At 56.8% G+C, this 115,343-nt stretch carries 87 protein-coding genes and 2 tRNA genes (2 of these 89 cut by a window edge); 64 read left to right on the top strand and 25 right to left on the bottom strand.

The window, feature by feature from the left end:
* The 23 genes from IEX77_RS04235 to IEX77_RS04125 all read left to right on the top strand — a co-directional run.
* Nucleotides 1-297, top strand: partial view of a POTRA-like domain-containing protein gene (locus tag IEX77_RS04235; RefSeq protein ID WP_188807867.1) — the final stretch only. The gene continues 819 nt to the left of window position 1, outside the view; 297 of the gene's 1,116 nt are visible here — the last part of the coding sequence; its start codon lies beyond the left edge, outside the window; its stop codon occupies nucleotides 295-297.
* The gene (locus IEX77_RS04230) at nucleotides 294-1,775 is read left to right on the top strand and encodes a cell division protein FtsA (RefSeq protein ID WP_188807866.1); all 1,482 of its coding nucleotides are present in this window, start codon (nucleotides 294-296) and stop codon (nucleotides 1,773-1,775) included. The genes IEX77_RS04235 and IEX77_RS04230 overlap by 4 nt, the downstream gene beginning before the upstream one ends.
* A gap of 18 nt (nucleotides 1,776-1,793) precedes the next feature.
* Entirely contained in the window at nucleotides 1,794-3,281 is a 1,488-nt protein-coding gene (ftsZ, locus tag IEX77_RS04225; protein WP_229770792.1) for a cell division protein FtsZ, read from the top strand.
* Nucleotides 3,282-3,310: 29 nt separating this feature from the next.
* Nucleotides 3,311-3,742 (top strand): BT0820 family HAD-type phosphatase, encoded by a 432-nt coding sequence (locus tag IEX77_RS04220; RefSeq protein ID WP_009432582.1) that lies wholly within the window; start codon nucleotides 3,311-3,313, stop codon nucleotides 3,740-3,742.
* Between the two features lie 39 nt (nucleotides 3,743-3,781).
* A complete protein-coding gene (locus IEX77_RS04215; RefSeq protein ID WP_188807865.1) occupies nucleotides 3,782-4,249 on the top strand; it encodes a MoaF-related domain-containing protein in 468 nt (155 codons plus the stop codon).
* Nucleotides 4,250-4,281: 32 nt separating this feature from the next.
* Nucleotides 4,282-5,028, top strand: a complete 747-nt coding sequence (locus tag IEX77_RS04210; RefSeq protein WP_188807864.1) for a DNA alkylation repair protein — start codon at nucleotides 4,282-4,284, stop codon at nucleotides 5,026-5,028.
* 82 nt (nucleotides 5,029-5,110) lie between these two features.
* Nucleotides 5,111-5,581: a hypothetical protein gene (locus tag IEX77_RS04205; RefSeq protein WP_188807863.1), complete on the top strand. Its 471-nt coding sequence runs from the start codon at nucleotides 5,111-5,113 to the stop codon at nucleotides 5,579-5,581.
* A 423-nt stretch (nucleotides 5,582-6,004) separates the two neighbouring features.
* Entirely contained in the window at nucleotides 6,005-6,442 is a 438-nt protein-coding gene (locus IEX77_RS04200; protein WP_188807862.1) for a hypothetical protein, read from the top strand.
* Between the two features lie 360 nt (nucleotides 6,443-6,802).
* Nucleotides 6,803-8,344 (top strand): glycine--tRNA ligase, encoded by a 1,542-nt coding sequence (locus tag IEX77_RS04195; protein ID WP_188807861.1) that lies wholly within the window; start codon nucleotides 6,803-6,805, stop codon nucleotides 8,342-8,344.
* A gap of 42 nt (nucleotides 8,345-8,386) precedes the next feature.
* Entirely contained in the window at nucleotides 8,387-8,917 is a 531-nt protein-coding gene (locus IEX77_RS04190; RefSeq protein ID WP_188807860.1) for a hypothetical protein, read from the top strand.
* A gap of 18 nt (nucleotides 8,918-8,935) precedes the next feature.
* Nucleotides 8,936-9,694 (top strand): 5'/3'-nucleotidase SurE, encoded by a 759-nt coding sequence (surE, locus tag IEX77_RS04185; RefSeq protein ID WP_188807859.1) that lies wholly within the window; start codon nucleotides 8,936-8,938, stop codon nucleotides 9,692-9,694.
* Between the two features lie 4 nt (nucleotides 9,695-9,698).
* The gene (lpxB, locus tag IEX77_RS04180) at nucleotides 9,699-10,829 is read left to right on the top strand and encodes a lipid-A-disaccharide synthase (RefSeq protein WP_188807858.1); all 1,131 of its coding nucleotides are present in this window, start codon (nucleotides 9,699-9,701) and stop codon (nucleotides 10,827-10,829) included.
* 627 nt (nucleotides 10,830-11,456) lie between these two features.
* Nucleotides 11,457-12,419 carry an ROK family protein gene (locus tag IEX77_RS04175; RefSeq protein WP_188807857.1) on the top strand — a complete coding sequence of 321 codons (963 nt, stop codon included), beginning with the start codon at nucleotides 11,457-11,459 and terminating at the stop codon, nucleotides 12,417-12,419.
* A gap of 94 nt (nucleotides 12,420-12,513) precedes the next feature.
* Complete coding sequence (locus tag IEX77_RS04170; protein WP_188807856.1) at nucleotides 12,514-13,050, top strand: NUDIX domain-containing protein; 537 nt, start codon at nucleotides 12,514-12,516, stop codon at nucleotides 13,048-13,050.
* A 16-nt stretch (nucleotides 13,051-13,066) separates the two neighbouring features.
* Nucleotides 13,067-13,975, top strand: coding sequence for a sodium Bile acid symporter family protein (locus IEX77_RS04165; protein ID WP_188807855.1), 909 nt, complete (start codon nucleotides 13,067-13,069; stop codon nucleotides 13,973-13,975).
* Between the two features lie 36 nt (nucleotides 13,976-14,011).
* Nucleotides 14,012-15,361 carry an alpha/beta hydrolase family protein gene (locus IEX77_RS04160; protein ID WP_188807854.1) on the top strand — a complete coding sequence of 450 codons (1,350 nt, stop codon included), beginning with the start codon at nucleotides 14,012-14,014 and terminating at the stop codon, nucleotides 15,359-15,361.
* 824 nt (nucleotides 15,362-16,185) lie between these two features.
* Nucleotides 16,186-16,641 carry a hypothetical protein gene (locus IEX77_RS04155; RefSeq protein WP_044123934.1) on the top strand — a complete coding sequence of 152 codons (456 nt, stop codon included), beginning with the start codon at nucleotides 16,186-16,188 and terminating at the stop codon, nucleotides 16,639-16,641.
* A 125-nt stretch (nucleotides 16,642-16,766) separates the two neighbouring features.
* Nucleotides 16,767-17,756, top strand: coding sequence for a tryptophan--tRNA ligase (trpS, locus tag IEX77_RS04150; protein ID WP_188807853.1), 990 nt, complete (start codon nucleotides 16,767-16,769; stop codon nucleotides 17,754-17,756).
* Nucleotides 17,757-17,789: 33 nt separating this feature from the next.
* Complete coding sequence (locus tag IEX77_RS04145; RefSeq protein WP_009432536.1) at nucleotides 17,790-18,200, top strand: DUF3127 domain-containing protein; 411 nt, start codon at nucleotides 17,790-17,792, stop codon at nucleotides 18,198-18,200.
* A 140-nt stretch (nucleotides 18,201-18,340) separates the two neighbouring features.
* On the top strand, nucleotides 18,341-18,814 hold the full coding sequence (rlmH, locus tag IEX77_RS04140) for a 23S rRNA (pseudouridine(1915)-N(3))-methyltransferase RlmH (protein WP_188807852.1): 474 nt from the start codon (nucleotides 18,341-18,343) through the stop codon (nucleotides 18,812-18,814).
* A gap of 55 nt (nucleotides 18,815-18,869) precedes the next feature.
* Complete coding sequence (locus tag IEX77_RS04135) at nucleotides 18,870-20,603, top strand: phosphoethanolamine transferase family protein (protein WP_188807851.1); 1,734 nt, start codon at nucleotides 18,870-18,872, stop codon at nucleotides 20,601-20,603.
* Nucleotides 20,604-21,081: 478 nt separating this feature from the next.
* The gene (locus IEX77_RS04130; protein WP_188807850.1) at nucleotides 21,082-24,282 is read left to right on the top strand and encodes a SusC/RagA family TonB-linked outer membrane protein; all 3,201 of its coding nucleotides are present in this window, start codon (nucleotides 21,082-21,084) and stop codon (nucleotides 24,280-24,282) included.
* A 19-nt stretch (nucleotides 24,283-24,301) separates the two neighbouring features.
* A complete protein-coding gene (locus IEX77_RS04125) occupies nucleotides 24,302-26,224 on the top strand; it encodes a SusD/RagB family nutrient-binding outer membrane lipoprotein (protein WP_188807849.1) in 1,923 nt (640 codons plus the stop codon).
* Nucleotides 26,225-26,325: 101 nt separating this feature from the next.
* Here the strand turns inward: IEX77_RS04125 and IEX77_RS04120 are convergent, their stop codons facing one another.
* Entirely contained in the window at nucleotides 26,326-27,546 is a 1,221-nt protein-coding gene (locus tag IEX77_RS04120) for an S-adenosylmethionine:tRNA ribosyltransferase-isomerase (RefSeq protein WP_188807848.1), read from the bottom strand.
* A gap of 624 nt (nucleotides 27,547-28,170) precedes the next feature.
* On the opposite strand from IEX77_RS04120, the gene IEX77_RS04115 reads away from it, so the two are divergent.
* Both IEX77_RS04115 and IEX77_RS04110 read left to right on the top strand, forming a co-directional pair.
* A complete protein-coding gene (locus tag IEX77_RS04115; protein WP_188807847.1) occupies nucleotides 28,171-29,340 on the top strand; it encodes a PepSY-associated TM helix domain-containing protein in 1,170 nt (389 codons plus the stop codon).
* 276 nt (nucleotides 29,341-29,616) lie between these two features.
* On the top strand, nucleotides 29,617-29,991 hold the full coding sequence (locus IEX77_RS04110) for a hypothetical protein (RefSeq protein WP_188807846.1): 375 nt from the start codon (nucleotides 29,617-29,619) through the stop codon (nucleotides 29,989-29,991).
* A gap of 384 nt (nucleotides 29,992-30,375) precedes the next feature.
* Here IEX77_RS04110 and recG read toward each other — a convergent pair whose 3' ends face one another.
* From recG to purN, 12 genes are all read right to left on the bottom strand, one after another.
* A complete protein-coding gene (recG, locus tag IEX77_RS04105) occupies nucleotides 30,376-32,475 on the bottom strand; it encodes an ATP-dependent DNA helicase RecG (RefSeq protein WP_188807845.1) in 2,100 nt (699 codons plus the stop codon).
* A 27-nt stretch (nucleotides 32,476-32,502) separates the two neighbouring features.
* Nucleotides 32,503-33,168 (bottom strand): 2-C-methyl-D-erythritol 4-phosphate cytidylyltransferase, encoded by a 666-nt coding sequence (locus IEX77_RS04100; protein ID WP_188807844.1) that lies wholly within the window; start codon nucleotides 33,166-33,168, stop codon nucleotides 32,503-32,505.
* Entirely contained in the window at nucleotides 33,168-33,383 is a 216-nt protein-coding gene (xseB, locus tag IEX77_RS04095; RefSeq protein ID WP_009432559.1) for an exodeoxyribonuclease VII small subunit, read from the bottom strand. Before xseB ends, IEX77_RS04100 begins: the two co-directional genes overlap by 1 nt.
* Before the next feature lie 80 nt (nucleotides 33,384-33,463).
* Entirely contained in the window at nucleotides 33,464-34,936 is a 1,473-nt protein-coding gene (gene rodA, locus IEX77_RS04090) for a rod shape-determining protein RodA (RefSeq protein WP_188807843.1), read from the bottom strand.
* 8 nt (nucleotides 34,937-34,944) lie between these two features.
* Nucleotides 34,945-36,804 (bottom strand): penicillin-binding protein 2, encoded by a 1,860-nt coding sequence (gene mrdA, locus IEX77_RS04085; RefSeq protein ID WP_188807842.1) that lies wholly within the window; start codon nucleotides 36,802-36,804, stop codon nucleotides 34,945-34,947.
* 9 nt (nucleotides 36,805-36,813) lie between these two features.
* Nucleotides 36,814-37,338, bottom strand: coding sequence for a rod shape-determining protein MreD (locus IEX77_RS04080; protein WP_188807841.1), 525 nt, complete (start codon nucleotides 37,336-37,338; stop codon nucleotides 36,814-36,816).
* The gene (gene mreC, locus IEX77_RS04075; RefSeq protein WP_188807840.1) at nucleotides 37,331-38,200 is read right to left on the bottom strand and encodes a rod shape-determining protein MreC; all 870 of its coding nucleotides are present in this window, start codon (nucleotides 38,198-38,200) and stop codon (nucleotides 37,331-37,333) included. The genes IEX77_RS04080 and mreC overlap by 8 nt, the downstream gene beginning before the upstream one ends.
* A 21-nt stretch (nucleotides 38,201-38,221) precedes the next feature.
* Nucleotides 38,222-39,241 carry a rod shape-determining protein gene (locus IEX77_RS04070; RefSeq protein WP_009432586.1) on the bottom strand — a complete coding sequence of 340 codons (1,020 nt, stop codon included), beginning with the start codon at nucleotides 39,239-39,241 and terminating at the stop codon, nucleotides 38,222-38,224.
* A 26-nt stretch (nucleotides 39,242-39,267) separates the two neighbouring features.
* Nucleotides 39,268-40,785, bottom strand: a complete 1,518-nt coding sequence (gene purH / locus IEX77_RS04065) for a bifunctional phosphoribosylaminoimidazolecarboxamide formyltransferase/IMP cyclohydrolase (protein WP_188807839.1) — start codon at nucleotides 40,783-40,785, stop codon at nucleotides 39,268-39,270.
* 580 nt (nucleotides 40,786-41,365) lie between these two features.
* Nucleotides 41,366-42,172, bottom strand: a complete 807-nt coding sequence (locus IEX77_RS04060) for a Cof-type HAD-IIB family hydrolase (RefSeq protein WP_188807838.1) — start codon at nucleotides 42,170-42,172, stop codon at nucleotides 41,366-41,368.
* Nucleotides 42,173-42,211: 39 nt separating this feature from the next.
* Nucleotides 42,212-44,971: a DNA polymerase I gene (gene polA, locus IEX77_RS04055; RefSeq protein WP_188807837.1), complete on the bottom strand. Its 2,760-nt coding sequence runs from the start codon at nucleotides 44,969-44,971 to the stop codon at nucleotides 42,212-42,214.
* Nucleotides 44,972-45,282: 311 nt separating this feature from the next.
* The gene (gene purN / locus IEX77_RS04050; RefSeq protein WP_188807836.1) at nucleotides 45,283-45,852 is read right to left on the bottom strand and encodes a phosphoribosylglycinamide formyltransferase; all 570 of its coding nucleotides are present in this window, start codon (nucleotides 45,850-45,852) and stop codon (nucleotides 45,283-45,285) included.
* Nucleotides 45,853-46,017: 165 nt separating this feature from the next.
* On the opposite strand from purN, the gene IEX77_RS04045 reads away from it, so the two are divergent.
* From IEX77_RS04045 to IEX77_RS03935, 23 genes are all read left to right on the top strand, one after another.
* Nucleotides 46,018-46,254 carry an acyl carrier protein gene (locus tag IEX77_RS04045; protein ID WP_009432584.1) on the top strand — a complete coding sequence of 79 codons (237 nt, stop codon included), beginning with the start codon at nucleotides 46,018-46,020 and terminating at the stop codon, nucleotides 46,252-46,254.
* Nucleotides 46,255-46,286: 32 nt separating this feature from the next.
* Nucleotides 46,287-47,543, top strand: coding sequence for a beta-ketoacyl-ACP synthase II (fabF, locus tag IEX77_RS04040; protein ID WP_188807835.1), 1,257 nt, complete (start codon nucleotides 46,287-46,289; stop codon nucleotides 47,541-47,543).
* Nucleotides 47,544-47,588: 45 nt separating this feature from the next.
* On the top strand, nucleotides 47,589-48,386 hold the full coding sequence (gene rnc, locus IEX77_RS04035; protein WP_188807834.1) for a ribonuclease III: 798 nt from the start codon (nucleotides 47,589-47,591) through the stop codon (nucleotides 48,384-48,386).
* 326 nt (nucleotides 48,387-48,712) lie between these two features.
* Complete coding sequence (locus IEX77_RS04030; protein ID WP_229770791.1) at nucleotides 48,713-50,032, top strand: OmpA family protein; 1,320 nt, start codon at nucleotides 48,713-48,715, stop codon at nucleotides 50,030-50,032.
* A 165-nt stretch (nucleotides 50,033-50,197) separates the two neighbouring features.
* On the top strand, nucleotides 50,198-51,067 hold the full coding sequence (locus tag IEX77_RS04025) for a beta-1,6-N-acetylglucosaminyltransferase (protein ID WP_188807833.1): 870 nt from the start codon (nucleotides 50,198-50,200) through the stop codon (nucleotides 51,065-51,067).
* An 11-nt stretch (nucleotides 51,068-51,078) separates the two neighbouring features.
* The gene (locus IEX77_RS04020) at nucleotides 51,079-52,065 is read left to right on the top strand and encodes a glycosyltransferase family 2 protein (RefSeq protein WP_188807832.1); all 987 of its coding nucleotides are present in this window, start codon (nucleotides 51,079-51,081) and stop codon (nucleotides 52,063-52,065) included.
* A gap of 14 nt (nucleotides 52,066-52,079) precedes the next feature.
* Entirely contained in the window at nucleotides 52,080-53,357 is a 1,278-nt protein-coding gene (locus tag IEX77_RS04015) for a hypothetical protein (RefSeq protein ID WP_060935435.1), read from the top strand.
* Entirely contained in the window at nucleotides 53,348-54,493 is a 1,146-nt protein-coding gene (locus IEX77_RS04010; RefSeq protein WP_188807831.1) for a glycosyltransferase family 4 protein, read from the top strand. The genes IEX77_RS04015 and IEX77_RS04010 overlap by 10 nt, the downstream gene beginning before the upstream one ends.
* Complete coding sequence (locus IEX77_RS04005) at nucleotides 54,490-55,641, top strand: glycosyltransferase family 4 protein (protein ID WP_188807830.1); 1,152 nt, start codon at nucleotides 54,490-54,492, stop codon at nucleotides 55,639-55,641. The genes IEX77_RS04010 and IEX77_RS04005 overlap by 4 nt, the downstream gene beginning before the upstream one ends.
* Before the next feature lie 17 nt (nucleotides 55,642-55,658).
* The gene (locus IEX77_RS04000; protein WP_188807829.1) at nucleotides 55,659-56,780 is read left to right on the top strand and encodes a glycosyltransferase; all 1,122 of its coding nucleotides are present in this window, start codon (nucleotides 55,659-55,661) and stop codon (nucleotides 56,778-56,780) included.
* Nucleotides 56,781-56,788: 8 nt separating this feature from the next.
* Nucleotides 56,789-57,385: a sugar transferase gene (locus IEX77_RS03995; RefSeq protein ID WP_188807828.1), complete on the top strand. Its 597-nt coding sequence runs from the start codon at nucleotides 56,789-56,791 to the stop codon at nucleotides 57,383-57,385.
* Between the two features lie 19 nt (nucleotides 57,386-57,404).
* Entirely contained in the window at nucleotides 57,405-58,280 is an 876-nt protein-coding gene (locus IEX77_RS03990; protein ID WP_229770790.1) for a polysaccharide biosynthesis/export family protein, read from the top strand.
* A 12-nt stretch (nucleotides 58,281-58,292) separates the two neighbouring features.
* On the top strand, nucleotides 58,293-60,683 hold the full coding sequence (locus IEX77_RS03985) for a GumC family protein (RefSeq protein ID WP_188807826.1): 2,391 nt from the start codon (nucleotides 58,293-58,295) through the stop codon (nucleotides 60,681-60,683).
* Nucleotides 60,684-60,804: 121 nt separating this feature from the next.
* A complete protein-coding gene (locus tag IEX77_RS03980; protein WP_188807825.1) occupies nucleotides 60,805-61,776 on the top strand; it encodes a glycosyltransferase family 2 protein in 972 nt (323 codons plus the stop codon).
* Between the two features lie 16 nt (nucleotides 61,777-61,792).
* Nucleotides 61,793-62,683 carry a hypothetical protein gene (locus IEX77_RS03975; RefSeq protein ID WP_188807824.1) on the top strand — a complete coding sequence of 297 codons (891 nt, stop codon included), beginning with the start codon at nucleotides 61,793-61,795 and terminating at the stop codon, nucleotides 62,681-62,683.
* Between the two features lie 28 nt (nucleotides 62,684-62,711).
* Nucleotides 62,712-63,173 carry a S24/S26 family peptidase gene (locus IEX77_RS03970; protein WP_229770789.1) on the top strand — a complete coding sequence of 154 codons (462 nt, stop codon included), beginning with the start codon at nucleotides 62,712-62,714 and terminating at the stop codon, nucleotides 63,171-63,173.
* 653 nt (nucleotides 63,174-63,826) lie between these two features.
* Nucleotides 63,827-65,416, top strand: a complete 1,590-nt coding sequence (locus IEX77_RS03965; RefSeq protein WP_188807822.1) for a hypothetical protein — start codon at nucleotides 63,827-63,829, stop codon at nucleotides 65,414-65,416.
* 56 nt (nucleotides 65,417-65,472) lie between these two features.
* Nucleotides 65,473-67,032: a hypothetical protein gene (locus IEX77_RS03960; RefSeq protein ID WP_188807821.1), complete on the top strand. Its 1,560-nt coding sequence runs from the start codon at nucleotides 65,473-65,475 to the stop codon at nucleotides 67,030-67,032.
* Between the two features lie 302 nt (nucleotides 67,033-67,334).
* Nucleotides 67,335-68,741, top strand: a complete 1,407-nt coding sequence (locus IEX77_RS03955; protein WP_188807820.1) for a DUF6242 domain-containing protein — start codon at nucleotides 67,335-67,337, stop codon at nucleotides 68,739-68,741.
* Between the two features lie 328 nt (nucleotides 68,742-69,069).
* Nucleotides 69,070-69,825 carry an undecaprenyl pyrophosphate synthase gene (gene uppS, locus IEX77_RS03950; protein ID WP_188807819.1) on the top strand — a complete coding sequence of 252 codons (756 nt, stop codon included), beginning with the start codon at nucleotides 69,070-69,072 and terminating at the stop codon, nucleotides 69,823-69,825.
* 41 nt (nucleotides 69,826-69,866) lie between these two features.
* On the top strand, nucleotides 69,867-72,587 hold the full coding sequence (locus IEX77_RS03945; RefSeq protein ID WP_188807818.1) for a BamA/OMP85 family outer membrane protein: 2,721 nt from the start codon (nucleotides 69,867-69,869) through the stop codon (nucleotides 72,585-72,587).
* A 75-nt stretch (nucleotides 72,588-72,662) separates the two neighbouring features.
* Nucleotides 72,663-73,175, top strand: coding sequence for an OmpH/Skp family outer membrane protein (locus tag IEX77_RS03940; RefSeq protein ID WP_188807817.1), 513 nt, complete (start codon nucleotides 72,663-72,665; stop codon nucleotides 73,173-73,175).
* Nucleotides 73,176-73,216: 41 nt separating this feature from the next.
* On the top strand, nucleotides 73,217-73,762 hold the full coding sequence (locus IEX77_RS03935; RefSeq protein ID WP_188807816.1) for an OmpH/Skp family outer membrane protein: 546 nt from the start codon (nucleotides 73,217-73,219) through the stop codon (nucleotides 73,760-73,762).
* A gap of 222 nt (nucleotides 73,763-73,984) precedes the next feature.
* Here IEX77_RS03935 and IEX77_RS03930 read toward each other — a convergent pair.
* Both IEX77_RS03930 and IEX77_RS03925 read right to left on the bottom strand, forming a co-directional pair.
* Nucleotides 73,985-74,059, bottom strand: a tRNA-Val gene (locus IEX77_RS03930).
* 46 nt (nucleotides 74,060-74,105) lie between these two features.
* Nucleotides 74,106-74,180: transfer RNA gene (locus IEX77_RS03925), tRNA-Val, on the bottom strand.
* A 1,086-nt stretch (nucleotides 74,181-75,266) separates the two neighbouring features.
* On the opposite strand from IEX77_RS03925, the gene IEX77_RS03920 reads away from it, so the two are divergent.
* From IEX77_RS03920 to IEX77_RS03900, 5 genes are all read left to right on the top strand, one after another.
* Nucleotides 75,267-75,407 carry a hypothetical protein gene (locus IEX77_RS03920; RefSeq protein ID WP_156429980.1) on the top strand — a complete coding sequence of 47 codons (141 nt, stop codon included), beginning with the start codon at nucleotides 75,267-75,269 and terminating at the stop codon, nucleotides 75,405-75,407.
* Nucleotides 75,408-75,836: 429 nt separating this feature from the next.
* Complete coding sequence (locus tag IEX77_RS03915) at nucleotides 75,837-75,977, top strand: hypothetical protein (protein ID WP_188807815.1); 141 nt, start codon at nucleotides 75,837-75,839, stop codon at nucleotides 75,975-75,977.
* A gap of 59 nt (nucleotides 75,978-76,036) precedes the next feature.
* A complete protein-coding gene (locus IEX77_RS03910) occupies nucleotides 76,037-78,553 on the top strand; it encodes a hypothetical protein (protein WP_188807814.1) in 2,517 nt (838 codons plus the stop codon).
* Between the two features lie 417 nt (nucleotides 78,554-78,970).
* Complete coding sequence (locus IEX77_RS03905; protein ID WP_188807813.1) at nucleotides 78,971-79,639, top strand: hypothetical protein; 669 nt, start codon at nucleotides 78,971-78,973, stop codon at nucleotides 79,637-79,639.
* An 805-nt stretch (nucleotides 79,640-80,444) separates the two neighbouring features.
* Complete coding sequence (locus tag IEX77_RS03900) at nucleotides 80,445-82,178, top strand: hypothetical protein (protein ID WP_060935455.1); 1,734 nt, start codon at nucleotides 80,445-80,447, stop codon at nucleotides 82,176-82,178.
* Nucleotides 82,179-82,251: 73 nt separating this feature from the next.
* Here the strand turns inward: IEX77_RS03900 and IEX77_RS03895 are convergent, their stop codons facing one another.
* The 10 genes from IEX77_RS03895 to IEX77_RS03855 all read right to left on the bottom strand — a co-directional run bounded on the left by IEX77_RS03895 (nucleotide 82,252) and on the right by IEX77_RS03855 (nucleotide 93,474).
* Nucleotides 82,252-83,907, bottom strand: a complete 1,656-nt coding sequence (locus tag IEX77_RS03895; RefSeq protein ID WP_188807812.1) for a ComEC/Rec2 family competence protein — start codon at nucleotides 83,905-83,907, stop codon at nucleotides 82,252-82,254.
* Nucleotides 83,855-84,523: a ribulose-phosphate 3-epimerase gene (gene rpe / locus IEX77_RS03890; protein ID WP_188807811.1), complete on the bottom strand. Its 669-nt coding sequence runs from the start codon at nucleotides 84,521-84,523 to the stop codon at nucleotides 83,855-83,857. The genes IEX77_RS03895 and rpe overlap by 53 nt, the downstream gene beginning before the upstream one ends.
* Nucleotides 84,524-84,565: 42 nt before the next feature.
* Nucleotides 84,566-84,694, bottom strand: a complete 129-nt coding sequence (locus tag IEX77_RS08485; RefSeq protein ID WP_255344659.1) for a hypothetical protein — start codon at nucleotides 84,692-84,694, stop codon at nucleotides 84,566-84,568.
* Between the two features lie 127 nt (nucleotides 84,695-84,821).
* Nucleotides 84,822-85,799: an SPFH domain-containing protein gene (locus IEX77_RS03885; protein ID WP_188807810.1), complete on the bottom strand. Its 978-nt coding sequence runs from the start codon at nucleotides 85,797-85,799 to the stop codon at nucleotides 84,822-84,824.
* Between the two features lie 23 nt (nucleotides 85,800-85,822).
* Nucleotides 85,823-86,275 (bottom strand): NfeD family protein, encoded by a 453-nt coding sequence (locus IEX77_RS03880; protein ID WP_060935458.1) that lies wholly within the window; start codon nucleotides 86,273-86,275, stop codon nucleotides 85,823-85,825.
* A gap of 373 nt (nucleotides 86,276-86,648) precedes the next feature.
* Nucleotides 86,649-89,336: a type IX secretion system periplasmic lipoprotein PorW/SprE gene (gene porW / locus IEX77_RS03875; protein ID WP_188807809.1), complete on the bottom strand. Its 2,688-nt coding sequence runs from the start codon at nucleotides 89,334-89,336 to the stop codon at nucleotides 86,649-86,651.
* Nucleotides 89,288-90,118 (bottom strand): metal ABC transporter permease, encoded by an 831-nt coding sequence (locus IEX77_RS03870; protein ID WP_188807808.1) that lies wholly within the window; start codon nucleotides 90,116-90,118, stop codon nucleotides 89,288-89,290. The genes porW and IEX77_RS03870 overlap by 49 nt, the downstream gene beginning before the upstream one ends.
* A 26-nt stretch (nucleotides 90,119-90,144) precedes the next feature.
* A complete protein-coding gene (locus IEX77_RS03865; RefSeq protein ID WP_156795182.1) occupies nucleotides 90,145-90,606 on the bottom strand; it encodes a phospholipase in 462 nt (153 codons plus the stop codon).
* Nucleotides 90,607-90,968: 362 nt separating this feature from the next.
* Nucleotides 90,969-92,141: a porin gene (locus IEX77_RS03860; RefSeq protein WP_188807807.1), complete on the bottom strand. Its 1,173-nt coding sequence runs from the start codon at nucleotides 92,139-92,141 to the stop codon at nucleotides 90,969-90,971.
* A gap of 37 nt (nucleotides 92,142-92,178) precedes the next feature.
* Complete coding sequence (locus IEX77_RS03855) at nucleotides 92,179-93,474, bottom strand: histidine-type phosphatase (protein ID WP_188807806.1); 1,296 nt, start codon at nucleotides 93,472-93,474, stop codon at nucleotides 92,179-92,181.
* Between the two features lie 762 nt (nucleotides 93,475-94,236).
* Between IEX77_RS03855 and IEX77_RS03850 the strand changes: the two genes are divergently transcribed.
* The 11 genes from IEX77_RS03850 to IEX77_RS03800 all read left to right on the top strand — a co-directional run.
* The gene (locus IEX77_RS03850; protein ID WP_188807805.1) at nucleotides 94,237-96,366 is read left to right on the top strand and encodes a glycoside hydrolase family 97 protein; all 2,130 of its coding nucleotides are present in this window, start codon (nucleotides 94,237-94,239) and stop codon (nucleotides 96,364-96,366) included.
* A 98-nt stretch (nucleotides 96,367-96,464) separates the two neighbouring features.
* Entirely contained in the window at nucleotides 96,465-99,455 is a 2,991-nt protein-coding gene (locus tag IEX77_RS03845) for a SusC/RagA family TonB-linked outer membrane protein (protein ID WP_188807804.1), read from the top strand.
* 15 nt (nucleotides 99,456-99,470) lie between these two features.
* Nucleotides 99,471-101,054: a RagB/SusD family nutrient uptake outer membrane protein gene (locus tag IEX77_RS03840; RefSeq protein WP_188807803.1), complete on the top strand. Its 1,584-nt coding sequence runs from the start codon at nucleotides 99,471-99,473 to the stop codon at nucleotides 101,052-101,054.
* 610 nt (nucleotides 101,055-101,664) lie between these two features.
* Nucleotides 101,665-102,003 carry a hypothetical protein gene (locus tag IEX77_RS03835; RefSeq protein ID WP_188807802.1) on the top strand — a complete coding sequence of 113 codons (339 nt, stop codon included), beginning with the start codon at nucleotides 101,665-101,667 and terminating at the stop codon, nucleotides 102,001-102,003.
* Nucleotides 102,004-102,048: 45 nt separating this feature from the next.
* A complete protein-coding gene (locus IEX77_RS03830) occupies nucleotides 102,049-102,408 on the top strand; it encodes a cell division protein ZapA (RefSeq protein WP_188807801.1) in 360 nt (119 codons plus the stop codon).
* A 47-nt stretch (nucleotides 102,409-102,455) separates the two neighbouring features.
* Complete coding sequence (gene rny, locus IEX77_RS03825; protein ID WP_188807800.1) at nucleotides 102,456-104,039, top strand: ribonuclease Y; 1,584 nt, start codon at nucleotides 102,456-102,458, stop codon at nucleotides 104,037-104,039.
* A 107-nt stretch (nucleotides 104,040-104,146) separates the two neighbouring features.
* A complete protein-coding gene (gene sufB, locus IEX77_RS03820; protein WP_188807799.1) occupies nucleotides 104,147-105,592 on the top strand; it encodes a Fe-S cluster assembly protein SufB in 1,446 nt (481 codons plus the stop codon).
* A gap of 33 nt (nucleotides 105,593-105,625) precedes the next feature.
* Nucleotides 105,626-106,378, top strand: a complete 753-nt coding sequence (sufC, locus tag IEX77_RS03815) for a Fe-S cluster assembly ATPase SufC (protein ID WP_060935468.1) — start codon at nucleotides 105,626-105,628, stop codon at nucleotides 106,376-106,378.
* 7 nt (nucleotides 106,379-106,385) lie between these two features.
* On the top strand, nucleotides 106,386-107,603 hold the full coding sequence (gene sufD / locus IEX77_RS03810; RefSeq protein WP_188807798.1) for a Fe-S cluster assembly protein SufD: 1,218 nt from the start codon (nucleotides 106,386-106,388) through the stop codon (nucleotides 107,601-107,603).
* 222 nt (nucleotides 107,604-107,825) lie between these two features.
* Nucleotides 107,826-110,414, top strand: coding sequence for an ATP-dependent chaperone ClpB (gene clpB, locus IEX77_RS03805; protein WP_188807797.1), 2,589 nt, complete (start codon nucleotides 107,826-107,828; stop codon nucleotides 110,412-110,414).
* A 686-nt stretch (nucleotides 110,415-111,100) separates the two neighbouring features.
* Nucleotides 111,101-115,343, top strand: partial view of an MG2 domain-containing protein gene (locus IEX77_RS03800; protein ID WP_188807796.1) — the 5' portion only. It continues 1,559 nt past the right edge of the window; the window shows 4,243 of its 5,802 coding nt (coding positions 1-4,243); its start codon is at nucleotides 111,101-111,103; its stop codon lies beyond the right edge, outside the window.

Genomic DNA, 115,343 nt, shown 5'->3' with positions numbered 1-115,343 from the left:
CCTGCACCCACTCCCGCTCTCTCCCCCAAGCCTGCGCCAGTGGCCAATGCGGCTCCTGCTCCGAAGAAGCCCACCGCCGTAGAGAAGCCCCGCGAGAAGGCTAAGGAAACCCCGAAGGACAAGCCCAAGGATAAGCCCGCAAGCAAGCCCAGCGACAAGGCGAAGACCGATAAGAAAGAGCCGAAGAAGGACCCCAAGAAGGATCCTAAGAAGCCCGCTCCTCAGCAAGCCCCCACCCCCAAGAAACCCAATAAGCCCGCCGAGAAGGGCAAACCTAACAAGCCACAAAAGAAATGAACGATCGTAGGGATAGCATATACGCCGTCATCAACATAGGCAGCACCTCCCTCTCTGGGATGCTCGCCACGAAGTCCCCACAGGGACGCGTCGTGCCCATCGCCGCCCACCGTGTCCCCACGGCAGGCTGCGTGCGCCAAGGTTCTATACACAACATCGAGGAGGCTGCCAAGCGTATCTCTTCGCTCCTCGATAAGCTCAGCACCGCCCTACCCCAGGAGGCACAGATCTCTGGCGTGTATGTAGGACTGGAGTGCCGCTCTATGCGCTCCGAGCGCTATGACTCCTTCATCGACCTCGGTGAAGAAGGTAGCGTCGTCACCCCCGAGCACCTACTCACCCTCAAGGATCAGGTCAGTGATGCCAGCTATCCCGGCATGACGATCCTCTCCATCACAGAGCCCCGCTACCGATGTGATGGCAAGCGCGAGCCCAACCCCAGAGGTGTGCGTTGCCGCCGTCTTGAGGCCCAGTACCTACTCATCGTAGCCCGACAGAACATCATCGTCAACGTCCGTGAGACCATCGAAGATCGCTTAGGCCTACGCCTGCTGGGTATCCTCCCCACCCCCATCGCCGAAGCAGCCGCTACGATGACGATGGAGGAGATGGCCCTCGGCTGTGCCTACGTCAACATCGGCGGCGGTACGACCTCCATAGCTATCTATCAGGAGCGCTTCCCCGTCGCCCTCTTTGTCCTGCCTCTCGGTGGGAACAATGTGACGCGCGACCTCACGCAGCTCAGTGTACCCCTCCTGGAGTCCGACGCTGAGAACCTAAAGATCAATCAGGGCTCGATGAATCTCTCCGTGTCGCGCACCGAGGAGATCATCGCTACCTCCGCTGACGGTAGCTCTACGAAGCACTTCAGCCAGCTCGAGGTCAACCGCTACATCAGCGCACGTATCCTCGAGATCCTGAACAATGTGGTCAGCATCATCCACGAAGCTGGCTGCGGTGAGAGCATCCCCAAGGGCTTCGTCTTCGCTGGTGGCGTGACGAAGACCAACTACTTCTTCGAGACCCTGCGTAAGCTCTCTCCCGAGTACCGCAAGGCTTCTCTCCGCCGAGACATCTACGAGGAAGGTGTCGACAATAACCTCCTCGCAAATTATATCACCGAGATAGCCCTCGCCGCTCAGGCCAGCGAGCCCGGTGTGACATACGAACTCCGTCCCCTCGAGTCACTCCTTCAGGAGCAGCCCACGACACGCTCCAGCGAGTCTGCTGAGCCCGTGCTCCAGCCCAAGGAAGAGGAGGAAGAGTCCTACACCTACACGACCATCAGCGAAGCCCAGCACCTCCCGCTGGATGATGATGAAGACGACTTCTTCGACTACCGCGAAGAGTCCTACAAACACGAAGAGAAGCGCGAGCCTAAGGAGAAGGGTCCGTCGGCCTTTGAGCGCCTCAAGAGTGGCTTATCAAAGGGTATTAGCAGCCTCTTCGGTGAGAGTGATGGTGGTGATGATTATTAGCCCATACCTTTAGACGACATGGATACAATAGAACGAGGCAGTATCAACTACGGATACAGCGAAAGTCAGATCAAGCAGCTCATCAAGGTAGTGGGCGTAGGTGGTGGTGGTGGTAACGCTGTCACGAAGATGTGCACCAGTGGCTCCGTCCCTGGGGTGTCCTTCCTCCTATGTAACACAGATACCCAGGCTCTCGACCGCAGCCCTGTGGTAGACAAGATCACGATCGGTCCCACCGTCACCAAGGGTCTCGGTGCTGGTGCCAAACCTGAGCGCGCTAAGGAAGCTGCTCTCGAGAGTGAGCAGGCTATCCGTGATGCCCTCATCGAGGGCGATACACGCATGGTCTTCATCACGGCTGGTATGGGTGGTGGTACGGGTACGGGTGCAGCACCCGTCATCGGCAAGATCGCCATGCAGGCGGGCCTACTGACTATCGGTATCGTCACGATCCCCTTCCTCTTTGAAGGTACGGCTAAGATCCTCCAGGCACTCGAAGGGGTCAAGCAGATGCGCGAGAGTGTAGACGCTCTCCTCGTCATCAACAACCAGCGCCTCATCGAGGTGTACAAGGACTTCACCGTCTCCGAAGCCTTCGCCAAGGCGGACGATACGCTGAGCAATGCTGCACGCGGTATCTCCGACCTGGTGAATATCGCCGGTACGATCAACCTTGACTTCGCTGACGTCGATACGACCCTGCGCAATGGCGGTGTAGCTGTCATCAACACCGGCTACGCTGAAGGGCCCGAGCGTATGACTCTGGCTATCCAGGAGGCACTCAATTCGCCTCTCCTGAACAACAACAATATCAGCAAGGCACGTCACCTCCTGATCAACGTCTATGAGGGTGATGAAGAGCCTCTCACTATCCCCGAGCTCACCGAGCTCCAGGCCTTCACCGAGGACTTCTCCGACGAGGTCAAGACGATCTATGGTACGGCTCGCGTCGAAGGTATCGGCAAGAAGATCGGTGTGACAATCCTCGCCTCGGGCTTCGGCTTTGACGAAGATATCTTCCTGCCCACGACGCCCAAGGCCAAGGATCCGCTGGCCAAGATCAGCGAAGAGAAGGAGCGCGACGAGCAGCAGCGCCTCATCGAGCGTGTCTATGGTGGTGCCGCCACCAAGCGCACAAAGGCCGAGCCTGTCGCCCTGAACATCGATGAGCTCGATGACGAAGAGCTCCTCCTCATCCTCGAGGAGACGCCTTCCTTCCGCCGCGATCACCGCATCTTCGAGAGCAAGCGCATCGATAAGAGTAGCAACAGAGCGATCCGTATTAACAACTATGGTACGGCCAGCCAGAGTGCTCGTGAGCGTAGCACGCTGTCGGCCTTCGACCTGCATACGCCCCGCCCCGAGCCTTCGCAGTACACGACGAGCTCGACGACCTTCACCACCTCTACACCGTCACGTCCAGAGCCCGTAGAGGAGGTCACTCAGCCCGAAGAAGAGAAGACCGAGGAGACGCCTGAGAACGTCATCCGCTTCTCTGGATTCTAAACTCTACCCTATACTCCCCCACTCTACTAATGATTATAGCTGTTGACTTCGACGGCACGATCGTGCGTCACCGTTATCCCAAGATCGGCGAGGAAATCCCCTTCGCCACCCAGACCCTCGCGATGCTGATCCGTGATGGGCATCGTCTCATCCTCTGGACCGTCCGTGAGGGCGCTCTCCTGGACGAAGCCGTGGAGTGGTGCCGTCAGCGTGGCGTAGAGTTCTACGCTATCAATAGAGACTTCCCCGAGGAAGACGCTACGGGGTCGGGCTTCTCGCGCAAGCTCAAGGCCGATCTCTTCCTCGATGACCGCAGCTTCGGTGGGCTGCCCGACTGGGGTACGATCTACCACCGCATCCAGGCGGGTAAGGCGCTCGACGGCGAGTGGCACCGACTGGGTCTCTACGAAGAGGAGGAGGAGAAGCGTGGCTTCTTCTCGCGTCTCTTCTCGCGTGACTAAGCCGCACCACACCTACTACACATTAGCCATAGATCTATCATGCATCTACGCCCTCTCTTCACTCTTGTCGCTGCGCTCTTGCTCCTCACAGCGTGCAGTGGGGACTCCTCTGACACTAAGACGAGCCAAGAGGACGCACCTCCCGTACAGACTACGGATACGACACTCGTCGGGAAGCGCCTACACCTGCGCTTCCCCGATAACTTCTCTACCGTCGAGTACCTATCGCACAAGCACCTCTTCTGGAGAAGTAAGGACTCCGTCCACGGTAGCAAGGAAGGCGAAGACAACTACAGCGCCATACGTATCGGCAAGAGTGTCTTCTTCATCAACTGGGTCGAGGCCGATGGCACGACCGTGAGCCAGGTCCTTGACCTCAGTGAGCGCACCTGTCAGGCATTCATCACCTCGAATGTCTATTCGCGCAACCAGACCTCGCGTAGTACCTCCGTCCTCTCTGGCACCATCGAGAAGATCGAGGATGCCAATCACCTACTCTTAGACTAATTCCCCACGGGGGCCTTTGCTGTCTAAGGCCTATGTCCAGCCCCTATCGCATCGACGAGCGAAGCATCACAGAGCACCTTCTGGAGCTTGCTCAGCAGGGCAATCAGCCCTTTACCCAGCGACTACATCCCTATATAGCAGGCGTACTCGGCGTACGTCTATCCGACCTACGTGCACTCGCTCGGCGTATCGTGCGTAGTGGCAGCTGGCCTGCTTACCTCGACGAAGCTGAGCGTGGCGAGCGCCCCGAAGAGGAGGACTTCATGGAGGCACGTACCCTGCAGGGCCTTGTCCTCGGTATGCTCCCTGTGAATGACTTCTCCGACTACCTCACCCACCTCTCGCGCTGGGTGCGGGTCATCCACTCCTGGTCGGTCTGCGACTCCTTCAGCCTCCCCCAGCCGAAGAAGCTACTCCGTGAGCATGGCCCCGAGCTCTGGGCGTTCTTCCTCCCCTACCTCCAGCACAGCGGGGAGTACGAGGTGCGCTTCGGCATCGTCGCCCTTATGCAGTACTTCATCGACGATGAGCATATAGACGAGCTACTACGTCACTACCTCGCCGTGAGCCATGAGGGCTACTACGTGCGTATGGCGCTGGCGTGGGCTATCGCTGAATGCTACACCTTCTACCCCACCGAGACCCACCCCTACCTCGCTGAGAAGCGCTTCGAGCCGTGGGTGCACAACAAGGCCATCCAGAAGATCTGCGAGTCGCGTCGCATCGATCCCGACACCAAGACCCTACTCAAGGCCCTGCGCGTAAAGGCCTCGAAATAGCCCCCTTCAGCGAAGGCGTAGAGATTCCTACTATTCTCTATCTTTGGAGTAGCAATACTCACTACCTAACTCTGACGAACCTATGAATAGTAAGCTCCTTATAGGGGGACTTGCTCTCTTCCTTCTTCTCCCCAACTTGGGCTGTGAGAAGAACGCAAAGCAAGCCCTACCTACCTCCCAAAGAGAAGCAAAGAGAGGGCATCTATCCAGCTTGGAGAACTTCTCCGAAAGCGAGCTCAGCGCTTTCACCGCCACGTATGACTCCACCGATCCTAAGAGCAAAGAGAAGGCCATCAGCACACTGGACAAAGCTGTGAAGCTATTCGTCTCCCCCAAGATCAATACGAAGCTGAGCGAGTCGGCCCAATGCGTCATCGATTCGGACGACACCACTGGGCGCGCATGGGTCAGCTCCCTCTCTATCAGTCGCCCGCGTGAGATCCCCTTCTACGAGCAATTTATGCTCATCTGCAATGCCCACTCATCCCCGAATGGACAGGAAGGTATGTGGGACCTCTTCACCAGAGAAGGCGAGATCAGCATCCTGTACTAATAGTACATTCCCCTACCTTGTGCGGGACGCTTTCGGCTGAGCCGAGGGCGTCCCGCACGGCTTTTATAGATCCCTTCACTACGGCGATGATGTGGCGGACTATACAGCCTTTTTCCTTTCCGCATAGAAGAACTAACGCCCTACCCGCAGTGCTATAAGTCCCCTCCTATACAGCATATCCTCTATCCAGGTACGTAGATTTATAGACTCTGCACGTAGATCCTATCATCCACCTACGTAGTCCTAAGATCCACGTACCGAGATAAAGCTTTAGCCGTAGTCCTAAGAGACTTTTCCACCACGCGTGCGGGAGTTTTCCTGCAGTGCTCACAGAGACACCTTGTAGAAACTGAAAGGATATATCTATATTTGGTATCGAAACGAACTCACAAACCTAAAACACATTCAGGTATAAAGACTCTTATGAAAGCATCTAAGCTCCTTTGGGCAGTAGTTATGGCGCTCACCTTCGTACTCACGTCTTGTGACCGAGTCACGGATGAGCCCACTATTGAGGGTAAAATGAATAAGTTCTTCGATAGCCAAGCCCAGCAAAAGTCCTTCCGTGTGTTGACGGCCTCAGGAAAGCCGTACAACCATAAAATAGATTGGCATATCATCGGTATACTAGATCCAAAGTCTGAGACCTACTTAACGAAGAAGATCGACACCCTATCGAATGGAGACCTCAAGATATCTTACGACTGGGTAGCCTTTATCGTCAGAGAGAACAAGTCCGTGATCGATGTCGAAGTCCAGAAGAATGAAACGGGACAGGATAGGTCAGTTGACTTCGTTGCCCAGGATAACCACAAGGGTCTCGCCTCCCCAAGTATGACGGTCATCCAGCGAGCAAAATAAGCTCCATCCTATCATACTCAGGGTACTCACCCTACTCCGTGCGGGATGCTTTCGGCTAAGCCAAGGGCATCCCGCACGAGTGTTTATCTAGGGCGTATGGTAGGGCTACTTCGGTACTCAGAAGAAGGCTAATTAGGTAGCTGGAGGACCTCCAGCTTATTGATGAGGTGCTGACTTCTACACGGACGGGAGTCACCCGCCCGAAGTGCGGTCAGCGAGCGGGCCTTTCGGAGCCGATCCGTAGCGTACGTAAGTAGAGGAGAATGTGTAACTTTGTGGACTGTGCGCACCTCGCATCGGTGCGTCGCAGCTATCACATCGATACAATCCAAATAGATAATAGAATAAGCAACTGCTCTCATGGCACAGCAAGAAGACCTCTTTAAGAAGGTGATCGCCCACTGTAAGGAATACGGCTTCGTCTTCCCCTCCTCCGAAATCTACGACGGCCTCGGCGCTGTCTACGACTACGGACAGCTCGGTAGCGAACTGAAGAACAACATCAAGCGCTACTGGTGGGAGGCGATGACCCTCTTGGCTCCTAACGTCGTAGGGATCGACTCAGCGATCTTCATGCACCCCAAGATCTGGAAGGCCTCTGGCCACGTCGACGCCTTCAATGACCCCCTCATCGACAACAAGGACTCGAAGAAGCGCTACCGCGCTGACGTCCTCATCGAGGATCAGCTGGCGAAGATCGAGGAGAAGATCAATAAGGAGGTAGCCAAGGCTGCGAAGAAGTTCGGCGAGAGCTTCGACGAAGCGCAGTTCCGCTCCACCAATGGCCGTGTACTCGAGTATCAGGCTAAGTGGGAAGAGCTGCACAGTCGCTTCGCTGCTGCTATGAACGATACCAACCTCGAGGAGCTGCGTCAGATCATCCTCGACTACGAGATCGTCTGCCCCATCAGTGGCACGCGCAACTGGACGGAGGTCCGCCAGTTCAACCTTATGTTCGCCACCGAGATGGGCTCCACAGCCGACGGTGCGATGAAGGTCTATCTGCGCCCCGAGACGGCTCAGGGGATCTTCGTGAACTTCCTCAATGTGCAGAAGACGGGTCGTATGAAGGTGCCCTTCGGTATCGCACAGATCGGTAAGGCCTTCCGCAATGAGATCGTCGCCCGTCAGTTCATCTTCCGTATGCGCGAGTTCGAGCAGATGGAGATGCAGTTCTTCGTCCGTCCCGGTGAGGAGCTCAAGTGGTTCGACTTCTGGAAGGACCTGCGTCTTCGCTGGCACAAGGCCCTCGGCCTCGGCGACAAGAAGTACCGCTACCACGACCACGAGAAGCTGGCGCACTACGCCAACGCAGCTACGGACATCGAGTTTGAGATGCCCTTCGGCTTCAAGGAAGTAGAGGGTATCCACAGCCGTACGGACTTCGACCTGAAGCGTCACGAGGAGTTCAGCGGCAAGAAGATGCAGTACTTCGATCCCGAGCTGGGTGAGAGCTATGTGCCCTACGTCATCGAGACCTCTATCGGTGTCGACCGTATGTTCCTCAGCCTCGTCTGTGGCTCCTACGAAGAGGAAGCCCTCGAGGGTGGTGAGAAGCGCACGGTACTGCGCCTGCCCGCAGCTCTCGCTCCTGTCAAGCTCGCTATCCTACCCCTGGTACGTAAGGACGGCCTCGATGCCAAGGCACAGGAGATCTACGACGAGCTGAAGTTCGACTTCAACTGCCAGCTCGATGAGAAGGACTCTATCGGTAAGCGCTACCGCCGTCAGGACGCTATCGGTACGCCCTACTGCGTCACCATCGACCACCAGACGATGGAGGATGATACCGTCACCCTGCGTCACCGCGACACGATGCAGCAGGAGCGCGTCGCTATCAGCGAGCTCTCCCGCGTACTCTACGAGGCTACTTCGCTGAAGAGCCTGCTGCGCAAGATCTAACCCCCACCCAAGAGAGGTGCCCACCACTTCATCTAAGAGACAATGATGATAAGCAAGATCACCACAGGCCTCGCCCTGCTTACGCTCCTTGGCCTCACGAGCTGCAATAGCACTATCGACGTCGCCCAGGAGCGCCGTGCCACGAATGAGCGGGCCTTCCGCGCCTTCGCCGACAGCACGGACTTCCAGCGCGTCACTGTACCCGGTATCACGGGTAGTGGCTTCATCTATATGAAGGTCACCAAGGCAGGCGATGCGTCTGTCGGGGTGGACTATACCGATGCCGTCACGCTCTTCCGTGACGCCTACTCGACGAGCGACTGGATCAAGGACAACCTCAAGGCTATGCGTGTGCGCCAGACCCTTGACCTCAACTCCGTCCAGCAGGAGACCGTCGCCAGCCTCCCCGTAGGCCTGCAGATCGCTGTGCAGAACCTCCATCAGGGAGCGGAAGCCTCTATCGTAGTGCCTTGGTACCTCAATACCAACAATATGGTGGAGCGTACCGAGAGCTATACCTCACTATATTACCGCGTCCGCCTCGGGAGCGTCATCAAGCCCTCCACGAACTAAGGACCTTATACCCTATAGATGCATATACTCCTCAGCAATGACGACGGCTTCCGCGCCGCAGGTATCCAAGAGCTCGCTCAGGCGATGCTCGCCTTCGGTCAGGTGACTATCGTCGCTCCAGACGGGCCCCGCTCGGGCTTCTCTGGCGCTATCACCACGACCCAACCTCTGCGCCTCAAGCACCGCACCACCGAAGGCAACCTCGCTGTATATAGCTGCGAGGGTACGCCTGTGGACTGCGTCAAGCTCGCACTGAACACCCTCTTCCCAGACCAGCGCCCCGACCTCATCATCTCGGGCATCAACCACGGGAGCAACGAGGGTATCTGCGTGAGCTACTCCGGCACGCTCGGTGCTGCCCGCGAAGGCTGTATCTACGGAATCCCTTCGCTGGCCGTGTCGCTCGATGACACCGCTTGGCACCCCGACTTCTCCGACAGCATCGACTACACCGTGCGTGTCGTGAAGATGATGCTTGAGAAGCCCCTACCCTGGCAGACGATGCTCTCGCTGAACGTCCCCAAGACGAAGCCCAAGGGTCTGAAGGTATGCCCTATGACTGTAGGGCGCTTCGTCGAGGAGTTCGTCCACTCAGAGGACGGCAGGGGTAAGCGTATCCACTGGCTCACGGGTCGTCAAGATCCCGCCGAGGATACCAAGGAAGCCGACTGGCACTACCTCAAGGAGGGCTGGGCGACGCTCACGCCTCTCCAGCTCGACTGCACGAACTATCAGTGGCTCGGGGAACTCGAAGCCCTGGCCGAACGCTCAGCATAGCACTATGCGCTACTTCTTAGTCGCAGGCGAAGCCTCTGGCGACCTCCACGCCTCGGCGCTCATACGGGCGCTGCGGGCTGAGGATCCAGAGGCTTCGTTTGCTTTTATGGGTGGAGACAAGATGGAGGCCGCAGCAGGTGTCGCCCCCATCGTCCACTACCGTGAGGTCGCCTTCATGGGCATCGTCAGCGTCGTCAAGAACCTCGGGAAGCTCACCCGCATCGGCCGGCAGATACAGGCTGCTATGCGTGACTTCGCCCCCGATGTGGTCATCCCTGTGGACTACGCAGACTTCAACTTCCGCTTCATCATCCCTTACGCCAAGAAGGAGCTACGCTGCCCCGTCATCTACTACATCCTCCCCAAGCTCTGGGCGTGGAGAGCAGGACGCATACGCCAGCTCCGCCGCTATGTAGACCTCGGGCTGAGTATCCTGCCCTTCGAGACCAGCTACTTCAGCGACCGCGGCCTTCGTACAGCATATATAGGCAACCCTTGTGTCGATGCGAAGCTCACTTACCTCGCTGAGCACCCCGAGCCCGTAGAGCGTGAGCAGATGCTCCTCCTCGTACCGGGGAGCCGTCAGTCTGAGCTACGGGACAACCTCCCCGAGATGCTCGCTGCTACCGCTGCTTATTCTCAGTTGGGCTGGCGTGTCGTCATCGCTGGTGCTCCAGGGCTTACCGCAGCAGACTACGCCCCCCACCTCGGTAAGTACAGCGATACCCCCATCCTCTTCGGAGATACCTACGGACTCATGCGCCGTGCCCATGCTGCCCTCGTCACCTCGGGGACGGCGACGCTGGAGGCAGGCTTATGGGGCATCCCTATGGTCGTCTGCTATCGTATGGGCGGTAGGCGCATCGCTCGCCTGGCCTTCGAGCGCCTCTTCCGTGTGCCTTACTTCTCGCTGGTCAACCTCATCCTAGACCGCTCCGCCGTCCCCGAGCTCCTCGCTGACCGCGCCCACTCCGTACAGATCCTCTCGATCCTCTCCCGCCTCATCCCTGAGGAGGACCACCGCCGCACGGACCAGCTACAGGCACTGGCCCAGCTGCAGGAGCTGATGGGCACGGAGCCCAGCGCCCCACGCGCTGCAAGAGCTATCCTGAGCTACCTCCACGAAGCACGATAAGCACCCTACTCCACCCCCTCTGTGAGCTGGGGAAAACAAGTGGGTAAGCATGGGATAAATAGGAGACTCATCCCCACCCCTCCAGCGACGACCTTACTCCCCTCTCCCCCCTTCCCTCGGGGTGTAGATAACTCGCAAGATTATCCCACTCCAATACACATACCGAGAAGAGCGAGAGCGAGCAGTGTAATCCCCCGAGATGTGGATGCCTTCCCCTCGACTGCACCCAAAGCCCAGCTATAAGCGGGAAGTCACCTGTGAATACCCTGTGGGCAGGAAGCGCAAAGCATTAGGATAAGTCCGTGGAGGAGCTGAGTGAAGGAAGTGAAGCCTTAATAGGATTACCCACGATTCCACCGACTATAATAACAGTAGGAGATAGAGAGAAAAAAATTTATTCTTCCTCTATATACTTCACTTATATTAAGCACTGGGGATAAGTCGAGCCGTCAGTGGCGGGAGGCCTGGATGTAAGGCGAGCTACTGCCCTATGCAGGTGTCTTATGGTACCGACCTGGGGGACTCCACGCGGGGAGTGCGTGGGGGGCGGAGCCAACTGATCGGTGAAAAAAACTATCTTTGTTCAACAACAAGAATATCTCACATCATAGTACACAAGCACAGCTAATGGAAAAGCCCTATGTAATAGGTGTAGACCTCGGTGGGACGAACACCGTCTTCGGTGTCGTCGACGCCCGTGGTAATGTCGTCGTCAACGCCTCGATCAAGACTGGTACGCACATCGATATTGAGCTCTACCTGAATGACCTCGTCACAGGACTCAATATGCTCATCGAGCAGGTCGGTGGCAAGGAGAAGATCCGTGGTATCGGTGTAGGTGCGCCTAACGGTAACTACTTCAACGGCTCTATCGAGTTCGCCCCCAACCTCCCTTGGAAGGGTAAGATACCCTTGGCTCAGATGATCCAGGATCGCATCGGTATCCCCGTGGCACTCACCAACGACGCTAACGCTGCCGCTATCGGTGAGATGACCTATGGTGCTGCACGCGGTATGAAGGACTTCATCGTCATCACGCTCGGTACGGGCGTCGGTAGCGGTATCGTCGTCGGTGGTCAGCTCGTCTACGGGCACGATGGTTTCGCTGGCGAACTCGGTCATATGATCGTCCGTCGCAATGGCCGTATGTGCGGCTGTGGCCGTCAGGGCTGTCTCGAGACCTACACGTCGGCTACGGGTGTAGCACGTACGGCTCGCGAATACCTCACCATCCGCTCCGACGAGAGCAAGCTCCGTGAGCTGGATATCGACACGATCACGAGTAAGGACGTCTTCGATGCTGCTTCGGCTGGCGACCGTCTCGCTCTCGAGATCTTCGAGTCTACGGGGGCTATCCTCGGCGAAGCCTGCGCGGACTTCGTCACCTTCTCCTCTCCCGAAGCGATCATCTTCTTCGGTGGTCTCACCAAGGCTGGTGACCTCCTGATGAACCCCATCCGTCACCACATGGAGAAGAACATCCTCAAGATCTACGAAGGCAAGACCAAGCTCCTCGTCTCTCAGCTCAAGGAGAGCGACGCTGCCGTCCTCGGTGCCAGCGCTCTCGGCTGGGAAGCCAAGGAAATCTAATCTCCTTCGATCCCTATGATGACAGACGAGCCGGCGCACTGCCGCGCTCGTCTGTTGTCTTTCCCCCACACGCCTTCCCTATCCCTTATTCCCTATGCATACACATCCACTATCGAGCTTCAGCTACTGCCCTCGCTGCGGGCAGAAGGGGCTGGAGCATGTACACGGCCGTGCTATCCACTGCCCGAGCTGTGACCTCACTTACTTCCACAATGTCGCCTCTGCTGTCGCTTGCTTCGTCCTCGATGAGGCGGGGCGTCTTCTCACTGTGCGCCGTGCACGTGATCCGGAGAAGGGCACGCTGGACCTCCCTGGGGGCTTCGTAGATCCCGAGGAGACGGTGGATGATGCCGTGCGTCGTGAGCTGCGCGAAGAGACGGGTCTCGAGGCAACGGAGGTGCGTCTACTCTTCTCGATCCCTAATGTCTACCCCTATTCGGGTGTCGATGTCTATACGGCGGATCTCTTCTACCTGACGCGTGTGAAGAGCTTCGACGGCGCGACGGCTATGGATGATGCTGGTGAGTTGGTCATCGTCGACCCAGCAGACCTCCGTCCCGAGGCCTTTGGTCTGCGCTCGATACGTGCCGGTGTAGAGCGCATCGTAGCCGATCCTAAGCTCATCGGATAACGTACCTATTTGTCCTATGCTCGGTAGCCTTTGGAGTCGGCTGAAGGGCTTTACACCGCTCTTCTTCATTGCGGTGGGGCTCTTATCGTGGCGTATCACCGCGCCCTATGGTTGGCTGGCGCCGTGGATCATCTCGGCGATGCTCTTCTTCGCTGTGCTCAATATGCCACCCAGCGCAGCGGCTCCACGACCGAAGCACCTCCTTCTTTTCGTCCTCCAGATAGCTATCGGGGGGACGCTCTACTTCATTCTCTCGGCGTGGGATCACGTCATCGCTACGAGTCTCTTCATGTGCTTCCTCGCACCAGCTGCTGCCGCTGCGGGAGCGATGACGAGCCTCATGGATGGTGATACAGGCTTCGCTACGGGCTACACCATCGTCACACACGGGCTGATCTGCCTGGTAGCACCCTTCCTACTCCCCCTACTTGATTCGCACAGCCATCTACCCTTCTGGACGCTCTCAGGGCAGATAGCGCTCCTGGTGATCCGTATGGTCATGCTACCTATCGTGCTGGCATGGCTCGTGCGCGGTGTGATGAAGAGTATGGGGAAGACCCCTCACCCTCCGAAGAAACTCACCTACCTCTTGTGGCTCTCCTCGCTGCTCTTCATCTTGGGGAAGAGCGTCTCCTTCGTCTTGAAGGAAGGGTCGGAGCAGGTCGGTCTACTCATCGCCTCCTTCGCTGTCGGGCTCTTGGCGTGCGCTATTCAGTTCACACTCGGCAGTCATCTGGCGCGCCGTATTGGTGTCGAGGAGGTCGCATGCCGTCAGTCTATGGGGCAGAAGAATACTGCCCTGACGCTCTGGCTCTGCATCACCTTCATGCATCCGCTCGTCGCTCCTGGTATAGCGGGCTACATCGCTTGGCAGAACTTCTTCCTCACCTACTACATGAATCGCCGAAGCCGTCCCAAAGGCTGAGGCCCCACACCACTACGCACTACTATCTCTACCACTATGAAACGCTTCCTTCTCTCTCTCCTTCTTCTCCTCCCCTTCGTCGTGAGCGCACAGAGCCTCCGTGGGGATTGGTCGGGTAAGCTCTCGCTCCCTATGGGCAAGCTCCGTATGGTCATCCACCTCACCGAAGAGGCGGGGCGCTGGTCGGCTACCCTGGATAGCCCAGACCAAGGTGCCTACGGGCTACGTGCCGATGAGGTGCACGTCTCGGGCGATAGCCTGCGTATGGAGCTTCGTAGCCTACGCCTGACCTATACCGCCGTACGCACGGCAGATGACAAGCTCTCGGGCAACTTCCAGCAGGGAGGTATGAGTCTCCCGCTGGATATGGAGCGCTCGACCGAGAAGCAAGATGCTCCCCAAGCACCTGCCACCTATACGGAGGAGGAGCTAAGCATCCCCGTCTCGGGCTCGTCTGTCATTCTCTCGGGTAGCCTTGCTCTGCCTAAGACGGGGCAGGCACCTTATCCTACGCTCGTCCTGATCACGGGCAGTGGCCCGCAGGATCGGGATGAGACGATCTTCGGCTGTAAGCCCTTCTTGGATATCACCCGCCGACTGACCGAGGCGGGCTTCGCTGTCTTCCGCTATGACGACCGTGGAGTGGGGAAGAGCACGGGTGTCTTCCTCGCCTCAAGTATCACGGACTTCGTGCACGATGCTGAGGCTGTCGTCGCTGCTCTCAAGGCGAATAAGAGCGTCCAGGCGCAGCGTATCTTCCTCGTCGGGCATAGCGAAGGGGGCTATATAGCTGCAAAGGTCGCTGGTCAAGACCGCTCGATAGCTGGGGTCGTGTCCTTAGCGGGCCCTGCCTTCGCGATGGATCGCATCCTTCTGGATCAGATGGATGCCCTCAATATCCTCGCGGGGAAGAGCGAGAGTGAGTGTGCTACGCTCAGCAAAGCCAACCTCGAGATCTATCGCCTGATGCAGGATAAGCGCCTCTCGCTGGACGAAGTGAAGGCACGTGCGGCAAAGGTGATCGATCCACTCCTCCCCGTCTTTAGCCCCGACAAGAGCACCCACGAGACGATCCGTACGCAGATCATGAGCCAGCTCACGCCCTACCTCCGACAGCTCCTCAGTCTGGATATCGCGGGGACGTGGCGTGCCGTCAAGTGCCCCGTTATCGGGCTCTTTGGCGAGATGGATAAGCAGGTCTTACCCACCAATGCGGCCGAGCTACTGCGTCTCCAGCCCAAGGCTCAGGTGCAGGTCTTCCCTAAGCTCAATCATCTCTTCCTACCTTCGTCTACGGGCTCACCTATGGAATATCCTACACTGAGAGGGCACTTCTCTGCCGATGCGCTTGACTTCTTAGCGCGTTCGCTGACCGCTTTGAAGTAGCCTCCGCCTACACCAGCCAAATCATAGACGGGCTGAGTGCCTCACCTCTCCTGCGTGGAATGTGGGATGCTCAGCCCGCTTTGTATCCGTACCTTTCTACGAGATAGAGTAGGGGAGTATAGTCCTTCTTTGGAGACTGTTGCCGAGAGTTCTGCCCTCTATTTAGAGTGCTAAGGCATCGCACGCGGCTCTCCGATATGCCTCTCCGAAGTGATACGCTTTTCCCTTCGCCTTATCACAAGTATTCCTCTTATCCTGCGGAGGGAAAAGTGTCCTACTCGTGAAGAAAAAAGCGCCTTCCCGTAGTGTTTTTCCTCTGTCTATGCACGTAGATTTAAAGACTAGGCACGTAAATCCAAATATCCACGTACGTAGATATTAGATCCACGTACGTAGTCCAAACTTATCTGCCACTCGTTCGCAACTTTTATCCTTACGCGAGGCAATGAACTAATATAGGTCGTCGCAGTGACCTATATAGCTTCACTCAGCGACCAATATAGGTTTGCATCCGAACGACTATTGGTCCAAGGGCAAACCACTATTACTTATCCGTAGCCCCCTTATTGCTTCGCTCCACTCCCCTTGGATAAGAGCGATCCGTACCCCCTCGGTTGGTAAGCTGTGTGTAGCACTAATTAGCTGCTCTTAGGTGCGATTGTATTGGAGATATTGTACTTCACTTGCTCTCTGAAAAATAATTCATACCTTTCTCAAGCAAAAGGATATGCGCTGTCCTCTGAAACTCCAAACGAGCCCGTGGATCAGCTGGTCTCGAGCTACCAACGAAGTGTACCATTGTCTAACTCTAAATAGTAATCATTATGCGTACTTACTTATCTGGTATCATACTCTTCCTCTTGGCATGCGTGTCATGTACCGAGAAGGAGCTTCCTATCCCCACAACTCAGGATCTGTCTGGTACGATCTGGGAGTCAGAATTCAAGGTTGATACGGAGGATGGGAAAGTCCCAGCGAAGTTGACTTTCTACTTTAACTCTGAGGATGAGGTGAGAGTTTATTTAGTTGGACCTAGGTTTACTCGTAATAATATGAGGGGGGAGTACTCACTGAATAAGAATATTCTAAAGCATACAGTATGGGTACTATCCCCTGATGGCATCATAACTGAGGAGGTAAAGTCTACGTGGATCATAAGGAAGAGGACAGAGAAGACTATGGTCTGGGATCCTACTCCTCAAGGGGTTGATTTTAGGGACTATATTTATTTGCGTGGAGCAGTGATAAAAGAACCGATAACGCTCTATAAGAAGTCTTAGCAAAGTGACTGGCTTTCCACCCCGATGGAGAGCCAGTTGCTTTATATAAAAGGGGTAGGATTGTGAATTATTAGCTATCTTCGCAACCTATATAGGACCACATTATAGATCATAGTTAGTAGACGATGCAAACAGTAGTCAGCGGGATCCGTCCCACAGGTAATCTTCACTTAGGTAACTACTTCGGTGCTGTACGTGCCTTCACGCAGATGCAGAATGAGTATAACTGCTATTTCTTCATCGCTGACTGGCATTCGCTGACGACCCATCCGCATCCCGATGATATCATCCGTAGTACGAATACCATCCTCGCTGAATACCTGGCGTGTGGTATCGACCCTGAGAAGGCTACGATCTACGTGCAGAGCGACGTGCGTGAGGTGCTGGAGCTCTATCTCTACCTCAATATGAACGCTTACCTCGGTGAGCTGGAGCGTACGACCTCCTTCAAGGACAAGGCACGCCAGCAGCCCGACAACGTCAACGCTGGTCTGCTCACTTATCCCTCCCTTATGGCTGCCGACATCCTTATGCACAAGGCAGTCAAGGTACCCGTCGGTAAGGACCAGGAGCAGAATATGGAGATGGCGCGTAAGTTCGCCCGCCGCTTCAACACCATCTACGGCGTGGACTTCTTCACCGAGCCCCAGTCCTTCTCCCTCGGAGAGCGTGCACTGAAGGTCCCCGGCCTCGACGGCTCAGGGAAGATGGGCAAGAGCGAAGGCAATGCGATCTACCTCATCGACGACGAGAAGACGATCTCGAAGAAGGTCATGCGTGCCGTCACGGACGCTGGTCCTACGGAGCCTAACAGCGAGAAGCCCGAGCCTATCCAGAACCTCTTCACGCTGATGGAGATCGTCTCCACCCCCGAGGTCTACCAGCACTTCGATGGACTCTACAACGACTGCGCTATCCGCTACGGCGATATGAAGAAGCAGCTCGCTGCCGATATCAACGCCTTCTGCGCGCCTATCCGTGAGCGCATCCTCGACATCCAGGGCGACAAGGAGCTCCTCTCCCGTGTGGCTCGCATCGGTGCTGAGAAGGCTCGTGAGTCCGCCTCGAAGACGATCGACGAGGTGCGCCATATCATCGGCTTCCGCCCCCGCTAAGCAAAATCATTCAATTTAGATAAGATACTCCCCATGGAATTAATCGGTAAAATCGTCCAGGTACTCCCCCTGCGCACGGGTACCAGCAAGGCTGGCAACCCCTGGCAAGTACAAGAATACATCCTCGAGACGCTCGGCACGCAGTACCCCCGCAAGGTCTGCTTCGAAGTTTTCGGCGACAATGTGAATAAGTTCCCCATGCAGGTGGGTCAGGAAGTGACGGTATCTATCGACGTAGAGAGCCGTGAGTTCAATGGCCGCTGGTACACGTCTGTCCGCGCTTGGAACGTAGTCCAGGGCATCCAGCTCCCCGGTGTAGCTGCTCCCGCTCCTGCTGCTTACAGCGCACCTCAGCCTCCCGCTGCTCCCGCAGCGGCACCTGCCGCAGCTCCTGCTGCCCAGCCTGTAGCTCCCGCTGGTGCTGCAGATGATCTGCCCTTCTAAGCTACTGGTGGTAGACTACCGCCTGTAGACGCCAGACCCATTAGACGATCCCGTCGAGCCCTGTGCCCAAGAGTGAAGTCTAATGGGTCTGGTGGATATAGACACTTACCCCTCGCCTGAACCCCGCTACTTCATAGCCGATGCACCTCCTTCTCCTCGCTGTGGGCAAGACCGATAGCCGTGCGATCGAAGAGCTGACGAAGCTCTACGCCGATCGCCTCGGCCATTACCTGCCCTTCACCCTGCAGATCATCCCCGATATCCGCCGCTCCAGCAAGCTCACCCCTGATCTGCAGAAGCAGATGGAGGGAGCGGAGATCTTGCGGCAGACGAGTACGTCGGATAGGGTAGTGCTCTTCGATGAGCGCGGACGAGAGTTCTCAAGTACCGCCTTCGCCTCGTATCTCGAGCGGGTGATGGTATCGGGTGCGCGCCGTCTGGTCTTCGTCATCGGAGGTCCCTACGGCTTCTCGGAGGAGGTCTATAAGCGGGCGGATGACCGTGTGTCGCTGAGTCAGATGACCTTCTCTCATCAGATGGTACGCCTCTTCGCTGTGGAGCAGCTCTATCGCGCCCAGACGATCTTGAGAGGCGAGCCTTATCACCACGAGTAGGGTAGTGCCTATGTCTTATCTCTACACATATCACTAAGATTTTATTTCTCTCTATATGCGTATATGGGATCGGCTCCAGGCTTGGGTAAGCCGTGCTGACCAGCGATGCTACTACTGGATACTGACGCTGGCGCTTCTCCTGCCCAATGTCGTGCTCTCCGTCGTCATGCAGCAGCCTGCCGTAGGGCGTGTGCTGAACATCCTGCTGATGCTACCGGTGTACATGCTTCTCCTGCTCTCGGCGAAGCGTCCTGGGCGTGTCTACTGGGGGCTCTTCGTCCTGGTCTTGCTCCATGCCTTCCAGCTCGTGCTCCTGACGATATTCAGTGGCTCCGTCGTCGCGGTGGATATGCTCCTGAATATCTTCACCTCGGAGCCTGATGAAGCGGGCGAACTCCTCTCCAACATCCTCTGGCCCATCCTCGCCAGCGGGGGCTTCTACGCCCTGACCTTCGTCGTGGCGACGCTTTCGGCTCGTAGCCGTGAGAGCCTCTCGCCACGCTTCCGTCGCCGTATGGCCCTCGTCTCTGCGCTCATCCTTCTCGTCGCCCTACCTATATATATAGGGGCGAAGAAGCGCTTCCCCTACGTGCATCTGCGTGCGGAGGTCTATCCGATGAGTGTCTTCTACAATATGTATCTGGCGACGACGAAGCTCTATGAGGTGCTGCACTACGACCGCACCAGCCAGGACTTCTGCTACAAGGCTACCTCCGAGCGTGCCAAGGACGAGCGTGAGATCTACGTCCTCATCCTCGGTGAGACGTCACGTGCGCACAGCTGGAGCCTCTACGGCTATCCCCGTGAGACGACCCCGCATATCGATTCGCTCCATCGTGATGGTGGGCTTATCGCCTTCGCTGATGTCCTGACGCAGTCGAATACGACGTATAAGAGTATCCCCATCATCCTCTCGCCTGCCGATGCGTCTTCGGCGGAGAATCTGCCCCATGTACAGGGGATCCTCTCGGCCTTCCGTGAAGCGGGCTTCTATACGGCCTTCATCTCCAATCAGCCAGGGAACCACAGCTATGTGGACTTCTTCGCTATGCAAGGGGACGAGCATCACCCCATCCGTAAGGAGCTTCGCCGTGAGAAGCGCCGTCTCTACGATAGCGATATGATCCCCTATCTGCAGCGTCTTATGGCGAGTGAGCACCCGAAGCTCTTTGTCGTGCTGCACACTTACGGCAGTCACTTCAGCTACCGTGACCGCTATCCGAAGGAGGATACCTTCTTCCCTGTGAAGGGTCATTACTCGGGTTCGGAGGCCGACAGCCTCGTCCTGCGCAATGCCTATGACAATGCCGTGCGCCAGACGGATAAGTTCGTCGACTCCGTCATCCGCGTCCTCGAGGGAGGCGATCGTGCCGCTTCGATGGTCTATATCTCCGACCACGGGGAGGACGTTTATGATGATGACCGCGAGCGCTTCCTCCACTCCTCGCCCGACGTCTCCTACTACCAGCTCCACGTACCGCTCCTCATCTGGGGCGACAAGCGCTGGCGAGATGCCCACCCACAACTCTTCGCTCAGGGGCGCTCCAATAGTCGTGAGGCCGTCTCGTCGAACTCCGTCTTCCACACGCTCCTCGAGCTGGCAGGTATCCGTACACGCTATCGCCGTGATGACCTCTCGGTCGTCAGCTCGCGTTTCAAGGGCGGTGTGCGCTTCTACCTCAATGACCGCTACGAATGCGTGCCCATCGAGGCGCTGGAGCTTCCCGAGGAGGATATCCGCCTCTTCCGTGAGAAGGGACTGCACTTAGGTCCCCTGCCGAACGAGTAGCCCCACACGCTACATATACTACTCCCCCTGAGGTAGGTACGCCGATACGTACCACCTCAGGGGGAGTCCTTTTATATATGGGGTAAAGCGACCAGTACTACTTCGTCGTCTGACCAGTACTGGTCACTATTACCAACCAGTACTGCTTCGCGCGGTGACCAGTACTGCTTCCGTCAGCGACCAGTAGTGGTCGCTTTTTCGTCTCCATAGAGTGGGGTAGCGTAGCTGGTACTAAGACATAGCTTCTCGGGGGAGAAGTGTGGGGCGAGCGTGGCGTCTCGGTCGCGCGCTTTGGGTAGGGTAGTGGTCGATCTATCGAAGGTGTAAGGCACCGAGCTATAATGAGTTGGATATCTTCCTTAGGGATTAGGTAATTGTATTCATTTGTAAAGTTTTTAGTTATAGGTGATTACGCCATTGCTTTATTAAAAGAATATCTACCTTTATAGACCTTTTATCACTAACACGATATAAGCCTATGAAACGAATGAAGACAGTCTGCAGCGTGCTCCTCGTGGGTCTTTCGCTGCCAGGACTCGCCTTAGAAAATGCCTATGCCACGCCGGTAGAGACCGCCATGACACAGACTCAGGATCGTAAGGTCGCCTTCACAGGGACCGTACAGGACTCCAAGGGCGAGGCAATCATCGGTGCTACTATCCTGGTCAAAGGCCAGGCTAAGGGCAAGGGGACACTGACCGACCCCAAGGGACACTTTGTCCTAAGCGGACTCAAGGTAGGGTCCGAACTCGTCATCTCCTGTGTGGGCTATAAGACCCAGACCGTCCGCTGGACGGGTACGCCCCTCACCATCACACTTGAGGATGAGATGACCCAGCTCAGTGGTGTCGTCGTCACTGCACTCGGTATCCGCCGTGAAAAGAAAGCCCTCGGCTACGCCATGCAGGAGGTCAAGGGTGACCAGCTCATGGCTGTACGCGAGCCCAACATCACCAACGCTCTCTCGGGTAAGGTATCTGGTATCCAGATCATCAAGGGCTCCAGCAGCCCCGGCTCCTCCTCGAAGATCGTACTGCGTGGTAATAGCTCACTCTCGGGCAGTAACCAGCCCCTCATCGTCGTCGACGGTGTGCCTATGGACAACACGACAGGTACTACTAACAATGACTTCTGGAATCCCGCAGCCGACATGGGTAACGGTCTCTCCGATATCAATGCCGAAGATATCGAGAGCATGACCGTGCTGAAGGGTGCTTCGGCAGCTGCCCTCTACGGCTCGCGCGCTGGTAATGGGGTCATCCAGATCATCACCAAGAGTGGTCGTAAGAACAACGGCCTCGGTGTCACGATCTCTTCCTCAGTAGGTGTAGAGCGCCTCTTCATGGTGCCCAGACTGCAGAGCCAGTTCGGTCAAGGTACTGACGGCGCCTATAAGAACGATGTCTCCTCCAGCTGGGGTCCTCGTATCGAAGGGCAGGAGTACACGAAGTGGGACGGCACGAAGACCAACATGCAGGCCTATGACAACGTCGCCAGCTACTTCAAGTCTCCTGGGATCGACCTGACGGAGAACATCGCCTTCTCTCAGATGTACGACCGCACGTCGATCTACTCCTCTCTGACACGTACCGACAATAAGAGCCACATCCCTGGCGCTTCGCTCGGCCGTACGAATATGACGCTGCGCGCCACGACTAAGTTTGGCCCCAGCGACCGCTGGAGCACCGATACGAAGGTCCAGTACATCCGCTCCTTCGTGCAGAACCGTCCGCTCAATGGTGCTAATGCCTCCAATGCCTTCTATACCATGTACTCACTGCCCCGCAGTATGGACATCCGCGACTTCGAGGAAGCCCGTACGCCTCAGGGTGCTATGCGCTGGTATGGTGTAGGTAATCAGACGAACCCCTACTGGGCAAGCAAGTACAACCTCAACAACGATACGCGTGACCGCTTCCTCATCAGTGCAGCGCTGAAGTACAAGATCACCGACTGGCTCAATGCTGAGCTGCGTGTGGGCTCTGACCAGTACTCTACGCGCATCGAGCGTAAGACCTACGCTGGCTCGCCTATCGCAGGTGGTGGGGGTAAGTATGAGACGGAGCAGATCAAGTTCTATGAGAACAACTATAGCTTCCTCGTCTCAGCACAGCGTGACAACGTCTTCGGTAAGCTCGGCCTCTCGGGCTCTGTCGGGGGTAACCTCATGGAGCGCAAGCACAATGGCCTTCGTGCCAGCGTCAGCCAGCTCATCGTGCCTAACCTCTTCTCGCTGACCAACGGTACCGACAAGCCCGACAACTACGAGTCATACAGCCACAAGAAGATCAACTCACTCTACGGTACGGCACAGCTGAACTGGGATGGGTACTTCTTCCTCGACGGTACGCTGCGTAATGACTGGTCGTCTTCGCTGGCGAAGGCTAACCGCTCCTTCCTCTATCCCTCTATCAGCACGTCACTGGTCATCACCGACATGCTCCGTAAGATGGATGTGAATGCTCCCTCATGGCTCTCCTTCGCTAAGGTGCGTGCCTCGGCTGCTCAGGTGGGTAATGACCTCGAGCCTTACCAGCTCTACAGCGCTTACCGCATCGAGAAGGACCCCCTCGGCGGTACGATGGCCAACATCGACAACGTCCTCTACAACGACAAGGTCCGCAGTGAGCTCATCAAGTCCTACGAGCTGGGTCTGGAAATGCGCTTCTTCGATAGCCGCTTTGGTGTAGACTTCGCTTGGTATCGCACGAACGCTACCAACCAGCTCATCCGCCTCGGCATGGACCCCGCCAGCGGCTACGATGCTAAGATGATCAACGCAGGTAATATCCAGAACGAAGGTATTGAGTTCATGGTCACCGCTGACATCATCCGCAGCGAAGGGCTGAAGTGGAATGCTCAGCTGAACCTCTCGCACAACGAGAACCGTATCATCAAGCTCTACGATGGCGGTGGTATCGAGTCCCCCGTGACGGAGTACAACCTCGGTACGTACGACAACCTGAAGATCCTCGCTCGCGAAGGCGGTAAGTACGGTGAAATCTGGGGCTCAAGCTACAAGCGCGTCGAGGATAAGACGAGCGACCTCTATGGTAAGATCATTACCGACGAGAACGGTCTGCCTATCGCAGGCGATGAGAAGAAGCTCGGTGACCAGCAGCCCGACCTTCTGGCTGGTCTGACGAACAGCTTCTCCTTCGCTGGCTTCGACCTGAGCTTCCTCATCGATGCTCGCTTCGGCGGTAAGATGTTCTCTGGTACGAACCACGCCCTGCAGGCCGGTGGTGCCGCTGCTGCTACCGTCGTCAATGGTGCTCGCGATAAGTTCGTCGTCGACGGCGCCGTCGAGAGCGAAGTCGCTGGTAAGACGGTCTACACGAAGAATACCGTCGAAGTCACGCCTCAGGACTACTGGGGTGCTATCGTCGGTCGTAGCGGGAACCTCGGTATTAACGAAGCGAATATCTACGACGCTACGAGCGTACGTCTGCGTAATATCGCCCTCAGCTACACGCTCCCCAAGAGCCTGCTGAAGAACACGCCTATCACGAAGGCTAAGCTCGGTATCTCCTGCAACAATGTATGGATGATCAAGAGCTATATGAACGGCATCGACCCTGAGTCGGTCTTCGCTACGGGCTCCAACGCTACGGGGTATGAGTTCGCCTCTTCTCCCACGACCCGCTCCTTCCTCTTCAATATCACCCTCGGCTTCTAGTCGCTAAGCCATGTATATCATGAACAAGAAGAATATTCTCCTCTGGGGTCTGTGCCTGTGCGCTACGATGGGTATCGCCTCGTGCCGCGACTTCGACGAAGTCAATACCAACCCCACTGCCGCTTCGCAGGATCAGGTACTCCCCGAGTACCTCATCAACCGCGCGATCATAGCTGCTCAGCAGAATCCCCACGTGGCGGAGCGTGCCTTCGTCCTCTACTGGAAGACGGGCGGTCATCAGCACCGTGGTGGTGGTCTTGCCGTAGGTGGCTTCAGTGACGGCTGGAGCTCCGACTATTACAGCCGTATGGCTGAGGAATGCCTTAAGCCCCTCACCGACGCTATCGCTATGTGCGAGAAGCGTATCAAGGACGGCACAGCACGCACCTATGACAAGAGCCTCCAGCAGGTAGCTCGTATCTGGCGTGTCTATATGCTCTCCGAGCTCTGTGACAACTTCGGTGTCGTCTCCATCGACGGCTATCAGGGTGCTAACCCCACCTACGTCGGTGCTAAGGAGGCTTATGCCTATATGCTCACCGAGCTGAAGGAGGCCGCTGACATCCTCGCTACCGCTCCTGGCTCAGACAACGGCGAGACGAATAAGCTCGACCGTGCCTATGGCTACAACACCGCTAAGTGGCGTGCGTATGCCAACTCGATGCGTATGCGCCTCTCGATGCGCCTCTCTGAGGTCGACCCTACGACGGCTAAGACGCACTTCGAGGAAGCTGCTGCTGCAGGGGGTATCACCTCGGCAAGCGACCGCTTCGAGGTCCAGGAGAAGGACGGCTGGGACGACCTGACGGGCGTTATGAGCCGTCAGTGGAATCACCAGATCCTCTCTCCTACGTACAGCAACCTCGTCCTCGGTCTGGGTGGTGTCAGCTCTGCTATGCAGCTCACCGACGCTCGCTATGCAAGCCATATCAAGCCTGCTGACTACCTCGGCGTGCGCTACGATAAGCACTTCCCTCTGACGACGACTGACCCCTCGGCAGGCTTCTATATGGACGGCCTACCAGGCATCATCGACCCTCGTGCCTATAAGACCTTCATCATCGCGGGCGATACGGAGAACCCCGACTTCTGCTTCTATCCCTCGTGGAGCAAGGCCGCTACGACGACCGAGTACAAGCTGAAGGATGCTACCGACAAGGAGAAGGACTTCAAGACGATCAATGCTAAGTACACGTGGAATGCGTGGGTAGGTGGCTCTTGGGGTGACCTCAATGCCATCAACGACCTCGTGCAGGTCGGTACGATGCCCCGCCTTGGTCTGAAGTACCGCAACAGCACGAATAAGCGTGTCTTCTTCGGCGAATGGGAGACTTACTTCCTCATCGCTGAGGCTGCTGTACGTGGCTGGACGGTGCCTCTGACGGGTAAGGACGCCTATGAGAAGGGTATCCGCGCGAGCTTCGCCTATCAGGGTGCTGGCTCCGTCGATAGCTACCTCACTTCGCAGACCTACAACCGCGTAGGGACGTCCGTCGCTTGGGATCACACCACGGAGCCTGCTGCTACCGTGACGATGAAGTGCACGAACGGCTACACGGGTCAGACGGAGAACTACACCTACCGCTATCCTGAGATGAAGAGCCGCCTCTATAAGGCAGCTATGAACGACCACCTGACGAAGATCATCACGCAGAAGTTCATCGCCAACACGCCTTGGCTGCCTCTCGAGACGTGGAGTGACCACCGTCGTCTGGGTCTTCCCTTCTTCGAAACGCCTGCGGTAGAGAAGGCGCTGGACAATATGCCCCAGCTCACCGCCTCTACTTACTCCACGGTGTCGGTCGACTACTATCCTCAGCGTCTGCCCCTGCCCAGCAGCATCGTCAACGGCAATAAGCCCGGCTATGAATCTGCTATCAAGGCGCTCGGTGGCGAGGATAAGGTCTTCACGCCCATCTACTGGGCTAAGAAGAAGCAGTAAGCTCGCTTCCTCCACCCCTTACCTATAAGGCAAGCGCCTCCCGCCTACGAGTCCGAGGACTCAGGCGGGAGGCGCTCTGCTTTATATAGGTATCGGCTTCGCTAAGGCAGGAGCAGCGAGCTGTCGCCGTAGCTGAGGAAGCGGAAGTCGTGGGTGAGTGCCCAGTCGTAGACGCGGTGCCAGTCGTCACCGATGAGGGCAGCGATGAGCAGCAGGAGCGTGCTGTGGGGCTGGTGGAAGTTCGTCACCATACCGCGGATGACGCGGTAGCGGTAGCTGGGGGCGATGATGATACTCGTGGGGAAGACGAGGGTATCCTCTCCCTGCGCATCGAGATAGGTGAGGAGCGTATCAAGAGCTTCCTCTGTCGTCAGCTCTTCGTTCGCACCTTCTTCGTAGGGGAGCCATTGCTCTACGTGCAGGGCGGTCGGGGGCGTGTCGGGCTGACGACGTAGGGCGATGGCCAGATGATAGAGGCTCTCCAGCGTGCGGACGCTCGTCGTACCCACAGCGATGATCTGCCCGATATGCTCACGAAGGGCAAGGAGCGTCGAGCGGCTGACGCTGATCAGCTCCGCGTGCATCTCGTGCTCGCCGATGTGTTCGGCCTTGACAGGGCGGAAGGTGCCAGCGCCTACGTGGAGCGTGACGTCCAGCACGGGCGTGCCCTGAGCGCGTAGCTCTTCGAAGACTGCGGGGGTGAAGTGCAGGCCCGCTGTGGGGGCTGCTACCGAGCCTTCGGTCTCGGCATAGACCGTCTGATAGGTCGTCAGATCCTGCTCCTCTGTCTCGCGCCCGAGGTAGGGTGGGATGGGGAGGATACCCATCAGCTCTAAGAGTTCGCCGAAGGTATAGGCATCATTGTCCCAAGAGAAGTGGATGACGCCCTCCTCGCCACGCTCAGCCGTCAGCGTCACTTCGCCCTGTCCCTCGCGGTGGAGGAGGCGGGTGAGCTGCGTGCCCTCCTTGAAGCGCTTGGCGTTGCCGATGAGGCAGTGCCAGGAGCAGCGGTGGCGCTCCCCAAGGGAGAGCTCGTAGGAGGTGGGGGAGGCGGGGTCGAGGCAGAAGATCTCAATGCGTGCGCCTGAGTCCTTGTGGAAGAGGAGGCGGGCACGGATGACCTTGGAGTTATTGCGCACGAGTACGGCACCCTCGGGCAGGAGACGGGGCAGGTCACGGAAGGTAAATTCTTCGATCTCGCCAGCTTGGTAGCGGAGGAGCTTGGAGCTGCTGCGGTCGGCAAGGGGGTACTTGGCGATGCGCTCGTCGGGCAGGGGGTAGTCGTAGTCGGCTATCTGGATCTCTTGGGGTCGTATATTCATCTTACTCTCTTAGGGGGAAATATCCCTGATGTGGGTGGCACAAAAGTACGCAAAAGCGCCCCAAGTGCCTCTGCCCCGCACCGTAGCTCCGACCGCCGAGGTGTGGATAGAGGGAATACCTAATCATAGTGCCTCGTAGATGAACAACTACTCGTCTGTATGCAAACAACTATAAGTTCGAGGTGCGAACAACTATTCGTTTGCATCCAAACAACTACTGGTTCGCACCTCGTATCACTACTGGTTTGCTCGCAAACGACTATTGCTCCGCACTCGTAGTGTCTATCCTTAGTGGACTTCGGGAGGGGGGTGGTGCGAACCTATATTGGTCGCTGAGTCAACCTATATAGGTCATCACGCCGACCTATATAGATCGCTTCACGGACCTATATAGGTTGACTCAGCGATCCATATAGGATGATTTATCCTCCTGTATAGCTTCCTCCAGCTCGGCTCTATCAGTAGGGGGTGGAAAAGGTATAATATATATCTTTGACCCTCAAGGAGCGGCTATGCCTATAGCCCTCTCTCCTCGATATGCACCGTGAGGCGCATAAGCGAGGCGCATTCGATCAGGTTCCCCAGCTCCCCGAGGAGGGAGCCTTTTACTTAGATAGCCGAGTTATGACTGTACGCAAACTCTTCAAGAAGCTCCATCTGTGGCTCTCCCTGCCCTTTGGGCTTATCATTATGACGACCTGCCTCACGGGGGCTCTGCTCGTCTTCGAGAAGGAAATCACCGAGTTGGTTCGTCACGATAGCTATACGATACCCGTGCGCAAGATGCAGAGACTCTCCCTCCAGTCCCTCCTGGAGCGGGTCGCCCGCGAGACGCCCGATAGCGTGCAGATCACGAGCGTCACCATACCCTCTGACTTCCGCCGCGCCTATACCGTGGGGCTCTCTAAGCCTCGTCGTGCGGGAGTCCTTGTCGATCCCTATACGGGAAAGATCGTGGGGCAGAGCGGGCGCCTCCCCTTCTTCACTACGGTACGCGAGCTACATCGCTGGCTACTCGATAGTATGAAGCCGGATAGCGAAGGGATCTTCTGGGGGCGCGTCATCGTGGGGACAAGTACCCTCCTCTTCGTCTTCATCCTCCTCACGGGGCTCTTCCTCTGGTGGCCGAAGAAGCTCAAGGGCGTAGGGAAGCGCCTGAAGATCTCGCTTGGTCACGGGCGTCAGCGCCTCTTCACTGACCTGCATACGGTCGGTGGGGTGTATGTCTTCGTACTCCTCTTGGCGATGGCTATGACGGGGCTTACGTGGTCCTTCGAGTGGTATCGCACGGGCTTCTATAAGGTCTTTGGTGCCGAGATGGCCGAGGCGGGCAAGGGTGATAAGGGCTCCAAGAAGGATAAGAGCAAGGATGCCCCCCGTGAGGAGGGCGCCGAGCAGGCCAAGCTCCCTGCCTCCTATATCTATTGGGAAGAGGTCGTGGAGTATGTCATAGAGGTCTCCGAAGCAGACTATACAGAGATCACGGTCAAGGATGGGGAGGTCGAAGTCCCCCTTGCAGGGCTGGGCAATAGCCGTGCTGCGGATAGCTTTCGCTTCAACAAAAAGACGGGGCAGATGACCGAGTACAAGGCTTATCGTGAGGTCAAGCGAGACAAGAAGCTCCGCGGCTGGATCTATTCAATTCACACGGGAGCTTGGGGCGGTCTCTTCACGCGTATCTGCTACTTCTTAGCGGCACTCTTCGGTGCATCGCTCCCGCTGACGGGCTACTATATCTTCTACCAGCGTAAGTGGGGGAAGAAGCGTAAGGCTAAGGGCGGAAGTAAGGCTTAGGAGATCTGACTCCAGGATAGGCGCTCGTAGTAGATCTCGTGGAGGCGATGGCGGAGGATCAGGAGTGAAAGCCCTGGGTCGGCTATGTGTAGGTTCGGCAGTGATCCGATGTATTCAGCTATGTCAATCTCCTGTCAGGCTAACTCGAATGTGCGCTCCTAAAATATCATTCTTGCAAGAAAGCATATCTTCAATATCTTTGTGCCGGAAAATCAATCTCAGATATCTGGGCTTTGTTCCAGTAAAGACAAATCGTTATTACTATAAGCAACTTGTATGAGTAAATTCATTCGACTGCTAACACTCACGTTAGCTCTGGTTTGCACCTTTATCTCCTGTAAGAAAGATGAAGATGCCGTATATGGTGGGAAACCCTATAGTTTGGATGGAACAACCTGGACTTCTTCAATGTCGGATGATGGAGAGTATACGTCCTTTCGCTTCCTTTCAGGAATGCAATATGAGAAGCGTATTCTGGATAAGAATGCTGTCCTTACTGAGATTGAGCTCAAGGGGCGTTACGATATAGTAAAACACGATGGTAAGTGGCGTGTGCGTCTCTATAGAGGTAATGACCCTCGTTATGGTATGTATGTAGACTTTGACAAGGGGATTATGACAGATCAAGGAGAAGAATACAGGAAGCAGTAGCTTCATCTACCTCAACAACTTTAGTGCGTTCGGTATAAGCGGTGGCTTATATCGAACGCACTTCTTTTAGATACAACGATAGTAAATCCCGCTGACGGAGTGGGGGAAGAAGCGTAAGGTGAAGAGCGGAAGTAAGGCTTAGGAGATCTGACTCCAGGAGGGGCGTTCGTAGCGCCTATCCTTAGCGGGCCTCGGGAGGGGCTGATGCGAACCAGTACTGGTCAGCGATCGGACCAGTACTGGTAACATATAGTGACCACTACTACTTCGCGCGTCGACCAGTACTGCTCGGATCACTGACCAGTACTGGTTACTTTTCCCCTATGAGCAAGAATCACTCATAGAGGAGGTATGAAGGATAGAAAGCTTGTGGGAAAGAGCGGCTTAGGAGATCTGGCTCCAGGAGGGGCGCTCGTAGTAGATCTCGTGGAGGCGATGGCGCAGGATCTCGTTCTTCGGGAGCTGTAGGTCGGGGTCTTCGCTGAGGATCTCCTCGGCGAGTGTGCGGGTGTACTGCACCATAGCGCCATCGAGGGCAGGGTTGGCGATACGCAGGCTCAGCTGCTGACCGCTCTGACGCGTGCCGTCGATCTCCCCGAAGCCACGCAGACGCATATCCTCTTCGGCGATGACGAAGCCATCATTCGTCTCTACCATGATAGCGATGCGGCGCTTGGCATCTTCGCCGAGGTCCTTGCCCGTGACGAGGATGCAATAGCTCTGGCTGGCACCACGGCCGACACGTCCACGGAGCTGATGGAGCTGGGAGAGCCCGAAGCGGTTGGCACCCTCGATGACCATCACCGAGGCGTTGGGCACGTTCACACCGACCTCGATGACGGTGGTCGCCAGGAGTATCTGTGCTTCGCCCGAGACGAAGCTACGCATGGCCTCGTCCTTCTCATCGGGCTTCATCTTACCATGTACACGCACGATCTTGCGGTGGGCGAAGTGCTCGCTGTATCTACGGAAGCCTTCGTCGAGCGTGCGCATCGACTCCTCTTCGCTCTCCTCGATCATAGGGAAGACGACATAGGCCTGACGGCCCTCCTCCAGCTGACGCTCGAGGAACTGATATACCCGATACATCTCGCTCTCACTCTGGTGGTAGGTCTCGATAGGCTTGCGCCCGGGTGGGAGCTCGTCGATTACGGAGATATCGAGATCGCCGTAGAGGGTCATAGCGAGCGTACGTGGGATGGGCGTAGCGCTCATGATGAGGATGTGCGGGTGGATCTGCTCGCCCTTCTGCCACAGCCCCGAGCGCTGCACGACACCGAAGCGGTGCTGCTCGTCGATGACTGCCAGCCCAAGATGGGCGAACTGTACCACGGGCTCTAAGAGGGCATGCGTGCCGACGATGATCTTCAGCGCGCCTGTGCTGAGGTCTGCGAGGAGGCGTGTGCGCTCCTTCTTCTTCGTGCTCCCGATCAGTAGGCCTACCTCGATACCCAGCGGTGCGAGGTATTCGCAGAGAGAAGCGTAGTGCTGACGGGCGAGGATCTCGGTGGGCGCCATCATACACGCCTGATAGCCGTTGTCCACGCTGAGAAGCATGGAGAAGAGCGCTACGAGGGTCTTCCCGCTCCCTACATCCCCTTGGATGAGGCGATTCATCTGACGGCCGCTGATGACATCGGCTTGGATCTCGCGGATGACACGCTTCTGCGCATCCGTCAGGTCAAAGGGCAGACTCTCATAGAGCCCACGTATGGCATCGCCGACACGTGGCAGGAGAAGCCCAGGAGAAGCGGCCTTACGGTCACGCTTCATACCGAGGAGACGGAGCTGGATGAAGAAGAGTTCGTCGAACTTCAATCGTCTGCGTGCTGCCTCCAGTCCCTCCTTCGTCACGGGGAAGTGGATCTGCTCGATGGCCTCGGCGTAGGACATAAGGCGTGCCCGCTCGATGATCTCGGGGGTGAGCGTCTCGGTGATGTGGGGGACGCAGGCCTCCTTCAGCACATAGAGGAGCTGGCGCATCTGGCGGCTATTCAGCCCAGCGCGGGTGAGCTTCTCGGTGAGTGGATAGACGGGCATGAGGCCACCGCTAACCTGTGCGGCCTTCGACTCCTCATCGATCTCGGGGTGGCTGATGCTGTAGGCGCCGTTGAAGAAGACGGGCTTGCCGAAGACGAGGTACCACTGCCCCGGGATGTAGCGCTGGCGGATGTAGGGCATGGAGCGGAACCATACCAGCTCGATCGTGCCCGTGCCATCGGTGAAGTACGCGACGAGGCGCTTTTTACGCCCCTCGCCCACCTCCTTGAAGTCGCGGATATAGCCCTTCAGCTCCACGTGGGGCATCTCGCCTCGGAGCTCACGGATCTGGTAGATGCGTGAGCGGTCGACGTACTTCGTAGGGAAGTAATGCAGGAGGTCGAGGTAGGTATATAGGTCCAGCTCCTCGGCGAGCGCTTTCGCTCTCCGTGGTCCGACACCTGGGAGGTAGGTCAGTGGGGTGAGGAGGAAGTCCTTAGCCATCGTAGCGCCTGCCCTTCGTGGGCGGGGTTAGTCCAGAAGGAGATCAGCCAAGAGGAGGTCTCTCGGTGTGGTGAGCTTGATATTCGTCTCTTCGCCTTCGACGAGCGTGATAGCGCCGAGGCCAGCAGCTTCGTAGACCGAAGCGTCGTCGGTGAACTGCGGGCTGAAGGGCTGCTCATAGGCACGGTGTAGGCGCTCGAGGTCGAAGGTCTGTGGGGTCTGTACCGCACGGTAGTGGGCTCTATCGACCGCCTCGTTCGTGTCGTCCTCACCGAGGAAGCGCAGGCTATCGGTGACGGGGCAGGCTGGTAGAGCGGCGCCCGTCTCTTCGGCTACCTCGAAGGTGCGGCGAATCAGCGTGCGTGACACGAGCGGACGCACCCCGTCGTGGACGGCAACGAGGCCCTCAGCGGGGAGCTTGCTCAGCCCCAAGCGTACGGAGTCGAAGCGCGTGGCGCCACCCGTGGTGATACGGTGTGGGAGGGTGAAGTGATGCTCGGCACAAAGCTCTTGCCAGAGGTCTTGCTGCTCTGCGGGGAGCACGAGGATGAGTTCCTCGACCTCGGGGGCGAACTGCCGTAGCGTGTGCATCAGGACCGGCTCACCACGCAGGGGGAGGAACTGCTTCGGCAGGTCGGCACCCATACGCAGGCCGCGCCCGCCAGCGACGATGATAGCGTAGCGATGTGCCATTAGCCTTCGGCTTGAGGGTCTTCGCTGAGCTGTGCCATGAGGCTCGTGAGCTGCTTGTCAGCCTGCGTGAGTTTCTCACGGCAGTGCTTCGAGAGCTCGACAGCCTCCTTCACGAGACCCGTGAGCTCGTCTACATCGGGGCTCTCGCTCTCGATGCGGCGGACGATCTCGTCGAGACGGCTTGCCGCTTCCTTATAGGTCAAGTCTTTTTTCATCGTATGTCTATGTGTTGGTGCCACGAGATGGTGGCGGGGGATACGTGCGTCTACGGCATCCAGAGCGGCACACTCTTGCCTTAGCGGGCGGTGTGCTGCTTGCGACGGGAGTCGATGCCGAGGAAGATGAAGAGCAGGAATGTGAAGCCCCATAGCGAGGAGCCCCCATAGCTGAAGAAGGGTAGGGGGATACCGATGACGGGGACGAGCCCCAGCACCATCCCCACATTGATGAAGAGGTGGAAGAGGAAGATCGAGGCCACACAGTAGCCATAGACCCGCCCGAAGCGTGTCACCTGCCGCTCGGCAAGCGCCACGATACGCAGGATGAAGACGGCGTACATGATGAGTAGCGCCGTCGAGCCTACGAAGCCCGACTCCTCTCCGACGGTGCAGAAGATGAAGTCCGTCTCCTGCTCGGGTACGTAGTTCAGCTTCGTCTGTGTGCCCTTGAGGAAGCCCTTACCGGTGAGCCCACCCGAGCCGATAGCGATCTTCGACTGGTCGACATTGTAGCCCTTCCCCTTGAGGTCGCTCTCGATGCCGAGGGCGATCTTGATACGTACCTGCTGGTGGGGTTGGAGGATATCGTTGAAGACGTAGTTCACCGAGTAGAAGAAGCCGAGCGATCCGATGGCGAAGATGGCCATCAAGAGGTAGCGCAGGAGGTATTCGCGCAGGGCGAGGTAGAAGAGTGTACCTACGGCGATGACGACGAGGGCTACAGCCACATAGGCGAGGTTGAAGGCGACGAAGAAGTTCACTACTCCTGCGATGAGATACACGCCGAGGACAGCACCTACGGCATAGAGGAGGTAGCGCCAGCGGTTGCGCCAGTCCTGGGTATAGACGGCGTAGAGGGTGGTGGTGAAGACGAGGATAGCGTTCGAGACGAAGAAGAGGTCTGCGTCCGTAGCACTCCACCACAGCGTGTCCTCTAAGACAAGCGCCCCGATGAAGTACACCGCTGCCGAGGCACTGAGCCCCATGAAGAGCCCCGAGAAGCCTTCGCGGAAGAGAGCAAGGAAGAGCGCGAGGAAGACCAGTGCCGAGCCCGTCTCCTGCTGTAGGAGGATGAGCCCGATGGGGAAGAAGATGATAGCGAAGATCTTCAGATAGCTGCGTATCGACTCGATCTTGAAGTCATACTGATTGCATAGCCACGCCAGCGTGAGGGCGGTGGCGACCTTCGCAAACTCCGCCGGCTGTAGGCGCACCGGCCCTAAGACGAGCCACGAGCGTGAGCCCTTGATATCCGGTGCGATGACGATCGTCACCATCAAGAGGAGCATCATCGCCCCATAGAAGATCGGGGCTCCCACCTCATAGATATCGGTGTCGAGCGAGATGACAGCGAAGCCTAAGACCAGCCCGAGGCCGATCCACAGCAGCTGCATCATCGGGCGACCGCCAGGGCTTAGCAGCGCCTCCGTCTCGAAGTTGTACGAGGCGCCACAGATGGAGAGCCAGCCGAAGAAGACCATGATGAGGTACATCAAGATCGTCACCCAGTCGATGGACTTATAGAAAGGCTGTGAGGAGGACTGTCGCATGGCGGGCGCTATATATCGTTGAGGTAGGAGATACTGCGGTGCTCCATCGAGGAGGCGATGGCCTCGCCACTGCCCGAGAGCTTGCCGTCACGGAGGTAGTATTCCATCATCACACGGCCGATAGGTACACCGAACTGCGCCCCGAAGCCCCCGTTCTCGACATAGACCGAGACAGCGATGCGTGGCTTGGAGCGAGGCGCGAAGCCGATGAAGGCCGAGTGGTCCTTACCGTGGGGATTCTCTGCCGTACCGGTCTTACCACATACCTCGATCTCACCAGGAGCGAAGTTCGCAGCACGACACGTACCGCCCGTGACAGCGCCAGCCATCCCTGCGACGATATACTCCCAGTTCTCGCGGGAGATCCCTGAGGGCTGGTGGTTGTGGTACATCGAGTCCAGAGGCATACCGCCGATGGAGTGCACGACGTGCGGGCGGATGTAGTAGCCGCGGTTGGCTATGAGGGCAGCGAGATTCGCTATCTGCAGGGGCGTGGCGAGCACTTCCCCCTGCCCGATGGCAATGGAGATGATGGTGTGGCCGTTCCATGCGCCCTTGTAGAACTTATCGTAGACGCCGCTATTGGGGATATATCCGCGCTTCTCACCCGGCAGGTCAATACCGAGGCGGTAGCCGAAGCCGAGGGAGACCATACGCTGCTTCCAGTGCTCCAGAGCGACGGCTGCCGAGGGGTAATAGCGGCGGTCGTCGAGCATGAAGTGCAGGCCCCAGCTGAAGTACGCATTACACGAGGTGGAGAGTGCGGGGATGAGTGAGATGGGCGAGCCGTGGCTGTGGCATTTGGGTCGGTTGCCCAGTGGTGGGTAACCGTGATGACAGGCAAGCGCTGTGGAGGGTGTGAGGACTCCTTCCTCGAGGAAGATAGCTCCCTGCGAGGGCTTGAAGGTTGAGCCTGGAGGGTAGTTCCCTTGGATCGCGCGGTTGAGGAGGGGCTTACCGAAGGTCTCCTCGAGCATGCGGTGGTTGGTCCCCTTGCTCTTGCCTGCGAGGAGCTCGGGATCGTAGTTCGGTGCCGTGACGAGGGCAAGGACCTCACCCGTCTCGGGCTCGATGGCGACGATAGCACCACGCTTACCGCGCATCATGCGCTCGCCCAGCTCTTGCAGGCCAGCATCGATGGAGAGTGTGAGGTCACGCCCTGGGACGGGAGCACGGTCGTGCGAACCGCCATCCAGACGTCCTTGGATACGGCCACGGGCATCGCGGTAGAAGATCTCCTCACCCTTGATGCCACGCAGTACCTCTTCGTAGGTGCGCTCTACCCCGCTTCGTCCGACGAAGTCCCCTCGCATGATCGTGCTGTCACGCTCGAGGTCGGTAAGGCTGGCTTCGGAGAGGTAGCCCAAGAGGTGGGCGGCATTGTGGTAGTTGTACTGTCGGACGGTACGGGAGCGCACCGAGAAGCCTGGGAACTTATACAGCTGCTCCTCGAAGCGTCCTACTTCCTCGGGCTCAAGCTGTGAGAGGAAGACCTGCGGGGTGTAGGGGTTGTAGCCACGATTGATACTGCGGTCACGTACGGCGGTGAGCTTCTGGACGATCTCCTCGCGAGGTAGGCCAAGCGTATTTGCAAGTAGTGTGGTGTCGAGCTTTCCCTTCGCCTCGTGGTTCACGATCATCAGGTCGTAGATGGGGCGATTGGCCACAAGGAGCTGTCCCTTGCGATCGTAGATGACGCCACGCGAGGGGATGGTAGAGAGGATGAAGTAGGCATTATTCTCCGCCCGGCGCTTGTAGTCATTGCTGGCTACCTGCAGGGTAAAGAGGCGGATGATGAAGATGGTGACGATGGCGAAGGTGAGGCCGATGATCAGCCACCGTCTACGGAAGAGCTCGTCGTTGACCATAGGAGAGCATCACTTCGAGCGAGCCCCTTCTCCCGTGCCGAAGAAGAAGAGGGTCATCACCGCCAGCACCCATGAGAAGGCATAGCCCGAGGCGAAGCTGATGATGATATGTAGGGCCCCCATGCGCATCCCTGCGGCCTGGAGGATATAGAGCGTGACATGGTGCACGAGCAGGAGCAGCGTGATGAGCATCACCGAGCCTCCACGTAGCGTGGGGAAGAGGGGCAGGGCGTGCGGTATCGTGTTCTTGTCCGTGAGCAGTGAGAGGATAGGCTGGCGCATGAAGGCTGTCAGCGTGAAGGCCGAGGCGTGTAGGCCAGGCGTGAGGCTGAAGATATCGATGAGCATCCCTACGGCGAAGCCCGAGATCGAGAGTACGGTGCGGTTCGTGTCTACGGGCAGGAGCAGCAGCACGAAGGGATAGAGGTAAGGGGTCGCCACACGGAAGAGGGCGATGGGACTCAGTACCCACACCTGCAGGGCCACCAGAAGGAGGGCGAAGAGGATGAAGCGCAGATAGGTGGAGCTATTCATTGGGTCTGATCGAGTCTTCGAGGGCGCGTACCTCATGGGTGGGCTTCTCACGGATCACGTAGACGTAGCGTAGACCCTGGAAGTCCGTGGAGAGGTGCACAGGATAGTTGGCGAAGGTCCCAGCGCTGCCCTTGACGCGAGCGGGGACGGAGTCGGCGATCGTCCCGACCATCATCCCCTCGGGGAAGAGGTAGGAGTAGCCACTCGTGGTGATGGTGTCACCGATCTGGGGGTGGGCGTGTGGGGGGACGTTGCTGAGGATCGCCTCATTGGCATTCGGGCTCGAGGAGGCTGTGAGGGTGCCACTGACCTCCTGCCCGAGGAGGGTACATGCCAGGCGAATCTTCGGGTTGAGGACGGGGATGACGAGCGCGTAGTGGTCGGAGACCGCCATCACGGCGCCGACGACGCCCGAGGCACTCATCACGCCCATGTCGGTCTCGATGCCGTCACGGCGCCCCTTGTTGATGGTGTAGTAGACCTCACTGGTGTGCGTCACACGATTGACCACTCGGGCGATGATGACTGCCGAGGGATCGATGGGGAGGCTGTCGGTAGCGTGCAGACGAGGCAGCAGGCCGTGGGCTTCGGCGTCCTGCATCTGACGTGCCAGGAGGGTATAGGCCGTACGTAGACGCGCATTCTCCCTCAGCAGCTCCTCATTGCGAGGGCGCAGGCCTACATAGCTCCAGCCCTCGGTCATCAGCTCATTGACCCGCCCAAAGACGGCACTCGTCGCGTACCAGCCGAGGCTCCTCGAGTAGAGGGAGCCACTTAGGTACGTGACGAGAGCGATCGTCTCCAAGATGAGGAAGACGAACCAGTGTCTATGCTTCTGGAGGAACTCTAAGAGCTTATCCACGGGCGGAGTAGGCTACGGGGCTTAGCGGAAGAGGAAGTTGAAGTTGTGGATGTTCTTCAGCGCAATGCCCGTACCGAGAGCTACAGAGTGCAGGGGGTTCTCAGCGATCTTGAAGTCAAGACCGAAGCGCTTAGAGAGGCGCTTGTCGAGACCACGCAGGAGGGCACCACCACCGGTGAGGACGACACCATTGGCGACGATGTCGGCGTAGAGCTCGGGAGGCGTAGCCTCGAGAGTGCGAAGTATAGCGCTCTCGATCTTGCCGATCGAGTTGTCGAGGCACTCGGCGATCTCACGATAGTTGACCTCTACCTTGCGGGGCATGGTGTCCATCATGTTCGCACCCCAGACGGTGAAGTCTGCGGGAGCTTCGTCGAGGTCGGCGTAGACAGCACCTACCTGGATCTTGATCTGCTCAGCGGTACGCTCCCCGACCTTGATCTGGTGCTTCTCGCGCATGTGGTCCATGATGTCCTGCGTCAGCTCGTCGCCAGCGGTGTCGATGGACTGATCCTCGACGATACCACCGAGCGAGATGACAGCGATCTCCGTCGTACCACCACCGATGTCCACGATCATGTGGCCTTCGGGGGCGAGGACGTCGATGCCGACGCCGATAGCTGCTGCCATAGGCTCGTAGATCATGTAGACGTCACGGCCACCAGCGTGCTCGCTGGAGTCGCGTACGGCACGGATCTCTACCTCCGTGCTCCCTGAGGGGATACAGACGACCATGCGCAGTGAGGGGGTGAACCACCCACGGCGGCGGCTGATCATACGGATCATCCCGCGGATCATATGCTCAGCGGCATCGAAGTCTGCGATGACTCCTTCGCGCAGGGGGCGGATCGTGCGGATGTTGGCGTTGCCCTTCTCGTACATCTCGCGGGCCTTGGTCCCGACGGCGATCATCTCGCCCGTGCGGTTGTCGAAGGCTACTACTGAGGGCTCATCGAGTACGATCTTGTCGTCCTTGATGATAATGGTATTGGCAGTACCCAGGTCCATCGCCAGCTCCTGCCTAAAGGAAAATAGTCCCATGCTTATCTATTAGTCGATTCGTATTCTTAGTGCTTGAAGTGACGCACCCCCGTCATCACCATAGCTACGCCCAGGCGATCTGCAGCGGCGATGCTGTCAGCGTCACGTACTGAGCCACCAGGCTGAGCGATAGCGGTGATGCCAGCTTCGGCAGCGAGGGTGACGCAGTCGTCGAAGGGGAAGAAGGCATCGCTCGCCAGTACAGCTCCCTTGAGGTCGAAGCCGAAGTGGCGTGCCTTCTCGATGGCTTGCTTGAGCGCATCGACACGTGAGGTCTGTCCGACACCTGAGGCGATGAGCTGACCGCCCTTGCTGAGGACGATAGCGTTGCTCTTGCTGTGCTTGACGAGCTTGGTCGCGAAGACCAGATCCGTAAGCTCTTCAGCCGTGGGTGCTACCTTAGTAACGGGCTTCATCTCAGCCGTAGTCTCTACTGCGCGGTCGGTCTCCTGAGCCAGCACACCACCGAGCATCGAGCGGTAAGACCAGCGGGCATCGATGGCCTCCTTCTGACGCAGGAGGATGCGGTTCTTCTTGCCTTCGAGGATGGTGAGCGCCTCGGCTTCGAAGTCGGGAGCGATGAGCACCTCGAGGAAGAGTTTGTCGATCTCATGCGCCGTCGCCACGTCGATGGGGCGGTTGGCTACGAGCACGCCACCGAAGGCAGAGACGGGGTCACCTGCCAGCGCATCCGTCCAAGCCTCGAGGAGGGTGGGGCGAGAGGCGCAGCCACAAGCGTTGTTGTGCTTGAGGATGGCGAAGGTGGGCTCAGAGAAGTCCTGGATGAGTGAGACAGCTGCCTCGACATCCTGGAGGTTGTTGTAGGAGAGCTCCTTGCCGTGGAGCTGCTCGAAGTAGCGGTCGAGGTCGCCATAGAAGACGCCCTTCTGGTGGGGGTTCTCGCCGTAGCGCAGGGGCTTAGCTTCGTCTGCCGTGAGGCGGAGAGCCGAGCGCTCCTCGCCGTCGAAGTAGCGGAAGATAGCCGAGTCGTAGTGCGAGCTCACAGCGAAGGCGCGGCGAGCAAAGTGGCGACGCTCCTCAAGGGTCGTGCGAGCACCACGCTCACGGAGGATCTCAAGCAGTGTAGCATAGTCTGCCTGCGAAGGGATGATGACGACGTCCTCGAAGTTCTTCGCTGCCCCACGGATGAGGCTGATACCGCCGATGTCGATCTTCTCGATGATATCTTCTTCGCTGGCGCCCGAGGCTACCGTAGCTTCGAAGGGATAGAGGTCTACGATCACCAGGTCGATGAGGGATAGGCCGTATTCGAGGACCTCCTTTTGGTCGGTCTCGTGTCCGCGGCGGGCGAGGATACCGCCCTGGATAGCGGGGTGAAGGGTCTTGACGCGCCCCCCGAGCATCGAGGGATACTTAGTCAGATCTTCGACGGCAACACAAGGGTACCCGAGCCCTTCGATGAAGGTGCTGGTGCCCCCCGTGGAGACGAACTCTACGCCCTGCTCGTGCAGGAGCTTTAAGATTTCTGCTAATCCTTCCTTGTGGTATACCGAGACAAGTGCTCGACGTATGACCTTCTCCATGAGTTACTAAGCTAAGTCAAAGTGTGATGTAAAATACGGCGATCAGCACCTCACCTCCACTCGGAGGCTATCCGTGCTAAGCTACTAAGCCACACAAAAATAACGATTTTCCCGCAGTGTACCTATCTCACGCGTATCGTGAGGGCTTCTATCTTGCCCGTGAGTATGCCCCGAATCACACTATTACTTCGGCCCTACTACCCCCGCTTGTTTTGTCGTCCTCCTCGTCGGGTAAGTCGCTTACATCTATACGGATAGATGCCTTCATTCAGCGCGAGAACTATCGCAGAGCACTACTCCTAACTTCGTCCCTTGAGGAGAGATTCTTTGGCTCATCTATGGGAAAAGTTCGGTCTACGTACGTGGATCATTTGTCCACGTACGAGCGCTCTAAAATCCACGTGCCTTGTCCTATCGTCTACGTACGTAGATCGAGGGAGTGGAATACGACTTCGGAGCTTTTTCTCGCGGAGGATCAGGCTTTTTCCTATAGTGATTTGTGGGTGCAAGTCCTATAGAAGCGCACGGGCTGCAGTACCGAAGGTGTACTGCAGCCCGCGCGCTGAAGGGGGTGGGGGGCTTAGACGAAGAGGAGCTGCTCGAGGGCGTAGGCCACACCGTCCTCGGCATTGGAGCGGGTGACGAAGTCTGCACGGCGCTGGATATCCTCGGGGGCATTGCCCATGGCGATGCCCGTGCCGGCCAGCTCGATCATCTCGAGGTCGTTGTAGTTGTCACCGATGGCGATGAGGTCCTGCGGGGTCATGCCGAGGACATCGAGGAGGCGAGCGAGTGCACTACCCTTATTCACACCAAGGGGGACGAGCTCGAGGAAGTAGTCGCTCGAGCGGAAGGCGCCGACACGCGTGCCGAGCTGCTCCTTGACAGCGGCCTCGAGCGGGATGAGCTTCTCCAGAGGGCCGACAGCGAGGCACTTAGGGAGGCTTTCCGTAGCAGCCTCGACGAAGCTGGGTACACGCTTGAGAGGCATACCTGTGATGACGACTTCCTTCTCTGCATACGGGTCATCTTCGCGCTCGGTGAGGATGTGCTCCTCGGTGTAGGTGAGGATGTTTGCCCCATGCTCCTGCACGAGGTGGTAGAGCTGGGGGATGAGGTCGGCATCGAGGAGCTGGGCGCTGAGGAGGCGCTTGGAGCCCGCCTCGAGGATCTTCCCGCCGTTGAAGGGCATGAGGTAGCCACCGTAGTCCGCTATCTGCAGAGCTTCGGCCAGGGCTCCGAGGGCTGGGGTGGGGCGACCCGAAGCGAGGATGATGCGGGTGTCGTAGTCTCTCTGGGCACGGAGCAGGGCCGAGCGGACGCCCTCGGTGAGGACGTGCTCCTTGGTGATCAGCGTGCCGTCAATATCAAGTGCTAATAGTTTCATTATTCAGTCTTTGTGGAATATAAATCGGGGGCGAGAGGCTTAGTGCGCATCAAGCCACGTGGGGCCATGGCCGATACTTACCTCGAGGGGTACGCGCAGGTCGGGGTAGACGGACTCCATCGTGCTGCGGACCAGCTCGGTCATCTCGGCGAGCTCGTTGGTGGGGACGTTGAAGTTCAGTTCGTCATGTACCTGCAGGATCATACGGCTCTTGAGACCCCGCTCACGGATAGCGGCGTCGAGACGGATCATTGCGATCTTGATGAGGTCGGCAGCTGAACCTTGGAGGGGAGCATTGATCGCATTGCGCTCGGCGTAGCCACGTACGACAGCGTTCGCGCTATTGATATCGGGGAGGCTACGGCGACGATCGAGGAGGGTCGTCACATAGCCACGATGCTTGGCTTCCTCGACGACGCGTGACATATAGTTTGCCACCCCGGGGTACGAGGCGAAGTAGCCGTCGATAAGCTCCTTGGCCTCCTTGCGGGGGATGGAGAGGCGCTCGCTAAGGCCGAAGGCGGAGATGCCGTAGATGATACCGAAGTTCGCGGTCTTCGCGCGGCGACGCATATCGGGCGTGACCTCCTCGGGTGTGAGGCCATAGATCTTCGCTGCGGTGGCCTGATGGACGTCTTGCCCAGAGTGGAAGGCCTCGATGAGAGCGGGATCTTCGCTGAAGTGCGCCATCAGACGCAGCTCGATCTGCGAGTAGTCGGCGCTGAGGAAGGTGCAGCCTGCATCGGGTACGAAGGCCTCGCGGATGGCACGACCCTCGGGCGTGCGGATGGGGATATTCTGGATGTTGGGGTTGCTGCTGGAGAGGCGACCCGTGGCGGCGATGGTCTGGTTGAAGGACGTGTGGATCTTCCCATCGGGGTAGACGAGGTCGGGGAGCGCTTCGATGTAGGTGCTGAGGAGCTTCTTCACACCACGGTAGTCGAGGATCTTGCCCACGACGGGGTGCTTGTCGCGGAGCTTCTCTAAGACCTCTTCGCTGGTGGTGTAGCCCCCTGTCTTTGTCTTCTTCGCCTTCTCCATAATCTGGAGTTCGTCGAAGAGGGCTTCGCCGACCTGCTTGCTGCTATTGACATTGATGGGGTGGCCGATGAGCGTGCTGATCTCCGTCTCGAGGCGCTCCAGCTCACCCTGTAGCTCGCCTGCTTGGCGTGCGAGGCAGGCCTTGTCAAGACGTACTCCCTCGCGCTCCATACCGAGGAGTACCTTCATCAGTGGCATCTCGATGGTGCGGAAGAGCTCGGTAAGCCCTGCCTTCTCGAGGCGCTCAGCGAAGTACTCATAGAGGAGGTGGGTGATGTGCGTGTCCTCCGCAGCGTAGAACTGCAGGCGCTCGGGCTCGACCTGACGCAGGTCAAACTGCTTCGTCGTCTGCGGGGCGATCATCTCCTCGAAGGGCATCATCTTATAGCTGAGGAACTTCTCCGCCAGCTCGTCCAGGCCGTGGCGCATATCGGGGTAGAGCAGGTAGTGCGCGATCATCGTGTCGAAGTGCTCACCAGCCGTCTCGATGCCGTAGGAGAGGAGGATGTGGAGGTCGTACTTGAGGTTCTGCCCGACCTTCAGCGAGGTCGTGCTCTCAAAGATAGGACGGAGCTGATCGAGGAGTGCCGTAGCAGCCTCGCGCTCAGCGGGTACGTCAAGATAATAGGTCGTCTCTCTGTCGAGGGCGAAGGTGATGGCTACCAGCTCTGCCGTCAGCGCATCGGCGCCCGTGGTCTCGGTGTCGAAGGTGACGACCTGAGCCTTGGCAGCACGCTCGACGAAGGTGGGGAGGGTCGTCGGGGTGAGTACCTCTATGCGCATCTGTGGTACGTCCGTGGGGGCAGGCGTCTCGGCTTCCTCGGTCTCCTCGAGCCCTGCGAAGAGGTCATCGGGTGGGAGGGCGACCTTCTTTGGGGTAGGTGCGGGAGCAGTGCCGAGGACTCGGGAGAGGAGCGTGCGGAACTCCAGCTCCTCGAAGAGTCGGCGTACCGCCTCTTCGTCCTTCTCCCTGCGGGCGTAGTCGCCAGCGGTATAGCTGATGGGCACGTCACGGCGGATCGTCGCCAGATAGTAGGAGAGGCGGATATCGTCTGCGCCCTCGATGAGCTTCTTACCCGTAGCGCCCTTGATCTCCGAGGCGTGGGCAAGGAGGTTCTCCACCGTGCCATATTCGCTGAGGAGCTTCTGTGCGCCCTTCTCTCCGATACCCTTGCAGCCGGGGATGTTGTCCACCTTGTCCCCGAGGAGTGCGAGGTAGTCGATGACTTGTGCGGGAGAGTCGAGACCGAACTTCTCCCGTATCTCGGCTTCGCCCCAGATCTCGTAGCCCCCACCCTGCATCGGGCGGTACATACGGACGTGCTCGGTGACGAGCTGCCCATAGTCCTTGTCGGGCGTGACCATCAGCACCTCGTGCCCAGCACGGGCCGCCAGATCGCTCAGCGTGCCGATGACGTCGTCCGCCTCGAAGTCGGGGACTTCGACAGCGGGGATGCGGTAGGCAGCGAGGAGCTCACGGATGAGGGGTACGGCGATGCGGATCCCTTCGGGTGTCTCTTCGCGCTGCGCCTTGTAAGCGGGGTACTCGCGGTGGCGGAAGGTGCCACCTGCCGGGTCAAAGACGACGGCGATCTCCTCGGGATTCTCCTTCGAGAGAAGGTCCTCGAGCATGAGGACGAAGCCGAAGACAGCGCTGGTATTGCGCCCCTTGCTGTCGAAGCGTGGGGCTTTGATGAAGGCGTAGTAGGCGCGGTAGATCAGGGCGTACGCATCTAGTAGGAAGAGTCGCTGGGCCATATCGGTGGGATGTGAGGGGCTTGTGGAGTGGGAGAGATGATGGATTGTCTGAGGGCGCGCCTGCGGGGGATGCAGTCGGCTCACAGGGACCTATATATAGGTATACAAAAGTACTTACTTAGCCCGTACTGCGAAAAACGGGCGTTTTTCTCGCCTTCCGCAGGTGTGCTTTCTCATCCCCTTAGTGCACGCATATACACATTATATATATGTGCGCCCGCGCGCCACGCGTGAGAAAAAGAGCCACCCCACAGCAGGTCTCGTCGGTGACTCGCTGTGGGGCGGCTTAGTGATGTATGGGAGGAGCCTCCTTAGAGGAAGCGCAGGTATTGGGCGATAGTTGTGGGGAAGAAGCGGTGCTCCAGCTCGTGGATGCGTGCGGCGAGCGTATCGACGGTGTCATCAGGACGCACGGGGCAGGTCGCCTGCAGGAGGTGGCGCCCGTGGTCATAGTCTTCGTCTACGAGGTGGATGGTGATACCACTCTCCTTCGCTCCCGAGGCGATGACGGCAGCATGCACTCGGTTGCCGTACATGCCTTGACCGCCGAAAGAGGGGAGGAGCGCAGGGTGGATGTTGATGATGCGCTCGGGGTACTCCATTATATATATAGGAGTGATGAGGCAGAGATAGCCCGCCAAGATGATGAGCTCGACGCCGTGCTCCTTCATCAGAGCTATCGGGCGCGTGCCTTCACGAAGCTCTGTGCTTGTAAAATAATGACAAGGTACACCCAGTCTTTCAGCCCGCTGGATGACCCCTGCCTGAGGCTTGTTTGTGATGATCATAGCCACCTCCGCCTCGCCTGTAGCGCGGAAATGATGGACGATAGCTTCGGCGTTTGAGCCATTGCCAGAAGCAAGTATTGCTATTTGTTTCATAAATAGTTGTATCTTTGTGCACAAATGGAGCGTATCTGTGCAGTGCGATAAGCGCCGCGCGGGAATACTCCGAGCTACTCCCCTAAGTGCCGCTCATTATATGGTACAAAGGTAGAGCAATGCAGTGTAAAGAAAGAATACATAACTAAGTAAAGAAAAAGAATCATGTCACAGATCAACGAAAAGGTAGTCGAAATCATCGTCGAAAAGCTCAACTGCGAAGCAAGCGAAGTAACCCCTGAGGCAAACTTCTCCAGCGACCTCGGTGCTGACTCTCTCGACACCGTAGAGCTCATCATGGAATTCGAAAAGGCTTTCGACATCCAGATCCCCGATCAGGACGCTCAGACGATCAAGACGGTCGGCGACGCTATCAACTACATCGAAAGCAAGAAGGCTTAATAGCCCTCTCGTCGAGATAAAGGAATTTGCTGATGGAACTCAAGAGAGTCGTCATCACTGGAATAGGCGCTATCTCACCACTCGGGGCTACGGCCCGCGAGACGTGGGAGGCTGTCGTAGCGGGGAAGAGTGGGGCAGGCCCCATCACGCTCTTCGATGCCTCAAAGTTCAAGACCACGTTTGCTTGCGAAGTCAAGGAATTTGATGTCAGCAAGTATATCGATAAGAAGGAGGCTCGCCGCTTAGATCGCTATGCTCAGTTTGCCATGGTGGCAGCCGAAGAGAGTATCGCCGATTCCAAGCTTGACGTAGAGACAGTAAATAAGAACCGTGTCGGGGTCATCATCGCCTCCGGTATCGGTGGTCTCGGGACCTTTGAAGAGGAAGTGCGCGGCTATGACGCCGAAGCAGGTCCTCGCTTCAATCCCTTCTTCATCCCCAAGATGATCTCGGATATCTCCGCAGGTCAGGTGTCGATGAAGTATGGTTTCCACGGGCCCAACTACTCCACGGCTTCGGCCTGTGCTTCGTCTACGAACGCACTGATCGATGCCTGTCACCTCATTCGCCTCGGTAAGGCCGACGTCATCATCACTGGTGGTGCCGAAGCCTCTATCTGCGCTGCTGGTGTCGGTGGATTCAATGCGATGAACGCCCTCTCCACTCGCAATGACGATCCTCAGGGTGCTTCGCGCCCCTTCAGCGCTTCGCGTGATGGCTTCGTCATGGCCGAAGGTGCTGCTTGCCTCGTCGTCGAGGAGCTCGAGCACGCCATCGCTCGTGGTGCACACATCTACGCTGAGCTCGTAGGTACCGGCCTCTCGGCTGATGCTTACCACCTCACGGCTACTCACCCTGATGGGCTGGGAGCCAAGCTGGTGATGACCAATGCGCTCGAGGATGCAGGGCTCTCCCCTGAAGATATTGACTACATCAATGTACACGGGACTTCTACGCCTGTCGGGGATATCTCCGAGTCCAAGGCTATTAAGGAAGTCTTCGGTGACGCTGCCTATAAGCTGAATATCAGCTCTACGAAGTCTATGACGGGTCACCTCCTCGGCGCCGCTGGTGCTATCGAGGCTGTCTTCGCGCTCAAGGCCGTAGAGGAGGACATTGTCCCCCCCACGATCAACCATGCTGCCGACGACGAAGATCCCGAGATCGACTACAAGCTGAACTTCACCTTCAACCAGGCTCAGCGTCGTACCGTCCGTGCTGCTCTGTCGAACACCTTCGGCTTCGGTGGGCACAACGCGAGTGTCATCTTCAAGAAGTACGAGAAGTAATACGGCTCCACAGCCACGTATTATCAAGACTCCCTCTATAGCTCTATGATTATACGTATCGTGCGAGACGGACTTATGAGGCTCTTTGGGCGCAAGCCCAAGGAGCCTCTCTTCCTACTCGTCGAGCTCCTCGGCTTCGAGCCACGTGACCCCGAGCTCTACGACTTGGCTTTCCGCCATAGCTCGGTGAGTAAGACCGACAAGGAGGGTTTCAAGCTCAATAATGAGCGCTTGGAGTTCCTTGGTGACTCGGTGCTGGCCACGGCAATGAGTCATTACCTCTACCAGCGTCACCCACACTGGAACGAGGGTGAGATGAGTAAGCGTCGTGGTGCTATCGTCGGGCGTAAGGTCAATAATGCTGTCGCCCAGCGTATGGGGCTTGATCGCCTGCTTCAGATCCGCCGCGAGGCTCGTCAGGGGAGTACCGATATATATGGTAATACGCTGGAGGCGCTCATCGGGGCAATCTTCCTTGATCAGGGCTATGCCCGTGCCGAGGCGTTCGTCCACCAGCGTATGGTGCCCCTCTTTATGGAGCTTGAGGCAAGCCTACGAGAGCAGACTACGAATTATAAGTCGCTGCTCTTGGAGTGGACGCAGAAGCACCACCTTACTCTTGACTTCCGTATGCTCCAGGAGCCGAAGCGCAGTGGAGCTCCCTTCGTCTGTGGGGTCTATGTCGATGAGCGCAAGGTCGGTGTAGGGAGTGGTCCGAATAAAAAGGTCGCCCACCAGGATGCTGCGCATCGTGCGCTCTTGGCTCTCTGTCAGGCTGATCCTTCGGTAGCAGAAGAGCTGAGTATCCCCCAGGGAGAATTGGGTGTGATCGACTTGCCTTAACAGGGGAGTCCACCTTATTTGCCGCCTCAAGCAACCTTGATCCCCCGATATTGATGTTGTCAATAAGTGGGATCTATTGCATTTACGTATAAAAACGTTATCTTTGCCGTGTGTAAATGTGACCCTATGCGAAGGGCCACAGGATGTGTCCCTGCTTGCGGCTTGCCGCTTTAGGGACTTACTCCGCCTCTCATAGGTGAATGATAGATCCTTGTAAAACAACTCAAGGTCGCCTCTCTCAAGGACTTTGCGTGTGCCTCACGCTGTCTGCCGTAGCCCATCTGTGAGTGTGAAAAAGAACGTATACTCAATAATTAAATATGAATATGATGTTAAGAAAGAGTTTAATTGCTGCAGTTGCATGCCTCTCACTGGCTCCTGCTCTGCGTGCTCAGCAGACGACCGATTCCGTATATACGGTAGAGGTGAAGGATGCTGACAAGTATCGTGTTGAAACGAATCGCTTCGGCGCTAACTGGTTCGCTGGTATTGGTGCTGGTGCACAGATGTATTTTGGTGACCACGACAAGCAGATGCGTTTTGTCGATCGTATCACTCCTAACTTCGAAGCTTACTTCGGTAAGTGGTTCACCCCTGGTATTGGTATCCGTCTCGGTGCTAATGGCTATAAGATCAAGGGGCTGTCTGCTTGGACTGGTCATAACAACGCTGTTGCTCCAGGTGTCAACCGTGGTAACTACGGTGGCTTCATCGTAGACTGGAATCCTGCTACGCGCACTGGTAAGCTTTACCAGCACTCTAACGTAAATTATCCTGTCTTCGAAACCGAACAGCAGTACATTCACGCTCACGCTGACGTGCTCTTCAATGTTACGCAGATGGTCTGCGGTTACAATGAAGATCGCTTCTACTCGCTGATCCCTTACGCTGGTCTCGGCTTCGCTACGACTCTTGAGCGTGCTTCCACGACGGGTCGTCACTCAAATGAAGTGACTGCAAGCGTTGGTCTCCTCAACCGCTTCCGTATCAACCGCGCTTGGGATATCAATCTCGATATCCGTGGTGCTTATGTTGGTGACCACTTCGACCAGGAAGACGTTTCTGCTACGCCTGCTGGTGTTCCTGTTAACACGGCTGGTCGCTGGGGTGAAGGTCTCCTGACCGCTACTGTAGGTGTTAGCTACAACTTCCCCAAGCGTGGCTGGGATCGTAGCACGATCACCACGATCCGCGTCAACGAAAACGTCCTCAACGACCTCCGTGGCCGTCTGAGCGACCTCGAAGGTCAGAACAGCGACCTCCGTCGTCAGCTAGAGGAAGCTCTCAACCGCGAAGTTACCCCCGAGAACGTTGCTGCTGGTATGCCTCTTCTGGTTACCTTCCCCATCAACCGCTGGACGCTCAGCAACAAGGACCGTGTAAACCTCGGCTTCCTTGCTGAAGCTCTCAAGGCTAACCCCAAGCTCGTTTACTCTGTCTCTGGTTATGCTGATAAGGGTACGGGTAGCGTAAAGCGTAACATCTTCCTCGCTCGCAAGCGTGCTGAAGTTGTTTACAACTGCCTCGTTAATGAGTTCGGTGTATCTGAGTCTCAGCTGAAGAAGGATTCGCACGGTGGTGTTGCTAACATGTACTACAACGACCCCCGCTGCAGCCGCTCAGTCCTGTCGAAGGTCGCCGAGTAATCCTCTTACTCTCCCCTACTGACCTTGTAGGCGGCTGTAAGCTGTATCCCAAGGTCAGCCCCCTAAGTGGCCTCCCTCTTTAGTCTGAGCTATTCATAGTCTCTGCTAAGGGGGAGGCCCCTTGCTTTTAGCTACTACACTATCAATACCTGCCATCATTGCGGTATGAAACATGCTTATCTCATACTGGCTCATAATGAGCCTGAGCTCCTCTCGCTTCTCGTCGAGAGGCTGGATGATGTGCGCAATGATATCTATATCCATTTTGACCGCAAGCTCTCTATCTTACCTGATATTAAGACCCAGCATGCAGGGCTCTACATCCTCAAGGATCGAGTGGATGTGCGCTGGGCTGATGTGAGTATGCTTGAGGCAGAGTACAAGCTCTTCCATGCGGTCGTGGACTCTGGCAGTCAGTACAGCCATCACCATCTTATCTCGGGGGTGGATCTTCCCCTGAAGAATCAAGACTATATCCATAGCTTCTTTGCCCAGCACCAAGGGAAGGAGTTTGTGGGACTACATCAGCGTCCGATGAATAGCCATGCTGATCGGGCGCTACATTATTGGCATCCCTTCACGAGGTCATTCCGTGGTAGTGGGTGCGTCTTTGCAATTAAGCGCATACTTCGCTACCTGGTTATTCAGACTCAGGTCCTCTTAGGTATCCGACGTAATACCACGATACCTTTCCACAAGGGGGGGCAGTGGGTCAGTATCACCCACGAACTTATAGACTACCTCTTGGAGCAAGAGGATCGTGCGTTCACCATCTTTTCTCGTACCTTTGGTGCTGACGAATACTTCGTCCCAACACTTATTTGGGATACTCCCTTTATGGAGCGTCTCTTTGATGCTACCGATGAAAGTCGAGGAGCGATGCGCTACATCGGCTGGAGAGCTGATGGGCAGCTCATTGATTTCACTTCCCAAGATCTCCCTGCACTTCAGCAGACGGAGTATCTCTTTGCTCGCAAATTTAATTCGCGTGATAAGGCATTTCTCCAAGAGATTTTAGCCCTATCTACTCCCTGAACCGAAGGCTGATGAGCCCGCTAGTCTCCATTATTATCCCAGTATATCGTGCAGTCGAGACGCTCCCTGCATGTTTAGCTCAGCTGAAGGCTCAGACCTATCGGCCACTACAGCTCGTCTTTATTGATGACTGCAGTCCTGATGATGGTCTTGCATACCTTGAGAGCGAGCGCTCCAGCTTAGAGGCTTCGGGTATTGAGGTGACGATCCTGCATCATGAGGTTAACCGTGGGGTCGCTGTAGCTCGTAATACAGGGCTTGATGCTGCTCGAGGTGAATACATCTATTCGGTTGATGCTGATGACCTTCTGCAGCCAACAGCCATTGCAGCCTTAGTCCAAGTAGCAGAAGAGTCTCGGGCTGATGTCGTTGGGTGCGAGTACCTACTACAGGAGGGGATGAGTCAGCGACCTATTACTCAACCCGATGTGAAGACAGGTGGAGAGGCTTTTGCTCAGATATGTTATGGGCGAATGAAGTGGAATCTTTGGCTCTTCCTCCTTCGTCGTAGCCTGATAGAGCAGGCACCTGCACTACGCTTCCTTCCTGGTGAGAATATGGGGGAGGACCTGATGCTTATGGGAAAGTTGCTCCAGCGTGCAGGTCGAGTGGCTATTGTCCACCAACCTTTCTATACCTATGTTCGCTCAGATAACCAAATTACTAGTACCTATCGGCCTGAGCACTGGCAGCAAGTGCAGACTAATGTCTTGGAGCTTGAGCGCTATCTAACGCTACAAGCCTCCAAGGAGTCGTTGGAGCTTCTCCACTATCTGAAGCTCAATCTCAAGCTTCCCCTTTTGCTCTCACATAACGCTCGCGACTATGAGCGCTGGACTCGTATGTATCCTGAGAGCAATGAGTATATCCTCAAGAACCAGCATCTCCCACTGCGTACGAAGCTATTGCAGTGGATGGCCTCACGAGGGCAGTTCTGGTTTGTGAGGCTCTACGATAAGCTCGTCATGCAGTGGCTCTATAAGGCTCTTTATCGCTAAGAATAGTAGTGCATATGTGGAAGCTTATTCAGATCCTGACCATAGCCGTTCTTGTGAACGGCTCCTACTATTCATTTAACTTTGCGTTCTGGGCTTCTGGTCCTAACACGAAGATGATCCTAGCGCTCTTCGGGGTGCTCTGGTTTCTCTATGATTCGTGGCGTGGTGGTAAAGGCATATCTATCCCTCGTGTACTCCTTGGTGGAGCCATCTTCTCGATTCTGTATTCGCTGGTCAACCTAATCGCAGTAGAAATAAATAATACGGATGACTATAGCTACGCCAACTATATCACCACCTTCTTGGTGTGGGTGTTCTCGGTCTACCCTGCGATACGGTGCATACGTATTGTCCATGGAGAGGTCACGGTCTCTCGTATTACATACTACTTGGTTGGAGTGACTGTTTTTCAGTGTATCACGGGATTGCTTAATGATAACTTTCCTGCAGCACAGAATTTCACTGATTCCATCGTCTTTTGGGCGGGTGATTTTTACGAGAGCATTGACCGAATGCGTTGCTTTAGTGCGGCTCTTGACCCAGCAGGGGTGCGCTTCTCACTCGTCTTGATTCTTATCTCAGCAGTCGTATGCACTGATACAGAGGTACAGAAGAGTCGGAGGATTGTATTTTTATTCCTCCTATCCTATTTTCTCATCTCAGCAATCGGAAATATGGTAGCTCGTACCACCTCTACAGGCATGGCTATGGGGCTTGTCCTGTTGCTCTTCAGGAGTAATGCGATTGGATTTAGGATTCGCAAGGAGATGGTACAGACGATGGCAACTTTTAGCTTGCTGCTAGTCTTCTTCTCTGTTGCTGGGATTCTCCTCTACAATACCAGTGAATACTTCCGAGGACAACTGATGTTTGCCTTTGAAGGGTTCTTCAACTACTTCAATAAGGGGGAGTTCACGACGGGGTCTACGGAGGTTCTTCAGACCATGTGGCGCTGGCCAGAAGATGATAAGACCTGGATCATTGGGTCTGGATGGTATGGGGGGTTCGTCTACAGTACCGACATTGGCTATTGCCGATTAATTCTCTACTCAGGACTTATAGGCTTTGTGACGTTTGCCTCGAGCTTTGTCTACTATGCCTACTACTTCGCTCGCAAGTATCCTCGTTACTTCTGGTTGTTTCTTTTCTATTTGGCGATGACTTTTATTGTCTGGCTGAAGGTGTCGACGGATATCTTGATGATTTATGTCTTCTTCTTCTGGTTCACAGCCGAAGAGAGTGATCATATTAATGGAATATTCCCCGAAGCAACAGCTGAGCTATGCGAATAGTCTATTGTATCCCAGCTACCTCCAACTCTGGGGGGATGGAGCGTGTCCTGACTCGCAAGGTAAATTATCTGGCGGGACAGGGGCATGAGCTCATTATCGTCACCACGGACCAAAAGGGGGGTAAGCCATTTTTTTCGCTTGAAGCTTCAGTCAAGCAATATGACCTCGGCATTAATTATGACGAGAATAATGGTCAAGGAATCTTAGCTAAGCTGACGGCTTATCCCAAGAAGAAGCGTCTGCACCGTCAGCGTTTGAGTGAGCTCTTAGAGCGGCTCCGAGCAGATATCGTCATCTCTATGTTTGGAGATGATGCGACGCTTCTTCCCCAGATGAAGGATGGGAGTCGTAAGGTCCTAGAGTACCACTTCTCGAAACTGAAGCGCCTACAGTATGGTCGCACCGGACTATGGCATCTCATCGATATCCTTCGCACAAAGCTTGACGAGCGCACTGTGAAACCCTATGACCGCTTCGTTGTCCTCACTGAAGAAGATGCTGGCTACTGGGGGCCACTGCCCAATATTCGGGTAATTCCGAACCCTCTGCCCTTCGTGTCTGAGGAGACTTCGCCCTGTACCTCACACAAGGTTATTGCTGTTGGGCGCTATGATTTCCAAAAGAACTTTGCTAAACTGCTTGACCTCTGGGAACGTATTGCTCCTGCATATCCTGACTGGACGCTTGAAATCTATGGGGATGGAGCTCTGAGACCTGAGCTTGAGCAGCAGGTGACTCGTCTTGAACTTTCCTCGTCTGTGACGCTGGCGAAGCCCACTCATCAGATGAAGGAGGTATATCAAAGTGCGTCGATCTATGCGATGACCTCACGCTATGAGGGGCTCCCTATGGTCCTTATTGAAGCGCAGCATATGGGGCTTCCGATTGTGTCGTTTGCCTGCCCTTGCGGGCCAAATGATGTGCTTCACCCAGGCGAAGATGGCTATCTCATCTCTCAGGGGGATGATGAAGGTTTCCTCACCGCCCTCCGCCAGCTGATGGATTCGGAGGCTGAGCGCGTCCGAATGGGAGCTAATGCTCGTAAGGCATCTGCTCGCTATGAAGTAGATGCTGTGATGGGGCAGTGGCTGGACCTCTTCTCATCACTTGTCCCCAATAAATCCTCTGCGGTATGAAGCAGATCGTCATCTCCGCAGTCAATCTCCGCAAGGGGGGGACATTGACGATCCTTCGTCAGTGCCTCGCTTTCCTGTCCGAATGGGCTCCTGGGCACGACTATCATGTCACGGCTTTGGTACACAAGCAGGAGCTCGCAGACTACCCCAACATCCAGTACATTGAGTTGCCCTGGGCAATCGATGGGTGGGGGAAGCGCCTCTGGTGTGAGTACGTGACTATGAGGAAAATATCTCGAGAGCTGGGCCCAATAGATCTGTGGCTTTCCCTACATGATACGACCCCACGGGTGCAAGCTCATCGTCAGGCTGTCTACTGTCAGACCTCTTTCCCATTCCTGCACTGGAGATTGCGAGACTTTCGCTTTGATAAGAAGATCCCACTCTTTGCGATGTTCACTCGCTTTGCTTACCGCATTGGGATCCGTCGCAATCGCTATTTGATCGTTCAGCAGCAGTGGTTACGAGAGGGGTTTAGTAAGATGTTTGGGCTTCCAGAAGACCGCTTCATTGTAGCGCCCCCTCAGCGAGAGCAATTGCCTCCCAGAGAGTCTACGATTCAGTCGGAGGGGCATCGGTTCACATTCCTCTTTGCTGCGACAGCTGATGCCCATAAGAACTTTGAGCTACTCACCGAGGCTACTCGCATCTTGGAGCAGCGTGTCGGAGTAGAGGTTTTCCGTACGGTCCTTACTATTGACGGTACGGAGAATAAGTATGCACAGTGGCTTCACTCTACTTGGGGCAATGTAAGGAGCCTCGATTTTGCAGGCTTTATGTCCCGTGATAAGCTCCAAGAGACTTATGCTGGGACAGACTGCTTAGTCTTCCCCTCGCGGATTGAGACATGGGGGCTCCCCATCTCTGAATTCCTTCCCTATAATCGCCCGATGCTCTTGTCGGATCTCCCATTTGCTCACGAGACAGCAGCTGGTGCTGGTGCTGTGGGATTCTTTGATCCGAGCTCTGCCGTAGTCTTGGCTGATGCTATGGAGCGAGTTCTTCGAGGAGATCATACTCAGCTAAAGCCTGTCCCACAGCGCCCCTTGCAGGCTCCTAGTGCACGCTCGTGGTCCGAGCTCTTTGAGCTTCTACTATCGGACGCTGGAGCTACACAGCCAAATAGCTTTACCCAGCCTACTCCTTAGGCACAAGATATTGTAAGATGAAAGTTCTACAACTTGGTAAGTTCTACCCCATCAAAGGAGGTGTGGAGAAGGTTATGGAGATCTTCACCCAGGGCCTTGCTGAGCGAGGCTTTGCCTCAGACATGCTCTGTGCCTCGCATGATGGAGAGACGACGGATATCGTCTTCTCTGAGGAGTCTCGGATCTTCCGAACTAAGAGCCTGACGAAGTTTGCTGCGACGATGATCTCCCCTGAGATGATCTTCCGCCTTCGCCGTATCTGCTCAGAGTATGATATCATCCATGTACACCATCCTGACCCGATGGCTACGCTCGCTCTCTTCTTTTCTGGGTACCGAGGCAAGGTGGTCTTACATTGGCATAGTGATATCCTCAAGCAGAAGTTCCTCCTTCGCTTCTTCTCTCCCTTGCAGAGCTGGCTGATTCGTCGTGCGGATCTGATCTTGGGGACGACGCCCGTGTATGTAGAGGAGTCCCCCTTCCTGCGTAAGGCTCAGGATAAGACGTCCTTCCTTCCGATCGGTGTAGATCCTTATCCATGGCTCTCGGATGAGATTAAGACCATACGTGATCAATATCCCGGGAAGAAGATCGTCTTCAATATGGGGCGTCTCGTCCCCTACAAGGGATATCACCACCTGATCGAGGCGATGACCCATCTCAGTGATGACTATGTCCTGATCATCGGAGGGGATGGCCCTCTGCGAGCAGAGCTTTTAGAGCTGACTGAGAAGCTCGGCTTAGAGAAGAGAGTGGAGTTCTTAGGCTTCATCTCAGATAAGCTCAAGCCTGCTTACTTCGGGGCTTGCGATGTCTTCTGCCTTAGCTCTACGATCAAGACAGAGGCCTATGCTATCGTCTTGGTCGAGGCTATGTCCCTCTCCCGTCCCGTGGTGGCTACGAAGATTCCAGAGTCTGGTGTTTCTTGGGTCAACGAAGATGGTGTCTCTGGTATCAATGTCCCCGTCGAAGATGCAGCCGCACTGGCCGAGGCTGTCCACAAGATCTGTGATGATCCCGAGCTTTGGAAGACATACAGCAAGGGGGCACGCAATCGCTTCTACGATGTCTTTACTAAAGATGAGATGATCAACAGCCTGATCAACATCTATACTGAACTACTGAATCCTTCAAAATAGATCGAGTAATGAATACTTTCGAACGCGTCATCAAGCGAGCCTTCGACTTTACCTTGGCCTTGGTTTCGCTGATTTTCTTCTCTCCCCTGATCGCTCTGATCGCCCTGCTTATCAAGTGGGAAGACTCTAAGGGGAATGTCATCTACCGCCAGGAGCGTATCGGCTATAAGGGTAAGCCTTTTACGCTGTATAAGTTCCGCTCCATGCGTATGGATGCTGAAGCTGGGAATCGCCCCCAGCTCTTCACTGATGGAGATAGCCGTCTGACGAAGGTCGGTGCCTTCATCCGTGCTCACCACCTCGATGAATTCCCTCAGCTTTGGAATGTCATCAAGGGGGAGATGTCATTCGTCGGACCTCGCCCTGAGCGCCAGTTCTTCATCGACCAGATTATGGAGCGTAACCCTGATTACGTTCGCCTCTATACGGTACGTCCAGGGCTCTTCTCCTACGCTACCCTTTACAATGGGTACACTGACACCATTGAGAAGATGCTGGAGCGCCTGCGTCTTGACCTCAAGTATCTGGATAACTATTCGCTCTTTACGGACGTTAAGATTATCTTCCTTACAGCCTTTTCTATTATATTTGGTAAGAAATTCTGAGTAATATACCCCTATGATAATGATCAAGAGACTCTCTCATGCCTGGACACTTGCCCTCGGTGTCCTCTCGCTCTGTGCGCTCTCCTCTTGTGATTCGGCCAAGAAGACGAATTACCTGCAGGATATTGAGATCGCCAAGGCCTATGGTGTCAAGCATGACACTGGCATCGTTGTGCAGAAGGGCGATAAGCTCCGTATCCTCGTGACGAGCATACGTAACCCTGAGCTGACGGTCCCCTTCAATACCCGTCAGGTGGCTCAGGCTGTTGCCCCTACCACCGTTGTTGGTGGTGTCTCCCTGAATACGGCGAATGTAGCTCCCGCTGATACCAGCTCCTCTTATTTGGTCGATGCTCAGGGGAATATTCAGTTCCCTATCATTGGTGATGTCCCCGTCCTGGGGCTGAGCCTTGAGCAAGTAAGCGAAGTGATTCGTACGAAGCTCACGGCAGGTCGCTACCTGACGGATGCTCACGTCATCACGAAGTTTGCCAACCTCCGCGTCTATCTCCTTGGTGCTTTTGAAGGCTTGGGGCATGGCGGTGGTAGTGGTGCTGTCACGGACCGTGGTTCCTTCCACTTAGACAATGCTCAGACGAATATCCTTGAGCTTATCGCTACTGTCGGGGGGCTCTCTGAGCAGGCTGATTTTAGTAAGATCAACGTCATTCGTCGAGTGGGTAATGAATATGTCTATTACCGCTTGGACATGCTCTCGAAGAATATCTTTGAGTCACCCGCCTTCTACCTCCAGCAGAATGATATTATCTATGCCGAGTATCGCTATCGTAAGCGTGATACCGAGCAGAAGGTCCTCACCACCCTCGGGTATGTGACGACAGCTCTCTCGACGGCTCTTTCTGCTGCCGCCCTTATTGCCCTCTTCAAGCGTTAGTCCATAAGTCCTATGTCTACACAAACGAATCGGCCGAATCAGACCGGTGAAAAGACTGCGGAGGTCAATCTGCTTGATATTTTCTTCTACCTCCTCCGCTTCTGGTGGCTCTACCTCCTGAGCATCGGGGTGGTGCTTGCTGTGGCACTCTATCGTAATGCCAAGCAGCCCTACGTCTACGAGTCTTCGGTCAAGATCTTCATCAAGGACGCTTCCCAGCGTGCGATGATGGATGCTGATGTCCTCCGCTATACGCGTAGTACGCGACTCAACATGGACAATGAGCGTATGCAACTCGTCTCTCGTCGTGTCATGGAGCGTACGGTCAAGATGGCCAATGCTAACGTCTTGTACAACGTGAAGAGCGGGCTACGCACCATTGAGCTTTACACGGATGCTCCATTCTCGATGAAGTTTCTTGATACGCTGGAGCGTGGTAGCTCTTTTGATGTAGCTTTCCAAGATGCATCTCATGTGCGTGTCACTCCAGCGAGTACGGGGAAGAGCCAGGTTATCGCTCTGAATGTGCCCGTTCAGCTGGGTGAAGAGCGCTTCATTATTGAGCCTCGTCAGAACTTCAATGCCCCATGGGAGCATAAGCACATTGAGGTTACTCGTATGCCCTTCACTCAGACGGTACGCTACTATCAGCATGCTATCATGGTCGCAGAGCCTGAGAACCGTGCCTCTACTTTAGCAATCCGTCTTCAAGACCGCACGAAGAAGCGTGCTCTCGACATCCTTCTTGCTCAGGTCTCGGCCTACAACCAGGAGGAGCTGGATATGCGTAACCAGGTGTCTAAGAATACAGCAGACTTCGTCAACGAGCGTCTAGCTGCTCTCGGCAAGGAGCTTGGGCTTGTCGAGGGGGATATGGAGCGCTTCCTTATGAACAACCGCACCCTCGACTTCGAGGGCAAGGTTGGCGTCTACAATTCTCGCTCACTCGAGAGCGAGGCCGAAGCACTGCAGATCGAGACCCAGCTGAAGCTTATCTCCTATATGCTCTCTGAGTTCTCCAACTCGCACCGCAAGAACGGTTACCTCCCGCTGAATGTCGGGGTGCCCGATCAGGCGCTGGATGGCTATATCGCTCAGTACAACCAGCTCAAGTCGCAGCGTGATAAGCTTGTCGAAGGTGCTGGTGGCAGCACGGAGAACCCTGTCATCACCGAGTACGACAACGCACTCTCTCAGCTGCGTAAGAATGCTATCGAGAGCCTCAACCAGCAGGCCGCTGTACTGCGTATGCGCCTCAAGGACGCTCAGGGGCAGCAGTCGAGTCTCCTCTCTAAGCTTCCCGAGGTATCTAACCAGGGTCGCGAAAAGGCTGATATCGATCGTCGTCTGGAGATCCGCCAGCGCCTCTATACCGAGCTGCTGAACAAGCGTGAGGAGTATGCTCTCCGTCAGGCTATGACGCAGGATAGTGCCTACGTGCTTGATATGGACGATGCCCCCTCGAAGCCCGTCAGCCCCAACACGCTGCGTGTTGTCCTCATTGCGATCCTCATAGGTCTTGTCCTTCCCTCGGTCTACCTCATCATCCGTCTGCTGGCTGACAATAAGGTGCGCTCGCGTAAGGACGTCATGGACCGCGTCTCGATCCCCTTCCTTGGCGATATACCCAGAGAAGAGAAGCGTGGTGGCAAGAAGTCCCAGCCTCGTGGTGTGCGCGAGCAGGGTAGCGACGAAACCTCCGAGGCCTTCCGTGTCCTGCGTGAGAACATGCGCTTCATGATTGGGACTGGAGGTAAGGTTGCAAAGAAGGTCATCTTCACCTCCTTCGGGGAGTCGGCTGGTAAGTCATACGTCTCATACAACCTCGCTCAGACGCTCACCTTCGCTGGTCACAGCGTCGTCCTTGTCGACCTTGACCTTCGTAAGGGTACGCTCTCGCGTCGTATCGGTCTGGCTGGTATGGGGGCTACCGAGTATCTCTCTAACCCCGATGTACGCCTTGATCAGATCCTCCGCAAGGATCCCAATGCGCCGAAGCTTCAGATTATCACCTCGGGTGCGGTACCTCCTAACCCCGCTGAGCTTCTCCTCGGAGAGCGTCTTGATGAGCTGGCTGCGAAGCTCTCTGAGCAGTTTGACTTCGTCCTCTTCGACAACGTGCCCTTCGGTAGCGTAGCTGACGCAGCTATCGCAAATCGTATCGCCGACCTGACGATCTTCGTCCTGCGTGCTGGCCGTCTCGACCGTCGTGCTCTGCCCGAGCTGCAGCACCTCTATGATGAGAACATCCTGACGAATATGTCGATCGTCCTCAACGGTGCTACTGAGAGTGGTCACGGCTACGGCTATGGTTACGGCTATGGCTATGGCTACGGTTATGGCTACGGCTACGGCAACAAGAAGAAGAAAAAGGGTCTTCTGCGCCGCTTAGGCCTCCGCTAATCTCCATAAGAGCCCACCCCATCCCTAATGACGCGGGTGGGCTCTCCCATACACTCCTTGCTGCTCTGTATCGAGTAGCCGAAGGGCAGGCCTTAGGGCACCCCTTCACCTATCTTATTCAATGAGTCTACCTACGCCGCTTCTCTCGGTCATAGTCCCCGTTTACAACGTAGCGCCCTACCTCGAGCAGTGCCTCGACTCGATCCTCAGCCAGTCCTACTCGGCACTGGAGGTGATCGTCGTCGATGACGGCTCTACCGATGGTAGTGGGGCGATCTGTGATACCTATGCCGAGCGTGATGCTCGTATTCGCCTCATTCATCAGGTGAATGCGGGGCTCTCCGCAGCACGCAACGCTGCTATGGACGTGATGCGTGGGGACTTCTTCGTCTGCGTGGACTCTGACGACTGGTTGCCCGAGGATGCCCTGGAGCAGCCGATGAACGTCCTGTCGGCGAACCCGCTCATTGACATCCTCGAGCTCGGCTATACCGAGATCAACTGCCGCACGGGCGCTGAGCGCCTGGTGCTGGCTGCTGGGAGGGAGCTCTCTTCACAGGAAGCCCTCCAAAGCCTCGCAGCCCTCTCCGGTGTCACGGGGATGGCTTGGGGGAAGATCTTCCGCACCGCTACGATGGGGGCACTGCGCTTCCCTGTGGGGCGCCCCTACGAAGATACCCCCTTTATCTTCGAGGCACTTACGCGTGCTACACGCTACCGCTACCTCTCTTGGCTCGGCTACTGCTACCGCGTGGCCCGAGTGGGGAGCATCACCGAGGTCTATGACAAGCGCCTTGTCTACCTCTTTGAGAATCTCCTGGACCTCGAGGCTCCCATTGGGGCGACCTCGCCCGAGGCCCTGCCGCTCCTGCATGAGACGCTCTATCGTCGCCTCTTGATCTTCTCTCTGTGGGCTATGCGCCACGAGAAGGAGGCTCCTGGACTTCTTGCAGCCCTTCGCCCCTACACCCGCCGCCTTCGGGGCCTTCGTTACCCTGCGGCACCCCTTGGAGAGCGCTTCCGCCGTACGCTCTTCCTCACCGCTCCTCGACTCTTCCTCGCTATGAAGCGCTATACTCCTGCTCATAGCTAATAAATTCTACATCACTATGGACGAACAACTCATCTATCGCATCGCTGAAGAGTATATCCTGCTCTATACCCCATCGGCCGAGGCTACCCGTGAACTGCTCCCCAACTACGAGCCCTTCCTGGTGCCCGAGCTTCCCGATGGCTGTGAACCACTCTTTACCTTCCGTGGGGGCGAGAGCCTCTCGTCAGACCAGCCCAAGACCCTCCTCGAAGATAAGCTCTCTGAGGGCGTACGTGCCCGTGTGTACAAGCTCGTCGATGGCCAACGCCGTCTCGAGATCGCTACGCGCCAAGGCTGCCACGCTATCGAGGTCGATCGTGACTGGAAGGAGGTGCGCTCAGATGTTTTGCTCGATGACCCCTCGGCATTCTTCTTCATCAACCGCCTGATCATGATCGCCTACGGTGTGGCTATCGCACCCAAGCACATGCTCAAGGTCCACGCTTCGGTCACTGAGCTGAATGGGCGTGCCCTGATCTTCCTCGGTGTCAGCGGTACGGGTAAGAGCACGCATAGCCGTCTGTGGCGTCAGTTCGTCCCTGGTGCGCGTCTCCTCAATGACGACGAGCCCATCGTGCGTATCATGGACGACGGCGAAGTGCGCGTCTACGGTTGCCCTTGGAGTGGAAGCACACCTTGCTACCGCAATGCTTCGGCGCGAGTCGTTGCCTTCGTCCATCTCTATCAGAGTCCCGAGAACAAGCTCACGAAGCTCCGTGGCCGTGATAGCTTTGACTCGATCTACTCCTCCTCGGCCTTCCTCCACTCGGATAAGGTCCGCCATCTGGCTACCTTCGATACCGTCGCCGACGTGCTGGAGCGCGTACCCGTGTACCGCCTTGACTGCCGTCCTGACGAAGCGGCAGTACGTCTGACCGAAGCCCTCCTCGCTCAATCTGCCTCTTAGTATGGGGCACTCTCCCCAAACGACATCCATGCGCCGCGAGCTACTGATACGCAACGAGCTCTTCTTCGCCGAGATCCTTAGCCGTATCGCTGAGGGCAAGCGCCCTCGTCTGCTGCCTCGTGGCTCGAGTATGCGCCCCTTCATCCGTGGGGGGCAAGACCAGATCGTCCTCTCACCTCTCACCGAAGACTCCTATCAGGTGGGGCGTGTCGTCCTGGCGCGCATCGCCCGCGGCTATCTGGTACACCGCATCGTGCGTATCGATGGAGGCGTCTTCACCTTGCGAGGCGATGGTAATCCCTACCAGCGTGAGCAGTGTACCCGTGAGGAGATCTTGGCCGAAGTGACGGCTGTCCACCGTGGCAAGCGGGTCATCGAAGTCGGGGATAATCTCTGGTGGCGCTATGAGCACCTCTGGCCCGAGAACGATACGCTCCGCCGCATAGCGCTCGCTCTCTATCGCCGTACGCTCCTTCGCTGGGGGTGGTGATACGATCGCAGTCGGCCACTGACTGCCCCCCCGATAGGCTCCTATTACACGAGAGGGCCCGTAGATGATTAGGTCTACGGGCCCTCTTTATGTCTTCATCCTTAGTGCCTTTGCGCAATGGTCCCATATATAGGTATATGGGTGCGTAGTTAGATCTATATAGGATAGCAAAGAAAGCTATATAGCTTTGGACTGATTCTTATATAGCTTTGTGAAGTGACCTATATTGGGTTGTTGCTCCGTGTATGGATAAAAGTTGCGGACGAGTGGCAGATAAGTTTGGGCTACGTACGTGGCTCTAATATCTACGTACGTGGATATTTAGATTGACGTACCTGGTCTTTAAGACTACGTGCATAGATAGAGAAAAACCACTACTCGTTTCGTATGCATACCACTACTCGTTTGTACCCGATACCCCTATTGGTCTGACGCCGAACGACTATTGCTCCACTCCCTCGATAAGTATGCTTTGTATGCCTTCGGATGAATGAGGGTCAAGCAGCTGGATCCTATTGCCTTGAATGGCTTGGCTGACCGTATTGTTTGGTGGAGAAAATCACTACCTTTGAGGATGAAGTCGTTGCCCTTCCAAACGCAAGGCTTCACACCACGCAGCACAGACTACGCTAACTCCTAAAACACCGTTCTGTATGATGACCTGTCATACTCCTCGTTGGTATCGCTTGCCGCTCCTTGGCCTCCTTATACTCCTTGCTGCGCTACCTCTTACGGCACAGCATAAGCGTCGGGCTGCTGCTCTCCCTACTCACCCTGATACGGTCTATCTGCTGGACCACTATCAAGAGAGCCGGCACTGGATGCGCGATCCCGATAAGATCAGCCGAGCTAAGGCTAAGCGTAATTATAAGGAGATGATTAACGCTGGGTGGGAGTTCCTCGCTCCAGCCTGGCGCGGGGTGCAGGACTCTGCGAGTTATCCCGCCTTCCGCTACTACTATGCTTCGATGGCTGATGAACTACGGTCGCCTGCCAACAAGTCCCGCCTTCTTGCCTTCTATGTGAAGGAGGAGCCTGTGGAGCGCTCGCAAGAATGGCTTCGTGGGGTGAAGTTTACCCCGATGAATCGCCTTGATAAGCTGGTGAACTATAAGGAGGGAGATCTCAGTCGTCTGCCGAAGCAAATCTACATTGTGCGGGTGACGGGTGAGTCCATTCATCTGTATTCGGTCTTCGACACGAGGCTCAACGTAGAAAGTCCCTTTGAATCGATTGAGGGGTGCTTCTGCGTGTATCTATCTACTCAGATCAACCCCGAAGCATTGCATCCCGTGGACTTCTCTACGGCATTTATTGCCCCAGGTGCGGAGAATGGCCCATCAGTGGCGGCGTGTGAAGAGGCTTTTGCCGAGAGCCGTCGTTTGAAGGCTCATAAGCTTACTGTGGACTGGCTTACCTACTATGTATGTCATGAAGACGGGGGCTATCATACGGAGGATAGGTGCGATCCTGCGTACGTCCCATCTCCTCCCTCCGATGAAAAACTCGCTGCCAATCGTAAGCGTAAGGGTATTACATCCCTCTCCGATACGATCTATCTCCTCGATCACTACCAAGAGAGCCAGCAGTGGCGCCGCATGTCTCTGGGTGAGCTCCGTGATCAGGCTGGCAAGCGTCGTGCGAAGAGGATGATTAACGCTGGGTGGGAGTTCCTTGCTCCCGCTTGGCACGGGGTACAGGACTCTGCGGCCTATCCCGCTTTTCGCTACTACTATGCCTCGCTTCGCTCGTCTGCTGAGCCACGTCTCCTTGCCTTCTACGTGAAGGAGGGACCCGTAGAGCGTTCGCAAGAGTGGCTTCGTGAAGTGAAGTTTACCTCAATGAGTCACCTCGATAGGCTGATGCATGACTACGCCTATGACCTTAGGTGTCTACCTAAGCAGATCTATATCGTGCGGGTGACGAGCGAGGGCATTCGGGTCTATCCTGTGTTCCACACACGCTATAGTGATTCGAATGACTGGGGTACTTATTACAGTGCTATTCATGATGCCATCAACCCAGAGGCTCTGCATCCCGTGTTCTTGAATCTCCGCGACTATATCCCTTGTGTGGAGGGTGTGCCTGTACCTGCGTCTGTAGGGGAGGAGGCCTTGGAGCAAAGTCGTCGCTTGAAGAGGTTGGGCCTGGATTTGCCGTGGATTACCTACCGCACGCGCAAAGACGGTGGGCGCTATCTGGCAGGCACCGATTTCAAGACACCGACAGAGAAAAAGGAGTAGACCAGTAGGCTATCCCCCCGCCTTAGTAAAGCTAAGTCCTATAAAAAACTCTAACCATGGTACATATTCTCAATCAAAAGGGAGCATTACTATGTGCCCTTCTGATCCTTCTTACGGCGCTACCTCTCACCGCGCAGCGTAAGCGTCGGGCTACCGCCCCTCTTCCCGCTCTCCCTGATACGGTCTATCTGCTGGACCACCATCAAGAGAGCCGGCACTGGATGCGCGATCTTGATGAGATCAAGCACGCTATTAAGGTGAAGCGTAAGGCTAAGGAGATGATTAACGCTGGGTGGGAGTTCCTCGCTCCCGCTTGGCGCGGAGTGCAGGACTCTGCGAGCTATCCCGCCTTCCGCTACTACTATGCCTCGTTTCATGACGAACTTTATTCGCATGCCATACCGCGTCTCCTTGCCTTCTATGTGAAGGAGGAACCTGTGGATCGCTCGAAAGAATGGCTTCGCGGGGTGAAGTTTACCCCGATGAATCGCCTTGATCGGCTGGTGGACTACGAGAAGAGTGATGTCAGTCGCTTGCCTAAGCAAATCTATATTGTGCGGGTGACGGGGGACTCTGTTCGGCTGTATTCGGTATTCCACACGGGATGTAGTCGAGGTGGCTCGGACTACTGTGTGCTGAGTATAGGTGGTGCTCCAATTAATCCCGAATCCTTGCAGGTCGTGGGCTTCTCGGATAGATTTGCTGCCCCAGGTACGGAGGGCGCCTCCTCGGTGGCCGCGTGCGAAGAAGCCTTCGGCCAGTGCCGTCGCTTGAGGACGCATAATCTTACTGTGCCCTGGCTTAGCTACTATATATGCTATGAAGATGGGGAATATCAGACAGAGGATAAGTGTGATCCTGCATACGTCTCGTCGCCTCCCTCTGATGAAGAATTTGCTGCGAATCGTAAGCGCAAGGGCATTACCTCTCTCCCCGATACGATCTATCTCCTCGACCACTACCAAGAGAGTCGCCATTGGAGTCGCAAATCCTTAGATGATCTCTTTGAGGAGCCGCGCAAGCGTGGTCCGAAGGAGATGATTAATGCCGGGTGGGAGTTCCTCGCTCCGGCTTGGCGTGGGGTACAGGACTCTGCAGCCTATCCTGCTTTCCGCTACTACTATGCTTCATTTTATGACGTACTTTATTCGTATGGCAATGCTAATCCGCGTCTCCTTGCCTTCTATGTGAAGGAGGAGCCCGTAGAGCGTTCGCAAGAGTGGCTTCGTGGAGTGAAGTTTACCTCGATGAAGCGCTTGGATAAGCTGGTGGGTGACTACACTTATGACCTCAGGTGTCTACCCAAGCAGATCTATATCGTGCGGGTGACGAGCGAGGGCATTCGGGTCTATCCAGTGTTCCACACACGCTACTGTCAGTTAAATGTCTTTGGCCTCTATTACACGGCTCCTTCTGATGCCATCAACCCCGAGGCCCTGCACCCCGTGCTCTTGAATACTCGTGGCTATATCCCTTGTGCGGAGGATGTGCCTTCGGCCGTGAGTGAGGAGGCCTTGGAGCAGAGTCGCCGCTTGAAGAAGTTGGGCCTACATCTGGAGTGGCTTTCCTACCGTACGAGCAAAGAAGGTGGGCGCTATGCAGTAGAATCCGATTGAGGAGGGACGATGGAGATAAAGGAGTAGGGTACTACTCTGTGCCTTGCTCCGCTGATGGGATCAGCTACTGAATCCCTATCATCGGAGCACGTAGTATGTGCTTCGCTAAAGGCTTGTAGCCCCTGCTGGGGCCGTGGCTTAGACGCAAGTCCGTGCGCTGGATACCTGCGCGCACGAGACTTGCGTTATTCTTTATACCTTTGCGACTTAGAGTTATAGTGCGGAGTAGGCTTTAGTGTAAGGTGCTCCGCATAGCTCTGATGATCCGAGCAAGTATCTTTCGCTCCATATATATAGAAGCAATGAGACGTATCACTACCCTTGTCCCCGCAGCTCTGGGCCTTCTGGCACTCACGCTCGGCGCGACAAGCTGTAAGAGCAAGCAGGTAGAGCTGGAGGACTTCCAGATCTACGACAACCAGATCACGGCCTTCGCCCTCTCGACCGATGAGGCTACGCTCAAGGAGGCTGTGTCTGCTATCCCCTTCGTCATCCGCAATACGGCTACTGGGGCGATCTACAATACTCAGGCGCTCCCCTATAGCAGTGCCGACTACAATGTGCACCTGCGTCTGGCGAAGGCTGCCACCAATGCGACCGTAGAGGTCATCCTCGCTGACGGCACGACCGTAGCGTGGAAGGATGCTACGCAGACCTTCAAGAGCAGCGACCTTCTGAAGGGTATCCAGCTGCGTATCACGACGGCTGGTAGTGGCAGCTCGACGAACACCTATACCTATAAGGTGACCTTCAAGCGCTATCAGCAGGATCCCCATGCTTTCGCTTGGTCAGAGGCCTCCGTGACGGGACTTCCCGCCTTCAGCTCCACCTTCTCACAGGTCGAGCTCTCGGGCAATAGCGGTGCGCTCTACTACGTCAAGGCTGACGGGACGAACGCGGTGAGCAGCTTCACTACTCCTACGGGGGCTTGGACGACCTCCAGCCTCACGGGCCTCGGCTCGGGTGAGCGTCTCAGTTCGCTCCTCACCTATGGTGGCAAGCTCTACGCTACGACGAGCGGCTCGCGCCTCTATGAGGCTTCGGCACTCGGTACGGCCTTCACGGCGAAGACCTTCCCCACGACGGCTACGCCTCAGACGCTCCTCGGCGGGCTCTCTGTCGATGGTAAGCCTACCCTCGCTCTCGTAGGGAAGACTGCGGCAGGTGCGACGACCTTCCTTGGCTACAACATATCTGCGGGTACGATCTCCACGATCGGAGAGACGCCCAGCACGTCCTTCCCTACGGCTGGCAGTACGCTGAGCTATGAGCTCACCGGTAGCAGCTATGACGGCGCTGCCCTCTATGTGTCGGGTGGCCGCACGGCTGACGGCAAGGCAAGCCCTAACCTCTGGGCGACGACCAACGGTACCGCTTGGCTCATCGTCGGTGGTAAGACCCAGGCTGGTGTCAGTGCTGTCTCACAGAGCCAGGCCTATGTCGAGTCGCAGAAGCGTATCTATCGCTTTGTCTCGACGGCATCGACGCTGGAGCTCTACATCTCGGATGACCGCGGTGCTACGTGGCAGGAGGCTCGTACGGTAGCCTTCTCGGGGCTGACCCGCACGGACTTCGCTGGTTATCCCCTCGTCGCCTTCCCTTCATCGGATGGCGAGACGGTCTACCTCCTGCGTGGGGCTAAGACCGCTGGAGAGTCTGCAAAGCTCTTCGTCGGGAAGTTCGGTGGTCTGAAGACCGTCACCGAATAGTCCCATCTCGGCTTACGCCTCCTCTCGGTAGCCTCACGGCATACCCTGCTGTGCACCATAAGTGTAGGGGATAGCGTTAGAGCTTAGACTCCTCATATCGCTGGGTGCCATGGGATGCCCTAAGGGGGCTTCGTGGCAAGGTGGCTTCTTCCGCTGGTGCTCGTCTCAAGGGGCGGTGATAGCTACCGCTACAAGGCTTCAGCTGGCCCCCGCAGCCTCTCGCCACAGTGACAGTACGGCTGTGACTAAAAGATATAGCTATATTTGTATCAGGTTAGGGGTATACCCTCTGGCCTAATAAGACGATAAGAACAACGTGTCAACGACAATGTCCCCCCAGTCATCCGCGCCCACCACGGAGCTCCGTATCCCAGAGCACGTGGCTATCATCATGGATGGGAACGGCCGCTGGGCCAAGCAGCGTGGACTGCCCCGTACCGACGGGCACATCCGTGGTCAGGACGCTCTGAGAGCGACCCTGCGCGCTGCGGCAGAGTTCGGTATCCGCTATCTGACGGTCTATGCCTTCAGCACGGAGAACTGGTCCCGCCCGAAGGAGGAGGTCGATGCCCTGATGAGCCTGCTCGTCTCGGCTATCCACTCCGAGACCCCCAGCCTCATTGAGGAGGGCGTCCGTCTGGAGGCCATTGGCAATCTCAGTCGTCTACCCGAGGCAGCTCAGCAGGCCCTCCGTGAGAGTATCCAGGCGACGGCTGCCTGTGAGCGTATCACGCTCATCGTGGCCCTCAGCTATTCCTCGCGCGACGAGATCCTGCGTGCCACTACCCAGATAGCCCGTGAGGTCGCCGAAGGTCGCCTCTCGGCAGACAGCCTTACCGAGGAGACCATCTCAGCTCACCTTGACACGGCTGCCTTCCCTGATCCCGACCTCCTGATCCGTACGGGGGGCGAGGAGCGTATCAGCAACTACCTGCTCTGGCAGGCTGCCTATGCTGAGCTCTTCTTCTCCTCGGTCTACTGGCCCGACTTCGACCGTGAGGCCCTGCGTGAAGCCCTCGAGGCTTACACGGCACGTGAGCGCCGCTTTGGCAAGACAAGCGAACAAATACAACTGGAGGATTAGCCTTCGCTAAGGCCACTCCAGCACGACGATAATAAGATCCTATGCAGAGAATCCCCGCACTCCTACTCCTTGCCGCACTCCTATCGGCAGGTGCAGTGGAAGCCGCACCCCATACCGCCCCTCAGCTGGCCGCTGACACGACGAAGACCACTTCGTCGATCGTCATCGCGCCCTCCATCAGCTATGAGCGCCCCGTGACGAAGACCATCGCTGAGGTCAAGATCACGGGCTCGACGAGCTATGATGACTTTGTCTTGAGTAGCCTCTCCGGCCTCAACGTGGGGGATGAGATCCAGATCCCAGGGGCCGCACTGACCTCTGCGGTGAACCGCTTCCTCCAGTCGGGTTACTTCTCCAATGTCCGTGTCCTCATCAATAAGTACGAGGGGGATAAGGTCTTCCTGGAGATCGCCCTGACTGAGCGTCCACGTCTCTCTGAGGCTACCTTCACGGGTGTCTCTAAGGGGGATCGTGAGGAGCTAGAGAAGCGCACGGGCCTGAAGAAGGGGGCACTCATCTCGCCCAATACCCTCGACCGTGCCCGCCAGCTCGTCAAGAAGTACTACGATGAGAAGGGCTTCCGCGAGATGAAGATGACGATCAAGGAAACAGAGGCTCCTGGCCAGCCTGGCTATGTGAACCTCACCCTTGACATCGACCGTAGCGGTAAGACGAAGGTGCGTAACATCTACTTCGAGGGAAATAGCTCCCTCACGGACTACCAGCTGCGTATGGCGATGGGGAAGACGAACGAAGGCTTCGCACTCTCGCGTGGCCGTGGTCTGTCTTCGCTGCTGAAGATCTTCAAGCAAAAGAAGTTCGTCGACGCAGACTACAAGGAGGACTTGCAGAACCTCATCAAGCGCTACCAGGCTGCGGGCTACCGTGACGCCGAGCTGGTGAGCGATAGCATCGTACCCGTCCCTGGTACCCGCAAGGTAGACATCTACCTCAAGGTCAACGAAGGGCAGAAGTACTATATCAAGGATATCCGCTTCGTCGGTAACACGAAGTACCCCTCCGAGCTGCTCTCGCAGCTTCTGGCTATCCGCCCGGGGGACGTCTACGACCAGAAGCGCCTCGAGAACCGTCTCTCCGTAGATGAGGATGCTGTCAGCAACCTCTACTATAATAATGGCTATATCTTCGCTGGCGTCGATCCCGTGGAGACCAACATCGTGGGTGACTCCGTGTCCCTCGAAGTGCGAGTCACCGAAGGGCCTCAGGCGACTATCGATAAGGTGAAGATCCGCGGTAATGACATCGTCTATGAAGATGTCGTGCGCCGTGAGCTCTACACGAAGCCAGGTGTACTCTTCAGTAAGGAGGACCTTATGAACTCCTTCCGTATCCTCAATCAGCTCGGTCACTTCGACGCGGAGAAGTCTGTGCCTAAGCCCGTGCCCAATCCTCAGAGCGGTACGGTGGACATCGAGTACGATCTCACGCCTAAGAGCAATGACCAGCTGAACCTCTCTATCGGTTGGAGCCAGACGGGTATCATCGGGTCGATCGGCTTTACCTTTACGAACTTCTCGATCCAGAACCTCTTCCGCCCCAGCATGTACAAGGGGATCATCCCTCAGGGGGACGGTCAGAAGCTCTCGATCAATGGTCAGACGAATGCCCGCTACTACAATCAGATCAGCGTCTCCTTCAGTGACCCTTGGTTTGGTGGCAAGCGCCCGAACCTCCTCTCGGTAAGTGCCTTCTACTCGCGTATGACGGCTATCGACCAGCGCTACTATTCGGGTCAGGCTCGCAACTACTACGGCTCGGGCTACTACAACCCCTATTATAGTGGCTACGGCTACGGTGGCTATGGCAACTACTACGATCAGACGCGTCAGGCTCAGAGCTCGCTCTACGAAGACTCCTACGACTCGGATAAGTCGCTCAGCATCCTCGGTCTGACCATCGCAAATGGTCGCCGTCTGAACTGGCCCGACAACTGGTTCCAGCTCACCGCTTCGCTGAACTTCACCCACTACCGACTCAATAACTGGACGTACAACACCTTCCAGAACTACCACCAGGGCTCGGCTAATGACCTCAATCTGGAGCTCCGTATCGACCGCAACTCCGTGGACAACCCCGTCTACACGCGTCGTGGCTCAGACTTCTCCTTCTCGGTCAGCTTCACGCCTCCCTACTCGCTCTTCGATAAGAAGGATTACTCCGATCCGTCTCTTCCCCTCTCGGATAGATACCGCTTCCTGGAGTATCACAAGTGGAAGTACTCTGGTAAGGTCTTCCTGCCGCTCATGAACCCCACGACTGTCAAGCGTACTCCCGTCTTGATGGCACGTATCGAGGGCGGTATCATCAATAGCTACAACAAGTACAAGCGCTCGCCCTTCGGTACCTACTATATGGGTGGTGATATGATGTCTGGCTCTATGGGCAACTATATGAACGAGACCATCGGGCTGCGCGGGTATAAGAACGGCTCCATCGCTGGGGCTAACTACGACTACGCCTACTCGTATATGAAGGCTTCGCTCGAGCTCCGCTATCCGCTGATCTTCGAGCAGTCGACTACCGTTTGGGTCCTCGGCTTTGCTGAGGCAGGGAATGCTTGGTCGGATATCAGCCGCTACAATCCCTTCGACCTCAAGCGCTCGGCTGGTGTCGGTGTGCGCGTCATGATGCCTATGATCGGGCTCCTCGGGCTTGACTGGGGCTATGGCTTCGACCGACCCAATGGCTACAACGAGCGTGGCGGTAGCAACATCCACTTTGTCCTCGGGCGTGACCTGTAGTGACTAAGTCAAGGCCTCAGTGCGTAGCGCCTACGCGCCGAGGTGATGTCTCACACTAAATCCTAAGATTGCAGTATGAAGAAGATTCTTTTCCTCCTGGCTCTGCTCCTCCTTCCTCTTGGAGCTGTCCAGGCCCAGAAGATCGCACTCGTCGATATGGAGTACATCCTCAAGAAAGACCCCTCGTATGCGGTGATGAACCGCCAGATCGAAGACCTGTCGAAGAAGTGGCAGGCTGAGGTCACTAGCTACGAGAAGAAAGCCGAGCAGGCCTACCAGTCTTATCAGAGCGAGGCTGCTCTGCTCTCTGCCCAGCAGAAGAAGCAGCGCGAAGAGTCTATCGTGGCGCTCGAGAAGCAGGCCTATGAGCTCAAGCGTAAGTACTTCGGTCCCGAAGGGGAGCTCTTCAAGAAGCGTGAGTCGCTGATGAAGCCCATTCAGGATCGCGTATGGGCCGCTATGAAGGAGCTCGCTCGTCGCGGTGGCCTCCAGCTTATCATCGACCGCTCCTCCTCTAAGATCGTATACGCTGACCCAGGTCTGGATATCAGCGAAGCCGTCGTCTCGACCCTCGGTCTTGACCGATAGTAATAGTCAAATCAACTAATTAAACGTAATAACCCAAGACAATGAAGAAGTTCCTCATTTCCCTCCTCCTGATGCTCCCTCTGGCATTCTCTGCTAACGCTCAGCAGAAGATCGGGGTCGTCAACACCTCCGCCATCATGGAAGCCCTGCCCGATGTCAAGGCTGCTACCACGAAGATCCAGGATCTCGCTAAGCAGTACGACTCCGAGATCAAGCGTATGCAGGATGAGCTGAAGGTGAAGCTCGAAGCTTATCAGAAGGAAGAAGCCTCTATGACCGACGTCATTAAGAAGCGCCGCCAGCAGGAGCTCCAGGAGATGGAGTCTCGCACGCAGAATAGCTATCAGATGATGCAGGAAGAGATCCAGAAGGAGCAGGAAAAGCTCATGGCTCCTATCCGCACGAAGGTCACCACGGCTATCAACAAGGTTTGTGAAGCCAACGGCTGCGCTTACATCTTCGAGTCAGGCGCCCTCCTGGCTATGGGGAGCAGCGCTCTCGACCTGACGCAGGCTGTCAAGGATGCGCTTGGCATCAAGGCTACGGCTGCAGCTGCTGCCGCTCCTAAGGCTACCGGCCGCAAGTAATCAGCGTCATCGCTGAGCGCTCCGGCACTTCGGCGATAGACAAGTAATAAGCCCCAGGCACTCGCGATGATGAGTGCCTGGGGCTTGCTCTTTGTAGGGGTGGGGGGAGAAGGCGTGTAGTGCAGGAGTGCGCCCTCATGTGGGGATAAAAAGTGAGCGACGATCGCCTCTCGGTGATCGCCGCTCTTGCAGATTGATTCACATCATTGGATGTTCCTTAGGTGGGCCCAATAGGATTCGAACCTATGACCCCCTGCTTGTAAGGCAGGTGCTCTAAACCAGCTGAGCTATAGGCCCTAAGTGCTGTGCTTTGAGACGTGCTCCTTCCCGATCCCCGGCGGTGTGGGCCCAATAGGATTCGAACCTATGACCCCCTGCTTGTAAGGCAGGTGCTCTAAACCAGCTGAGCTATAGGCCCGCTTGGGGTTTAGGAGGACGAAGCTGTCCTTTTTGCTCGGCAAAGTTAGGAATTATTTTTGATAGAGCCAAGCCCCTCGTTTCGCTGCGCCACGAAGTGCGCCTTCATCTTGGGGCTGCTTGGCGGGGTGCCAGGCATTTCCCTACCCGAGTTTGCTAGTTCCTGTCGTGAGGGTAGGGAGGTCTGTGATACTGCTATCTATAAGGCTTTGCACGGAAGTGGGGGAGCGAACTCACATTAGGAGGGGCGAGTAACCAGTACTGGTTAGCGTCGTGACCAGTAGTGGTCAGCGTTGCGACCAGTACTGGTTGATATAGGTGACTAGTACTGCTCCGCTCGGAGACCAGTACTGGTCACTTTTCTACCCTCGTGAAGGTGTGCTCCTGTCGGGTGTGGGGAGAGGAGAGTGCTGTGTGCAGGAGGTGCATCCGTCTCTGTTTGAGAAGGGGGCGGTCTGATGGATAAGGCGGGGCGCAAGGAGTGGTGCTATGATGTTGGTTTTCACTATATTTGTGCGAATATTCGCCATGGGAGGAGTTCGTGCCCTTCGAGCACTCCGCCATTGTCTCTAAGCCATGCTGTTCACCTTCGCATGGGCATCACCAGCGTACCTCCCTATTGTTTTAATCTCATTGTGATATATGAATACACCCACGAGCAAGCTTCACTACGAAGCCCCGTCGGTCGACTGCTTTAAGCTGAGCTCTCCGCCATTGGACCTCTGCATACAGTTCTCGGGTGACGCCGACTTCGAAGACTTTGAGGAAGGGGATCCCCTTTAGTAGCCCCCCTTCTCCAGGCGTGCGACAGGTGCGCCTGATTGATGACTAGCCCCCTTTGCCTCGGGATAACCCGGGCGAAGGGGGCTGGTCAATTGTTAGAATGTGTGTATCTTTTTATCATTCTATAGATAGAAATAATTGCTCAGATACCCGACTTTGATTATCTTTGCGTCCGGTTAATTTGCAAGATGTATCCTCTCCACGGTCCTCAAGGTGCCGCTTTTGCGATTGAAATGGTGCTATTTGTCTGGGCACTTGGAGGCTCAAGGAACCACTCTTTGATTGAAAGAATATAATTATAGTTATGAATAGAATCGATTCAAAGCTTCAGTATGAAGCACCCGCTGCTGAGGAATTTGAGCTCAGCTCTGTTCCCATGAACATCTGCATCCAGTTCTCTGGTGACGCAGATTTCGAAGACTTCGAAGAAGGAGAAGCCCTCTAAGGGCCCTCTTTCCCTCGAGGGATAAGAGTAGCGAAGGCACGATAAGTTAGCTCTCATCGCAGAGCCCTTCAGATATTGAGGCGCTGCAGAGTCATCCGACTCTGCAGCGCCTTGTTTTACACTTTGCTCTTGATGATGGTGGGCTTTTCTTGGGAGGTATATGCCTGATCTGTAATATGTATGTGGGGCGTTGAGGTGCTGAAAGGTGCGTATATAAAGGGCTTCTGAAAGAATTTTATTAATAGACATGCAAATAATTGTTCAGGTGTAACGCTTTGATTATCTTTGCAACGCAATTACAAGGGAGGGTATTTCCTCATTGGCACTTTTGGTGTCGCGCTATTGCCTTTTAAGCGCTGACATTTATCCAAACACAAGAGACTTTTAGGGCTCTCTCCCCTTCCGCCCAAACAGTATTAATTTGATAGTATGAACAGAATCGATTTCAAGCTTCCCTACGAAGCGCCTATCGCTGAAGGCTTCACGCTCAGTGCTGCACCTCTGAATATCTGTATCCAGTTCTCTGGTGATGCAGATTTCGAAGACTTTGAAGAAGGCGAAGCCCTCTAAGCTCCTCTTCTCAGAGTCCCTCTATTATTTCTACTCCGGAATATTTCAACAAGAATTCAATGAAGCTTAATTTACTCAAGTCGTCTGCCCTCTTCTGTGGTCTCTTCCTCCTTGGCGCTTGTGCCCAGGAAGCCCCTCAGGCAGACAACAAGACGGTACTCGAGGATGGTCCTCGTGTAGCCGTACCTATCGAACTCGAGGTATCCGTTGATGCCTTTGATGCTCCCAAGTCTCTTGATCAGGAAGCACGCGCCTATACGGGCGTCAAGACCCCTATCACGGTCAAGGATGGTAGCAAGAAAGAACTCAATGACGACCTCTCCGACTCCTCTGTAGCTCAGAAGGTGCTTACGCGCTCACGCGCTAAGTTCATCGAGAAGAATCCTACCCTCGATGCTGTCGTCAAGATTGACGTTAAGCCAGCGGGCTCCGCTACCCAGACCTATATCGGTCAGGCTAAGATGGAATACAGTCCTACGAAGGATAAGTACACCTTTGGTGGTGATATCGAAATCCCTGAGACTGTGATCAATCAGGCGAAGGCCTCTGGTTCGACCACCACCATCACGCTCTATGCTGGTGGTGAGTACGATGAGGCGAGTGGGACCTTCAAGCTCTCGTCAGTAATGGAAGAGGTGAGCCTCAGGGATCTTGGCACGACACCTATCGAGCTGCCTATCCTTTATAAGTCGGCTCCCGTTGCCTTTAAGGTGGTGAATGGTGCTCTTAAGCCTAACAATAGCTCGTCTGTTGGGACGCTCAAGCCCCTTGGGTCGCTCCTCTTGGTGACCTTCCGCAACAACATGCAGCAGACTGTCTCCTTCGATGGGATCAACGTTGTGTCCAACTCCTTCTTCGGGCCTAACAACTCAAACAAGAAGGCCGTCTACAACATCTCGACGGGTGCCTTCTCCAATGTTGTGAGCTACGAGAGCTCGCATACTAAGTCCTCGACGGGTGGCGCTGGCTATACGTACTTCTATAAAGACTTCTCTTCGGGCCACTCTTCACTTCCTGGCGGTGGTATCTCGATTGCTTCGGGTGCACGCTCCGACAAGGCCCTTGTCTTCTGGGGCTTCCACACGGGTGGTAGTACGGCTGTATCGGGTCAGAACATGATGAAGTTCGGGGACGGTACCGCTACGGAGGCAAACACCTGTGCCCCCTCTACCTCCATCCTGCACGTCTACGGGCAGAATGTCGAGGTCGCAGGTCGTACGCCAGATCGTCCTAACTATCATATTGCTCCTATTGGTGGTGCCAACCTCACGCCTCAGAGTGGTAAGGCCTATACGCTGAACTGCGAGTTCTACGAGCAGCCCCGTCAGATGCTGGGTTACTTCGCTAAGGGCTACATCTACAAGGAAAATAATTCTACGTGGAAGGACTATAACTTCGATGGCAATGGCTCCAATGACCCCAATGTCTATCTGAAGAAGAGTCCAAGTGCAGGAAACGGTTTTAAAAATTATGGTAAGGACGACCGCAAGACCACTGCAGATAACATCCTCCTTGTCAACTCCATGCAGGCTGCTGAGGCGCGAGGTGGGGTTACGACCACTAAGGGGCAGATGTACCTGCCTAACGAATCTTGGCTCAATCTTCTTGGGCTGAATCGCCCTCTGGAGTTCCAAGCTCCTGATAATTACAATCTGCGCTATAAGCAGCTTGTAGGCTTCACGCCATCTATGCGTGGGCAGGTCGTCCCAGCACAGCTCCCCTACAAGGATGATCCCTCGGCATCGACCCCCTTCCTGTCTAAGGGCTTCGTCTATGCGGACTACCATGCCGCTAGCCAAACACTCCCAGCCGGAGGACGTGCTGTAGTCTATCGCCAGCTCTACATGGAGCCCCGCAATAGCTCGGGCTACCAGCCTCGCAGTAAGTACCAGACGATTATGCGTACCCTGACCACTGGTCAGTGTATCTATGTTGAGTCCGAAGCTAGTGGCTACAACATATACCCCGGTACGCTGACTATGGAGTCCCTCTATGTCGGGAAGTACTTTGTCGGTAATGTCATGACGACTCCGCTGTACGTCGATCGTGGTGCTGCACAGCCCTTCCTCTATGCAGAGAGTGGGGATGTCTTCTGGCACAATGCTGAGGTCTCCCGTGACCGCGTTGACCGCGCTACGCTCAATGTCCCCACCTTTGACTACAATCAGATCAGTGAGTCCGAGATCTTGAAGGATGCTGGTAAGGCAAGCTTTGAGACGAAGACCAAGGCAGCTCCTCTGATGAACCATTGGTGCGATGCTGCTGACTATGTCTGGTACTCGAAGATTATCGGTAAGGATGCCGGTACGGTCAATAGCGTCATCAGTACGAGTTCGAGTATCATCGAAGGGGATGGGAATCAGATCAACAACCGTATCTATGGCTTCGCCAATACTAGGGGTGGTGTCTGGGTGCTCACCCAGCGATATAACATCGTCCACTATGGAAATCGTCAGCAGAGAAACGCTGAGCCTGGAATTCTCAGAGGTCGTATGCGCACCTATACCTATCAGGTGCTTCGCCCTTACTCTACGAAGTATCAAGGTAACGAAGGCTTCCGTAACAACAACGACTAAGCTCTCTACGTAGAGTCCCTCTTATAAGCGAGGCGCTGCCGAGTCATCCGACTCCGCAGCGCCTCGACTGCTTGTATCCATCGCCTCAGCTATACTGGGCCGAGGTGCACTGATGCTGTGGTATGCTTGACTTCACGCCCAGATGGATCGTCCTAAGAGTAGGGGTGTAGAGCCTGCTCGTCTCGTGGAATTAATGGTGTGTGAATAGTTGCCTGTATCTGTTGCTTCAATTACCTTTGCTACACAAGATACATATGTATGCGTAGGCTCAGAGCCGTCATCGTGTGTATGCCGAGCAGAGGAAGTTACTCTGCTTCGCACGTCGCAGGCTGCATACGAGCAAGCCCCTTGCTGGTATCTCCCCTTCCCTGACTCCCTATCCGCATATATGGTCTCCTATCAATAATTAAATATCCTATGGACGAAATTTCCAAGATCACATCGGTGCTCACCGGAGGAGCGCTACCCGAGGGCTACAATCCCAAGGCGATCGAGAAGCTGGCCAAGCAATTTCAGAAGCTCAGCGAAGCACGCGTCATCCGGAACTATCCCATTCGTCGCTTCAGCTATGACGAGAGCTTCTACAGCGTCTATGCCTTCCCCATCAAGGGCACAGAGATAGCCCAAGAAACGCTGCAGCAGATCAAGGCCACTGTCGCCACGCTTGATTATGGACCTATGCGCTACGACTCGATGATGGGTGCAGGTCCGGACTACTGGACGCTGGAAACCGAGACGGGGAAGCACACTAAGGTATATGCCAAGGAGCCGACAGCCATCTCGATGATCAGCGATGCCTTCGATGGGGTCGTCATCTACACGCTCCCCGAATATGGGGTCTCTTACAAAAAGGCTGCACTGCGCCAAGACATCCCCTACGTACTCTTCGGGAAGAAGGGCGAGCCTGACGGGTTCAAGCTACAGCCCATCACGCAAAGCGACCTCGGACTCCCCGCCTCTGAGATCACTTATGAGGGCCACACCCCAGACCCAGAGTCCCCAGAAAGTGCTCGCTATCAGTTCATATTCAAGGTCATCATAGCGATTGTACTCATCTGCTACCTCATCTACCGCTACCTACTCTAAGGTACTCGCCTAATAGGTAGAGCGACTCTATACAAACTCCAAGTACAGGTACGACCCTCTGATGATATCCATATCGCCAGAGGGTCGTACCTACTTTTTTCTCGTCCCATACCCCTTTCCCCGAAGGGATGGTGTGCACCTATATGGGTCGGCGGGTGAACTTATATATAGGTTGTTGCTCCGCGTAGGGATAAAAGTTGCGGACGAGTGGCAGATAAGTTGAGGCTACGTACGTGGCTCTAATATCTACGTGCGTGGATATTTGGATTGACGTGCCTGGTCTTTAAGACTACGTGCATAGATAGAGAAAAGCCACTACGTGAAGGCGCTTTTTTCTTCGTGAGAATGGCACTTTTCCCTCCGCTGGATAAGAGGAATACGTGCGATAAGGCAAAGGGCTTGTGTATCTCTTCGGAGAGGCATATCCCCCAGTGCTGGATGGGACGAGATGCCGCAGACAGCAGTTTATCAGACGGCATATCGCATCATTCCGTGAGAGAGAGCGGATCGGGAAAGAGGGCAGATACCTACTGCTCGGTATTTTGCTTTGGGCGGGGATAAAGGCTTGTATTTCTTCACCTTTCTGTGTACGTTTGCACTACACAAGCGAGCGTAATCCTGCACCGACCAGAGCCCCCTATCTGCGGGGCTTCACAGTGGTGCTTCCCTTCCTCTTATCTCATCTCTTCCTCCCCTCTCTGAGCCTCCGCTGCGGAGCGCCTACGAGTAACCCTTGATTAAGGAACTTTATCTATATTTGTAGTGGAGTCGTTTTGACTTCCACTATTAACCAACCCCATAAGAAATGTTACAGGAATTCACCCTCAACCGTGGTAGAGCGATCATCAACTTTACCTCGAAGTACTGCGACAACCGCCGCAAGATCCTCACCAGCTACGCCTATGGGCGTGTCGTCGAGTCCTTCATCGCCCACCTGCGCAGAGACAACCCCGTCATCTATGAGGCATTCATCCAGGGCTTCCGCGATGAGGACGAGCTGATACGTGACTTCATGGAGGTCATCCGCCTACTGAGCGTCTGCAGCGTCGAAGAGATCCTCGAGGTCAACAATAAGTATGCCCCCTTCTTCAAGGACCGTGACCTCTTCCTCGAGGTCGTTGAGCTCCTCTATCACTACTGGCGCCGTATGGAGCGTATCGCCGTCGTCCACAACCAGCGTCAGGGAGATGGTGTGCAGAACGTCCGCTTCGTCCAGGCCTACGAGCTCTTCAACGAGCTGATCCTCTCCATCTACCGCCGCACGAAGGAAGTCGTCAATGGCTTTGCAAGCAATGTCTACCGCCAGACGACAGCCGGCGCTAATGCCGGGCTCATCCTCTTAGATGCCCCATGGAACTACCCCGTGGAGTATAAGGGTCTCTCGGCGATCCCCTTCATCAACTCCATCGTCATCAACCCTCCCTACGTCACCTATACGAAGAAGAATACCCGTGACGGTATCTTCCGTGAACACACGATCAACCCCGTAGCGAACATGATCCTCAACGAGGATGAGTGGTTCCTATACCCCGCTAAGGTCGGTGACCTCCTGGCCTTCGTCTACTTCCACAAGGACTTCATGTGCCACGGCCTTGGACTGGCCAACCTCTTCGAGCTGGCGCAGGAGGATGAGTACGTCGGTAAGAAGCCTGATATGATCTATATCTTCGGCTATCCCGATGGGCACGAGGAGAAGCGCACCTTCTACTACAAGGACAAGAAGAACGATATCCTCATCGGCTACGCCAACTACTGCGATGAGATCGACTACTTCGGCTACATGAAGAAGATGCTCCTCACGCTGCACAACATCAAGCAGATGAGCCGTGGCAACCTCCCCATCCACGGGGCTATGGTCAATATCATCCTGAAGAATGGCCGTGAGGCGAACATCATCATCATGGGCGACAGCGGTGCTGGGAAGAGCGAAAGCCTCGAAGCCTTCCGCACGCTCAACGAGAAGTACATCCGCCACATGCGCGTCATCTTCGACGACATGGGCTACCTCCGCCTCTGCGATGATGGCGTGGTGCGTGCCTACGGTACGGAGATCGGTGCCTTCGTCCGCACCGACGACCTCGATCCTACCTACGCCTTCAGCCAGCTGGATCGCGGGATCTACACGAACCCCGATAAGGTCAATGCCCGCGTCACCATCCCCATCTCGACGTACGAGCTGATCTCGAAGGGCTTCCCCGTCGACTACTTCCTCTATGCGAATAACTACGAGGACGTAGAGAAGAAGATCACGCTCTTCTCCGATATGGACGAGGCTATCAAGGTCTTCGAAGCTGGTGCACGTCGTGCCAAGGGGACGACGACTGAGCAAGGTCTGGTCACCTCGTACTTCGCGAACCCCTTCGGCCCTGTGCAGGAGCAGGAGCTGGCCGGTCAGCTGATTCGCCAGTTCTTCACCTCGCTCTTCGAGCACCACGTCAAGGTCGGGGAGATGCACACCGGTCTGGCTGTCGAAGGCCTGTCGAAGACCGGCCCTCGCGCCGCTGCCGAAGAGCTCTTCAGCATGATCAACGAGGACTAAGGCACTCCGCCTGATCTCCTGATACAATACGCCCCCGCAGACGCATCGTCGGTCTGCGGGGGCGTATGCTTTATTAGTAGGCCACTGCGGGTAGCTCTTCCCGATAGAGACGGTAGCCGAAGAGCGCGAGGGCAAGGAGGAGGTAATAGAGGAGGAGTGCACCGAGTCCCAGCGGATAGTGGAGCATGAGCGCTGGGATACCTTCGGCAAGTGCCACACCCTCCCGCATCAGCCCTGCGCCCCATTCCAGTGGGGCAAGGAGTCCGCTCGGTGCCGTCCCGATGAGAGGGAGAAGGAGGAAGATGAGGAGGCTCGTAGGGATAAGGAGCGCCGAGAGCGGTACGACAAGGAGCGTCGTCCAGAGGAAGGCCAGCGAACTCTCACCGAAGAGATAGAGGCTCAGCGGTAGGAGGAGGGGCTGTACGGCGAGTGTCATCGCAAGGAGCGCCCACAGATAGCGCAGAAGAGGCTGCCGTAGCTCGCCAAGCAGTCCCTCAATGGGGCGGTAGAAGAGACGTATGCTGATGAGCGCGAGATAGGTCATGAGGAAGCTCGCACTGAAGAGGCTCGTCGGGGCATAGAGGAGCTGAAGGAGGGCGGGCAGGGTGAAGACCTCGAGGAGGCAGACGGGGCGACGCAGGAGGCGGAAGCCGAGATACATCGTGAGCATGCCCGCAGCACGTAGGGTAGGGATGCTCGCTCCCGTGAGGAGGGTGAAGGCCCATGCGGCAGCGAGGAGTAGGGTGCACCGCAGCCTGTCTCTTCGCCTCACGTAGGGTATGTAGCGTAGAAGTAGGGTCAGCGCCCCGATGACAACAGCTAAGTGGAAGCCACTCACCGCTAAGAGATGCGCTACACCGCCCCGCACGAAGCTCGCACTGACCTCCCTGCCGAGTGCATCGTGACGCTTCTCGCCGAGTGCCATCGCGATGAGGAGGTGCTGGGCATAGGGGCTGAGTGCGCTCGCTTGGATGCGCGCAGTAAGTCCATCTCGGAGCCTGCGGGCATAGCGTGTAGGGGCGTGGAGGAGGAGCGTACCGCTGGGTGTCGGTTGGTAGGCAAGGATATGGGCACGACCAAGAGCGGTCACGCCTTCGCTCGTGAGGTAGCGGGTATAGCCCTCACGCTCGGTGGGTAGCTCACGGACATAGCTTAGCCTGTCAAGACTGAGGGTAAGGGTATCGCCCACCCGAATAGAAGCACTATCGGGCTGCGTGCAGGAGAGTTGGAGGAGGGTGGTGGGGATATGGCCTTCGCCTAAAAGGCGGATGCGCAGGCGGAGCGTGGCGTCTTGGACTTCCTCCTCTTCGGTGAGGACGGCGCGTAGAGCTGTGTGGAGTGGTAGCCTCACTTCGGTGATCGCCTTGATGCTGTGGGCGTAGTAGAGGCGTGCTGCGAGGATCAGCAGGAGCGTGAGCCCAAGACGGAGCGCACGGGTACGGCCTACTTGCGCCACATAGTGGCTGAGGCGCGTGCCTTCGGCGAAGGAGACGAGCGCCCCATAAAGGAAAGCTCCTCCACCACAGAGGGCCAAGCCGAGGCTCAGCGCTCTGTGGGGGAGGAGCTCTGTGGAGAGATAGCCGAGGAGGAGGATACCGAGGGCGAGGGTGGTGTAGCTACGGCTCACGGCCGTGACCACCGAGGCGACGAGTCCCCGCTCGTAGCTTAGACGAAGCCTATGGACGAGAGAGTGCCTTGAGGCTACGGATAGCGGCCTTGGGGTCTTCATGCGAGAAGACATAGCTCCCTGCCACGAGGACGTCGGCGCCAGCCTCTACGAGGGCGGCACCCGTCGAGGCGTTCACTCCGCCGTCGACTTCGATGAGGGTAGAGAGTCCGCGCTCATCGATCATACGGCGCAGGCGCTGGACCTTGTCGATCGTCTGAGGGATGAACTTCTGACCACCGAAGCCGGGGTTGACGCTCATCAGGAGGACCATATCGAGGTCAGCAAGCACGTCGACGAGGAGCTCTACAGGTACGTGAGGATTGAGGGTCACTGCGGCCTTCATCCCTGCGTCCTTGATCGCGCCGATGGAGCGGTGCAGGTGTGGGCTGACTTCGTAGTGGACGTTCATCGTGTCGACCTTCAGGGCTGCCAGCTCGCGGACGAACTTCATAGGCTCTACGATCATCAGATGCACATCCAGCGGCTTCTCGATGATGGGGCGGATGGCCTCAAGGATGGGGAACCCGAAGGAAATATTGGGCACGAAGACGCCATCCATGACGTCGATGTGGAGCCAGTCGGCCTCGCTCTGGTTGATGAGGCGCACGTCCTCCTCCAGGCGAAGGAAATTCGCCGAGAGGAGCGAAGGCGATATGATCGCCTGCTTCTTGCTCATGGGTCTGGAGTGAAAGGGGGGGGGTGAGGGAAGGGAGGTAGTTTAGAAGAGCGCAGCTAAGAGGCGCAGCTGACGAAGCGTCTCTTGGTGCCGAGGCTGTGTGCGCTCGAAGACTGTACGGGCAATAAGATTGAGTTTTTCTTTGTCAGTACGGGGGTAGGCTTGTTGCATAAGCAGTTTGGGATAATGAATGGATAATGGATGCCCTGGGGTAGCACCACGCTGGGGCGTACCCCAGGGCATAGATATAACGTAGTGTCTTCGAGGTCTATTATCCCCCGATGGACGTCTGAGAGAGTTACTTGAGGAGCTCCTTGATACCGCCGAGCGAGGAGAGTACGCCGGAGGCTTCGTATGGGAGGTAGACGGTCTTGTTGTCCTGCCCAGAGGTCATCTCCTTGAGGGTCTCGAGGTAGCGGACAGCGATGAGGTACTGGGCGGGATTGGCGCCTGAGCCTTCGACAGCCTGAGCGATCTTGCGGATGGCCTGAGCTTCGGCTTCGGCGGTGAGGAGCTTGGCTTCGGCCTCGGCCTTAGCGTGGAGCACCTGAGCTTGGCGTTCCCCTTCTGCGTGGTTGATCGCCTGCTGCATGCGCCCTTCGGATTCGCGGATCGTGGCTTCCTTCTGCCCTTCGGCATTGAGGATCTGCGCGCGCTTGTCACGCTCGGCACGCATCTGCTTCTCCATGGCGTCACGGATGTCGCGGGGAGGATTGATATCCTGCAGCTCGACGCGGTTGACCTTCACACCCCACTTGTTCGTAGCCTCGTCGAGGATGATGCGGAGCTTGTTGTTGATGGTGTCGCGGCTGGTGAGCGTCTCGTCCAGATCCATTTCCCCGATGATGTTACGCAGGCTCGTCTGGGTGAGCTTCTCGATAGCGTCGGGGAGGTTCTGGATCTCGTACATCGCACGCATGGGGTCTACGATCTGGAAGTAGAGGATCGCGTTGATCTCGGTGACGACGTTATCCTTCGTGATGACGCTCTGGCGGGGGAAGTCATAGACGGTCTCACGCAGGTCGATATTCGTGATCTCGGTGAAGCGCACGAGGGTCTGCCCGTTGGCTCCTGGCAGCGTGTAGCGCCAGCGCATAGGACGTGGACGGTCGATGAAGGGGATGATGATGTTCACCCCAGAGGACAGCGTGCGGTAGTAGCGGCCGAGTCGCTCGATGATGACCGTCTGAGACTGCTGGACGATGCACAGCCCCTGGTAGATGGTGACGATAGCCAGGACACCGATGACGATGGGGATAATGAACTCAATAGGCATGGTAGAGGAGAGAATGAAGGTGATTATTGAATAGGCTCGACCTGAAGGACGAGGCTGGTATAGCCTGTGATACGGACTTCGCTCCCTGCGGGGAGGTCGTGGGCGACGGAGGAGATAGCACGCCAGCTATCGCCGTCGACAGCGATGCGGCCACCACCATCACCTACCTTGATGGCTTCGCTCACGAAGGCCTTGCGACCGATGAGGGCATCCATACCCGTCTTGGTGTCGCGGGCAGCGAACCAGCGTGCCATCAGGGGCTTCAGCAGCCACAGGGCAAGGAGGCTACCGACGCCGAAGAAGATCGCTTGGATGAGCCAGCTTCCGCCGAAGAGTGCCGGGATAATAGCCAGAAGGGCCCCCACGCCAAAGCAGGCCAAGATGAAGCCTGGCGTGATGACCTCGAGGGCGAAGAGTATGAGTGCGGCGACGAGCCACAGCTGCCATACTGGAAGGAGGGAGATGAATTCGGGCATAATCGATTCGGTCCTTAGTAAGAGAGGTGTTGTAGCAAAGTTAGCCAAACTTCCCTACTATTCCTATAGTTAAAGCTTCTTCGCTTTCGCGGTGGAGGAGGGGGAGGGAAGGGCGGTCGGGAGAAGAAAAGTGGAGGGTCTGTAAGTGCTTATTGTAGAGCGAGGTGGGAGGAGGCGTAGAAGAGGGGAATTGCGACCAGTACTGGTCTGCGATCGAACCAGTACTGGTCACCCATAGGAAGCAGTACTGGTCACCGCACGAAGTAGTATTGGTCAGACGAGTGACCAGTACTGGTTGATTTTTGAGGGTGCAGGCCTTCCACCTCGCTCCGTGAGGGGGGCGGGGAAGAGGTGTAGGGAAAAAGGTCGGGGATTATTCGCCGAGGAAGGCGCGGTAGTCGGCGAGGGTCTCGCGGGTGAGGAGGGGGCGGTTGGCGGCGCTAAGGGGAAGGAGGAGCGAGCCTTTGGGGAGGGCGGGGAGGAGCCCCGTCGCTGAGGTAGCGCGCTCACGGAAGGTCTTGAGGTCGCTCGCTGTGGGGAAGCCTTCGATGAGGTAGCCCTTGAGCCCCGTCTCCATGGGGAGCGGGCTGACCTGGAGCGTCCACTGCGTGAAGTGCGAATAGGCGAAGCTCATCAGCGCGAAGTACACCTCGTGCCGCGGTAGGCTCCCCTCGGGGTAGAGGAGCACGAGGCTGATGACTTCTCCCGCTGCGGGTTGGGCGAAGGTCGTGGCAGGCCCTTCGGTCTCACTTATCCCCTCGGTGCTACCCATCACGGGGCGAGTGAGGCGGGGCGGAGTGGTGAGGGTGCGCCCTGCGCGTAGGGCGGCGAGCAGGCTCGAAGCGTAGGGCATCAGCGGGGTCTCGGGATAGCGCTGGACGAAGTCCTCCAGGCGCTTGCGTAGCTGGATCTCTTGTCCCGCCTGCACCTCGGTGAGGGCGGTGAGGAGGAGTGCCTTCGGGCGCAGGTCTTCGTCGTGATAGGGGAGGGTGTCCAGCTCGGTGAGGTACTCGCGTGCACGGCTGACATCGCCCGTGCAGTAGGCCTTGTAGGCGGCATCATACAGCTCGGTGGAGCGGTTGGCAAGCCTTTGGAGGGAGTGTCTGAGCTCGGGCGAATGGAGGAGCTTCGCACGGGGAGAGTTGGGGAAGAGGCGTAGGTATTCCCTGCGTAAGCCTTCGGCCTCGGCATCACGTCCCTGTCGGAGGGCGAGGAGGATCTGGCGGTAGGCGACTTCTTCCCGTTCGGCGAAGTGGGGGAAGTCCCTGAGGAGGCGCGTGTAGAGGGCGCCTACCTCATCGAGGCGCTGGAGCGGATCATCGAGGACGGATGCCATACGGAAGAGGGCGCTGGCGAGGGTGTCCGTCAGTGCTTCGCGTGCTTTGGGGGTAAGGGGAAGGCCACGGAGGTAGGCCTCACGGCTTCGGCCTCTATCGGGTGAAGTGGCATCGGAGGCGCCTGCCTCCTCGGTAGTGGTGGGGGCTACGGGTGCGGCATCGAGGGCGCGCAGACTGCGGTTCCAGTCGTCGGTGAGCGGACGACTGCCCCAGCGCTGGCGGAAGGCGATACGGCCGAGAGCGATCTGCTGAGGGTCGTCGAAGTAGAAGCCCGCGGAGGTGCTTCGTGGGGTCGTGGTCGGTTCGTCGAAGGGCGAGCGAACGACATCACCGAGATCGTGCACTTTCTCCCCCGAGGCTTCGGCACGAGCGATGAGGCTATCGATGTGGCGCTCCAGCTGGTCGGCAGGGAGTGCTGCGAGGCGAAGGAGGCTGTCGGCACGATGGGCGGTGCGTGCGTGAGGGGCGAGGAGGCGAAGCCCGGGGAGGAGGCGCTCCACCGTGGCGTAGTGGGGGTGCTGGCGCTGGAGGAAGGGGAAGGCCTTCTCGAGGGCTTCGGCGGACTCTACGTAGTGCTGGTCTTCGAGCTCCAGCAGGCCTAAGCGGGTGTAGGCTTCGGCAGCCGATCCACGCAAGGTCTGTGCCGAGTCGATGCTCTGGCGTAGAGCGATGCGGGCGGCTTCGCGCTGGTTGGAGGCAAGGAGCGCTTCGGCCAGGGCGAGGTAGATGGCGGAGCGGTGGGGGGCGTAGCGGCATAGACGTGCCAGACGCTGCAGGCGATGGATGCCCGCCTCGCTCTCGGTGGTGAGGGCAAGGGTACGGAGCTGGGCAGCGAGCTCAAGCGCTGGCTGGGGGCTTGTGTGCTCAGCACGGGTAAAAGCTGCCTTCGCGGCCTCGCGTTCGCCCTGAGCTTCGAGGATCTGCCCGATGAGGAAGGAAAGGCGGGCACGCTGTAGGGCGCTCTTCTCCGAGCGGGCGAGGACGGTGAGGTGCGTGAGGGCGGTGGAGTCTTCTCCACGGGCAAGGGCAAGTTCGGCCGCTGCGGTATGGTAGAGTAGGGGTGCGTGGCGGAGGACTTCTCCCTCACGACGGGTGGCGTGCTGCAGCTCCTCCTCGGCATCAAAGAGCTCGCCACGCAGGGTGTAGAGACGGCAGAGGTAGAGGCGGGCGACGTCACGCACCTCGGGCTCGGTGGCGTAGCGTCGGAGGATGTCGGTGAGGGTGGTGTGTGCTGCGGGGAGGTCGCCGCCATAGAGCTGACTGCGGGCGATGAGGAGCCACGCCTCGGCGAGGGCAGGATTGTACTCGGTCTTCTCCTGCATACGCACGGCACGAGGGTCTTGGCGCCAGTGGGCAGGGCGAGCGGGCTTGCGGGAGATGCTATGCTCTTCGATGGCCTTCGTGGCCTTCTCTATGGTGCGGGAGAAGCGGGGAGCGGTGCCTGGTATCGTGGCGCGAGCGAGTACGGGATCGAGCGGCAGACGGAGCGTGTAGTCGTCGGTCGTGCCGTCGAGTGCGGTCTGATAGGTGGTCTGGTACGCCTCGCGAGCGTTGTAGAGGACGTTGTAGCGCGTGACGAAGGCTTGCCACGTGCGGGAGCTCGCGGTATTCACGCGTCGGGAGCATGCCCCGAGGAGCGCAAGGAGAAGGAGAAGGGAGCCGAGTGCGCGGGGGCTTAGCCTCGGGCGTGCTGGGCCCTGCGTCGTGTGATGGCGCTGAGACATTTGCCGAGGGCAAGGAAGAGGAAGAGCAGGAGGATGATCAGCACACCCGAGGGGACGCTGATGAGGTAATAGCTTAGGAGCAGGCCGCCGACGTTGGCGATGAGGCAGAGGACGATGGAGCCGCAGATGATCTTGCGGAAGTCTGCCGTGAAGAGCCCGATAGTCGTCTGGGGCAGGGTCAGGAGGGAGAGGAGGAGCATGATACCCACCGAGCGGATCGTCAGCACGAGGCTCACGGCGACGAGGATGAGTAGTCCACGCTCCCACAGCCCGACATTCATGCCGCGTACACGGGCGAAGTCGCGGTCAAAGGCGGTATAGAGTATCTGTCGGTAGCCGACGCTGAAGAGTGCTATCAAGAGGACGGCAAGGAGGGCGAGGGCGATGAGGTCGCCCGTCGTGACCAGCAGGATATTCCCGAAGAGATAGGCGGGGAGGCTGGTGGCGTAGCCGGGGGTAAGCGTCATGAAGAGCACGCCGAGGGCCATGCCGAGTGCCCAGATGCTGGCGATGGCGGAGTCCTCGCGGATGCCTTCGGTACGGCTGAGCTTGCCGATAGAGAAGGCGGCGAGGATGGCTGCACCCGCAGCAGAGAGGATGGGATTGATGCCGAGGTAGATGCCGAGTCCTATCCCACCGAAGGAGGCATGCGTGATACCGCCACTGACGAAGACGATGCGTCGCACGACGATATATGCCCCCACGATACCGCAGACGATGGCGGTAAGGAGGGATGCCGCAAGGGCGTTTTGGAAGAACTGATAGGCGAAGATACTCGGCATGGTGTCGAGGTCGGTGCGCTGGGGACTTAGGCTGCGGGGCTGGGCTCGTGACGGCCGACGATGGCGTGGTAGTCGCGGTTCTCCCCGACGATGAGGTAGAGCTCGGGGCGGAGTGTCTCGGGGAACTCGACGCCGCGCAGCTGGAGGCTACGCACCCAGGCGGGTACTTCGTCGGCATCGAGCGTGAGGAGGACGTCGCGGAACTCCTCGACTTCGCTCTCCTTGTAGGCGCTGGCGCTGCGACCCTTGAAGCGGTCCAGCTCCTCGTCATCGAAGTACTCGATACGCTTGCTGACGGCAGCCAGCAGGCTGTCGGTCTCGCAGGTCAGGTGGTTGCCGCAGCAGCCCTCTCCGTGGGGTAGCTCCTGAGGCTCAGGCTCGATGACCTCGCCACGGGCGATGCGTCGGGCCTTGAGGTACGACTGTATGGTGGCTGCGAGAGCAGCGATGGCGCCGAGGACGGCGAGAGCGATGACTATGACGAGGATACTTCCCATTGAGAGCTAAATCAAATGTATTCGTGAGTAAACTATGCTTAAGCATAAGTATATCTATGCAAAGATAGTTCATTCGTGAGGACCGAGCCTCCGTGGGGAAGGGGTGGATGAACCTATATTGGTCGGTGGGCTGACCTATATAGAATGATGCTGCGACCAATATAGGTCAGCCCGCCGACCAATATAGGTTCCGAAATCGCCTTCACATTAATATGGACACCATAGGCGCTGAGAGCTTGGCGTGAAGCCCTGTAGATGGGGGCTATACTCCTATGGGAGAGAAAGAAAGCGGGGCGGGGCAACGACTCAGTTGCCCCGCCCCGCTGCGGTATCGTGTGTGGTCAGCTACGCACTTAGAACATATACTGCACGCGGAGCTGTAGTGCGTTGACCTTCTTCGTGTCGGACTGGCCCCACTGCTTGACCTGCATATGGTGGTAGTTCAGACGCAGTGCGACGTACTTATTCCAGTAGTAGGAGAGGCCGGCGCTGTAGTCGGTCATCTTACCTGCACCAGCCATGCCTGCGATGTTTAAGCTCGTCAGCGCATTGTTGTCGATGAGGTCGAGGAAGCCGTAGCCGAGCATAAGCTCGAGGTTGCCAGAGTTAGGAGAGTCGATCCCCGAGGTGACGTAGTTGTACTTATAGTCTACGGGGTTGATGATCATCCCACGGGCAGAGACGTAGAAGCCCTTGGTGTCGTAGGCATTGCCTCCGACGCGATTCACGTGCGACCAGTAGTACTGGCTGCTGACCTGGACGTTGTGGAAGATCCCCTGGAACTCGGCCGTGAACTTATTCTCCCAGCGGGCATCCGTCAGGTCGAGCGACATAGCGTTGCGCTTGTCGACGGCCGTGAGGTACTTCTTCGAGTAGGCGATGTGCGAGCCGCCCTTGAGGTCGGACTCGGACTTTACGTGCATACCGCTGAAACCGATGTGGAAGCCAGCCCCCTCGGTCAGCACGGGGCGCCAGACGAGACGGCCCGCTACGGTGTAGCCCTGTGCGCCCTTGTCGGTGCTGGTGGTGAGAGCGGAGTTGTCAGCGAAGGCACCATACTGCCACCAGATATGGTCGTTGGAGATGGTATGCATGATACCGATACGACGACCTGGCTGGTAGACGTTGGCTTCGGGCTCATCGAGATACTCCTTGCTGGCAGAGCTGTAGGACGAGGAGAGGCCGAAGGGCACGGTGTAGTGACCGGCGCGGATGAAGTTATTCTTGTTGAAGCTATACTGCAGGTAGACGTCCTTGAGGGAGACCTTGTTGTTCGTGAAGGAAGCATCTCCACGGAAGTACCAGTTGTCGCCGTAGTACGCCTTGAAGCCGATGCGCATATCGCGGATACCGATCCCATCGTTCATCGTACCGTCCTGCGTCTTGGCAGCTTCATTCTGCGAGTAAGTCGCAGCGTCGAAGAGGGCACGACCCGTGACCTTGACCTCGACTTTTTCCTGTGCATTTGCCGCAGTCAGGGCAGAGAGCGAAGTGACTGCGATGAGAAGACTATGCTTGATATTCATGTGTTAGTAACTTCTTGCTTAGGGTGAATGGAGGGGCTTAGAGAGTGTCCTCGATCTTGTCGTAGGCACGGATGGCCTGGAGGAAGCGGCCGTTGACGTCGCTCAGCAGGTAGAGACCATCAGCATTGCGCTTGAGGCCCTTGAGCTGGAGCGGATAGATCATCGGGGGATTCTGCAGGTTGAGCTGCTCGATGCCCCGGAGCTGCTGGGTCGTCTGGTAGACGATGTTGATGTCGCAGTAGAGCTTGCCGTCTTTGCCTTCGAACTTCTCGAAGACGACCTTGCTACCGATAGGGGTCTTCTTCTCGATGGAGTTGGGGAGCTCGTAGGGCTCTACGTCGAGGGCTGCCGTGACGGAAGCGATGTTAGAGTCGTGCCCGCAGAGGAAGGAGAACTTACGGCCCTTGGCGTTCAGCTCATCATACATATAAGTAAGGAGAGGGTGGGCGACGTTGACAGCGACGATGGGTGCAGCGAAGAGTACATCACCGTAGACGTCCTTGATACGTGCGATCTGTGTCCAGTCTTCGAGCGAAAGGTCGTGGCCGAAGGCAGCCTTCTTGGCATCGGGCTCTTCATAGTACTGGAGGATGAAGGCGTCGGAGCAGGTGGTGGCGTCCTTGAGTGAGCCCTTCATGCGAGGCTCTTCGCCACGCTCGAGGAGGATCTCGGTGTTGTAGTTGTCGAAGGAGCAGAGCTTACCTTCCTTGCAGGCGGGGGAGTCCTTGAGGTCGAGGGTAGAGGCGGTGATCTCGTAGGCCTTCTTGAGGTCCTCGTTGATGCCGCGGATACCACGCTTACCGCCCATAGCAGCGATTTGCTTGAGGGCTTCCTTCTTGAAGGACTCGCTGATCTTCGTCAGGCGGGGGAAGAAGACAGGGTCCATCTTGCTGGGGACGTAGCGGTGGTTGACCTGGATGTCTGCTACGGGGAGGAAGGCGGTGGTGAAGTAGCGTGCTGTGGCGATACAGCGCTGCATGCTATTAGCGTAGATGTTTACTTCGTCTTTCGTGGGGTTTGCGTTTTCCTTGAAGAGGCCTGCATCGACGGCCCATTTACGGAAGTAGAGGCCGAACTGATTTTCCAGTGCGCCACCGCGTGAGGTGAGTTCGCTTGCGCCAGCGGTCCATGCGAACCAAGGGTGCGTGGTGACCTGCTCGAGAAGGCTTCCCTTGGTGGAGAGTGGGGCGCGGATGTTGTGACGGCTCAGGATGACCGCCTCAGAGAGCGTGTACTTGTCCTTGAATTCTTGACTTCTCTGCTTCTGAGCAAAGAGGGAGGGCGCGACCGCGAGTAGCAAAAGTAGCGCCACTGAGTGTTTGAACTGTCTCATACGATATGATATAAATAAGTCCTCTTCGCGAGGACGTGACCGAATGCACCTGTAGTAGCTCTGCCTAAGTGGACAGGGAAGGAGAGTTCTCTCTTCCTAAATCGAGACTTAGCAAATATAGTGATATTTGACTATTCTGTATTTGAAACGGCTTCATTCTTAAAATGCGCATGGTGTTTTGCTGACCATCGTTAAGTCTCTTTTAAGGGCGGTTGATGTGCCTAAATCGGGGATGTGTATCGATCTTGTATATAGGTAGTTGCATATACTCTTGGAGGAGGGTGATTGCGACCAGTACTGGTCAGCGATCGAACCAGTACTGGTCACTAATAGGAAGCAGTACTGGTCACCGCGCGAAGTAGTACTGGTCGGACGAGTGACCAGTACTGGTCGCAAAGCCCCCTGAATACGGGCTCTGCGGAGGCGGCTGTATGAGTATATACTATTTGTATGGGGATATCGTATAAGGATCAGCACCCTTGCTGAGGACGCGCTGCCTTTCTTGATGCCATGAAGACGCCTTTTTTGAGGTGTCTACGGGTAGAGAACGGAGGTGTGAAATGGGTGGATTTTGTAAGTGTCACGAGGAAAGTAGGTGTCTTTCTTAAATTATTGATAAAGTCCACCCTCTACGGCATGAAAATATTTCTATATTTGCACTCCCTTTGGCAGAGATGCTGAGGGGGCTACGAATTGGCGTCCTGTGAAGGGATTCACAAGCATTACTACTCAAATAATATATATCGCTTAATTAACTACCGCATGAAGCAAGCAAAGCATTGGGCTGCGGCCCTCGCGCTGGTCCTGGCCTCTGGATGGAGCGCCTTGGCTCAGACGATCAGCTCGCCCAATAAGGGTCTTCAGCTGCACTTCTCTCTGAGTCAGGACGGGGCACCTATGTATCGCCTCTCCTTCGCCGATGGGCAGGAGATCATCCGTCCCAGTCATCTCGGTCTGGAGATGACCGATGCGAAGAAGTCCTTCGACAAGGGCCTCGAGGTCACGGACACGAAGGAGTCGACCTTCGATGAGACCTGGAAGCCTGTCTGGGGCGAGGTCAAGTCGATCCGCAACAACTACAACGAACTGCTCGTCACGCTCAAGAAGAAGAGCAACGGCGATCCCATAGCTATCCGCTTCCGTCTCTTCGATGACGGGCTCGGCTTCCGCTATGAGTTCCCCGGTGGCAAGGATCGTAACTTCTATGTCGTCAAGCGCGAGCTCACCGAGTTCGCTATGACGGGCGACCACAAGGCGCACTGGATCCCCGGTGACTACGACACTGAGGAGTACGACTACCAGCACAGCCGTCTCTCCGAGATCCGTGGGCTCTTCGACAAGGCCTTCACGGAGAACTGCTCCCAGACCGCCTTCTCTAAGACGGGCGTACAGACGCCGCTGATGCTCAAGAGCGATAAGGGAGTCTACATCAACCTCCACGAAGCAGCACTCATCGACTTCCCAGCGATCAACCTCGATCTGGACGACAAGACGATGACCTTCCGTGTGGAGCTGACGCCTGACGCACAGGGCAACCGTGGGCACATCGAAGCGCCCTTCAACACCCCTTGGCGTACGGCTATCGTCAGCCGTGATGCACGCGATATCCTCGCCTCGAAGCTGACGTACAACCTCAACGAGCCTTGTGCCTATGAGACGACCGACTGGATCAAGCCTATTAAGTATGTAGGTGTCTGGTGGGAGATGATCACGGGTAAGAGCACTTGGGCGTACACCGACGACCTGCCTTACGTGAAGATCGGTGAGACCGACTACTCGAAGGTGAAGCCTAATGGCAAGCACGCTGCCAATACGAAGCACGTCAAGGAGTACATTGACTTCGCCGCTAAGCACGGTTTCGATGCTGTCCTGGTCGAAGGCTGGAATATCGGTTGGGAAGACTGGTTCGGCAATAGCAAGGACCGTGTCTTTGACTTTGTCACTCCTTACCCCGACTTCAACGTCGCTGAGCTCCGTGACTACGCTAAGAGCAAGGGTGTGAAGCTCATCATGCACCACGAGACCTCCGGCTCGGTCACGAACTACGAGCGCCACATGGAGAAGGCGTACAAGTTCATGGGTGACAACGGCTACTCCGCTGTCAAGAGCGGCTATGTAGGCAACATCATCCCCCGCGGTGAGTACCACTACGGTCAGAGCATGGTGAACCACTACCTCCACGCTGTCAAGGAGGCTGCTAAGCATAAGATCTCCGTCAATGCCCACGAGTCCGTCCATATGACGGGTCTCAGCCGTACCTATCCCAACCTCATCGCGCAGGAGTCGGCACGTGGTCAGGAGTATCAGGCCTTCGGTGGTAACAAGCCTAACCACCTCACCGTACTGCCCTTCACCCGCCTCATCGGTGGTCCGATGGACTACACGCCTGGTATCTTCCAGATGGATGTCAACAAGTACAACCCCGACAACAACTCCCACGTCAACACGACGATCTGCAATCAGCTGGCTTGCTACGTCACGATGTACAGCCCCCTGCAGATGGCAGCTGACCTGCCCGAGGTGTACGCCAAGCACATGGATGCCTTCCAGTTCATCAAGGACGTAGCTGTCGACTGGGACGACACGAAGATCATCGAAGCGGAGCCAGGTGAATACATCACCATCGCTCGTAAGGCGAAGGACTCTGACAAGTGGTTCGTGGGTAATGTCGCTGGCTATGATGGCCATAAGTCAAGCTTCACGCTCGACTTCCTCGATGCAGGCAAGACCTACACCGCTACCATCTACGCTGATGGTAAGGGCGCAAACTACAAGACCAATCCCGAGGTCTACACCATCCGCAAGGTGCAGGTGAAGAAGGGCAGCAAGCTCTCGCTCACCTCTGCTCCTGGTGGTGGCTTCGCGATCTCCATTATTCCTAATAAGAAGTAAACACCGAGGTCTCCGACCGCCCTCCACAGCTCTACTCACAGAGAGTCGTGGAGGGCGGGTGGGGACCTCTCCTTTTTCACTTACACAGAGCACTTCATATGAAAGCGATTCTGCGCCTTACCTACCTCTGTCTATCCCTACTCTTCCTCTCCCTCACAGCCTCCGCACAGGACGTACAGGTCAAGGGTCAGGTAGTAGATGACAAGGGCGAAGCCGTCATCGGGGCTTCCGTCAAGGTCAAGGAGACCCCTCAGGGCGTCATCACCGATATCAACGGGAACTTCTCCGTCCGTGCCCCCAAGAATGGGCACCTCATCGTCTCCAGCGTCGGCTATGCCACGAAGACCGTAGCTCTCAGTGGCGCTACGCTCCCGCTGAAGATCGTCCTCTCCGAGAGTGCTGAGAACCTCAAGGAAGTCGTCGTCGTCGGCTACGGCTCCATGCAGAAGAAGGACCTCACCGGATCCGTCAGCACCCTCAATGCGAAGAACTTCCAGAAGGGTGCTATCTCCACGGCCAGCGACCTCCTCGTCGGTAAGATCGCGGGGGTACAGATCACACCCGAGGGTTCTCCTGGGGCTGGTGGCCGTATCCGTATCCGTGGTGGTGCTTCGCTCAATGCCAGCAACGACCCGCTCATCGTCATCGACGGTGTGCCCATCGAGAACACCGCTGTATCTGGTGCACCCAGCATCCTCAGCTCACTCAACCCTCAGGACATCGCTTCGATGAACGTCCTCAAGGACGCTTCTGCTACCGCTATCTACGGTTCGCGCGCCTCTAACGGGGTCATCATGATCACCACCAAGCGTGGTAAGGTCGGGCAGAAGACTCAGATCGCTGTCTCCGTACAGAGTTCCCTCTCCGAAGCTGCTCGCCGTGTGCGCGTGCTCTCAGCTGACGAGTACCGCACGCTCATCCAGCGTATCTCCCCCGCTACGGCCTCGAAGCTCGGCACGGCGAATACCGACTGGCAGGACGAGATCTATCAGCTCGCCTACGGTGGTGACTACAACGTCAGCGTCAGCGGTGCTGCTGGCAAACTCCCCTACCGCGTGTCTACGGGCTTCTACCACCAGGAGGGTGTACTGAAGACCGACAAGATGAATCGCTTCAGCGGTGACATCAGCCTCAATCCCCGTCTCTTCGACAATCACCTCTCTATCGATGCGAGCGTGAAGCTCAGCGCTACGCACAATCGCTTCGCTAACAAGGAAGCTATCGGTGCTGCTGTACAGTTTGACCCCACGCGTCCCGTCCGTGATGCTGACGCTGCATACGCACCCTTCGGTGGCTACTGGACACAGCTAGACGGGACAGGCCTCCAGAAGCTCGCTCCTAAGAACCCTGTCGCTCTCCTCAATCAGAAGGAGGATATCAGTGATGTCTTCCGCACGATCAGCAATCTGAAGATCGACTATAAGCTCCACTTCCTCCCCGAGCTGAAGCTCAACGTGAACCTTGGTTACGACTACGCTTCGGGTAAGGGTACGGTCGTCATCCCCGAGAACTCCTCCCTCGGATGGCAGCGCTACACCCTCAAGCAGGCCGGTCAGCCCGACGTCTATAAGAGCGGTACGAACAATGCTTACGACCAGCGCAAGCGCAGCCTCCTCTTTGACTTCTATGCGAACTACGTCAAGGAGCTTCGCTCGCTGAAGAGCCGTGTCGACGTCATGGCAGGATACTCCTATCAGGACTGGAAGACCTTCGTCCATAACACGCCTGACTACACCTACGACAAGACGCTCGTATCGACTCCCGTCTACGAGTACGACTACCCACAGAATACGCTGGTGTCCTTCTACGGCCGTCTGAACTACAGCCTCATGGACCGCTACCTCTTCACCGCTACGGTGCGTGCCGACGGCTCTTCGCGCTTCAGCAAGGAGAACCGCTGGGGTATCTTCCCCGCTCTGGCACTGGCTTGGCGTATGAATCAGGAGAATTTCCTCAAGAATGTCTCTTGGATCGATGACCTCAAGCTCCGTCTCGGCTATGGTGTCACGGGGCAGCAGGATGGTATCGGGAACTACACCTACCTCCCCTTCTACGCGCTCAGCACGAATACGGCGACGTATCAGCTCGGCGATCAGTATTACAATATGCTCCGCCCCGCTGCCTACGATGCGAACATCCACTGGGAGCAGACCGCTACCTACAACGTAGGTCTTGACTACAGCTTCATCAAGGGTCGTCTCTCTGGTACGCTCGACTTCTACCAGAAGAAGACCAGTGACCTTCTGAACGAGATCCCCACGCCTGCTGGGGCGAACTTCTCAAACCGCATCCTCACGAACGTCGGTAACATCTCCAGCAAGGGCTTTGAGTTCAGCATCAATGCTACTCCCATCCAGACCAAGCGCCTGACGTGGGATGTGAGCTACAACATCAGCTCCAACAGCACGCGCATCACCAAGCTCAACGCTGTCGAAGTCCCCGGCTATCAGGGTGTCCCCACGGGGGGCGTCACGGGTCTGACGGGTACGTACGTGCAGATCCACTCCGTCGGCTATGCCCCTGGTACCTTCTTCGTCTACGAGCAGAAGTACGATGCTAACGGCAAGCCTCTGGAAGGTCAGTTCGTCGACCGCCACGAGGATGGCGTCATCAACGAGCTGGATAAGTACCGCACGCACAACCCCGAGCCTAAGGTCACGATGGGCTACTCCTCGAGCCTCACCTTCGACCGCTGGACGCTCTCGACCTCACTTCGCGCGGGTCGCGGAAACTATATCTACGACAACATCTCGGCCTATATGGCTACGCACTCCTCTGTGCTCAACTCGGGTCAGTACTTCCGCAACACGACGCCTGAGATCAACGTCTCAGACTTCCAGACGAATAGCGATAAGCAGTTCATCTCGGACTACTACCTCCACAGAGCTTCGTACCTGAAGATGGACAACCTCACGCTCGCCTATGACTTCGGTCGTATCCTGGGCCGAGCTAACCTCCGTGCTTCGGCTACTGTGCAGAATGTCTTCACGCTCTCTTCCTACAAGGGTCTCGATCCTGAGCGTGCTATCGACTTCAGCCTCTATCCCATCCCACGTACGTACTCGCTCAATCTCTCCCTCACGCTCTAATCTTCACAGCCGATCATGACTACAGATAAGAAGATTCTTCGCCGAGGCCTCACGGCTCTTAGCCTTGTCACGGCTCTCGGCCTCTCCTCCTGCACCAAGGATCTGGACCGCTTCCCCACCAACGGGGAGACTTCCCAGACGATCTATAACTCCCCTGCAAAGACCTTCCAAGCGTTCGCTAAGGTCTACGGCGCATTCGCCCTCTCGGGCAATGGTGGTAAAAATGAAGACGGCAACGGTGGGGATATCGCGGGTATCGACGAAGGGGCGAGTGACTTCGTTCGTGGCCTCTTCAACCTCCAGGAGCTGCCTACTGAGACGGCTATCTGCGCCTGGGGTGACGGTGGTGTGCCCGACCTCCATGCGATGAGCTGGTCGTCGTCGAACCCCATCATCCGCGGCCTCTACTACCGCTCGATCTACCAGATCAAGCTCGCCTCAGAGTTCCTCAAGAACACCGAGTCGCAGGCCTCCGATGCTACGGTCCGTACCTACCGCGCCGAAGCTCGCTTCCTGCGTGCCTATCAGTACTGGGTGCTCATCGACCTCTTTGGCAATCCTCCCTTCGTCGACGAGTCCACGCCTACGGGTAAGGTCTATCCTCGTCAGATCAGCCGTAGCGAGCTCTTCAACTATATCGAGAGTGAGCTGAAGGCTATCGAGGGCGACCTCAATGCGCCTAAGGCAGGTGACTACGGTCGTGCCGACCAGGCTGCTGCCTGGGCACTGCTCTCTCGCCTCTACCTCAATGCCGAGGTCTACACGGGTACGGAGCGCTACGCCGATGCAGCTACCTACGCCGAGAAGGTCATCAGCTCGGGTAAGTACAGCCTGCACCCCACCTACGCAAACCTCTTCCTGGCGGACAACAACCTCAGCAACCCTGAGATCATCCTCTCCGTCAACTATGATGGTAAGAAGTCGCAGAACTGGGGTGGTATGACCTTCCTCATCAACTCCTCTACGGGCGGTACGGCAAAGGCAGTCACGGGTGTCGCTATGGGTGTCAATGGTGGCTGGCAGGGTAACCGCGCTACGAAGGGGCTCCTTGACCTCTTCGGTGCGAATAAGGCGACCGACAAGCGCTGCCTCATGACGGCAGCTGCCACGGCAGAGATCTCCTCGGTCACGAACTTCGACGAAGGGGTCTATGTCCATAAGTTCCGCAACGTCACCAGCACCGGCGCCAACGGTAGCGATGGCGACCAGTGCGATGCTGACTTCCCCCTCTTCCGTCTGGCAGAGCTCTACCTCAACTATGCTGAGGCTGCTGTCCGCGGTAAGGCTAATACGGCTACGGGTCTGCAGTACCTCAATCTCGTACGCGCTCGTGCCTACGGCGCTACGACGGGGAACTACTCCGCCCTGCCTTCGCTCGACGAGATGCTCGCTGAGCGTGGCCGTGAGCTCTTCTGGGAGGGACACCGCCGTACGGACCTCATCCGCTTCGGTAAGTTCGTCTCCGCTGACTACGTATGGCCTTGGAAGGCTGGCGTGAAGGCTGGTGCTGCTTCGCAGGCCTACCGCACGCTCTATCCGATCCCTGCGGATGATATCCAGGCGAACCCCGAGCAGCTCAAGCAGAACACGGGTTACTAATCCAGCGTAGGGCGCACTTTGCTCCCTCCGACTGCCCGCCCCACGGGGCGAAAATATAGAAGGCTTGCCCTCGAGCTCCCGCTGTGGAGCCCGAGGGCAAGCTGCTTTATATCGTCTCCTTGCACGCCTATATGTGACATCCCAATAGAAGGGGGTGGTGTGAACCTATATTGGTCATCGGGCTGACCTATATAGATCGCTCTTCCGACCAATATAGGTCACGACGTGGACCTATATAGATCAGCTCAGTGACCAATATAGGTCGGTAGCACCTCCCTTAGCTGCATACTATAGATGTCGTGGGAGAGAGGGTGATTGCGACCAGTACTGGTCAGCGGTCGGACCAGTACTGGTCACCAATAGGAAGCAGTACTGGTCACCGCGCGAAGTAGTACTGGTCGGACGAGTGACCAGTACTGGTTGGTTTTTGCTCCTGCTAAGAGGCTGTCTGACTGCACCCTTTTTTGAGGATGAAATCGAGGGGATCGAGTCGTGTGAGGGACGGTGGTTGGGTGGCCTTCTTGAGAGGGGGACTCTACTTATATATAGAGCGGGGGCGGGGAAGAGGCTAAAAAAGCGTACCTTTGCATACATAAGGAATAACGACGCTATGACCCAAGCCGAAGACCAAGAGCTCCAGCGATTACAAGTCAATATCCGACGTCTCGCCGGTATTGTCGCAGAGCAGAACGAGAAGCTCGCTCAGCTCAGGATGCTCCTTCAGCAACGGGATGAAGCTCTTCATGCGATGCAAGAAGAACTCAAGTCAGTGCGACGACACGAAGCGACCTTGGCCACTGCCTCGGCTCTCGTCTCTACCGATATGGGGGACGCCAGCCGTAGGGATGCCCGGGAGCTCCTTGATGGGATCATCAGTCAGCTCGACCGCTGCATCAGCCAGCTCACCAGTGAGCCCGAGGCCACCGCAGCGTCTGAGCCCGAGATATAGTCAGAGACCGAATAGCTTGGGGCCTACCCGCCCCGCTACCGATATATGGATACCAATACCAGCCCTGAGGACCTGCAGCGCATTTCACTCGCTGTCGAAGATGCTCGCCTCTCGCTCCGAGTCCCTCGCTCCGAGGAACGACTCTACCGCGATGCTGGCGAAGAGCTGACCTCTACGCTGCGTATCTACCGATATAAGTACCCCAATCGCTCCGAGGTGCCTACCATAGGCTACCTGGCGATGGCTGCTATCGATATCGCTACGCGCTACAAGCAAGTGCAGGGCGCCCTCGAAGCGCGCAAGCAGACCTTGACTCCACGCCTCGTGGAGATCAATGAGGAGCTTGAGACACTGATTAGCAAGGCTCGACAGCTCATTGACGATCCCCCCACCTCGTCCCAATAACCACAGCGTCCCTTTCCTTCAGCATTACATTTATTTCAGACAAAGGAATGGGAACAATTACGATCATTATCATCTGCATCGGTGCGCTTATCCTCGGTGCGGCTCTCTCATGGGTCGTCTCGGAGAAGCTCCTCGGGCAGAAGACTCGTGCAATCCTCTCTGAGGCGGAGCGTGAAGCTGAAGTCCTCAAGCAGAAGAAGCTCCTTGAGGTCAAGGAGAAGTTCCTGCAGCTCAAGGGCGACCTTGAGCAGCAGGTGGCACAGCGCAATAATAAGCTCAAGCAGATCGAGGGCCGACTGAAGACCCGCGAGCAGGAGCTCACGCAGCGCCACAATGAGGTAGAGAAGCGCAACCAAGAGATCGATATACTCAAGGAAAAGCTCGCCCTACAGAGTGAGGGCATCGAGCTGAAGAAGGAAGAATACGACGTCAAGAAGGCCGAGTACGAGGAGAAGAAGGCTGAGCTGGAGCTCCTCCGTCAGAGCGAGCAGAAGCGCCTCGAAGCCCTCGGCGGACTCTCTGCTGACGAGGCGCGTGAGCGTCTTATCGAGAGCCTTCGCGCCGAAGCCAAGGACCAAGCTCAGGGCTATATCAACGAGATCGTCGAGGAAGCAAAGATGACCGCCAACAAGGAGGCCAAGCGCATCGTCGTGCAGTCCATCCAGCGCCTGGCTACCGAGACGGCTATCGAGAACTCCGTCACCGTCTTCCACATCGAGAGTGATGAGATCAAGGGCCGTATCATCGGCCGTGAGGGGCGTAACATCCGCGCCCTCGAGGCCGCTACCGGTATCGAGATCATCGTTGACGACACCCCCGAAGCCATCGTCCTCAGTAGCTTTGACCCCGTGCGCCGTGAGGTAGCACGTCTGGCCCTGCATCAGCTCGTCCAAGACGGCCGTATCCACCCTGCCCGCATCGAAGAGGTCGTCTCGAAGGTGCGTAAGCAGATCGAGGAAGAGATCATCGAGACGGGGAAGCGCACCGTCATCGACCTCGGTATCCATGGTATGCACCCCGAGCTCATCCGCCTCATCGGTAAGATGAAGTACCGCTCATCCTATGGGCAGAACCTCCTGCAGCACTCCCGCGAGACCGCTAACCTCTGCGCCATTATGGCCAGTGAGCTGGGTCTGAACCCCAAGCACGCTAAGCGCGCCGGCCTCCTGCACGACATCGGTAAGGTACCCGATGATGAGCCCGAGCTGCCACACGCACTCCTGGGGATGAAGCTCTGTGAGAAGTACAAGGAAAAGGCCAACATCTGCAATGCCGTCGGGGCACACCACGACGAAGTCGAGATGGAGAGCCTCATAGCCCCCATCGTCCAGGTCTGTGACGCCATCAGTGGCGCGCGTCCCGGTGCCCGCCGTGAGATCGTCGAGGCTTATATCAAGCGTCTCAATGACCTCGAGCAGCTCGCCCTCTCTTATCCAGGGGTGGTGAAGACCTACGCTATCCAGGCGGGTCGTGAGCTCCGTGTCATCGTCGGCGCAGAGAACACCGACGACAGCAGCATCGCTACGCTCTCAGCTGAGATCGCTAAGCGCATCCAGGACGAGATGACCTACCCTGGGCAGGTCAAGATCACCGTCATCCGCGAGACCCGCAGCGTCAGCTACGCCAAGTAGTCTCCCGAGGTGTGGGGCTCCTCCCCGCGCAAATGGGTGGCGTATGGCAACCAAATTCCCCTGTGGCGTGTTTACAGCGTAGGAGGAATAACATCCATATTTATTGCATGCAAGATAACGATCAGATCATCGACGAGGTCACCTCGAGCGATTACAAATATGGCTTCACCACCGACATCGACACCGAGACCATCGGCAAGGGGCTCAGCGAAGAGACCGTCCGCCTGATCTCGGAGAAGAAGGGTGAGCCAGAGTGGCTCCTGCAGTTCCGTCTCGAGGCCTACCGCCATTGGCTGACCCTCGAGCAACCCGACTGGGCGCTGCTGAAGATCCCCCCTATCGACTATCAGGATATCATCTACTATGCCGCTCCGAAGAAGAAGGAGGGCCCGAAGAGCCTCGACGAGGTGGATCCGGAGCTCCTGCGCACCTTCGAGAAGCTCGGTATCCCTCTCGAGGAGCAGAAGATGCTCTCAGGGATTGCCGTCGACGCGGTCATGGACTCCGTATCGGTGAAGACGACCTTCCGCGAGACCCTCGCCGAGAAGGGTATCATCTTCTGCTCCTTCAGCGAAGCCGTACGCGAGTATCCCGAGCTGGTGAAGAAGTACCTGGGCGTCGTCGTCCCCTATACCGATAATTACTTCGCTGCGCTGAACTCCGCCGTCTTCAGCGATGGCTCCTTCGTCTACATCCCGAAGGGTACGCGCTGTCCGATGGAGCTCTCCACGTACTTCCGTATCAATGCCATCAACACGGGGCAGTTTGAGCGTACACTCATCGTCGCCGACGAGGGTGCCTACGTCAGCTACCTCGAGGGCTGTACCGCTCCCCAGCGTGACGAGAATCAGCTTCACGCCGCCATCGTCGAGATCATCGTCGAGAAGGAGGCTGAGGTGAAGTACTCCACCGTGCAGAACTGGTACCCTGGCGACAAGGAGGGTAAGGGCGGTGTCTACAACTTCGTCACCAAGCGCGGCCTCTGCCGTGGTGCTAGCTCCAAGCTCTCCTGGACACAGGTCGAGACGGGCTCGGCGATCACGTGGAAGTACCCCAGCTGTGTGCTCGAGGGGGATGACTCCGTAGCCGAATTCTACTCCGTCGCTGTCACGAACAACTTCCAGCAGGCCGACACCGGTACGAAGATGATCCACCTCGGGAAGAATACCCGTAGCCGTATCGTCTCGAAGGGTATCAGCGCTGGCAAGAGCCAGAATAGCTACCGCGGGCTGGTCTACGTCGGCCCCAATGCGGAGAATGCCCGCAACCACTCGCAGTGCGACAGCCTCCTGCTCTCCGACCGCTGCGGTGCACACACCTTCCCCTACGTCCATGTCGACAACGACACGGCGATCATCGAGCACGAAGCCACGACGAGCAAGATCAGCGAAGACCAGATCTTCTACTGCCAGCAGCGTGGTATTGGCGTCGAGGAGGCCGTGGGCCTCATCGTCAATGGCTACGCCAAGGAAGTCATGAACAAGCTCCCGATGGAGTTCGCTGTCGAGGCTCAGAAGCTCCTGAGCATCTCCCTCGAAGGCTCCGTTGGCTAATCCCCATCACCCCCATTTCCGAATCATACAGATATGCTTAAGATAGAGAACCTCCACGCATCCATTGGAGATAAAGAGATACTCAAGGGAATCAACCTCACCGTAGGCAAGGGCGAGGTGCACGCCATCATGGGCCCCAACGGCTCGGGGAAGAGCACCCTCTCATCGGTCCTCGTCGGCCACCCCACCTATGAGGTGACGGAGGGCTCCGTGACCTTCGAGGGTGAGGATATCCTCGAGCTTGAGCCCGAGGAGCGCGCACACCGCGGTCTCTTCCTCAGCTTCCAGTATCCCGTCGAGATCCCAGGCGTCAGCATGGTGAACTTTATGCGTGCTGCCCTCAATGAGCGTCGCAAGGCTGCTGGTCTTGATCCGCTGCCCGCTGCTGAGTTCCTCAAGCTGATGAAGCAGAAGCGCGAACTCGTCGAGCTGGACAACAAGCTCGCTAGCCGCTCGGTCAACGAAGGCTTCTCCGGTGGTGAGAAGAAGCGCAATGAGATCTTCCAGATGGCTATGCTCGAGCCCAAGCTCGCTATCCTCGACGAGACGGATAGTGGTCTGGATATCGACGCCCTGCGCATCGTCGCTAAGGGCGTCAATGAGCTGCGCAGCCCCGAGAACTCTACCATCGTCATCACGCACTACCAGCGTCTCCTGGACTATATCCGCCCCGACTTCGTGCACGTCCTCTACAAGGGTCGTATCGTACGTAGCGGTGGCCCCGAGCTCGCTCTCGAACTCGAAGAGCGTGGCTACGACTGGATCAAGGAAGAGGTAGGAGAGTAGTCTGACCATGGAAGCGATCACCAAGAAGTACCTTGACCTCTACGCTGCCCTTAGTGGGGAGCTGCAGGAGCGTCCACAGCTACTCAATCACTACCGCGAGGCGGCTTATGACGCCTTCGCTCGTCTGGGGGTACCCCGCTTCAAGAGCGAGGACTACCAGCGTACCGACCTGCCCAGCCTCTTCGCCGAGGACTGGAAGCTCCACGTGCTGGACGGTGCTCCTTACTGGGCATCGCGGGCCTTCGCACCGGAGATCTTCATCGGTGCGTTCTCGGACTTCGTACGCCTGCATCCCGAGCTGGCGCAGGAGTACTATGGCCGTATCGCGCCCATCGCTACTGACGGGCTCGTCGCGCTGAATACCCTCTTCGCTGCCGAGGCTCTCGTCATCTACGTGCCTCGTGGCGCGAAGATCCCTGGTCACATCGAGCTGAGCTATATCCTACCACGTCTGGCGGGGCATATCTCCGTAGAGCGCGCGCTTATCATCCTCGAGGATGACGCCGAGGCGACGCTTCACTTCCGTGACTGCCCCGAGACGACGGAGCGCGCTATGGCGCTGCGCACCATCGAGGTTCACGTCGGGCGCCGTGCCCGCTTCTCGCTCATCGAGCGTGAGGAGTCGGCCGAGGCGAATGTGCGTGTCTCCTCGCTCTACGTCCGTCAGATGCAGGATAGCGTCGTCGACCTCAGCGGTGTCACGCTGCGCAATGGTGTGACGCGTAATAACTACTTCGTCACGCTCGCCGAAGAGCGTGCCGACCTCAAGGTCTCTGGCTTCGTCCTCACCGCTGGTAAGGCACATGCGGACAACTTCTCCTACATCGAGCATGCTGTACCGCACTGTACCTCGGATGAGCTCTTCAAGTATGTGCTGCGTGACGATAGCCGTGGTGTCTTCACGGGGCGTATCCTCGTAGCGCAAGACGCGCAGAAGACGCAGGCTTATCAGAACAACCGCAACCTCCTGCTCTCGCCCACGGCTCGTATGCAGTCGAAGCCCCAGCTGGAGATCTACGCTGACGACGTGAAGTGCTCCCACGGGATGACCACGGGTCAGCTCAGCGCTGATGCTCTCTTCTATATGCGCCAGCGCGGTATCTCCCTTGAGGAAGCTCGCCTGATGCTGAGTAATGCCTTCGCCGAAGATGTCGTAGCGCGTATCCCCGTCGAGGAGATCGCTGACGACGTGCGTGCCCGCATCGAGGAGCAGCTGCGTAAGTAGCCCGCTCTCCATATAAGATATACGACCCGCGCCCATGGCTCCAAGTGAGCTATGGGCGCGGGTCTTTCATTACCTATATGTGTGACAGAATGGCTTAAAATAATGCCGTTTATGCGATGCTATCTCATTGTTTCGGTCAGAATGGCGCGCTTTTCGAGCTGGGTACGTGCTTTGCAGAAGGGGATGTAGCGTGGGCACTAAAGTCCACCCCCTGACATAAAAATGAACATTAATAAGTATACCATCAAGTCGCAGGAGGCCCTGCAGAGCGCTATCGAGCTCGCTCGCAAGGCCGGCAATCAGGCCATTGAGCCCGTTCACCTGCTTACAAGTATTTTGACTCTCGGAGATAGTCTTACTGACTTCCTCCTCTCTAAGCTCGCTATCCAGCGTGCCCGCCTTGAGGAGAGCCTGCAGCGTATGCTCTCAGCTCTGCCTAAGGTCTCGGGTGGCGAACCCTATCTCAGCTCCGATGCCACGAAGGTACTCGACAAGGCTGAGGATATCGCCACCGAGATGAAGGATGAGTATGTAGCTCTCGAGCACCTCTTCCTTGCGCTCGCTGAGGTCGATACCTCGGTAGCTCGACTCCTCAAGAGTGACTTCGGCCTGCAGGTCGCAGAGCTCCGTAAGGCTGTCGACGAGCTGCGTAAGGGCAACCGCGTCACCAGCCAGCACGCCGAGGAGCAGTACAACGCCCTCAGCAAGTACGCTATCAACCTCTGCGAGCGTGCTCGTAGCGGTAAGCTCGACCCTGTCATCGGTCGTGACGATGAGATCCGTCGCGTCCTGCAGATCCTCTCACGCCGTACGAAGAATAACCCCATCCTCATCGGGGAGCCTGGTGTCGGTAAGACGGCTATCGCAGAAGGTCTGGCCTTCCGTATCGTCCGTGGTGACGTCCCCGAGAACCTCCGCTCCAAGCAGGTCTACTCCCTCGATATGGGTGCCCTGATCGCTGGTGCGAAGTATAAGGGCGAATTCGAAGAACGTCTGAAGTCCGTCGTCACCGAAGTCACGAAGAGCGAGGGGGAGATCATCCTCTTCATCGACGAGATCCACACCCTCGTAGGTGCTGGTAAGGGCGAGGGCGCTATGGATGCTGCTAACATCCTCAAGCCTGCTCTGGCACGTGGCGAACTCCGCTCTATCGGTGCTACGACCCTCGACGAGTACCAGAAGTACTTCGAGAAGGACAAGGCTCTGGAGCGCCGCTTCCAGATGGTCATGGTCGACGAGCCCGATGAAGCCAGCTCGATCTCCATCCTCCGTGGGCTGAAGGAGAAGTATGAGAACCACCACAAGGTGCGTATCAAGGACGATGCCATCATCGCTGCTGTCCGCCTCTCCGACCGCTACATCACCGACCGCTTCCTCCCCGACAAGGCTATCGACCTTATGGACGAAGCTGCCGCACGTCTCAGGATGCAGATTGACTCCCTCCCCGAGGGGCTTGACGAGATCGCACGTCGTATCACCCAGCTCGAAATCGAGCGTGAGGCTATCCGCCGTGAAGACGATGAGGAGAAGCTCGAAGAGCTGAACAAGGAGATCGCCACGCTGCGCGAAGAAGAAGCTGGCGACAAGGCTAAGTGGATGCGTGAGCAGGAGCTCATCAACCGCATACAGCAGTGCAAGATCGAGGTCGAGCAGCTGAAGATCGAGGCTGACAGCGCTGAGCGCAGCGGTGACTACGGTCGCGTCGCTGAGATCCGCTACGGCCGACTCAAGGAGAAGGAAGCCGAGATCGCCTCTATCCAGCAGGAGCTCACCGAGGCTCAGGGCGATAGCGCTCTGATCCGTGAGGAGGTCACTGCCGAGGATATCGCCGACATCGTCTCTCGCTGGACGGGGATCCCCGTCGGGAAGATGCTCCAGAGTGAGCGTGAGAAGCTCCTGCACCTCGAGGAAGAGTTGCACAAGCGTGTCGTCGGTCAGGAGCAGGCTATCCGTGCCGTCGCTGATGCCGTACGCCGTAGCCGTGCCGGTCTTCAGGACCCCAAGCGTCCTATCGGCTCATTCATCTTCCTCGGTACCACTGGTGTCGGGAAGACCGAGCTGGCGAAGGCGCTGGCTGAAATCCTCTTCGATGACGAGACGATGCTCACCCGTATCGATATGAGCGAGTATCAGGAGAAGTTCTCCGCCACCCGCCTCATCGGTGCACCTCCAGGATATGTAGGCTATGACGAAGGTGGTCAGCTCACCGAAGCGATCCGCCGCAAGCCCTACTCCGTCGTCCTCTTTGACGAGATCGAGAAGGCTCACCCCGACGTCTTCAACGTCCTCCTGCAGGTCCTCGATGACGGTCGTCTGACGGATAATAAGGGCCGTCTGGTGAACTTCAAGAATACGATCATCATCATGACGAGTAACCTCGGCTCCGACCTCATCCGTGAGCGTCTCTCCGACGTCCCTGCGGGCGGTGAGCAGGCTGCTATCGATGAGACGCGTGAGCTGGTACTCGGCCTTCTGAAGAAGACGATCCGTCCAGAGTTCCTCAACCGTATCGATGAGACCATCGTCTTCACCCCGCTGGGTCGCAGCGAGATCGACGAGATCGTCCGCATCCAGCTCGACAGCACGGCCCGCCTCCTGCAGGTCAATGGCATCGAGCTTCACTATACGCCCGCTGCAGTTGAATGGATCGGCAAGGAAGGTTACGACCCTGAGTTTGGGGCACGTCCTGTACGCCGTGTCATCCAGCATGTGGTGCTCAATGAGCTCTCAAAGAGCATCCTCTCAGGTGCTGTCGACCGCTCCAGCGTCATCACGCTTGACGTCGAAGATGGACAGCTGCGCTTCCGCTAAGGGCGCACGTCCCACGTGATATTGTTAGTTTAGTTGTTAGGGGTTGCTCCTCTGTAGGTCTGGATGCTTGCATCCTGCCTGCAGAGGAGTTCCCTTTTTATATAGCGTAGGGTAGGGAGGCGGACCTATATTGGTCGCTGGGCTGACCTATATAGGATGGCGAAGAAAGCTATATAGCTTTGGACTGATTCCTATATAGCTTTGTGTGGGGACCTATATTAGGTTGTTGCTCCGCGTAGGGATAAAAGTTGTGGACGAGTGGCAGATAAGTTTGGGCTACGTGCGTGGACGATAAATCTACGTACGTGGATATTTGGATTTACGTGCCTGGTCTTTAAGACTACGTACATAGATAGGGGAAACCACTATGGGAAGGCGCTTTTTTCTTCACGAGAAGGACACTTTTCCTTCCGCTGAATAAGAAGAATACTCGCAATAAGGCGAAGGGCTTGCGTATCACTTCGGAGAGGTATATCGGGGAGCTGGGCGTCACTCGCCCCTCCCCGAGAGGCGCTCGCTACGGCCTGCGGGAGCGCACCTTCTTCACCCGCACGGTCACCAGAAAAGCACGGCTTCGCATGGGGAAATCAATAAGCTTTCTCCCGAGAGATACAGTATTGTGAAGAGCTTACTATCTTTGCTATATAACTCAATCACCTGATCCCTACCACATACACCTCCATCTTATGAAGATCAGATACGCCCTCCTTGTGGCTCTCTCGCTCTCGTTACCCAGCTATGGGCAGAAGAAGCAGAGCACTAAGGCTACCCCCCAGATCCAACGGGTGCAGCAGATTCAGCGCATCCTCAAGCCCAATACGAGCCGGCAGAGTGATCGTAATCGTATTAATGTCCCGCTCACCCGCGAACTCATCGACTACGGCATGAAGAAGCACGACCTCAATATCCTCCTCCAGGGCTACTCGGAGCTCTGGCTACGCACGGTAGATCGAGATCCCGAGGCGCAGATCAATGCTTACCAGACCCTTCATGAGCTGAAGAGCCTGCCTTGGCTGACGGCGACGGACCGCCTGGCCCTCAAGCTCTTCACCCTGCGCTATTACTTCAAGCGCCAAGATCGATACCGCTACCGCTCCGAGGAGATCGTGGCGAAGCATGTCGATCCTGTGAATCCCGAGAGCTGGAGCCAGCAGGACTACAATACCTTTTACACGACTCGTATCCGTGAACTCATCAGCGATCCCGCAGCGCTGTCGGCTTCGCTGAAGCCTTACTCCGCCGCCTTCTCTATTGATGAAGGGACGATCGGAGAGCCTACGTTCGGCACGGAGCTACTCAACAACTTCCCCGGAGATGGTGCCCTTGAAGCCCTGCATCGTGAGGTGCTGAAGACGCTCCGCCCTGCCGCCGAGGCGAGCAAGAGCGTCTACTATCGTGCACTCATTGACAGACATCAGATCCACCTCGACAAGGATAAGATGACAGAGACCCAGCGCATCGAGGCACTTGAGGATTATCTCAAGAAGTATGCGACCCATCAGGAGGTCAGTACGGGGCTCAGCTCGCTCCTCGGGATCTATCCCTACCAGCGTCTGCGACGTGCTCGCTTCCTTGAGTCGGTCATCCAGCGTGTGACGGGGCTTACTCCAGAGATGCGCAAGCAGCTTGGGGAAGAGGCTAAGCGATGCCGTCGCCCTGAGCTCCTACAGAGGGCTGACCATAGCTACCTCGATAGAGTAGGCGTCCATCTGGAGGCACCCTATCTCGTGACGAAGGCCACGGTGCAGCTCTATAAGGTCCCTACGATTATCCGCCCCGATACGCGTGAGGACTGGAAGCCTGGTAGCCAAGACAAGCCCATAGCGACGAAGGAGGTGACCTTCCAGCTCGATGACTTGGGCGAAGGCAAGGGAGCTAAGCCCTTTAGCCTGGATCTCCCTACGGCTGGGAACTATATCCTCTTGACCAAGTTCGGCTACTCTCCGGAGGCTTCATCCAAGGACTTGGATGCAGAGAATAGTCTGATGCGTACGGAGTACGTCTATCTCGCTCATGAAGCGGGGGATGTCGGATCTCATCAGTGGGTGAATGCTCGCACCGGTGCGCCCGTAGCGGATCAGTCCTTCCACACCTATCACCAGATCTCTTTCAGGGGAGACTTCGAGCATAAGGGGGATGTGAAGACTGATGCCCTCGGCTACTACCGTCTCAAGGATGGGGAGTGGCGCTACTTCATGGCGTCGGGGAAGGATCCGCTCATCGCTTACTCCTACCACTCTCGAAATCGTAGTAGGTCTGATGGCCCTGCTGACCCCTTACGTCTCTATGCCTACCAAGGCTATGTGACCACCGACCGTCCCGCCTACCGCCCTGGGCAGACGGCTCATATCTATGGGGTGTACTCCGAGGTGCGTATGCACGCCGAGGATGCTCGTGTAGCAGCGTCGAAGGCCCTCACGCTCGAGGTCATCAATGCGTCGTATGAGAAGGTGCAGGAGCTCAAGGTCCAGACGGATGCCTTCGGGCGCTTCTCGACCAGCATCACTCTGCCGAAGGATGGTCTCACGGGTGACTATCGTATCCGCGCTCGTACGGCATCGGAGCGCGATCAAGAGCTCTCGCCTGAGTTCAGCTGTGAGTTCGCTGTCTTCGAGTATAAGCGCGAGGGTACAGAGCTCACCGTCGATATGCCCCAGCCTCCCTATCAGTATGGTGGCACGCTCCCCATCACGGGCTCGGTGCGTACGCTCAGTGGTAGCCCCGTAGCGGATGCCCGTGTGAGCTATACGCTCCGCCGCTCCGTCTCTCTCTGGAGCTTCAGAGAGCTGAGTGTCGACTATAGCGACCGCAGCGAGATCGAGGATATCACGTCGGAGGTCGTCACAGATGCCTCGGGGCGCTATTCCTTCACGGTGCCTCTTCCCGAGGATCCCCAGAAGCTCACGCAGCGTAAGGGGGATTACTTCGCTCCGTGGTATAGCTATACGCTGATTGTCACCTCGACGGACGGCGCTGGTGAGAGCCATCAGGAGATCCTGAATATACCCATCGGTCAGCCTGTGGGTGCGGTGAGTGTGGATCTGCCCCAGCTTATTGACCGTAAGAGTGCGAGCACGACGCTTCGCTTCACGAACGAGCTCCATACGCTTCGCTCCGAGCTTCCGACCGTTCATTACCGCTTCACGAGTGGTGGGAAGGTACATCTGGAGGGGACGACGCCTACTGATAGCATCATCGAGCTGGCTCCTCGCTTAGCTTCCCTTCCCTCGGGACGCTATGAGTTGGATTATAGCGTTAAGTACCGCGACTCGCTCTCCTATGTTGGGCAGATGGCTCTTTACCTCTTCGATACGCGTGACAGCAAGGTCAGCGACCTGCGTGCGCCCCTGCTCCTCTCCGCAGGCGACGGGAAGTATGGCGCAGGGAAGAAGCCCGTCGTCTACTATGCGACGAGCCTCCCCGATGCCTATATCTACTATAGTGTATATAGTCAGCGTGGCCCTATTGCCTCGGGCGTCCTTCGTCCGAAGGCTGGTGCGCTGTGTACGCTCCCGATAGATATCTCCAAGGAGCCCACCGAGCCTGAAGAGATCGATGTAAAGCTCTACACCGTGCGTGACGGCCGCTTCCTCCGCGAAGAGGTGAAGCTTCAGCGCACACAACCCGAGAAGGAGCTTCAGATCACGTGGGATAGCTTCCGTGACCGACTGAAGGCGGGCGATAAGGAGACGTGGAGCTTCACGCTCCGTGACGATAAGGGGCGCCCTGCTGAAGGTGTGGCGGTGGCCGTCTGGATGTACGATGCCGCCCTCGAAGCCTTCGGGACACTGGAGCCCTGGAGCCCTACGCTGCGCCTGAAGGAGACTGCACTTTCGCACCTCCTCGGTAGCTACTTCATCTCTGTCGATAAGCAGAGTGGAGGGCGCTATCCTGATGGAGCGTGGTGGACTGCTTGGCTGGGTGATAAGCCTCGTGGAGCATTCCGCTCACCCTTCATCAAGAAGTCGGCTACTACCGAAGAAGATGATGATGAGGAAGAGGACACTGTAGAGCCGATGCTCGAGATCGGAAGCCCTATGCTATATGGTGCAAGATCCACGATGCAGCTCTCTGCAGAATATAAGATCGTCTCTGCTCCCTCCGATATGGGTTCTTCTCGTACTCGTGCAAAAAAGGCAGAGGAGAGCGCCCCCGCCGTGAAGCTTCGCAAGGACTTCTCCGAGACGACGTTCTTCCTCCCCGAGCTAAAGACCGATAGCAAGGGGCAGGTTAGCTGGAGCTTCAACGCTCCCGAGCAACTCTCTCGCTGGCGCCTCGTCCTCAACGCCCACAGCCGTACGCTGGATCATCATATCGAGCGCCGCACGGTAGAGACATCTCGCGAATTCAGTATCCGCCCCACACTCCCTCGCTTCGTCCGTGAGGGCGATGCCGCGACCCTCGTCACCGAGGTGCGCAATGAGAGCCCCGAGGCACAGTATGGTACGCTGACCCTCGAGCTTTTCGATCCCGCAAGTGGTGTAGTACGCTCGACCCAGCAACAGACCTTCGACATCGCCGCTTCGTCAGCTACGACCCTCAGCCTCCCGCTGGAGGGCTATCGTGGTCTGGACTCCGTCGGCGTGCGTGTCATCGCTCGTGGTAGCCATTCCTCCGACGGCGAGCAGCACATCCTGCCTGTCCTCTCCGACCGTGAGACCATCACCGAGACGATCGCCTTCTCCTCCCACTCCGAGGGGACGCAGCGCATCTCGCTCGCTCCGCTCTTCCCCTCGACAGGGAAGATGCCTGAGTCGGGTCTCTTCACCGTCACCCTGCAGCCCAACGCTTCGCGTCTGGCACTCACGGCACTCCCCGTGATGACCTACAACAAGGAGGTCTCCGCCTTCGCTGCTGCTACGGCCCTCTTCGGGCAGTCGGTAGCCCGCCTCCTCGTCGGCTATGAGCCCCTGCATAAGTGGGCAGAGG

Origin of the sequence: Porphyromonas pasteri, assembly GCF_014647755.1 — a bacterium.
Lineage (GTDB): Bacteria > Bacteroidota > Bacteroidia > Bacteroidales > Porphyromonadaceae > Porphyromonas > Porphyromonas pasteri.
This window is presented reverse-complemented; position numbering and strand designations above follow the sequence as displayed.

What these genes read in the sequence shown, in the direction of transcription:
- IEX77_RS04230 (WP_188807866.1), top strand. Translation starts at nt 294, where the DNA reads ATGAACGATCGTAGGGATAGCATATACGCCGTCATCAACATAGGCAGC.
- ftsZ (WP_229770792.1), top strand. Translation starts at nt 1,794, where the DNA reads ATGGATACAATAGAACGAGGCAGTATCAACTACGGATACAGCGAAAGT.
- IEX77_RS04220 (WP_009432582.1), top strand. Translation starts at nt 3,311, where the DNA reads ATGATTATAGCTGTTGACTTCGACGGCACGATCGTGCGTCACCGTTAT.
- IEX77_RS04215 (WP_188807865.1), top strand. Translation starts at nt 3,782, where the DNA reads ATGCATCTACGCCCTCTCTTCACTCTTGTCGCTGCGCTCTTGCTCCTC.
- IEX77_RS04210 (WP_188807864.1), top strand. Translation starts at nt 4,282, where the DNA reads ATGTCCAGCCCCTATCGCATCGACGAGCGAAGCATCACAGAGCACCTT.
- IEX77_RS04205 (WP_188807863.1), top strand. Translation starts at nt 5,111, where the DNA reads ATGAATAGTAAGCTCCTTATAGGGGGACTTGCTCTCTTCCTTCTTCTC.
- IEX77_RS04200 (WP_188807862.1), top strand. Translation starts at nt 6,005, where the DNA reads ATGAAAGCATCTAAGCTCCTTTGGGCAGTAGTTATGGCGCTCACCTTC.
- IEX77_RS04195 (WP_188807861.1), top strand. Translation starts at nt 6,803, where the DNA reads ATGGCACAGCAAGAAGACCTCTTTAAGAAGGTGATCGCCCACTGTAAG.
- IEX77_RS04190 (WP_188807860.1), top strand. Translation starts at nt 8,387, where the DNA reads ATGATGATAAGCAAGATCACCACAGGCCTCGCCCTGCTTACGCTCCTT.
- surE (WP_188807859.1), top strand. Translation starts at nt 8,936, where the DNA reads ATGCATATACTCCTCAGCAATGACGACGGCTTCCGCGCCGCAGGTATC.
- lpxB (WP_188807858.1), top strand. Translation starts at nt 9,699, where the DNA reads ATGCGCTACTTCTTAGTCGCAGGCGAAGCCTCTGGCGACCTCCACGCC.
- IEX77_RS04175 (WP_188807857.1), top strand. Translation starts at nt 11,457, where the DNA reads ATGGAAAAGCCCTATGTAATAGGTGTAGACCTCGGTGGGACGAACACC.
- IEX77_RS04170 (WP_188807856.1), top strand. Translation starts at nt 12,514, where the DNA reads ATGCATACACATCCACTATCGAGCTTCAGCTACTGCCCTCGCTGCGGG.
- IEX77_RS04165 (WP_188807855.1), top strand. Translation starts at nt 13,067, where the DNA reads ATGCTCGGTAGCCTTTGGAGTCGGCTGAAGGGCTTTACACCGCTCTTC.
- IEX77_RS04160 (WP_188807854.1), top strand. Translation starts at nt 14,012, where the DNA reads ATGAAACGCTTCCTTCTCTCTCTCCTTCTTCTCCTCCCCTTCGTCGTG.
- IEX77_RS04155 (WP_044123934.1), top strand. Translation starts at nt 16,186, where the DNA reads ATGCGTACTTACTTATCTGGTATCATACTCTTCCTCTTGGCATGCGTG.
- trpS (WP_188807853.1), top strand. Translation starts at nt 16,767, where the DNA reads ATGCAAACAGTAGTCAGCGGGATCCGTCCCACAGGTAATCTTCACTTA.
- IEX77_RS04145 (WP_009432536.1), top strand. Translation starts at nt 17,790, where the DNA reads ATGGAATTAATCGGTAAAATCGTCCAGGTACTCCCCCTGCGCACGGGT.
- rlmH (WP_188807852.1), top strand. Translation starts at nt 18,341, where the DNA reads ATGCACCTCCTTCTCCTCGCTGTGGGCAAGACCGATAGCCGTGCGATC.
- IEX77_RS04135 (WP_188807851.1), top strand. Translation starts at nt 18,870, where the DNA reads ATGCGTATATGGGATCGGCTCCAGGCTTGGGTAAGCCGTGCTGACCAG.
- IEX77_RS04130 (WP_188807850.1), top strand. Translation starts at nt 21,082, where the DNA reads ATGAAACGAATGAAGACAGTCTGCAGCGTGCTCCTCGTGGGTCTTTCG.
- IEX77_RS04125 (WP_188807849.1), top strand. Translation starts at nt 24,302, where the DNA reads ATGAACAAGAAGAATATTCTCCTCTGGGGTCTGTGCCTGTGCGCTACG.
- IEX77_RS04120 (WP_188807848.1), bottom strand. Translation starts at nt 27,546, where the DNA reads ATGAATATACGACCCCAAGAGATCCAGATAGCCGACTACGACTACCCC.
- IEX77_RS04115 (WP_188807847.1), top strand. Translation starts at nt 28,171, where the DNA reads ATGACTGTACGCAAACTCTTCAAGAAGCTCCATCTGTGGCTCTCCCTG.
- IEX77_RS04110 (WP_188807846.1), top strand. Translation starts at nt 29,617, where the DNA reads ATGAGTAAATTCATTCGACTGCTAACACTCACGTTAGCTCTGGTTTGC.
- recG (WP_188807845.1), bottom strand. Translation starts at nt 32,475, where the DNA reads ATGGCTAAGGACTTCCTCCTCACCCCACTGACCTACCTCCCAGGTGTC.
- IEX77_RS04100 (WP_188807844.1), bottom strand. Translation starts at nt 33,168, where the DNA reads ATGGCACATCGCTACGCTATCATCGTCGCTGGCGGGCGCGGCCTGCGT.
- xseB (WP_009432559.1), bottom strand. Translation starts at nt 33,383, where the DNA reads ATGAAAAAAGACTTGACCTATAAGGAAGCGGCAAGCCGTCTCGACGAG.
- rodA (WP_188807843.1), bottom strand. Translation starts at nt 34,936, where the DNA reads ATGCGACAGTCCTCCTCACAGCCTTTCTATAAGTCCATCGACTGGGTG.
- mrdA (WP_188807842.1), bottom strand. Translation starts at nt 36,804, where the DNA reads ATGGTCAACGACGAGCTCTTCCGTAGACGGTGGCTGATCATCGGCCTC.
- IEX77_RS04080 (WP_188807841.1), bottom strand. Translation starts at nt 37,338, where the DNA reads ATGAATAGCTCCACCTATCTGCGCTTCATCCTCTTCGCCCTCCTTCTG.
- IEX77_RS04070 (WP_009432586.1), bottom strand. Translation starts at nt 39,241, where the DNA reads ATGGGACTATTTTCCTTTAGGCAGGAGCTGGCGATGGACCTGGGTACT.
- purH (WP_188807839.1), bottom strand. Translation starts at nt 40,785, where the DNA reads ATGGAGAAGGTCATACGTCGAGCACTTGTCTCGGTATACCACAAGGAA.
- IEX77_RS04060 (WP_188807838.1), bottom strand. Translation starts at nt 42,172, where the DNA reads ATGAAACTATTAGCACTTGATATTGACGGCACGCTGATCACCAAGGAG.
- polA (WP_188807837.1), bottom strand. Translation starts at nt 44,971, where the DNA reads ATGGCCCAGCGACTCTTCCTACTAGATGCGTACGCCCTGATCTACCGC.
- purN (WP_188807836.1), bottom strand. Translation starts at nt 45,852, where the DNA reads ATGAAACAAATAGCAATACTTGCTTCTGGCAATGGCTCAAACGCCGAA.
- IEX77_RS04045 (WP_009432584.1), top strand. Translation starts at nt 46,018, where the DNA reads ATGTCACAGATCAACGAAAAGGTAGTCGAAATCATCGTCGAAAAGCTC.
- fabF (WP_188807835.1), top strand. Translation starts at nt 46,287, where the DNA reads ATGGAACTCAAGAGAGTCGTCATCACTGGAATAGGCGCTATCTCACCA.
- rnc (WP_188807834.1), top strand. Translation starts at nt 47,589, where the DNA reads ATGATTATACGTATCGTGCGAGACGGACTTATGAGGCTCTTTGGGCGC.
- IEX77_RS04030 (WP_229770791.1), top strand. Translation starts at nt 48,713, where the DNA reads ATGATGTTAAGAAAGAGTTTAATTGCTGCAGTTGCATGCCTCTCACTG.
- IEX77_RS04025 (WP_188807833.1), top strand. Translation starts at nt 50,198, where the DNA reads ATGAAACATGCTTATCTCATACTGGCTCATAATGAGCCTGAGCTCCTC.
- IEX77_RS04020 (WP_188807832.1), top strand. Translation starts at nt 51,079, where the DNA reads ATGAGCCCGCTAGTCTCCATTATTATCCCAGTATATCGTGCAGTCGAG.
- IEX77_RS04015 (WP_060935435.1), top strand. Translation starts at nt 52,080, where the DNA reads ATGTGGAAGCTTATTCAGATCCTGACCATAGCCGTTCTTGTGAACGGC.
- IEX77_RS04010 (WP_188807831.1), top strand. Translation starts at nt 53,348, where the DNA reads ATGCGAATAGTCTATTGTATCCCAGCTACCTCCAACTCTGGGGGGATG.
- IEX77_RS04005 (WP_188807830.1), top strand. Translation starts at nt 54,490, where the DNA reads ATGAAGCAGATCGTCATCTCCGCAGTCAATCTCCGCAAGGGGGGGACA.
- IEX77_RS04000 (WP_188807829.1), top strand. Translation starts at nt 55,659, where the DNA reads ATGAAAGTTCTACAACTTGGTAAGTTCTACCCCATCAAAGGAGGTGTG.
- IEX77_RS03995 (WP_188807828.1), top strand. Translation starts at nt 56,789, where the DNA reads ATGAATACTTTCGAACGCGTCATCAAGCGAGCCTTCGACTTTACCTTG.
- IEX77_RS03990 (WP_229770790.1), top strand. Translation starts at nt 57,405, where the DNA reads ATGATCAAGAGACTCTCTCATGCCTGGACACTTGCCCTCGGTGTCCTC.
- IEX77_RS03985 (WP_188807826.1), top strand. Translation starts at nt 58,293, where the DNA reads ATGTCTACACAAACGAATCGGCCGAATCAGACCGGTGAAAAGACTGCG.
- IEX77_RS03980 (WP_188807825.1), top strand. Translation starts at nt 60,805, where the DNA reads ATGAGTCTACCTACGCCGCTTCTCTCGGTCATAGTCCCCGTTTACAAC.
- IEX77_RS03975 (WP_188807824.1), top strand. Translation starts at nt 61,793, where the DNA reads ATGGACGAACAACTCATCTATCGCATCGCTGAAGAGTATATCCTGCTC.
- IEX77_RS03970 (WP_229770789.1), top strand. Translation starts at nt 62,712, where the DNA reads ATGCGCCGCGAGCTACTGATACGCAACGAGCTCTTCTTCGCCGAGATC.
- IEX77_RS03965 (WP_188807822.1), top strand. Translation starts at nt 63,827, where the DNA reads ATGATGACCTGTCATACTCCTCGTTGGTATCGCTTGCCGCTCCTTGGC.
- IEX77_RS03960 (WP_188807821.1), top strand. Translation starts at nt 65,473, where the DNA reads ATGGTACATATTCTCAATCAAAAGGGAGCATTACTATGTGCCCTTCTG.
- IEX77_RS03955 (WP_188807820.1), top strand. Translation starts at nt 67,335, where the DNA reads ATGAGACGTATCACTACCCTTGTCCCCGCAGCTCTGGGCCTTCTGGCA.
- uppS (WP_188807819.1), top strand. Translation starts at nt 69,070, where the DNA reads ATGTCCCCCCAGTCATCCGCGCCCACCACGGAGCTCCGTATCCCAGAG.
- IEX77_RS03945 (WP_188807818.1), top strand. Translation starts at nt 69,867, where the DNA reads ATGCAGAGAATCCCCGCACTCCTACTCCTTGCCGCACTCCTATCGGCA.
- IEX77_RS03940 (WP_188807817.1), top strand. Translation starts at nt 72,663, where the DNA reads ATGAAGAAGATTCTTTTCCTCCTGGCTCTGCTCCTCCTTCCTCTTGGA.
- IEX77_RS03935 (WP_188807816.1), top strand. Translation starts at nt 73,217, where the DNA reads ATGAAGAAGTTCCTCATTTCCCTCCTCCTGATGCTCCCTCTGGCATTC.
- IEX77_RS03920 (WP_156429980.1), top strand. Translation starts at nt 75,267, where the DNA reads ATGAATAGAATCGATTCAAAGCTTCAGTATGAAGCACCCGCTGCTGAG.
- IEX77_RS03915 (WP_188807815.1), top strand. Translation starts at nt 75,837, where the DNA reads ATGAACAGAATCGATTTCAAGCTTCCCTACGAAGCGCCTATCGCTGAA.
- IEX77_RS03910 (WP_188807814.1), top strand. Translation starts at nt 76,037, where the DNA reads ATGAAGCTTAATTTACTCAAGTCGTCTGCCCTCTTCTGTGGTCTCTTC.
- IEX77_RS03905 (WP_188807813.1), top strand. Translation starts at nt 78,971, where the DNA reads ATGGACGAAATTTCCAAGATCACATCGGTGCTCACCGGAGGAGCGCTA.
- IEX77_RS03900 (WP_060935455.1), top strand. Translation starts at nt 80,445, where the DNA reads ATGTTACAGGAATTCACCCTCAACCGTGGTAGAGCGATCATCAACTTT.
- IEX77_RS03895 (WP_188807812.1), bottom strand. Translation starts at nt 83,907, where the DNA reads ATGAAGACCCCAAGGCCGCTATCCGTAGCCTCAAGGCACTCTCTCGTC.
- rpe (WP_188807811.1), bottom strand. Translation starts at nt 84,523, where the DNA reads ATGAGCAAGAAGCAGGCGATCATATCGCCTTCGCTCCTCTCGGCGAAT.
- IEX77_RS08485 (WP_255344659.1), bottom strand. Translation starts at nt 84,694, where the DNA reads ATGCAACAAGCCTACCCCCGTACTGACAAAGAAAAACTCAATCTTATT.
- IEX77_RS03885 (WP_188807810.1), bottom strand. Translation starts at nt 85,799, where the DNA reads ATGCCTATTGAGTTCATTATCCCCATCGTCATCGGTGTCCTGGCTATC.
- IEX77_RS03880 (WP_060935458.1), bottom strand. Translation starts at nt 86,275, where the DNA reads ATGCCCGAATTCATCTCCCTCCTTCCAGTATGGCAGCTGTGGCTCGTC.
- porW (WP_188807809.1), bottom strand. Translation starts at nt 89,336, where the DNA reads ATGTCTCAGCGCCATCACACGACGCAGGGCCCAGCACGCCCGAGGCTA.
- IEX77_RS03870 (WP_188807808.1), bottom strand. Translation starts at nt 90,118, where the DNA reads ATGCCGAGTATCTTCGCCTATCAGTTCTTCCAAAACGCCCTTGCGGCA.
- IEX77_RS03860 (WP_188807807.1), bottom strand. Translation starts at nt 92,141, where the DNA reads ATGAATATCAAGCATAGTCTTCTCATCGCAGTCACTTCGCTCTCTGCC.
- IEX77_RS03855 (WP_188807806.1), bottom strand. Translation starts at nt 93,474, where the DNA reads ATGAGACAGTTCAAACACTCAGTGGCGCTACTTTTGCTACTCGCGGTC.
- IEX77_RS03850 (WP_188807805.1), top strand. Translation starts at nt 94,237, where the DNA reads ATGAAGCAAGCAAAGCATTGGGCTGCGGCCCTCGCGCTGGTCCTGGCC.
- IEX77_RS03845 (WP_188807804.1), top strand. Translation starts at nt 96,465, where the DNA reads ATGAAAGCGATTCTGCGCCTTACCTACCTCTGTCTATCCCTACTCTTC.
- IEX77_RS03840 (WP_188807803.1), top strand. Translation starts at nt 99,471, where the DNA reads ATGACTACAGATAAGAAGATTCTTCGCCGAGGCCTCACGGCTCTTAGC.
- IEX77_RS03835 (WP_188807802.1), top strand. Translation starts at nt 101,665, where the DNA reads ATGACCCAAGCCGAAGACCAAGAGCTCCAGCGATTACAAGTCAATATC.
- IEX77_RS03830 (WP_188807801.1), top strand. Translation starts at nt 102,049, where the DNA reads ATGGATACCAATACCAGCCCTGAGGACCTGCAGCGCATTTCACTCGCT.
- rny (WP_188807800.1), top strand. Translation starts at nt 102,456, where the DNA reads ATGGGAACAATTACGATCATTATCATCTGCATCGGTGCGCTTATCCTC.
- sufB (WP_188807799.1), top strand. Translation starts at nt 104,147, where the DNA reads ATGCAAGATAACGATCAGATCATCGACGAGGTCACCTCGAGCGATTAC.
- sufC (WP_060935468.1), top strand. Translation starts at nt 105,626, where the DNA reads ATGCTTAAGATAGAGAACCTCCACGCATCCATTGGAGATAAAGAGATA.
- sufD (WP_188807798.1), top strand. Translation starts at nt 106,386, where the DNA reads ATGGAAGCGATCACCAAGAAGTACCTTGACCTCTACGCTGCCCTTAGT.
- clpB (WP_188807797.1), top strand. Translation starts at nt 107,826, where the DNA reads ATGAACATTAATAAGTATACCATCAAGTCGCAGGAGGCCCTGCAGAGC.